Origin of the sequence: Lysinibacillus capsici (assembly GCF_003367505.1) — a bacterium.
GTDB lineage: Bacteria > Bacillota > Bacilli > Bacillales_A > Planococcaceae > Lysinibacillus > Lysinibacillus capsici.
Genome location: NZ_PXXX01000009.1, coordinates 230,179 through 345,521, shown reverse-complemented (window position 1 = coordinate 345,521; position 115,343 = coordinate 230,179). Strand labels below are relative to the sequence as shown.

General features: G+C 38.8%; 114 protein-coding genes and 3 riboswitches (2 of these 117 only partly in view). Of the genes, 92 read left to right on the top strand and 22 right to left on the bottom strand.

What is annotated here, in order from left to right:
• Positions 1-32, top strand: partial view of an ABC transporter ATP-binding protein gene (locus C7B89_RS07115; RefSeq protein ID WP_115673389.1) — the end only. The gene continues 691 nt to the left of window position 1, outside the view; only the last 32 of its 723 coding nucleotides appear in the window; its start codon lies off the left edge, out of view; its stop codon occupies positions 30-32.
• Positions 29-763, top strand: coding sequence for an ABC transporter permease (locus C7B89_RS07110; RefSeq protein WP_115673388.1), 735 nt, complete (start codon positions 29-31; stop codon positions 761-763). Before C7B89_RS07115 ends, C7B89_RS07110 begins: the two co-directional genes overlap by 4 nt.
• Positions 764-799: 36 nt before the next feature.
• Here the strand turns inward: C7B89_RS07110 and C7B89_RS07105 are convergent, their stop codons facing one another.
• Positions 800-1,771: a DUF1385 domain-containing protein gene (locus C7B89_RS07105; RefSeq protein WP_048392285.1), complete on the bottom strand. Its 972-nt coding sequence runs from the start codon at positions 1,769-1,771 to the stop codon at positions 800-802.
• Positions 1,772-1,883: 112 nt separating this feature from the next.
• On the opposite strand from C7B89_RS07105, the gene C7B89_RS07100 reads away from it, so the two are divergent.
• From C7B89_RS07100 to C7B89_RS07030, 16 genes are all read left to right on the top strand, one after another.
• Positions 1,884-2,309 carry a hypothetical protein gene (locus tag C7B89_RS07100; RefSeq protein WP_048392286.1) on the top strand — a complete coding sequence of 142 codons (426 nt, stop codon included), beginning with the start codon at positions 1,884-1,886 and terminating at the stop codon, positions 2,307-2,309.
• Positions 2,310-2,431: 122 nt separating this feature from the next.
• Complete coding sequence (gene aroQ / locus C7B89_RS07095; protein WP_004231111.1) at positions 2,432-2,866, top strand: type II 3-dehydroquinate dehydratase; 435 nt, start codon at positions 2,432-2,434, stop codon at positions 2,864-2,866.
• A gap of 2 nt (positions 2,867-2,868) precedes the next feature.
• Positions 2,869-3,930 carry a M24 family metallopeptidase gene (locus C7B89_RS07090; protein WP_081010950.1) on the top strand — a complete coding sequence of 354 codons (1,062 nt, stop codon included), beginning with the start codon at positions 2,869-2,871 and terminating at the stop codon, positions 3,928-3,930.
• Between the two features lie 17 nt (positions 3,931-3,947).
• Positions 3,948-4,505 (top strand): elongation factor P, encoded by a 558-nt coding sequence (gene efp, locus C7B89_RS07085; protein WP_004231115.1) that lies wholly within the window; start codon positions 3,948-3,950, stop codon positions 4,503-4,505.
• Between the two features lie 194 nt (positions 4,506-4,699).
• Positions 4,700-5,707, top strand: a complete 1,008-nt coding sequence (locus C7B89_RS07080; RefSeq protein WP_048392287.1) for an NAD(P)H-dependent flavin oxidoreductase — start codon at positions 4,700-4,702, stop codon at positions 5,705-5,707.
• A gap of 90 nt (positions 5,708-5,797) precedes the next feature.
• Entirely contained in the window at positions 5,798-6,007 is a 210-nt protein-coding gene (locus C7B89_RS07075) for a hypothetical protein (RefSeq protein ID WP_012295089.1), read from the top strand.
• Between the two features lie 5 nt (positions 6,008-6,012).
• Complete coding sequence (locus C7B89_RS07070; RefSeq protein WP_016994741.1) at positions 6,013-6,390, top strand: hypothetical protein; 378 nt, start codon at positions 6,013-6,015, stop codon at positions 6,388-6,390.
• A 12-nt stretch (positions 6,391-6,402) separates the two neighbouring features.
• Entirely contained in the window at positions 6,403-7,314 is a 912-nt protein-coding gene (locus C7B89_RS07065) for a stage III sporulation protein AE (RefSeq protein ID WP_004231121.1), read from the top strand.
• Position 7,315: 1 nt separating this feature from the next.
• A complete protein-coding gene (locus C7B89_RS23020; RefSeq protein WP_004231124.1) occupies positions 7,316-7,459 on the top strand; it encodes a hypothetical protein in 144 nt (47 codons plus the stop codon).
• 62 nt (positions 7,460-7,521) lie between these two features.
• Positions 7,522-7,941 (top strand): hypothetical protein, encoded by a 420-nt coding sequence (locus C7B89_RS07060; protein WP_115673387.1) that lies wholly within the window; start codon positions 7,522-7,524, stop codon positions 7,939-7,941.
• Positions 7,942-8,496 (top strand): SpoIIIAH-like family protein, encoded by a 555-nt coding sequence (locus tag C7B89_RS07055; RefSeq protein ID WP_004231131.1) that lies wholly within the window; start codon positions 7,942-7,944, stop codon positions 8,494-8,496. It begins immediately after the preceding gene.
• Positions 8,497-8,696: 200 nt separating this feature from the next.
• Positions 8,697-9,203, top strand: coding sequence for an acetyl-CoA carboxylase biotin carboxyl carrier protein (gene accB, locus C7B89_RS07050; RefSeq protein WP_004231133.1), 507 nt, complete (start codon positions 8,697-8,699; stop codon positions 9,201-9,203).
• A gap of 14 nt (positions 9,204-9,217) precedes the next feature.
• Complete coding sequence (accC, locus tag C7B89_RS07045) at positions 9,218-10,585, top strand: acetyl-CoA carboxylase biotin carboxylase subunit (RefSeq protein WP_004231135.1); 1,368 nt, start codon at positions 9,218-9,220, stop codon at positions 10,583-10,585.
• Positions 10,586-10,878: 293 nt separating this feature from the next.
• Complete coding sequence (locus C7B89_RS07040) at positions 10,879-11,463, top strand: hypothetical protein (protein ID WP_115673386.1); 585 nt, start codon at positions 10,879-10,881, stop codon at positions 11,461-11,463.
• Positions 11,464-11,841: 378 nt separating this feature from the next.
• Entirely contained in the window at positions 11,842-12,168 is a 327-nt protein-coding gene (locus tag C7B89_RS07035; RefSeq protein WP_115673385.1) for a nucleoside triphosphate pyrophosphohydrolase, read from the top strand.
• Between the two features lie 111 nt (positions 12,169-12,279).
• Positions 12,280-12,690: an Asp23/Gls24 family envelope stress response protein gene (locus C7B89_RS07030; RefSeq protein ID WP_004231142.1), complete on the top strand. Its 411-nt coding sequence runs from the start codon at positions 12,280-12,282 to the stop codon at positions 12,688-12,690.
• A 95-nt stretch (positions 12,691-12,785) separates the two neighbouring features.
• Here the strand turns inward: C7B89_RS07030 and C7B89_RS07025 are convergent, their stop codons facing one another.
• A complete protein-coding gene (locus C7B89_RS07025; protein ID WP_048392291.1) occupies positions 12,786-13,955 on the bottom strand; it encodes an MFS transporter in 1,170 nt (389 codons plus the stop codon).
• Between the two features lie 124 nt (positions 13,956-14,079).
• The gene (locus C7B89_RS07020; RefSeq protein ID WP_115673384.1) at positions 14,080-14,982 is read right to left on the bottom strand and encodes a MerR family transcriptional regulator; all 903 of its coding nucleotides are present in this window, start codon (positions 14,980-14,982) and stop codon (positions 14,080-14,082) included.
• A 385-nt stretch (positions 14,983-15,367) separates the two neighbouring features.
• Between C7B89_RS07020 and nusB the strand changes: the two genes are divergently transcribed.
• The 14 genes from nusB (at position 15,368) to C7B89_RS06940 (ending at position 30,744) form a co-directional block, all read left to right on the top strand.
• Positions 15,368-15,751: a transcription antitermination factor NusB gene (nusB, locus tag C7B89_RS07010; protein WP_004231146.1), complete on the top strand. Its 384-nt coding sequence runs from the start codon at positions 15,368-15,370 to the stop codon at positions 15,749-15,751.
• 31 nt (positions 15,752-15,782) lie between these two features.
• Positions 15,783-16,637 (top strand): bifunctional methylenetetrahydrofolate dehydrogenase/methenyltetrahydrofolate cyclohydrolase FolD, encoded by an 855-nt coding sequence (gene folD / locus C7B89_RS07005; protein ID WP_054549163.1) that lies wholly within the window; start codon positions 15,783-15,785, stop codon positions 16,635-16,637.
• A 129-nt stretch (positions 16,638-16,766) separates the two neighbouring features.
• Complete coding sequence (locus C7B89_RS07000) at positions 16,767-17,582, top strand: undecaprenyl-diphosphate phosphatase (protein ID WP_048392294.1); 816 nt, start codon at positions 16,767-16,769, stop codon at positions 17,580-17,582.
• Between the two features lie 230 nt (positions 17,583-17,812).
• Positions 17,813-19,171 (top strand): exodeoxyribonuclease VII large subunit, encoded by a 1,359-nt coding sequence (xseA, locus tag C7B89_RS06995; protein ID WP_054549164.1) that lies wholly within the window; start codon positions 17,813-17,815, stop codon positions 19,169-19,171.
• Positions 19,168-19,401, top strand: coding sequence for an exodeoxyribonuclease VII small subunit (locus tag C7B89_RS06990; protein ID WP_115673383.1), 234 nt, complete (start codon positions 19,168-19,170; stop codon positions 19,399-19,401). The genes xseA and C7B89_RS06990 overlap by 4 nt, the downstream gene beginning before the upstream one ends.
• Before the next feature lie 3 nt (positions 19,402-19,404).
• Entirely contained in the window at positions 19,405-20,286 is an 882-nt protein-coding gene (locus C7B89_RS06985) for a polyprenyl synthetase family protein (RefSeq protein WP_115673382.1), read from the top strand.
• 163 nt (positions 20,287-20,449) lie between these two features.
• Positions 20,450-22,351, top strand: a complete 1,902-nt coding sequence (dxs, locus tag C7B89_RS06980) for a 1-deoxy-D-xylulose-5-phosphate synthase (protein ID WP_048392297.1) — start codon at positions 20,450-20,452, stop codon at positions 22,349-22,351.
• Complete coding sequence (locus C7B89_RS06975; RefSeq protein WP_004231167.1) at positions 22,351-23,169, top strand: TlyA family RNA methyltransferase; 819 nt, start codon at positions 22,351-22,353, stop codon at positions 23,167-23,169. The genes dxs and C7B89_RS06975 overlap by 1 nt, the downstream gene beginning before the upstream one ends.
• 100 nt (positions 23,170-23,269) lie before the next feature.
• A complete protein-coding gene (gene ahrC, locus C7B89_RS06970; protein ID WP_004231170.1) occupies positions 23,270-23,719 on the top strand; it encodes a transcriptional regulator AhrC/ArgR in 450 nt (149 codons plus the stop codon).
• A gap of 33 nt (positions 23,720-23,752) precedes the next feature.
• Positions 23,753-25,444 (top strand): DNA repair protein RecN, encoded by a 1,692-nt coding sequence (gene recN / locus C7B89_RS06965; RefSeq protein WP_115673381.1) that lies wholly within the window; start codon positions 23,753-23,755, stop codon positions 25,442-25,444.
• Between the two features lie 122 nt (positions 25,445-25,566).
• Positions 25,567-26,514, top strand: a complete 948-nt coding sequence (locus tag C7B89_RS06960; RefSeq protein WP_115673380.1) for a SpoIVB peptidase S55 domain-containing protein — start codon at positions 25,567-25,569, stop codon at positions 26,512-26,514.
• A 384-nt stretch (positions 26,515-26,898) separates the two neighbouring features.
• On the top strand, positions 26,899-27,690 hold the full coding sequence (spo0A, locus tag C7B89_RS06955) for a sporulation transcription factor Spo0A (protein WP_016993890.1): 792 nt from the start codon (positions 26,899-26,901) through the stop codon (positions 27,688-27,690).
• Positions 27,691-28,451: 761 nt separating this feature from the next.
• Positions 28,452-30,023 (top strand): DUF342 domain-containing protein, encoded by a 1,572-nt coding sequence (locus C7B89_RS06945; protein WP_048392301.1) that lies wholly within the window; start codon positions 28,452-28,454, stop codon positions 30,021-30,023.
• Entirely contained in the window at positions 30,016-30,744 is a 729-nt protein-coding gene (locus tag C7B89_RS06940) for a glycerophosphodiester phosphodiesterase (RefSeq protein ID WP_048392302.1), read from the top strand. Before C7B89_RS06945 ends, C7B89_RS06940 begins: the two co-directional genes overlap by 8 nt.
• A gap of 47 nt (positions 30,745-30,791) precedes the next feature.
• On the opposite strand, the gene C7B89_RS06935 is transcribed toward C7B89_RS06940, so the two are convergent.
• Positions 30,792-31,028, bottom strand: a complete 237-nt coding sequence (locus C7B89_RS06935; protein ID WP_004231186.1) for a DUF2627 domain-containing protein — start codon at positions 31,026-31,028, stop codon at positions 30,792-30,794.
• A 387-nt stretch (positions 31,029-31,415) separates the two neighbouring features.
• Between C7B89_RS06935 and C7B89_RS06930 the strand changes: the two genes are divergently transcribed.
• From C7B89_RS06930 to C7B89_RS06885, 10 genes are all read left to right on the top strand, one after another.
• Entirely contained in the window at positions 31,416-32,510 is a 1,095-nt protein-coding gene (locus C7B89_RS06930) for a Leu/Phe/Val dehydrogenase (protein WP_048392303.1), read from the top strand.
• 177 nt (positions 32,511-32,687) lie between these two features.
• The gene (lpdA, locus tag C7B89_RS06925) at positions 32,688-34,115 is read left to right on the top strand and encodes a dihydrolipoyl dehydrogenase (RefSeq protein ID WP_054549169.1); all 1,428 of its coding nucleotides are present in this window, start codon (positions 32,688-32,690) and stop codon (positions 34,113-34,115) included.
• 86 nt (positions 34,116-34,201) lie between these two features.
• Positions 34,202-35,218 carry a thiamine pyrophosphate-dependent dehydrogenase E1 component subunit alpha gene (locus tag C7B89_RS06920; protein WP_048392305.1) on the top strand — a complete coding sequence of 339 codons (1,017 nt, stop codon included), beginning with the start codon at positions 34,202-34,204 and terminating at the stop codon, positions 35,216-35,218.
• A complete protein-coding gene (locus C7B89_RS06915) occupies positions 35,218-36,201 on the top strand; it encodes an alpha-ketoacid dehydrogenase subunit beta (RefSeq protein WP_016993882.1) in 984 nt (327 codons plus the stop codon). The genes C7B89_RS06920 and C7B89_RS06915 overlap by 1 nt, the downstream gene beginning before the upstream one ends.
• Positions 36,202-36,371: 170 nt before the next feature.
• Entirely contained in the window at positions 36,372-37,715 is a 1,344-nt protein-coding gene (locus C7B89_RS06910; RefSeq protein ID WP_048392306.1) for a dihydrolipoamide acetyltransferase family protein, read from the top strand.
• Between the two features lie 121 nt (positions 37,716-37,836).
• Positions 37,837-39,540: a methylmalonyl-CoA mutase family protein gene (locus C7B89_RS06905; protein WP_115673379.1), complete on the top strand. Its 1,704-nt coding sequence runs from the start codon at positions 37,837-37,839 to the stop codon at positions 39,538-39,540.
• Complete coding sequence (gene scpA, locus C7B89_RS06900; RefSeq protein ID WP_048392308.1) at positions 39,537-41,690, top strand: methylmalonyl-CoA mutase; 2,154 nt, start codon at positions 39,537-39,539, stop codon at positions 41,688-41,690. Before C7B89_RS06905 ends, scpA begins: the two co-directional genes overlap by 4 nt.
• Positions 41,690-42,787 carry a methylmalonyl Co-A mutase-associated GTPase MeaB gene (gene meaB / locus C7B89_RS06895; RefSeq protein ID WP_048392309.1) on the top strand — a complete coding sequence of 366 codons (1,098 nt, stop codon included), beginning with the start codon at positions 41,690-41,692 and terminating at the stop codon, positions 42,785-42,787. Before scpA ends, meaB begins: the two co-directional genes overlap by 1 nt.
• A 161-nt stretch (positions 42,788-42,948) precedes the next feature.
• Positions 42,949-43,389 carry a BrxA/BrxB family bacilliredoxin gene (locus C7B89_RS06890; RefSeq protein ID WP_004231203.1) on the top strand — a complete coding sequence of 147 codons (441 nt, stop codon included), beginning with the start codon at positions 42,949-42,951 and terminating at the stop codon, positions 43,387-43,389.
• A gap of 152 nt (positions 43,390-43,541) precedes the next feature.
• Positions 43,542-44,552, top strand: a complete 1,011-nt coding sequence (locus C7B89_RS06885; RefSeq protein WP_081010952.1) for an aromatic acid exporter family protein — start codon at positions 43,542-43,544, stop codon at positions 44,550-44,552.
• A gap of 22 nt (positions 44,553-44,574) precedes the next feature.
• Here the strand turns inward: C7B89_RS06885 and prli42 are convergent, their stop codons facing one another.
• The gene (prli42, locus tag C7B89_RS23410) at positions 44,575-44,670 is read right to left on the bottom strand and encodes a stressosome-associated protein Prli42 (protein ID WP_009370219.1); all 96 of its coding nucleotides are present in this window, start codon (positions 44,668-44,670) and stop codon (positions 44,575-44,577) included.
• 125 nt (positions 44,671-44,795) lie between these two features.
• On the opposite strand from prli42, the gene mce reads away from it, so the two are divergent.
• The 6 genes from mce to C7B89_RS06855 all read left to right on the top strand — a co-directional run bounded on the left by mce (position 44,796) and on the right by C7B89_RS06855 (position 50,737).
• Positions 44,796-45,209 carry a methylmalonyl-CoA epimerase gene (gene mce, locus C7B89_RS06880; RefSeq protein WP_004231207.1) on the top strand — a complete coding sequence of 138 codons (414 nt, stop codon included), beginning with the start codon at positions 44,796-44,798 and terminating at the stop codon, positions 45,207-45,209.
• 5 nt (positions 45,210-45,214) lie between these two features.
• Positions 45,215-46,762, top strand: a complete 1,548-nt coding sequence (locus tag C7B89_RS06875; protein ID WP_009370220.1) for an acyl-CoA carboxylase subunit beta — start codon at positions 45,215-45,217, stop codon at positions 46,760-46,762.
• Between the two features lie 106 nt (positions 46,763-46,868).
• Positions 46,869-47,822, top strand: a complete 954-nt coding sequence (locus C7B89_RS06870; RefSeq protein ID WP_054549173.1) for a hypothetical protein — start codon at positions 46,869-46,871, stop codon at positions 47,820-47,822.
• Between the two features lie 134 nt (positions 47,823-47,956).
• Positions 47,957-49,072 carry a M20/M25/M40 family metallo-hydrolase gene (locus C7B89_RS06865; RefSeq protein WP_054549174.1) on the top strand — a complete coding sequence of 372 codons (1,116 nt, stop codon included), beginning with the start codon at positions 47,957-47,959 and terminating at the stop codon, positions 49,070-49,072.
• 23 nt (positions 49,073-49,095) lie between these two features.
• Positions 49,096-49,584 (top strand): chemotaxis protein CheW, encoded by a 489-nt coding sequence (locus C7B89_RS06860; RefSeq protein WP_054549175.1) that lies wholly within the window; start codon positions 49,096-49,098, stop codon positions 49,582-49,584.
• A 136-nt stretch (positions 49,585-49,720) separates the two neighbouring features.
• A riboswitch (cyclic di-GMP riboswitch) is annotated at positions 49,721-49,812 on the top strand.
• A 43-nt stretch (positions 49,813-49,855) separates the two neighbouring features.
• Positions 49,856-50,737 (top strand): amidase, encoded by an 882-nt coding sequence (locus C7B89_RS06855; RefSeq protein ID WP_244205586.1) that lies wholly within the window; start codon positions 49,856-49,858, stop codon positions 50,735-50,737.
• A gap of 45 nt (positions 50,738-50,782) precedes the next feature.
• On the opposite strand, the gene nspC is transcribed toward C7B89_RS06855, so the two are convergent.
• The 3 genes from nspC to C7B89_RS06840 form a co-directional block, all read right to left on the bottom strand.
• Positions 50,783-51,922, bottom strand: coding sequence for a carboxynorspermidine decarboxylase (nspC, locus tag C7B89_RS06850; RefSeq protein WP_004231219.1), 1,140 nt, complete (start codon positions 51,920-51,922; stop codon positions 50,783-50,785).
• Positions 51,919-53,148 (bottom strand): saccharopine dehydrogenase family protein, encoded by a 1,230-nt coding sequence (locus C7B89_RS06845; RefSeq protein ID WP_048392314.1) that lies wholly within the window; start codon positions 53,146-53,148, stop codon positions 51,919-51,921. The genes nspC and C7B89_RS06845 overlap by 4 nt, the downstream gene beginning before the upstream one ends.
• Before the next feature lie 439 nt (positions 53,149-53,587).
• Positions 53,588-53,794, bottom strand: a complete 207-nt coding sequence (locus C7B89_RS06840) for a hypothetical protein (RefSeq protein ID WP_115673377.1) — start codon at positions 53,792-53,794, stop codon at positions 53,588-53,590.
• A gap of 202 nt (positions 53,795-53,996) precedes the next feature.
• Here C7B89_RS06840 and C7B89_RS06835 point away from each other — a divergent pair, with 202 nt between their 5' ends.
• The 3 genes from C7B89_RS06835 (at position 53,997) to C7B89_RS06825 (ending at position 57,278) form a co-directional block, all read left to right on the top strand.
• The gene (locus tag C7B89_RS06835; protein ID WP_115673376.1) at positions 53,997-55,709 is read left to right on the top strand and encodes a methyl-accepting chemotaxis protein; all 1,713 of its coding nucleotides are present in this window, start codon (positions 53,997-53,999) and stop codon (positions 55,707-55,709) included.
• Between the two features lie 105 nt (positions 55,710-55,814).
• The gene (locus C7B89_RS06830) at positions 55,815-56,543 is read left to right on the top strand and encodes a tetratricopeptide repeat protein (protein WP_244205585.1); all 729 of its coding nucleotides are present in this window, start codon (positions 55,815-55,817) and stop codon (positions 56,541-56,543) included.
• Between the two features lie 102 nt (positions 56,544-56,645).
• Positions 56,646-57,278 carry a LysE family translocator gene (locus C7B89_RS06825; protein ID WP_048392317.1) on the top strand — a complete coding sequence of 211 codons (633 nt, stop codon included), beginning with the start codon at positions 56,646-56,648 and terminating at the stop codon, positions 57,276-57,278.
• A gap of 30 nt (positions 57,279-57,308) precedes the next feature.
• Here C7B89_RS06825 and C7B89_RS06820 read toward each other — a convergent pair whose 3' ends face one another.
• Both C7B89_RS06820 and C7B89_RS06815 read right to left on the bottom strand, forming a co-directional pair.
• Positions 57,309-58,358 carry a Cj0069 family protein gene (locus C7B89_RS06820; protein ID WP_115673374.1) on the bottom strand — a complete coding sequence of 350 codons (1,050 nt, stop codon included), beginning with the start codon at positions 58,356-58,358 and terminating at the stop codon, positions 57,309-57,311.
• Between the two features lie 160 nt (positions 58,359-58,518).
• Complete coding sequence (locus C7B89_RS06815; protein ID WP_048392319.1) at positions 58,519-59,436, bottom strand: DMT family transporter; 918 nt, start codon at positions 59,434-59,436, stop codon at positions 58,519-58,521.
• A 106-nt stretch (positions 59,437-59,542) separates the two neighbouring features.
• Between C7B89_RS06815 and C7B89_RS06810 the strand changes: the two genes are divergently transcribed.
• From C7B89_RS06810 to C7B89_RS06800, 3 genes are all read left to right on the top strand, one after another.
• Positions 59,543-60,436 (top strand): AraC family transcriptional regulator, encoded by an 894-nt coding sequence (locus tag C7B89_RS06810; protein WP_115673373.1) that lies wholly within the window; start codon positions 59,543-59,545, stop codon positions 60,434-60,436.
• 97 nt (positions 60,437-60,533) lie between these two features.
• Complete coding sequence (locus C7B89_RS06805; protein WP_115673372.1) at positions 60,534-61,577, top strand: beta-carotene 15,15'-monooxygenase; 1,044 nt, start codon at positions 60,534-60,536, stop codon at positions 61,575-61,577.
• An 840-nt stretch (positions 61,578-62,417) separates the two neighbouring features.
• Positions 62,418-67,553, top strand: coding sequence for an ATP-binding protein (locus C7B89_RS06800; protein WP_115673371.1), 5,136 nt, complete (start codon positions 62,418-62,420; stop codon positions 67,551-67,553).
• A gap of 21 nt (positions 67,554-67,574) precedes the next feature.
• On the opposite strand, the gene C7B89_RS06795 is transcribed toward C7B89_RS06800, so the two are convergent.
• Together C7B89_RS06795 and C7B89_RS06790 are read right to left on the bottom strand one after the other, a co-directional pair.
• A complete protein-coding gene (locus C7B89_RS06795; protein ID WP_048392324.1) occupies positions 67,575-68,276 on the bottom strand; it encodes a response regulator transcription factor in 702 nt (233 codons plus the stop codon).
• Positions 68,277-68,454: 178 nt separating this feature from the next.
• Positions 68,455-68,919 carry a hypothetical protein gene (locus tag C7B89_RS06790; RefSeq protein WP_115673370.1) on the bottom strand — a complete coding sequence of 155 codons (465 nt, stop codon included), beginning with the start codon at positions 68,917-68,919 and terminating at the stop codon, positions 68,455-68,457.
• Positions 68,920-69,058: 139 nt separating this feature from the next.
• On the opposite strand from C7B89_RS06790, the gene C7B89_RS06785 reads away from it, so the two are divergent.
• The 6 genes from C7B89_RS06785 to C7B89_RS23405 all read left to right on the top strand — a co-directional run bounded on the left by C7B89_RS06785 (position 69,059) and on the right by C7B89_RS23405 (position 73,514).
• Complete coding sequence (locus C7B89_RS06785) at positions 69,059-69,241, top strand: DUF4177 domain-containing protein (RefSeq protein WP_112118339.1); 183 nt, start codon at positions 69,059-69,061, stop codon at positions 69,239-69,241.
• A 191-nt stretch (positions 69,242-69,432) separates the two neighbouring features.
• On the top strand, positions 69,433-70,137 hold the full coding sequence (gene bioD / locus C7B89_RS06780; protein ID WP_115673369.1) for a dethiobiotin synthase: 705 nt from the start codon (positions 69,433-69,435) through the stop codon (positions 70,135-70,137).
• Positions 70,118-71,494, top strand: coding sequence for an adenosylmethionine--8-amino-7-oxononanoate transaminase (gene bioA, locus C7B89_RS06775; RefSeq protein WP_115673368.1), 1,377 nt, complete (start codon positions 70,118-70,120; stop codon positions 71,492-71,494). Before bioD ends, bioA begins: the two co-directional genes overlap by 20 nt.
• The gene (locus tag C7B89_RS06770; RefSeq protein ID WP_115673367.1) at positions 71,487-72,080 is read left to right on the top strand and encodes a biotin transporter BioY; all 594 of its coding nucleotides are present in this window, start codon (positions 71,487-71,489) and stop codon (positions 72,078-72,080) included. The genes bioA and C7B89_RS06770 overlap by 8 nt, the downstream gene beginning before the upstream one ends.
• Positions 72,077-73,072, top strand: coding sequence for a biotin synthase BioB (gene bioB, locus C7B89_RS06765; RefSeq protein ID WP_115673366.1), 996 nt, complete (start codon positions 72,077-72,079; stop codon positions 73,070-73,072). The genes C7B89_RS06770 and bioB overlap by 4 nt, the downstream gene beginning before the upstream one ends.
• 319 nt (positions 73,073-73,391) lie before the next feature.
• Positions 73,392-73,514 carry a hypothetical protein gene (locus C7B89_RS23405; protein ID WP_004231260.1) on the top strand — a complete coding sequence of 41 codons (123 nt, stop codon included), beginning with the start codon at positions 73,392-73,394 and terminating at the stop codon, positions 73,512-73,514.
• A 41-nt stretch (positions 73,515-73,555) separates the two neighbouring features.
• On the opposite strand, the gene C7B89_RS06760 is transcribed toward C7B89_RS23405, so the two are convergent.
• The gene (locus C7B89_RS06760; RefSeq protein ID WP_115673365.1) at positions 73,556-74,143 is read right to left on the bottom strand and encodes a LysE family transporter; all 588 of its coding nucleotides are present in this window, start codon (positions 74,141-74,143) and stop codon (positions 73,556-73,558) included.
• A 114-nt stretch (positions 74,144-74,257) separates the two neighbouring features.
• Between C7B89_RS06760 and C7B89_RS06755 the strand changes: the two genes are divergently transcribed.
• Entirely contained in the window at positions 74,258-74,812 is a 555-nt protein-coding gene (locus tag C7B89_RS06755) for a helix-turn-helix domain-containing protein (RefSeq protein ID WP_054549190.1), read from the top strand.
• A 42-nt stretch (positions 74,813-74,854) separates the two neighbouring features.
• Here the strand turns inward: C7B89_RS06755 and C7B89_RS06750 are convergent, their stop codons facing one another.
• A complete protein-coding gene (locus C7B89_RS06750; RefSeq protein ID WP_048392333.1) occupies positions 74,855-76,018 on the bottom strand; it encodes an aminotransferase-like domain-containing protein in 1,164 nt (387 codons plus the stop codon).
• A 128-nt stretch (positions 76,019-76,146) separates the two neighbouring features.
• Between C7B89_RS06750 and C7B89_RS06745 the strand changes: the two genes are divergently transcribed.
• The 3 genes from C7B89_RS06745 to C7B89_RS06735 are packed head-to-tail and all read left to right on the top strand — an operon-like array spanning position 76,147 to position 79,608.
• A complete protein-coding gene (locus tag C7B89_RS06745) occupies positions 76,147-77,544 on the top strand; it encodes an aminotransferase-like domain-containing protein (RefSeq protein WP_115673364.1) in 1,398 nt (465 codons plus the stop codon).
• 48 nt (positions 77,545-77,592) lie between these two features.
• Positions 77,593-78,831: a DNA polymerase IV gene (locus tag C7B89_RS06740; RefSeq protein WP_115673363.1), complete on the top strand. Its 1,239-nt coding sequence runs from the start codon at positions 77,593-77,595 to the stop codon at positions 78,829-78,831.
• 24 nt (positions 78,832-78,855) lie between these two features.
• Positions 78,856-79,608, top strand: a complete 753-nt coding sequence (locus C7B89_RS06735; protein WP_048392335.1) for an alpha/beta fold hydrolase — start codon at positions 78,856-78,858, stop codon at positions 79,606-79,608.
• 47 nt (positions 79,609-79,655) lie between these two features.
• Here C7B89_RS06735 and C7B89_RS06730 read toward each other — a convergent pair whose 3' ends face one another.
• Genes C7B89_RS06730 through C7B89_RS06720 form a run of 3 tightly spaced genes read right to left on the bottom strand, consistent with a single transcriptional unit; the run spans position 79,656 to position 82,165 of the window.
• A complete protein-coding gene (locus tag C7B89_RS06730) occupies positions 79,656-80,510 on the bottom strand; it encodes an SDR family oxidoreductase (RefSeq protein WP_048392336.1) in 855 nt (284 codons plus the stop codon).
• Positions 80,507-81,535 carry a polysaccharide biosynthesis protein gene (locus C7B89_RS06725; RefSeq protein WP_054549192.1) on the bottom strand — a complete coding sequence of 343 codons (1,029 nt, stop codon included), beginning with the start codon at positions 81,533-81,535 and terminating at the stop codon, positions 80,507-80,509. The genes C7B89_RS06730 and C7B89_RS06725 overlap by 4 nt, the downstream gene beginning before the upstream one ends.
• 30 nt (positions 81,536-81,565) lie before the next feature.
• Positions 81,566-82,165, bottom strand: coding sequence for a glycosyltransferase family 2 protein (locus tag C7B89_RS06720; RefSeq protein ID WP_016993848.1), 600 nt, complete (start codon positions 82,163-82,165; stop codon positions 81,566-81,568).
• Between the two features lie 256 nt (positions 82,166-82,421).
• On the opposite strand from C7B89_RS06720, the gene C7B89_RS06715 reads away from it, so the two are divergent.
• Together C7B89_RS06715 and C7B89_RS06710 are read left to right on the top strand one after the other, a co-directional pair.
• Positions 82,422-83,510 carry a glycosyltransferase family 4 protein gene (locus C7B89_RS06715; protein ID WP_115673362.1) on the top strand — a complete coding sequence of 363 codons (1,089 nt, stop codon included), beginning with the start codon at positions 82,422-82,424 and terminating at the stop codon, positions 83,508-83,510.
• Positions 83,511-83,628: 118 nt separating this feature from the next.
• Positions 83,629-84,069 carry a GNAT family N-acetyltransferase gene (locus C7B89_RS06710; RefSeq protein ID WP_048392339.1) on the top strand — a complete coding sequence of 147 codons (441 nt, stop codon included), beginning with the start codon at positions 83,629-83,631 and terminating at the stop codon, positions 84,067-84,069.
• Between the two features lie 97 nt (positions 84,070-84,166).
• On the opposite strand, the gene C7B89_RS06705 is transcribed toward C7B89_RS06710, so the two are convergent.
• The 5 genes from C7B89_RS06705 to C7B89_RS06685 all read right to left on the bottom strand — a co-directional run bounded on the left by C7B89_RS06705 (position 84,167) and on the right by C7B89_RS06685 (position 90,446).
• Positions 84,167-87,664, bottom strand: coding sequence for a S8 family serine peptidase (locus tag C7B89_RS06705; RefSeq protein ID WP_115673361.1), 3,498 nt, complete (start codon positions 87,662-87,664; stop codon positions 84,167-84,169).
• 147 nt (positions 87,665-87,811) lie between these two features.
• A complete protein-coding gene (locus C7B89_RS06700; RefSeq protein ID WP_048392341.1) occupies positions 87,812-88,648 on the bottom strand; it encodes an energy-coupling factor ABC transporter ATP-binding protein in 837 nt (278 codons plus the stop codon).
• The gene (gene cbiQ, locus C7B89_RS06695; RefSeq protein WP_054549197.1) at positions 88,645-89,418 is read right to left on the bottom strand and encodes a cobalt ECF transporter T component CbiQ; all 774 of its coding nucleotides are present in this window, start codon (positions 89,416-89,418) and stop codon (positions 88,645-88,647) included. Before cbiQ ends, C7B89_RS06700 begins: the two co-directional genes overlap by 4 nt.
• Positions 89,419-89,423: 5 nt before the next feature.
• Positions 89,424-89,696, bottom strand: coding sequence for an energy-coupling factor ABC transporter substrate-binding protein (locus C7B89_RS06690; RefSeq protein ID WP_009370241.1), 273 nt, complete (start codon positions 89,694-89,696; stop codon positions 89,424-89,426).
• A gap of 3 nt (positions 89,697-89,699) precedes the next feature.
• On the bottom strand, positions 89,700-90,446 hold the full coding sequence (locus C7B89_RS06685) for an energy-coupling factor ABC transporter permease (protein WP_115673360.1): 747 nt from the start codon (positions 90,444-90,446) through the stop codon (positions 89,700-89,702).
• Between the two features lie 149 nt (positions 90,447-90,595).
• Positions 90,596-90,780, bottom strand: a riboswitch (cobalamin riboswitch).
• A gap of 251 nt (positions 90,781-91,031) precedes the next feature.
• A riboswitch (cobalamin riboswitch) is annotated at positions 91,032-91,213 on the top strand.
• A 146-nt stretch (positions 91,214-91,359) separates the two neighbouring features.
• Between C7B89_RS06685 and C7B89_RS06680 the strand changes: the two genes are divergently transcribed.
• From C7B89_RS06680 to C7B89_RS06555, 26 genes are all read left to right on the top strand, one after another.
• Positions 91,360-91,731 (top strand): (2Fe-2S) ferredoxin domain-containing protein, encoded by a 372-nt coding sequence (locus tag C7B89_RS06680; RefSeq protein ID WP_004231296.1) that lies wholly within the window; start codon positions 91,360-91,362, stop codon positions 91,729-91,731.
• Between the two features lie 4 nt (positions 91,732-91,735).
• Positions 91,736-93,403, top strand: a complete 1,668-nt coding sequence (gene cobJ / locus C7B89_RS06675; RefSeq protein WP_115673359.1) for a precorrin-3B C(17)-methyltransferase — start codon at positions 91,736-91,738, stop codon at positions 93,401-93,403.
• A 14-nt stretch (positions 93,404-93,417) separates the two neighbouring features.
• On the top strand, positions 93,418-94,356 hold the full coding sequence (locus tag C7B89_RS06670; protein ID WP_115673358.1) for a sirohydrochlorin chelatase: 939 nt from the start codon (positions 93,418-93,420) through the stop codon (positions 94,354-94,356).
• Positions 94,353-95,114 (top strand): precorrin-6A reductase, encoded by a 762-nt coding sequence (gene cobK, locus C7B89_RS06665; protein ID WP_048392346.1) that lies wholly within the window; start codon positions 94,353-94,355, stop codon positions 95,112-95,114. The genes C7B89_RS06670 and cobK overlap by 4 nt, the downstream gene beginning before the upstream one ends.
• A gap of 12 nt (positions 95,115-95,126) precedes the next feature.
• Positions 95,127-95,786, top strand: coding sequence for a precorrin-8X methylmutase (locus C7B89_RS06660; RefSeq protein ID WP_004231303.1), 660 nt, complete (start codon positions 95,127-95,129; stop codon positions 95,784-95,786).
• Complete coding sequence (locus tag C7B89_RS06655) at positions 95,786-96,919, top strand: cobalt-precorrin-5B (C(1))-methyltransferase (RefSeq protein WP_048392348.1); 1,134 nt, start codon at positions 95,786-95,788, stop codon at positions 96,917-96,919. Before C7B89_RS06660 ends, C7B89_RS06655 begins: the two co-directional genes overlap by 1 nt.
• Positions 96,876-98,096, top strand: a complete 1,221-nt coding sequence (cbiE, locus tag C7B89_RS06650; protein WP_115673357.1) for a precorrin-6y C5,15-methyltransferase (decarboxylating) subunit CbiE — start codon at positions 96,876-96,878, stop codon at positions 98,094-98,096. The genes C7B89_RS06655 and cbiE overlap by 44 nt, the downstream gene beginning before the upstream one ends.
• Positions 98,089-98,796: a precorrin-2 C(20)-methyltransferase gene (gene cobI, locus C7B89_RS06645; RefSeq protein ID WP_004231310.1), complete on the top strand. Its 708-nt coding sequence runs from the start codon at positions 98,089-98,091 to the stop codon at positions 98,794-98,796. The genes cbiE and cobI overlap by 8 nt, the downstream gene beginning before the upstream one ends.
• Positions 98,796-99,581: a precorrin-4 C(11)-methyltransferase gene (gene cobM / locus C7B89_RS06640; RefSeq protein ID WP_004231312.1), complete on the top strand. Its 786-nt coding sequence runs from the start codon at positions 98,796-98,798 to the stop codon at positions 99,579-99,581. The genes cobI and cobM overlap by 1 nt, the downstream gene beginning before the upstream one ends.
• Positions 99,574-100,695 (top strand): cobalt-precorrin 5A hydrolase, encoded by a 1,122-nt coding sequence (locus tag C7B89_RS06635; protein ID WP_115673356.1) that lies wholly within the window; start codon positions 99,574-99,576, stop codon positions 100,693-100,695. Before cobM ends, C7B89_RS06635 begins: the two co-directional genes overlap by 8 nt.
• A gap of 11 nt (positions 100,696-100,706) precedes the next feature.
• Positions 100,707-102,074 (top strand): cobyrinic acid a,c-diamide synthase CobB, encoded by a 1,368-nt coding sequence (locus C7B89_RS06630; protein ID WP_048392351.1) that lies wholly within the window; start codon positions 100,707-100,709, stop codon positions 102,072-102,074.
• On the top strand, positions 102,067-102,705 hold the full coding sequence (locus C7B89_RS06625) for a precorrin-2 dehydrogenase/sirohydrochlorin ferrochelatase family protein (protein ID WP_009370253.1): 639 nt from the start codon (positions 102,067-102,069) through the stop codon (positions 102,703-102,705). Before C7B89_RS06630 ends, C7B89_RS06625 begins: the two co-directional genes overlap by 8 nt.
• Positions 102,702-103,469, top strand: a complete 768-nt coding sequence (gene cobA / locus C7B89_RS06620) for a uroporphyrinogen-III C-methyltransferase (RefSeq protein ID WP_054549204.1) — start codon at positions 102,702-102,704, stop codon at positions 103,467-103,469. The genes C7B89_RS06625 and cobA overlap by 4 nt, the downstream gene beginning before the upstream one ends.
• A gap of 33 nt (positions 103,470-103,502) precedes the next feature.
• A complete protein-coding gene (locus C7B89_RS06615; protein WP_115673355.1) occupies positions 103,503-104,063 on the top strand; it encodes a nitroreductase family protein in 561 nt (186 codons plus the stop codon).
• 13 nt (positions 104,064-104,076) lie between these two features.
• Positions 104,077-104,613: a cob(I)yrinic acid a,c-diamide adenosyltransferase gene (locus tag C7B89_RS06610; protein ID WP_048392354.1), complete on the top strand. Its 537-nt coding sequence runs from the start codon at positions 104,077-104,079 to the stop codon at positions 104,611-104,613.
• Between the two features lie 88 nt (positions 104,614-104,701).
• Entirely contained in the window at positions 104,702-106,201 is a 1,500-nt protein-coding gene (locus tag C7B89_RS06605) for a cobyric acid synthase (RefSeq protein WP_066036245.1), read from the top strand.
• Complete coding sequence (locus C7B89_RS06600; RefSeq protein ID WP_048392356.1) at positions 106,198-107,034, top strand: class I SAM-dependent methyltransferase; 837 nt, start codon at positions 106,198-106,200, stop codon at positions 107,032-107,034. Before C7B89_RS06605 ends, C7B89_RS06600 begins: the two co-directional genes overlap by 4 nt.
• A 98-nt stretch (positions 107,035-107,132) precedes the next feature.
• A complete protein-coding gene (rnz, locus tag C7B89_RS06595) occupies positions 107,133-108,065 on the top strand; it encodes a ribonuclease Z (RefSeq protein WP_048392357.1) in 933 nt (310 codons plus the stop codon).
• A gap of 323 nt (positions 108,066-108,388) precedes the next feature.
• On the top strand, positions 108,389-110,383 hold the full coding sequence (locus C7B89_RS06590) for a methyl-accepting chemotaxis protein (protein WP_115673354.1): 1,995 nt from the start codon (positions 108,389-108,391) through the stop codon (positions 110,381-110,383).
• Between the two features lie 65 nt (positions 110,384-110,448).
• Positions 110,449-110,679, top strand: coding sequence for a hypothetical protein (locus tag C7B89_RS06585; RefSeq protein ID WP_009370265.1), 231 nt, complete (start codon positions 110,449-110,451; stop codon positions 110,677-110,679).
• Between the two features lie 118 nt (positions 110,680-110,797).
• Positions 110,798-111,418, top strand: coding sequence for a sporulation-specific diadenylate cyclase CdaS (gene cdaS, locus C7B89_RS06580; RefSeq protein ID WP_054549207.1), 621 nt, complete (start codon positions 110,798-110,800; stop codon positions 111,416-111,418).
• A 100-nt stretch (positions 111,419-111,518) separates the two neighbouring features.
• Entirely contained in the window at positions 111,519-111,962 is a 444-nt protein-coding gene (locus C7B89_RS06575; protein WP_048392361.1) for a MarR family winged helix-turn-helix transcriptional regulator, read from the top strand.
• Positions 111,963-112,020: 58 nt separating this feature from the next.
• Positions 112,021-112,962, top strand: a complete 942-nt coding sequence (locus C7B89_RS06570; protein WP_115673353.1) for a ring-cleaving dioxygenase — start codon at positions 112,021-112,023, stop codon at positions 112,960-112,962.
• A gap of 16 nt (positions 112,963-112,978) precedes the next feature.
• Positions 112,979-114,034, top strand: a complete 1,056-nt coding sequence (locus C7B89_RS06565; RefSeq protein WP_103119092.1) for an LLM class flavin-dependent oxidoreductase — start codon at positions 112,979-112,981, stop codon at positions 114,032-114,034.
• Positions 114,035-114,047: 13 nt separating this feature from the next.
• A complete protein-coding gene (locus C7B89_RS06560) occupies positions 114,048-114,614 on the top strand; it encodes an NADPH-dependent FMN reductase (protein WP_115673352.1) in 567 nt (188 codons plus the stop codon).
• Between the two features lie 356 nt (positions 114,615-114,970).
• Positions 114,971-115,343, top strand: the 5' portion of a protein-coding gene (locus tag C7B89_RS06555; RefSeq protein ID WP_115673351.1) for a serine/threonine protein kinase. It continues 302 nt past the right edge of the window; only the first 373 of its 675 coding nucleotides appear in the window; the start codon lies at positions 114,971-114,973; its stop codon lies off the right edge, out of view.

Genomic DNA, 115,343 nt, shown 5'->3' with positions numbered 1-115,343 from the left:
TCTTGGAAAAAACAGAGGAGGCGTTATTGTGAGGGTAGCTGCGTTTGCAACAAGGAATCATAAAGAGATTGTCCGCGATCCAATCACTTTATTATTTGGTATAGGCTTACCAATTCTTTTATTGGGCTTATCTTCTGTTATGCAAAAAAATATGCCATTTGCTTTATATGAAATGAATAACCTAACACCGGGCGTTATTGTATTTAGTTTTTCTTTTCTCACACTGTTTTCAGGAATGTTACTAGGAAAAGATAAAAGTTCATCTTTTTTAATGAGGATTTTTGTTTCTCCTTTGTCTGCAGCTGATTACATTTTAGGGTATATGATACCTTTGCTACCAATAGCTCTGCTACAAATTTTTATTTGTTTAGCTACCGCCATGTTTTTAGGGTTGCCATTTAATAAGTCTATCCTCTTTATGATTCTTGTACTTCTAATAATTTCACCACTCTATATTAGCTGTGGATTATTATTTGGGACATTATTTACAGATAAGCAGGTAGGAGGGATATTTGCCATCTTTGTTAATGTGACAACTTGGTTAAGTGGAACATGGTTCGAATTAGATATGATTGGTGGAACATTTCAAAAGATTGCGCAGCTTTTACCTTTCATGCACGCAGTCAATGCAGCTAGGGCTATCTTACATGCAGAGTATGCGAATGTGTTTTATTCACTTATTGTTGTCATTGGTTATACAATAATTATGACAATTCTCGCTATCTTTATGTTTAAGCAGAAAATGCAAGGCAGTACAAAATGAAAAAAAGGCAGCTCCGACGTTGGGCTGCCTTTTTTATTAATCATGATTTAATGTCGCAGCGATTTCAGGTTGCTGCTCTACTTGGCGTAGCATATTAAAGGAAGCAATCGCTACTTCTACTTGATCGTCCTTCGGTTCACGAGTTGTTAGTAATTGGAGCCATAAGCCAGGGTAGCCAAGGAAGCGTAACACTGGAATATTACGGCAAGCATTTGTCGCTTGTAAGACTTCAAATGAGATCCCCAGAACAACAGGAATTAATAGAATACGATCTAAAATACGAAGCCACAGTGGATCTGTAGGCACAAAGAAATATAAAAACATCCCAACGAACACTGTGAATAATATGAAGCTACTGCCGCAACGATAGTGTAGGCGTGATTGAGCTTGAACATTTTTTACGGTAATGTCTAATCCAGCTTCATAGCAATTTATCACCTTGTGCTCTGCACCATGGTACTGAAAGACTCGTTTAATGAGGGGTGTTAACGAGATAAAATATAAATAGGCTAGCAGTAACAATAATTTAATACCGCTTTCCAGTAAAATTTGTCCCGTTTTTCCTTCAATCCATTTTGAGAAAAAATCAGCTATAAAAACAGGAATTAATGTAAAGGCAAATTTTCCAAATAGAAAGGAAAGAATACCTACTACAGCAACGCCCAGTATCATTTGAAGTTTAGAGCCTTCTTCTTTATGATCTTCCTCTTCACCAGGTGTCACATCATAGCGATCCCCAGCAAATTGCATGTGACGAGAACCTAAGCCAGCGGATTCAATTAGCGCGACAACGCCTCGTACAAATGGGATTTTTTTAAGCTTTTGTAACAAAGGTTTTTGTACTTTTTTGAAATGATAATAATCAATGGAATCATCGTTACGACGAATGGCTGTAACAGTATGTTCCTTTCCTCCGAACATCACACCCTCTAATTGTGCTTGTCCCCCGTATACAGGTGAATTGCTCAAGGCTAACACCACTCTCTTTATATATTTCAACTGTACCATTGTACTAAATTTAGTGAAAAACCTCTACCGTTACGCATAGTAAATTTTCTATATGGCTACACTAATCGTACATTTTAGGAAATAATTAGTGTGCATAAAGGAGAGGTATAGGGTGAAAGTAGCGACAATTACAGCACTTGTCAATGCGCTTGTTTTAGCGCTGTGCTTAAAAGGTTTACATTATTTCCATCTCATTAAATGGCATCCGATAGGGTTTTATAAAAAATGGAATTGGTTTGAAGAAAGCTCCAAATTATTTCAATGGACCTTTTTTATTTTTCTACTATTTATTATCGGCTTATTTTTATACATGACTATGCGCTATGTATATATCATCCCAGCTGTTTTTTCTTCCCTTTTATTAGGTCTTTTGGTGACCATCTCATTGGAATGGATTGCTTTAGATTTACCATTACAGCTTACGTCTTTTAAAAAACTGTCGATTCCCTTTATGGTGACCGTTATTTGTTTATTACGTTTCTTGCTTGAAACCGCCAATTTCCATCAGAAGGAACATACAGCACAAAAACAAAGTTGAAGGTACAAAATATCCCCTTCGTTTAAGGGGATATTTATGGCACCACTAGTTGAAATTAGTTGCTGAATGCACGGTGTATGATAAAATAAATGGCAAGTACATAGAAAGAGGCGAATAGAAGCGTGAAGTTATTATGTTTGAATGGACCGAACTTAAATCGACTTGGTAAACGAGAGCCACATATTTATGGACATGAAACATTGGATGATGTTCGAGAAAATGTTCAAAATCTTGCGGCTTCTTTAGGTGCTACAGTTGAATTTCGTCAATCCAATCATGAAGGGGTACTAGTAGATTGGGTGCATGAAGCAGAGGACGAAAAATATGATGGTATTATCTTTAATCCTGGTGCATATACCCATACAAGCATCGCATTGCATGATGCGATAGCAGGTATTTCTGTGCCAGTTATCGAAGTACATATTTCCAATATCCACAAACGTGAGGCTTTCCGACATCATTCCTATCTTGCTCCGGCCTGCCTTGGTCAAATTTGTGGACTAGGTACGAAAGGCTATGAACTGGCACTACGTACATTTATCGAGAGGGAGAATTGATTATGTTGAAATTACAAAAGCTACGTAAAGCACTTCAAGAACAAAGCATCGATGGTATTTTAATTACGAATGGGTACAACCGTCGCTATATGACAGGTTTTACAGGGACAGCAGGCGTAGCAATTGTGTCTCAAAATGATGCTGTATTTATTACAGATTTCCGTTATACAGAGCAGGCTGCTGCACAAATTCAGGACTTCCGTATTGTCAAGCATGAAGCCACAATTATTGAAGAAATTGCTACTCAAGTAAATAATATGGGTATCAAATTATTGGGCTTTGAGAAAGATACTGTAAGCTATGGCACTTATGAACTGTATAAATCGAAGATTCAAGCAGATTTAGTGCCGATTTCTGGGCTAATTGAAAAAATTCGCTTGATTAAGACGGAACAAGAGATTAATATTATTAAGGCTGCGTGTGAAATTGCAGATCACGCATTTACACATATTTTAGGCTTCATCAAGCCTGGTAAAACCGAGCTTGAAGTTTCGAATGAATTAGAATTTTTCATGCGTAAACAAGGAGCAACTCAGTCTTCGTTTGACACGATTGTTGCGTCTGGTCTTCGTTCAGCATTACCACACGGCGTTGCAACGAATAAAGTGATTGAAAAAGGCGACTTTGTTACATTAGACTTTGGTGCGCTTTATAATGGCTATATTTCGGATATTACACGTACTGTGGCTGTGGGAGAACCATCTGAAAAATTGGTAGATATGTACAATACAGTCCTTGCTTCTCAACTGTTAGCACTTGAAAAAGTGGGTCCTGGATTAACAGGTATTCAAGCGGACGCGATTGCACGTGACTACTTAAAAGAAAAAGGATATGGCGAAGCATTTGGTCATTCTTTAGGACACGGTATTGGTCTTGAAGTACATGAAGGCCCTGGCTTATCGATGCGTTCTGATACAGTGCTAGAGCCAGGTATGGCCGTGACGATTGAACCAGGTGTTTACTTACCTGGAATCGGTGGTGTCCGTATCGAGGATGATATTTTAATCACAGAAACGGGTAATGAACTACTAACACATTCGTCAAAAGAACTCATTATTTTATAAACTTTGGAGGAACACAAATGATCTCAGTAAACGATTTCCGTACAGGTCTAACAATTATTGTTGATGGCCAATTATACCGCGTGTTAGATTTCCAACACGTAAAACCAGGTAAAGGTGCTGCGTTCGTACGTTCTAAATTACGTAACCTACGTAACGGCTCAGTGAATGAAAAAACATTCCGCGCTGGTGAAAAAGTTGAAAAGGCACAAATCGATAATCGTAAAATGCAATATTTATATGCACAAGGTGACGAGCATGTATTTATGGACTTGGAATCATATGAGCAAACTGAACTAGCTTCATCTGCTATTGAGTATGAATTAAAATTCCTAAAAGAAAACATGGAAGTGCATATTCAATCTTACCAAGGTGAAATGTTAGGTGTTGAATTACCAAACACTGTTCAATTAGAAGTAACAGAAACAGAACCAGGAATCAAAGGTGATACAGCTTCTGGCGGTACAAAACCTGCTACTCTTGAAACAGGTCTAATCGTACAAGTACCATTCTTCGTTAACCAAGGTGACGTTTTAATCATTAACACGGATGAAGGTTCTTACGTTTCACGTGCATAATGATCAGCCTACTCTTTTCAATAAAGAGTAGGTTTTTATTTTTTTCTTATACATATACTGTCAAATCGTTCATTTAATGTGATAATAGATAGAAGCACTATTTAATTTTTATTGAGGTACTATCAAGTTTCTATCATCAGATAGATGGTCATTACTGGTAGAATTGTTTACAATCAGAGTAAGGAGTGAAAGGTATGCTACAAACAACATTTGATATGCGATATCCAATTATACAAGCACCAATGGCAGGCGTGACATCACCTAAATTTGTGGCGGCTTGTGCTGAGGCAGGCCTATTAGGTTCAATTGGTGCAGGTTACTTAGATGGTGAACAAACAAAGCAGTTTATTCAAGAAGTGAAGAAATTAACGACAAAGCCCTTTGCGGTCAATTTATTTGTGCAAGAAGAACCCAAAATTGATGTCGAGGTTTTACAACAAGCCAGAATGGCACTGCAACCTTTTTACGATGAATTAGGATTATCCCCTGTACAGAGCGTAACATCAAAGGAAGTTTTTGCGGGACAGGTTCAAGCTGTGATTGAAGAAAAGGTAGCAGTTTGTTCATTTACATTTGGGCTGCCATCTCCGGCTGTTCTTAAACAATTAAAAGATCATGGCGTCTATACGATTGGTACTGCAACCACATTAGAGGAAGCCATACTGGTGGAGCAAGCAGGAATGGATGCGGTTGTATTACAAGGGGGAGAGGCTGGCGGTCATCGAGGCTCTTTTACTGACCCTTTGCAATTAATTCCATTACATGACTTACTACAACAAGTAGTGGGAAAAGTTGCGATTCCGATTATAGCTGCGGGAGGCCTTGTAACCAAAGAGGATATTCAAAAGGCACTTGAAAGTGGGGCACAGGCAGTACAAATTGGTACGGCTTTACTAGTAGCAGATGAATGCGAAATTTCGCCACTCTATAAAAATGCTGTATTGGCATCAAAAGAACAACAAACGACGATTACGCTTGCATTTACTGGTAAACCAGCAAGAGGTTTAGCAAATGATTTCACGAAACGTATGGAGGATGCGACAGTAGCACCCTATCCACTACAAAATTATCTAACGACTACCATTCGTAAGGAAAGTGCTGAGCAAGGTAATGCAGAATATTTATCCATGTGGATGGGTGAAAATAGTCACCTCATACAGCAAACGGATACGGTGAAAAACATTGTGAGCAAACTATTATAATTTTTTCTCGTAGAAGATCTCTATACATCTGTATAGAGGTCTTTTTTTTTGAAGAGCGACATATATTGCTGTACACGAGGGGGCGTAGGAATGGAATTACAAGACGTATTAAGAGTTGCTGGAGTGGGACTAGTCGTTGCGCTTCTTCATGTTTTCTTTGATCAAACAGGGAAGAAGGAGTTTTCATTTTTCCTCTTTTTCATTGCTTACTTATATATGACAGCAGAATTACTTCGATTTTTACGTCTATTCTTTAATGAGATTTTAACCTTCTTCCAATGGCTTACCTCATCCGGGTAATGTGAATGGAAATTGTCATCGTCGCTGTTGTCATGCTGCTTTTATTATTGCTGATAAAAGAAGTTATACAGCCACTCCATGCGCTAATCAGTGTGATGTTTTCTTTTTTGCTTTTTGGCATGTTGTTCTCGACGCTTTTATTGCCTTTCGCCAAACAATTGTTAGAAACACTTGCGTTTTTACCTTATGCGAAGGCTATTTTAATCAGTGCAAGTATGTTCTATGTCGGGCAGTGGGTGGCATTGCTTTTGGCAGAACATAATTATAAAGTGCTCGGGAACATCGTTTTTGCTGCGGTAAAAATTGTGATTTTGCTGTATTGGTTTAAAGAATTTCTGGCTGTTCTACAGGAGGTGTCGGCCATTTTAAAAAGGCTAAACTAAGGAGCGAAGCCATTGCAGGAGCAAATATTATCGTTTTTAATCGACCCATTCTTTCTCTTGCTCAAGATGACGCTCATGCTTTGCAGCTACGTCATCATCATTTTGATTGTGAACATGCTATTACCAGAGTTTGAAAAAGGGACAAGGATACTTTTTTTTCTTATCGTTTTAGCAACAATCGGTCCTGTTGTTGTCAACTCCTTTACATTAATTGATGAAATTGCACAAGGACTAGCCCATCTATTTACGGCATTTTATCCGATTCTTACATCAAGCTTTTTATTATCCAGTAGTATTACAGCGATTGCTTCCTGGCAGCCTTTTTTACTGTTTTTTGTACAAGTCCTCACCATTATCAGTAGTAAGTGGCTTATTCCTGGCGTGCTTTTGGCCATTGTCTTTGATGTATGCAGTGTGATCGTAAAGGAAATATCCTTTACTCGAATAGCTGAATTGATTCGCTTTACAATTATGAGCATCGTGTCGGCCTCAGTTATTTGCTATGTCTTACTGATGACCGCAAGTGGTGTAGCAGCATTTAGTGTCAATGCGGCTGTAGCGGAGCCCGTGAAAAAGCTAATTGAAGAAAATATTCCAGTTGTTGGTTCTTTTATTGTGGATAGTTTTTCGATGTTTCAGCATATGACTCAATTTACATCTTCTCTTACAAGTATTAGCGCCTTTATCGCCGTCATTACGGTGTCTTTTATCCCAACCGTGCAGCTTGTAGTTAGTGCCTATTCTTTGAAAATGCTCGCTGCTATTTTAGAACCGATTGCCTTTGATGATATTTGTAGACTACTAGATCAAGTTAGCAAATCACTATTTACTTTATGTGCTGTATCATTTTTAATTGCTTTTTCATTTATGTTTTCTTGTTTTTTCCTCATTGTGTTTGTACAAGTCATGGCAGGGGGGAGATAGATTGATTCTTTTATTGGCATTGCTGTTTGTCTGTCAGATTTTTGTGTTTCTAACGGATGATAAGGAAATAATTTCACTGACAAAGTTGGTCATCACGTTAGTATTTTTGCAATTGCTATTAAAGATTCCATTTATCAATTCATAGGAAGAAACAAGCGTACATACACTTGAAAAAGAGAAGATGAAAGGAGGCAATGTACAAGTGATGTGGAAAAGACACGAAAAAAAACAACGTCATTGATGGTTTTAATTTTGATAGCTGCCTCCGTGGGAATTTTCATCATTTTACCTATGTACCAAACGAATTCAACAAGCGACAAAGGTTCACCGCTCACGAATGAAGAAAAACTTGAGCAAACCCTGAAGGCAATGGAAGGTGTTGGGAAGGTTAAAGTCTACTTTTATTATGGAGAGATGACAGATGATCAGAATGCCAATAAACTATTCAGCCAATATTTTCGAGGGACTGAACAAGGCGCGAAAAACGTGACGGGAATGCTCGTTGTGTCAGAGGGTGCTTCCGATATCTTTGTGAAAAATGAAATTCGTGCTGTCGTCAGTCAAGTGATGCAATTACCGATTCATCGAATTATTATTGTTCCAATGGAAAATAAGGAGGAAAAGTAAATGCGCGTACGTAGAAGAACAGTTTGGTTTATGACATTATTAAGTTTAGTAGCAGTCATTTCAGTGTATTATTTGGTAGATCCAGCAAAGCAATTCAATGGTCTTACTATTTTTACAGATGATACACTGCAACAAACAGCTGTCACAGGTGTTACAGATCAGGAGGCAACAAATGATATAACACAAGAAGTATCTTCACCAAGTCACTTATTTGAAGAAATGCGTATGCAGGTTAGTGATGAGAGAAGTCAGCTTCGTGAACAGTTAACACAAAAGATTGCCTCAGAAGAATATTCTGCCGAAGAAAAAAATGAGGCATATAATGAAATGGATGGCCTTATTAAACGTGAATCAGCTGAAGCTATGCTTGAGATGCTCGTAAAATCATTAGGCTACTCTGATGCGTTTGTTCGTGCTGAGGGAGAAAAAGTGTCGGTGACAGTGATGGCAGAGGAATTGTCAAAAGCCCAAGCAAACGAAATTATTTATCTGGTAAAAACAGAGATGGAAGGCGCAAATGATGTGCAAGTCAAGTTCAGTGCAAATAATTATTAAAAAATAAAGAAAAAAATAAATTTTTAGTTAATTATTAAAAGGTTGTTATATATCAGCTTCATGAAAAGGCTTTCGCTTAGTAAAGGAAAGCCTTTTATTTTGTTCATATTTACTTAATTTTCATTTAACTATTTCAAATTGATACGAAAAAATATAGAATAGTTATTGTAGTAGATTTTAATTCATAAGGAGAGTTAGAAATGTTCAAAATTCAAGAAATTCGTGAAATTATCAAATTAGTGGATTCTTCTTCTATTGACGAGTTTGTGTATGAAGTAGATGGCGCAAAAGTAAAACTTAAAAAGAATAATGTTGTTGTTACAGAAACTGTAGCACCTAAAAAAGAAGTAGTAGCCCCTGTTGTACAACAATCTGCACCAGCAGAAGCTCCAGCAGTAACACCTGCACCAGCGAAAGAAGAAGCGCCAGCACCAGCTGCAGCGGCACCATCAGTTAACGACCCATCGTTACATAAAATTGTATCTCCAATGGTCGGTACTTTCTATCAAGCACCAAACCCAGATTCTCCTGCTTACGTAAAAGTGGGTGACAAAGTAGGGGACGAAACAATCGTATGTATCGTAGAAGCAATGAAATTATTCAACGAAATCGAAGCAGAAGTGCAAGGGGAAATCGTTGAAATTTTAGTTAAAGATGGCGACTTAGTAGAGTACGGCCAACCATTATTCCTTGTAAAAGCTGAGTAAGGAGTGCAAAACAAATGAAAAAAGTTTTAATTGCAAACCGCGGCGAAATCGCTGTGCGTATCATTCGTGCTTGTAAAGAGTTAGGCATTCAATCGGTTGCTGTGTACTCTGAAGCAGATGCTGACGCATTACATGTGAAGTTAGCAGACGAAGCTTATTGCATCGGACCGAAGCTATCAAAAGATTCTTATCTTAGCTTCCCAGCGCTACTTAGCGTAGCTGAAAAGACAGGTGCTGATGGCATCCACCCAGGATATGGCTTCGTATCAGAAAACGCTGATTTTGCTGAAGCTTGTGAAAACGCTGGCATTAAATTTATCGGTCCATCATCTGATTCTATTAAAATTATGGGCATCAAGGACGTTGCACGTACAACAATGGAAGCAGCAGGCGTTCCACTTGTTCCAGGTACTGGTATTGTACCAGATATCGAAACTGGTAAAGAATGGGCTGCTAAAATTGGTTACCCTGTCATCATCAAAGCAACTGCTGGTGGTGGCGGTAAAGGAATCCGTGTAGCACGTACAGAAGAAGATCTTGTAAAAGGTATTGAAATTACGCAAAAAGAGGCTGCTGCAGCATTCGGTAACCCTGGCGTATATTTAGAGAAATTTATCGAGTACTTCCGTCACTGTGAAATCCAAGTTTTAGCAGATGGCTACGGTAACGTGGTGCATTTAGGCGAACGTGACTGTACGGTTCAACGTCGTATGCAGAAGTTAGTAGAGGAAGCTCCATCTCCAGCCCTATCCTCTGAGCGTCGTGCTGAAATGGGTGCAGCTGCAGTAAAAGCGGCACAAGCATGTAACTATGAAGGTGCTGGCACAATCGAGTTTATCTATGACTATCAAGAGGACAAGTTCTACTTCATGGAAATGAACACTCGTATTCAGGTTGAGCACCCAGTAACAGAAATGATTTCTGGTGTAGATCTTGTACAACAACAATTAAAAATTGCATCTGGTGAGAAGCTTCCATTCACACAAGATGATATAAAATTAAATGGTTGGGCGATTGAATGCCGTATTAACGCAGAAAATGCCTATAAAAACTTCATGCCTTCAGCAGGAACTGTTGATACGTATATAACACCAGGTGGCTATGGTGTACGTATTGATTCTGCTGTCTATGCGGGCTATACAATCCCACCATATTACGATTCAATGGTAGCAAAACTAATTGTTCATGCGGATACACGTGAAGAAGCGATTGCGAAAATGAACCGCGCCTTAAGTGAATTCGAAGTATCTGGTCCTGGAATCAATACAACTATTCCATTCCACCAAGCACTCATGAACAATGACGTCTTCAAATCAGCACAATTCAATACGAAGTTCCTTGAAGAGAACGATGTATTGGGTGTAGCAGAAAAAGTTAAGTAAGCGTTCGCAAGTTTAAACCTCCTAGCTATTATTAGTTAGGAGGTTTTTTATGTTTAAAAAATAAGCAGAGCTTAGGCATATGACTTCGCAGGAAAATTTCCAAACTTGAGCATTTCAACATGGATGCAACTAGCATTTTATGACACGAAGGCTTGAAATAAAGAAGTAAAATAATTTATTATCTTTTTGTATAAAAAAAGAATCTTTTTTATACAAAAAGATTCTTTTGACTATTGGTTAAAATTATGATAAATTTAAATTGTAAAAAATAAATCATTTAAGGGGTAGATAATATGTCAAATGATTCTATTGTTTTGGAGCTTTTTGGGAGAGTTCAAATGTTAGAGCAAAAAGTTAAATTCTTAGAAGGAAAATTAGAAAGTCAGGAGTTTGTTTCTGAAGAGGGAGATGAAGAATCAACGAAACAAACTTTAGTTACGAGAGCTCATTCTAGAGATTATGTAGCAGATAGGTTACAACAAGAAAATCCTCAATTTAGTATAAGAAAAGCCAATCGTGAAGAAGGATCAGGATTAGTATTAACCGATGAAAAAGGTAAGAAATTATTACTTAAATATTATTACAGTAAAAGTTTCTTAGAATTTCCTTCTGGATGGCACACGGTAGATATTAGTGATATAGAGAATAATAGTTTTGATATGTATGTTTTTAATGTTTCTTATCAAGAAGAGTATTTTGTTTTCTTCTTTACTAAAGAAGAATTAAAGTCGTATGTTACTCATAAAAAGCTTAATTCTGGAACGAAATACTATTTTTATTTCCGTAATGAGAACGGTAAAATTATTGAAGTAAGAGATGATGAGAGAGATGTTTCAATGTATTACGACAGATGGGATCTTCCTAGTAAATTAGTGTAAGCTGTAAATAGCCACTTGTATTAATGAGTTTCTTATCATAATATAAATGCCTTCTAACTCTTAGTTAGGAGGCTTTTTATTTTAAATATAAGCAGCGCTAGGTTATTGTTGTGAATTTTGGGTACTGAATATGATAGTTGGAACTTTATTGGAGAATGTAAAGTGAAATCTTTGTAAGTAATACATGTTCATTCGTTCTATTGGCGCAAAAAATAAAAATGCATGATAAACATGAGCACCACTTCACCGATGCCAAACAACCATTTTTGTAACATACTCTACCTCTACTTTATCTCAAATCAATTCTATATTATAGAAAGAATACTATATAGTAGAAGAAAGAAATAGTCATCCCCCTGAAAAGGAGTGAAACAATGGATGCCAATATACAATAAGCTAGTGAGGGATAAAATTTTAGAAGTAATTGAAGCGAAGGGTTTATCCTATCATGCACACATTTCAGAACCTAGTGAGCTGGTAAAGGCAATAAAGGCTAAAATGATAGAAGAAGCTACAGAATTTTACGAAGCCCAGCATAAAGAAGATAGTGTTGAAGAGCTCGCAGACATACTGGAGCTCATTCATATGGCTATCGGTGTGCTAGGTGTAAGCTTTGAGGAGCTAGAAGCGACCCGTGTACACAAGAAGAAAGCTCGTGGGGGATTTGAAAAGGGAATTTATTTAATCGATGTCGTGGATCAGTAAAGTCGGTTTTAAATTAAAACGGCTTTCGACAGCCAAACCTTCCTTTTTATAGTATAATAAATGTAAGTACAGCACTTGTTTGTGATGTGTAAGGGAAAGGATGATATTTGTATGGCAGAGAAAGTAGGACAATCTTTCGTACAACCAACACCTTCTGGGAAAGAAGAGCTTGGAAAAATTGAGGTAGCGGCAGAGGTGATCGAGGTTGTGGCTGGGATTGCTGTCAATGAAGTAGAAGGCATTGCTGCAACTCGTGGGAATATTGCGACGGGTGTCGTGGAACGTTTCGGTAAAAAAGTACACAATAAAGGCATTAAATCAGGTGTAACGGAAACTGGTGAAATTGCGATTGATGTATTTTGCTCTGTGAAATATGGATATGCCATTCCTAAAGTAGCAAAAGAAGTTCAAACGCAAATCCGTCAGGCTATTTTTAATATGACGGCACTAGAAACAGCAGAAGTAAATGTGCATATTACAGGTATTCACTTTGAAAAAGAAGAGACAGTAGTGCATGAATAAAAAAGAAAAGGATTGCCCAATGATGATTCGTTCATCAAAGGGCAGTCCTTTTTATATGGATTTCTCTAGGATGTTCATGTGGATGTATCGCTATTTTATAATTCTATATGCTTTGGCTTTCTCCAGAATAACGCAAGTATGACGCCTAGCACCAATACGATTGTAGCAAAGTAGTATGGATAGTTCAGATTGATATCGAACAATACCCCACCTAGAATTGGGCCAAAAATATTACCAAGACTTGTAAACATAGAGTTCATGCCACCAACAAATCCTTGTTCATTTCCGGCAATTTTCGATAAATACGAAGTAACAGCAGGTCGAATTAAATCGAAGCCTACGAAAATAAAGAATGTCACGAATAAGATGGCAAAATAATGACTCACGATCGTCATGGCGAATGTTAATACTGCTGAAAGGATTAGTGAGTAACGAATAACATTAATCTCACCCATTTTCTTTGTCAGCCAATCAAATAGTATTAATTGAGCTAGTGCCCCAACAATACCACTTCCTGTAATAATTATGGCAATATCCGATGGTGTAAACGCAAATTTGTGATCAACGAATAAGCTAAACAATGATTCGAATGCAGCGAGGCCAAATGATAACACGAAAATAAGAATGAATGGTATGAAGTAGAGTGGACTAAACACACGTTTGACACTACCTAACATGGATTGTGCTACTTCTTCATTGTCTGTAGCACGTGTTGGCTCTTTTAAAAACAGCAATGACAGGATAGCTGCGAACAGACCAAGTACCCCAGCTGCATAAAATGGGACACGTGTACCAATTTCAGCTAAAAAACCACCGATCCCAGGGCCGATAATAAAACCTGTGCTAATGGCTGCACTCATATAGCCAAGTGCCTTAGGGCGCTGTGCCAATGTCGTAATATCAGCTATATAGGCGGTTACAGCTGGCATAATGAAAGCGGCACTCACGCCACCTAACATACGAGAGACAAAAAGAATTTCAACAGAACGACCAAACCCAAATAAAAACTCAGAAAGTCCAAAAATAAAAAGACCTGCAACAATCATAACTTTGCGGCCAATATTATCAACAAGCTTACCTGCAATTGGTGATGCAATTAATTGTGTAATGGCAAAGGCTGCCACCATATAACCAACAACAGAGCCAGAAATATGTAGCTCATTCATGATGGTTGGTAAAACAGGGATGACTAAACCAATCCCTAAAAAGGCAATGAAAAGATTAGATAATAAAATAGCTAAGGTTATATTTTGTTTCTTGCTCATAAACTTCTCCTTCTAATTGTTCGCGATACATGTTTTCAATCTACTAGAATATTTCCATGTAATACGATAAACCCTATAGTAACTATAGGGTCAAAAGATTTGTTTTTATTTTTTAAAATTTTTATCAGTTTGGGAGTTCTGGCTGAGAGTTATACGAATGCGCCACTACTTTTTCGGAGGAATTTTGTGTCTCTTGTTTTTGCCTAATCTTTAATTCTACTATAAATTTCTTTTCTTGTTCCATAGTGAGCGTTGCTGGCATGTATAGCTCATACACTTGCGACTCAAATAGTTCCTCCTGAGCTAATACATGATTTCTCAACTTTTCATAGAATGAAAAATAAGTATCAGGATCGTAAATAAAGGCAATGCATACATATTTACCGCCAGGAATAATGGTTTGTTGTATGTTTGGTGAAAGCTGCGAAAATGTGCGCTCCGTTAATAGGGGAGTGAAAATAGCATCATAAATGATGTCATTGACATCTTTATAAGGCTCTAGTGGATAAATACAACCATAACGACTGTTTAAGACACTGCCTTCCTTTTCGATGATTTTAATTAAAGTGGCATAGTATGTACTGGTGCTCGATGTCGGTGTTAATTCAGTAGTGGTTACTTGAAGAACGGGCATTGCTTCCTCTATTTGCACATAAATCTCACCGAAAACTGGGATATCAATTTGCTCTTGTAATTGCTTTTTTGTTTTCAGTAAGGTATTTTTTGCTTCGTTTAAACGTGAAATTTTTTCATTGATGCGTAGCTCCTGCTGAGCTAAAAAATCAAGCAATTCCTCTGAGGTTAATCTAAGTGCTTTTTTTATATCATCGAGCGTCACGCCGATATATTTAAGGGACTTTATAATGTCTAAATAGAATAGCTGATTGCCTTTATAATACCGATAATTGGTGAAGGTATCGATATAAGCAGGCTTAAATAAATCAATTTGATCATAATAACGTAATGTCTGAACCGATAAGTTTGAAAGTTTGGCAACCTCACCTATCGTATAATAATGTTCCTTCATAAATGGCCTCCACTAATAAAAGCTAAAAAAGTTTCGAATGGCATCAAAACGAATTTTATGCTTGCATCCACCCAGTAAAATAGGTGAGATGTACGTTCCTTCATTTGTTGATATTGTTCTTCACTGTCAACCATTTTAAATGTTTTTTGCAGCTAAGACATATAGCTTCAGTTTGCATTGTGACACCTCTAAAGTTTTTTCTTTATTATACCATTACGAACAGGAAACATTCATTTTTGGAATACCACTATTCGATGAGAAGTGGGCTTAAACAAAAAGTTCCTTGAAAAAGGTTCAGATTATTGAAAACTTGCTTGAAATCGTGTTTCTCATGTGATTTTATGCTATTATAAACCTTAATGCCACTTAAGAAGGAGAGCTTTACATGAAACGACATGAAGCACGCGAAAAAGCGTTGCAAGTTTTGTTTCAGCTAGACAATACGGATCTAACAGTTGAAGAAGCAATGGGCCATATTAAAGGTCAACCTACCAATGCCTTCTACGAAAAGATCGTAAATGGAACAGCTGAACATTTGGAGGAAATCGATGCTACATTAGAACAGCATCTTGAAAAGTGGTCACTTGCCCGTCTACCCAAAATTGAAAGAACGGTTTTACGTTTAGCTGTATATGAATTGTTATACATGCCAGAAACACCAAAAAGAGTAGTACTAAACGAAGCAATCGAGTTATGTAAAACATTTGGCGATGATAGTTCATCTAAATTCGTCAATGGTGTACTTTCTAAATTTACAGAACAAGAATAATGTGTTGAATTGGAAGGAGTAACGAAGGTTTATGTCAAGTGCAATTATTAATGGTAAAGAGATTGGTCAAGAAATTCGTAATGCTGTAGCAGAGCGTGTCATTCGTTTAAAAGAGCGAGGATTGACACCTGGTTTAGCGGTTGTGTTAGTTGGAGACAACCAGGCATCAGCTACATATGTGAGAAATAAACAAAAATCTTGTGAAGCGATTGGTATGTTTTCAGAACTCATTAAATTACCCGAAGAGACAACGCAAGAGGAATTACTAGCACAAATTGAGCTTTTAAATCAACGTGAGGATATTCATGGTATTTTAGTTCAATTACCACTCCCAAAACATATTGATGAGGATACAGTCATTGCAACGATTGCTGTCGAGAAGGATGTCGATGGATTCTCACCTGTAAGCGTTGGGAAAATGATGCTTGGCCAAGAAACATTTTTACCTTGTACACCATTTGGCGTGATGAAGCTTCTTGAGTATTCAGGAATTGAAATCGCAGGAAAGCATGCTGTAATCGTAGGTCGCAGTCATATCGTTGGTAAACCAATGGGACAACTACTTTTACAAAAGGATGCAACGGTAACCTATACACACTCTAAAACGCCAGATTTACCTTCATTTACAAAACAAGCAGATATTTTAATTGCCGCAGTTGGACGTGCAAACTTTATTACAAAAGAGCACGTGAAAGAAGGGGCTGTTGTTATTGATGTAGGCATTAATCGCGATGACAACAATAAATTATGCGGTGACGTAAACTTTGCAGAAGTAGATGGAATTGCGTCTCATATTACGCCTGTACCAGGTGGTGTAGGACCAATGACCATCACAATGTTACTATTCAACACAGTGCAAGCAGCTGAAAATACGCTTGCAAAATAAAAAACCTTTTGAAGAAAGTCATCTCAACATTGTGTGAGGTGACTTTTTTGTTGTGTAAATTCAGAACTTTTCTTCGATTATGTCGTCTAATGTAACGTTTGGGACATACATACTGAGGAGGAGGTTTTTATGGAAAATATCGATATTATGTTAATTGTCAAGCATATCATTATTGGACTTGTCCAAGGTTTTACAGAGCCAATTCCTGTATCGTCGAGTGGACATGTAATGATTGCTAGCGAAATGCTGGGACTAGGTGAACAAGGTTTTACTTTTGCCATCTTAACCAATACAGCTTCGTTACTTGCTATTATGTATATTTATCGTGAGGATATTGTTCGTCTAATCAGTCATTTTTTTCTTTACTTGAAAACTAGAGAAAAGCGGTATAACGCAGATTTTCGCTTTGCGCTCTATATTGTCATCGGTTCAATTCCTGCTGGCGTTTTAGGGGTGTTATTAAGTGATGTTATTGCAGATAACGTAAGTATGACGACGATTGCGCTCATGCTATTTGTGACAGGGACTGCATTATGGTTAATTCGTAATATGCGTGGCAAGAAGAAAGATGCAGATTTACGTGCTAAAGATGCCATCATTGTAGGGCTGGGGCAAGCAGTTGCTTTAACGCCAGGCATTAGCCGTTCTGGAGCTACGATTATTTCCGCCATAGCAGTAGGGATGAAGCAGGATACAGCCTTACGTTTTTCCTTTATGCTTTATATTCCTGTAAGTTTGGGTGGGGTAGTCCTTGGCATTACAGATTTTTTAGACGAGCCGAATAAAGGTGCCTTAGCTCTTCCATATGCCGCCACTTTCTTGGCAACACTCATTATGACTTATTTTGCGATGCGTTGGTTTATGGGCATTATGAAAAGTGGCAAACTTAGCTACTTTACGTATTATTGTTTTATTGTAGGAACTCTTTTATTACTATTTTATTAAAATATAAAGTCTCATAACGTATGAAGTTATGGGGCTTTGTTTGTTATTTGTCATAATATACGATTTCTAATAGTGAGAACGTGTAGGAATGTGTTATAGTTGTTTTTCGATAGAAGAAAGACAGTCATTTTTTCTATCGAAACTGCATTTTGGCACGTCAACGACTGCAAAAAATGTTATGATAGGTGTAGTTTTGTGAAAAACTTGATTTTAGTAAAGGAGCCGAAAACATGTCCTCTGCTTCTTATTTAACAGTAAAAGCGTTAACAAAATATATTAAACGAAAATTCGATGCAGATCCACATTTGCGTGAAGTGTATGTAAAAGGTGAATTATCAAATGTGAAAATTCATCAATCCGGCCATATTTACTTTACATTAAAGGATGATGGTGCCCGAATAGCTGCGACGATGTTTAAAGCAGCGGCTACCAAATTAGCGTTTGAACCAAAGGAAGGTATGCAAGTATTTATCCGAGGGGATGTAAACGTTTACGAAGGCTATGGAACCTATCAGCTATATGTACAGGAAATGCAACCAGATGGCATTGGTAGCTTATTTGTTGCCTTCAATCAATTAAAAGAGCAATTACAAAAAGAAGGTCTTTTTAAACCTGAGTGGAAGCAACCGATACCAAAATTTCCTGAAAAAATTGGTGTGCTCACGTCAACAACTGGTGCAGCTATACGGGATATTTGTTCAACCTTAAAGAGGCGTTACCCACTTGCTGAAATTTTGATTTATCCAACCCTTGTACAAGGAGCTCAGGCTGCACCGAATATTGTGCAAAATATTCAACGTGCTAATCAAGAGGCAAGCTGTGATGTGTTGATTGTCGGGCGAGGAGGAGGCTCCATCGAGGATTTATGGGCTTTTAATGAAGAAATTGTGGCAAGAGCTATTTTTGAAAGCCGAATTCCTATTATTAGTGCGGTTGGCCATGAAACAGATACAACGATCGCCGATTATGTAGCCGATTTACGTGCACCTACTCCAACAGCTGCTGCTGAGTTGGCTGTGCCCGATCAAGCGGATCTCTACCAACGCGTGCTTACGCAGAAATCACAGCTACATCAAATGGTTAGGTCGCAACTTATGGCAGAGCGACAACGTCTAAATAAGCTCCAGCAGTCTTATCCATTGTCAATGCCAGAAAGACTTTATCGACCTTTTACAGAAAGATTGGCACAGCTTGAGTCAGGATTACAGGCAGCAATGCAAGTGAGCTTGATGAAAAAAGCTGCCCAACTTCAACAATTACATAGTACGGTGGAGCAACATTCACCCAAAAAGGCACTTGCTTTTCATCAGAGAGAGCTTGAAGCGCGCGTTCAACAATTATCACGTGCTACAACGTATTATGTGGCAAAAAAGCAACAACAATTTGAGTCAACCGTTAGAACATTAGAAGCTTTAAATCCACTGTCCATTCTAACAAGAGGATTTACAGTAGCATATAAAGATCAGCAAATGATCAAATCATCCACTGAGGTGCAAAAGCAAGATCAACTGACACTGACTTTCCATGATGGAAAGGTTGTGGCTAACGTGACGAATATCTTGCCAAAGAATGAGGGGGAATTGTTGTGACTGAAAAACAACAAACATTTGCAGAAGCCATGACGGCACTAGAAGAAATCGTTCGCCAGTTAGAACAGGGTGATGTGCCATTGGAAAATGCGATTGATTTATACAAGCAAGGAATGGAGCTATCAAAGTTTTGCCATAGTAAGCTGCAACATGCTGAGGAGCAGCTTGTATCAATTGTCCAAGAGAATGGTGAAACAACAGCATTTGATCCACTAAAGGGAGAGAATTAGGAAATGAATGAGCCATTAAAGTACTTTATTGAAAGCAATACACCACAAATTGAAGAGACGATGTTTGCACTTGTTGAACAAATTGATGCACCAGCAGATTTAAAGGAATCCATGCTTTATTCATTAAAGGCAGGGGGTAAACGAATTCGTCCGCTTTTTGTGTTAGCGGTACTAGAGCTTTACCGTGAAAATCTTCAGGACGGTTTGATTGTCGGTTCGGTTATTGAAATCATTCACACATATTCTTTAATCCATGATGATCTACCAAGCATGGATAATGATGATTTTAGAAGAGGCAAGCCAACAAATCATAAAGTTTATGGAGAAGCGCTGGCTACGCTTGCTGGTGATGCATTAAACACACTGGCATTTGGCATTTTAGCACGCATGGATATCTCTGCTGAAAAGCGTATTGAGCTTGTCCAGTTGCTAAGCGTTGCAGCAGGTGCAGAAGGCATGGTTGGTGGTCAAGTACTAGATATGGAAGGGGAGCAACGTCAGCTTAATTTAGCTGAATTGGAACAAGTCCATGTCAATAAAACAGGTGCTTTATTGCGTTTTAGTATTGAAGCGGGAGCCGTACTTGCAGATGTATCAGCACAAGACCGTGCTACATTGAAAGAATATGCGCACCATATTGGTTTAGCTTTCCAAATTCAAGACGATATTTTAGATATTGAGGGAACGACTGAAGAACTAGGAAAAACAGCTGGAAAAGATGTCGCTAGTGATAAAAGCACTTATCCAGCACTCTTAACCCTAGAGGGAGCAAAAGAAAAGCTTGCTGAGCATTATCAACATGCCATTAACGCACTCGATCAATTACCAATAGATGTCAGCCTATTACGTGACTTTGCTGCTTATATAGTTCATCGTAAAAACTAAGAGAAAATCAAGGCGTTGAAGGAAAAGAATATGCTAGAATAGGTGGGAACGTTTGCAATATGTAAACAATGAAGTGCTCGTACTTTTAGCATATTGATAACACTGCTATAATGGTGGAAACACAATTGCGGTGAATATTTTATTGAAAAGGTGTGTGAGAAAGGTGGATTTAAATAAAATAACTAGTCCATCCTTTTTAAAAAACTTAAATAAGAAGGAGCTTGAGCAGCTTGCCCAAGAAATTCGTACCTTCTTAATCGAAAAATGTTCTGTCACAGGTGGGCATATCGGGCCGAATTTAGGCGTAGTTGAGTTAACGATGATGCTGCATAAAATGTTTGACAGTCCTAAAGATAAGTTTTTGTGGGATGTTGGCCACCAAGCTTACGTGCATAAAATTTTAACAGGTCGTGCGAGTCAATTTGACACACTACGTCAGTTCAAAGGGCTTTGTGGATTTCCAAAGCGCGTGGAGAGTGAACATGATGAGTGGGAAACAGGTCATAGCTCGACATCTTTATCAGCAGCCATGGGTATGGCAGCAGCACGTGATATAAAAAAAGAAAACAACTTTGTTATTCCTATTATTGGTGATGGGGCTTTAACAGGTGGTATGGCACTTGAGGCATTAAATCATATTGGCCATGCAAAAACAAATATGATTGTCATCCTCAATGATAATGAAATGTCGATTGCACCAAATGTTGGTGCATTACACAATGTTTTAGGTCGTTTACGTACAGCCAAGGAGTACTCAAAAGCCAAGGAAGAGCTGGAATCACTTATTAATAAGATTCCTGTATTAGGTGGAAAGCTTGCCTCTACTGTTGAACGCGTAAAGGATAGCTTAAAATATTTAGTAGTATCTGGAGTGTTTTTTGAGGAGCTAGGTTTTAAATATCTTGGTCCAATTGATGGACATGATTTTGAAGCGCTTGAAATGACATTATCACATGCGAAAAAAGTAAAAGGGCCAGTCCTTGTTCATGTTATTACGAAAAAAGGAAAGGGCTATAAACCAGCCGAGGATGATACAATCGGGAATTGGCATGGAACAGGTCCTTATAAAATTGAAAATGGTGCCTTTGTGAAGTCTGAGACTACTGGACCAGCTTGGAGTAGTTTAATTGCTGAGACGGTTCGTAAAATTGCTCATGAAAATGAGCGTGTGGTAACGATTACACCTGCCATGCCTGTAGGTTCAAAGCTACAAGGTATTCAAAAGGACTTCCCAAATCGTTTCTTTGATGTAGGGATTGCGGAGCAGCATGCGGCAACGATGGCTGCAGGATTAGCTACGCAAAAGATGAAGCCATTTTTAGCGATTTATTCTACCTTCCTGCAACGTGCATATGACCAAGTATTGCATGATATTGCTCGCCCGAATTTAAATGTCTTTATTGGTATTGATCGGGCTGGTTTAGTGGGAGCAGATGGGGAAACACATCAAGGTGTATTTGATATTGCTTTCCTTCGTCATATTCCAAACATGACAATCATGATGCCAAAGGATGAGAATGAAGGGCAACATATGGTAAAAACAGCAATTGATTATGATGGTGGTCCAATTGCACTTCGTTATCCACGTGGTAATGGAATTGGTGTGCCATTAGATGATGAGCTTATAGCTTTACCAATTGGTAGCTGGGAAGTTTTACGTGAGGGGAAAGATGCATCTATTTTGACATTTGGAACAACGATTCCAATGGCAATGGCTGCTGCTGAAATGCTTGCGCAACAAGGAATCGATATTGAAGTGGTCAATGCACGCTTTATCAAACCGATGGATGAGGATATGCTACACCGTATATTATCTAGTCAAAAACCGATTTTAACAATTGAAGAAGCTGTTCTACAAGGTGGATTTGGTAGTGGTGTATTAGAGTTTGCTCATGACCACGGCTATTTAAATGCGCTAGTTGATCGAATGGGCATCCCAGATCAATATATTGAGCATGGTAACGTAGATCAGCTACTCGCAGAAATTCATATGACAGCAGAAGATACGGTTGCACGTATGCATGTATTACTTCAACAAAAACAGCAAGTGGGTTTGAATAAATAATGACAAAACAACCAAAAGAACGTGTAGATATTTTACTTGTAGAGCGTGGACTATGTGAAACAAGAGAAAAAGCAAAACGGTCCATTATGGCAGGCCTTGTCTTTTCAAATGAAATACGAATTGATAAGGCAGGCGAGAAAATTGCCGTCGATGCACCGCTACAAGTAAAGGGCTCAGATTTAAAATATGTGAGTCGTGGAGGCCTTAAATTAGAAAAGGCGCTACAAATTTTTGATATGTCTGTAGAAGGGAAGCTAATGCTTGACATTGGCTCCTCTACAGGTGGCTTTACAGATTGTGCCTTACAACATGGTGCAAGACATTGCTATGCACTAGATGTTGGCTCGAACCAATTAGCATGGAAAATTCGCTCTGATGAACGAGTGACAGTAATGGAGAAAACGAATTTTCGCTATACAACGGCAGCCGATTTATCAGAAGGTTTACCTGATTTTGCAACAATCGATGTTAGCTTTATTTCATTATCACTGATTTTACCAGTATTAAAAACATTATTGCTGCCAGGTGGGGATGTTATGGCATTGGTGAAACCTCAGTTTGAAGCTGGGAAAGATAAAGTAGGTAAAAAAGGAATCGTTCGTGATAAAAAAGTACATTTAGAAGTTTTGGAAAAAACGGCTGCAATGGCAACTGAGGTTGGTTTTGTAGTAAAAGATGCTTCATTCTCTCCAATCACAGGTGGAGAAGGAAATATTGAATTTTTATTCCATTTAGTGAATCCTATTGGACAAGAAGTGCTACCTGCATATACAGCTTTTAATGCACTCGTTGAAGAAGCGCATAATTCATTAAAATAACACGTGCTCGCTTATAGAGCCGTGTTTTTTCTTGTGCTTTTTTGTTGAAAATGGTAGTGTGATTATACACATATACAATTATTTATAAGAGGTGATTTCGTTGAATAAGGGACAACGACATATACGGATTCGGGATATTATCGCCAATCATGAAATTGAAACACAAGATGATTTAGTCGATTTTTTAAAAGAAGCAGGCTATAATGTGACACAAGCTACAGTATCACGAGATATTAAAGAGCTTCATTTAGTAAAAGTACCATTACAGGATGGGCGTTATAAATATAGCCTACCCGCAGATCAACGTTTCAATCCAGTCCAAAAATTACATCGTGCATTAGCCGATGCTTTTGTAAGTATTGATGGGGCATCACATTTTTTAGTCATGAAAGCTCTTCCTGGGAATGCGAATGCCATTGCTTCCCTACTTGACCATTTAGATTGGCCGGAAATTTTAGGTACAATTTCTGGAGATGATACCATTTTAATTATTTGTCGAAATGAAAATGAGCGTGAAAATACAAAAAATCGTTTGTTAGACATGCTATAAAAAATGGTTAATTTGATTTAGAGGTGACAATTTGTGTTAAGAGAGCTTAGTATTCGAAACTTTGCCATCATTGAGGATTTGACTGTCAGCTTTTTAGAAGGCTTAACAGTTCTCACTGGGGAAACAGGTGCCGGAAAATCTATTATCATTGATGCGGTGCATTTACTTGCAGGAGGACGAGGCAACACTGAATTTATTCGTCATGGAGCAAGAAAAGCAGAATTGGGTGGCTTATTTCAAATTTCGAGTTCAGTTCATCCTGTTCTGAAAAAGTTAGAAGAAGCAGGCATTGAAATAGAAGAAGATACAATTATTTTACGTCGTGATTTGAATGATACCGGTAAAAGTATTTGCCGAGTGAATGGAAAGCTCGTGCCTTTGTCGGTACTAAGAGACATTGGGGCAAGTCTCATAGATATTCATGGCCAACATGAAAATCAAGAGCTAATGGATGAAAAGCAGCACATCAATTTGCTTGATCAGTTTGCAGAAGAAGAGCTGTCGCCGATTCAAAAAAACTATCGCGCCCAATATGATGAATACCGTTTGCTCAAAAAAGACTTAGCTTCTATATCCATTGATGAGCAGTTGATGGCACAACGTATCGATTTGTATCAATTTCAAATTAAAGAGTTGGACGAAGCTAATTTAAAGTTAGGTGAGGAAGACGAGCTTCTAGACGAACGCCGTCGTTTGATGAATTTTAATAAAATTTTTGAACGTTCTAGTGCAGCCTATGAAGCCATTCAGGGCGAAACGAAAGGGCTTGATTGGATCGGAACAGCAATGGGTGCTTTAGAAGATGCTGCAACGGTTGATGAGCAATTCAAAGAATCATCTGAGGCAGTGACAACTGCGTTTTATGCATTACAGGATGCAGCCTATCAGGTCAAAAATGTGTTAGATGAATTGGAATTTGACCCTGCACGTTTAAACGAGGTTGAGCAGCGTTTAGCGTTGTTGCAAACTTTAAAACGCAAATATGGTTCGACAGTGGAAGAGATCTTGGCTTATTATGAAAAAATTAAAAACGAGTTAAATGAGCTGTTGAATCGTGATGAGATTTTGCAGGTGAAAGAACGACGTGTGATAGAGATGGAAGCTGTACTCAATGAGCTGGCTAGTGAACTTTCAACTGTACGTAAAGCTGCAGCACAACAATTGAGTGAAGCAATTATGGCAGAGTTACGTGAATTACATATGGAAAAAGCAAAATTTATTGTCAATTTCGATGAATTACCCTATTTTGATGCCAATGGGAAAGATCAAATTATCTTCTACATTTCCACAAACGTTGGGGAACCACCAAAGTCTTTACCGAAAATTGCATCAGGTGGAGAATTATCACGAATGATGCTAGCGTTGAAAACCATTTTCTCTTCTTCCAATGGAATTACTTCCATTATCTTTGATGAGGTGGATACAGGTGTCAGTGGTCGGGTTGCGCAGGCGATTGCAGAGAAAATTGCCGCGATTTCTGTTAATTCTCAAGTTTTATGTATTTCACATTTACCTCAAGTTGCAGCGATGGCTGATCATCATTACTTCATTAAAAAAGAAGTCGAGCATGATCGAACGTTTACTTCCTTATCAGAGATTGATCAAGATGCTCGTATAGAGGAAGTTAGCCGTATGATGTCTGGAACGGAAATTACAGCGTTGACACTACAGCATGCCACGGAGCTTTTAAAAATGGCAGATGAACGAAAAAAACAAATGCGTTAACCATTATTCCAGAAACAGTTTCAGCTGTTTCTGGCTTTTTTCATTTTGCGCAAATATTTACCGCTTATAAGAACGTCACAACAACACATAGTAAAAAGACAAAAATGAAAAGGAGGTGTCGTATGAATCGTCATTGGCGTCAATTAGTCATTTTGCCTATGCTCATCTTTTTATTAGTGTTGCCTATACAAGCTTTAGCCGCCAAAAAGCTTATACCAATGGGCGAAGCAATTGGAATTCAACTTCAATTGTCCCATGTATTTGTCGCACACGATGTACTGTTAGCTTCCAATCAGTGGATGAAAGGAGGCGCTGTTATTGAAAAAATAAACGATATACCAGTAAAATCTCTTGCTGATGCCAAGCAGGCTGTGGCAAAAGATGGCCAACAGACATGGACGATCAATAGTGAAGGCCAACAAATTACATTGGAATTACAAAACCAAGAAGCAGAGCATGTCATTTCCTTTTTAAAAGATGAAACAGATGGAGTAGGAACACTGACTTATATTGATCCAGAGACAAAAAATTACGGTGCACTAGGTCATCAAATTGTCGATTCAACCCTACAAGAAGCCCCTGTTTTTAGAGCTGGCTCCATTTTTTTAGCTTCTATTCAGCAAATCCGAAAAAGCACACCAGGCCAACCTGGCTATAAAATTTCCTCCATTGAAAAGCATCAAGAACGTCTAGGTAGTATAGATAAAAATACTATTTATGGTATTTTTGGCCGCTGGGAAGACGGTTATCAACAAAGATTACCCAAAGCGATAGAAATTATGCATGAAAAAGATATAAAAACGGGGAAAGCTGAAATCTATACAGCCATTGAAGGCAGTAAGGTGGAAACCTTTTCAATAGAAATTACCAAAGTGGAAAATGAACGCCTTGAATTTATAGTATCTGACGAGAAGCTCATTGAAAAAACAGGTGGCATTTTGCAGGGAATGAGTGGCAGTCCTATTGTCCAAGACGGTCGTTTTGTCGGTGCTGTGACACATATGTTTGTGGAGGAGCCGAAAAAAGGTGCAGCGCTAACAGTAGCGGAAATGTTAAGAAGGTCTTCATAAAAAGGTATGAAAGGTAAAAATCCGTTTAATTTTCCCCAGGCAGGACAAAAGCCGCGGGAAACTACACGGATTTTTTACCCTTATTTCATCGAATCCAACATGTATTTCCGATAATTTCCTGAAGAAGGCATGATATTTAAAAAAACTGTAGTTTTATCTACTAAATTTATCTAAAATAAGTTATAAGAGCATTCGACAAGTCGCGTCATTTAGCGTAACTTGTCGATATTAAAAGAAAGTATCGGACTACATACTCATTTTTGGAAATAGAAAAGGTTTTTAAAACAAAAATGTCGAAAATTCCACAGTGTGCCAAAAACGGCATTTAGGGGTTTAGGTTATCGCTTTGAGGTGTTCAAAGCAAGTCCAGAAGGAGGAATTGAAATGACAAAGGTAAAAGTAGCGATTGCAGATGATAATCGTGAGTTATTAAAAACAATGGAGCAGTATTTTCAAGGACATGCCGAAATAGAAATTATTGCAACTGCTTCAAATGGAAAAGTATGTCTACAAATGCTTGAGGAATTTACACCAGATATTTTACTTCTAGATATAATAATGCCTCATCTTGACGGTTTAGCTGTATTAGAGTCCATGTATCAAAATGAGAAAATGTCATCAATTCAAGTCATTATGCTAACGGCTTTTGGCCAAGAGGATGTCATGAAACAGGCGGTGGATTTAGGAGCTTCTTATTTCATGCTAAAGCCCTTTGAATTCGACCAATTGGTACAAAAGATTTTACATTGTGCTGGACAGAAGGCGACACTTCCGAAAAAGACAAGCGTATTACAACCGACAGTACCTCAAAAATTAAATCAGCATCAATTAGACAGTACGATTACAGCCATCATCAAAGAAATCGGTGTCCCTGCACATATTAAGGGCTACTCCTATTTGCGTGAAGCCATTCAAATGGTCTTTGAGGATATTGAATTATTAGGATCTGTGACAAAAATTTTATATCCAGAAATCGCTAAAAAATTTAATACGACACCATCCCGCGTGGAACGTGCGATTCGTCACGCCATAGAGGTAGCCTGGAATCGTGGCAATTATGAATCCATTTCGTCAATGTTTGGCTATACAGTCCATCACTTGAAATCCAAACCAACAAATAGCGAATTCATCGCCATGATCGCAGACAAAATTCGTATTGATATGATGGCTAGCTAGTACCGATATATATCATTAACATATACAGCAATTATACTTCGCATAGTATAGCGCCTTTTTAAATCTATAGTTTAAAGGGGCGCTTTTTTTGTTACTTGAACAAATAATGTGGAAATTTCTGTGGCTGACCTTTAACATTGAAATCGTTAAAAGAACGTCAAATCAGCTAAAAATACGCGATATATACATGTATAGTGGATTTAACGTCATATTCTAAAGATGAAGAGTAAAATCATTTGAGACCTTTCTACAAACTTATAGTAGGTGATTACAATAAAAAGTATAAATTTTCAATTAGAGGGAATGAATTCGCTCGAAATCACACAGATAACAGAAGAGCTATTTGAGGTGCGTTTAGCATTCGATGGTAAAATAAGTATGCAATATATGAATCGACAGCAATTGATACAACTAGGTTCTACTTTCCGAATTGAAAGGAATATCAATACATTGTTAGTTAAAAAGACCTATTTAGACCTATAGTTTAGTGGGAAGCACCCGTGGATACCTGTACTTGGAAGATGATATATTCAAAATAGCCTGATGGAATTACTTTGAATTTATCGGTAATTTTAATAAAAAAACTCAAAAACAAACAATTTATTAGTACTAAATATCTATAATCTTTTAGGGTAAATAAAATATTGTCTTATATTTTAATGATTAAGTGGTACTATTTTCTTTCTCGGTAGTGACAATGGTCTCTAAACAAATGTAAGTGGATTGTATATACTTACATATAGAGGGAAGGAGGAGGTAGCTTGATTCTAGTTCGAAATGAAAACTTCGAAATTTCTGAGGAAAATGGCAAGGTATTTATGCTTACTTTTAGCGCAGGTTTCCCATTAAAAGAATTTGATAGCATCCTACGTAGTCATCCACGACTGAAATTATCTAATTTTTCAATTTTAAAAAATGTGTTATCAACCCAGAATACCAATCCTGTTGAAATTGGACGCTGGCTTCCGAACATTGAAGCAGAAGTGGCACGTGATAAGATGTCAGCCTCTGTTTTTATATATGAAACGCATGATTATATTCAAAATAATAAAGAAAAATTAACACAACAAATCCGAGAAACACTCAATGAAAATGGAATTATACATGGCATATTAGATTTTGATATATTGAAGGCTGAACCAGGAAAAGCATTCTTAATTGCTCAAGGTGAGCAACCTATAGCAGGAATAGATGCACAAATTACATACTTACCTAAACCCGAGAGAAAGCCAGTCATTCGTGAAGACGGTAAAGCGGATTACTATGATATGAATTTTATTTCGGAAATTTCAGAAGGCTCTTGGCTAGGTGAAAAGATTCCTGCTACATTAGGTAAACCAGGGAAAAATGTGCTAGGTCAAGAAGTTGCTGCTGTACCTGGACGAGATTATCCTATCAAATATGATACAAAATCTGCCTATGAAGTGGAAGAAGACGGAAAAATCGTCATTCGCTCGAAAATTGCTGGCGTTTTAGATGATGTCAAAGGCATGATTGGTGTAAACAGGCACCTTCCTATAAATGGTGATGTAGGAGTAGAAACAGGTAACCTTGAATTTAATGGTTCACTTAGTATTAAAGGTACAGTAACAAATGGCTATACAGTTATTGCGACTGGCGATATTTCCATTGAAGGGGCTGAGGGTGTAAGCGGTGCCAAGCTTATTAAATCCATTGAGGGTGATGTATATATTCGTGGGGGCATCTTTGGGCTTGGTTCAACAGTGGTAGAAGCAGGCGGCAATATATTTGTTAAACATGTAAATGAAGCAAATTTATTTGCAGCTAATAGTATTCATATTGGTTTTTACGCACTAGGTTCACAACTTTCTGCTCATTCAATATATGTGGATGAACGAAAAGGTAAAATTATTGGGGGACGTGCAGTAGCTAAAAATACGATTGTTACGGCCATTTCAGGAAACCGATTAGAGCGTCGAACAGATTTAATAATAGAAAGTATTAATAAGCAGGAAAATAACACCGTGATGCAGGAAAAAGCAGCACAGCTAAAACAATTGCAAACAGAGATTTCCGCACACGAGAATAGCATGAAAAATTTATTACCTTTTCTCAATCAAATGTCCAAAGAACAATCAGCGTCATTTGAGGTAACAAAACAAGCCTTAACTAAATTAAAGGCTGAAGCGATTACATTAGATCGTGAAATAAAACTATTAATGGATGAAATGCGTCATGTAGGGAAAGAAGAGATTATTGTGACAAAAGAGGCGCACCCTGGAACTTATATTCAAATTGGTAGAAAATCATCTTTATTAAGCAAAATGACGAATGGTAAATTCCTACTAGAATTTGGTGAGTTAAATGTCTAAGGCAGCTTTTATCCCTGTTTTTGCACATCGAGGTGCTTCTGCTTATGCATTAGAGAATACCTTTCAAGCTTTTGAAAAGGCATTAGAGCTAGGTGCTGATGGGATTGAACTAGATATTCAATTCTCAAAAGATGGATTACCTGTAGTGTATCATGATCCACAATTATCGAGGTTAGTAGGCACCAATAAATTGGTGAGCGATTGTACGATGGAGGAGCTTCTGCGCTTTAAACTTGGCAAGCCTTGGAGACGTCTATTTTCGTCCTATAAAATGCCAGCGTTTGAGGCAGTTTTAGCATGGGCAAATATACAGCAGATGCCGTTGAATATTGAATTAAAATCAACGATCTTGGACAATAAGAGTGGGCTAATTCATTTTCTTGGAGGCTTGGCTCTGCCAAAAGGTAGTCATTTTTCATCCTTTCACTATGAGCTTTTAGAGATCGTAAAAAAGCATAGACCTGAATTTGAAACGGCCCTTATTGCAACGAAAAAAATAAAATGGGATCTTCTAGCTGATTATAAAGCGGCTGATAGTGTGCATATGCATAAAAGGTACTACAAACCAAGATATTTGGAGGCCTGTGTTACAAGTGAAAAAGCATGTCGTTTTTATGCTATTGATGGCACGGAACCATTTTTAACTAATCCGCACCCTTCTGTTATTGGTTGGATTACGGATTATCCTGATAAAGTTATCACATCTCAGCAGCGGGTATAAAAAGAGCTATCCAGTAAGTCTTGCATGACTTATTTGGATAGCTTCTTTTATTTTTTTTGGAAGCGTGGTGCTACTTTTCCGTTTTTTCGATCGCGATGCAGTAAAAATCCAGCGAAAAACCCAAAGCCTATGACGAAGAAAATGACACCAACTACAAATTGCAACCATAAAAATGGGAATGGTGAAATAAGCTTACCAAATAATGTATCACGCATAAATTTAATGCCACCTGCAGCCATAAGACCTGGAATAAGCATTACAATAAATGCAGCTAAACGGGCCATGTATACCCCTCCTTATTCCTATGATTAATTTTACCTGTGGATGGGGGAATGTCAAGGAAGGGTATAAACCAATATAATATTTTTAGCTAAAAACGTGACAGGACAGAAAGTAGCAATTGTAACTGAATGTTTAGAAAATTCTTACTTAAATAAGAATATGTAATAATAGTTGCGAAATTGTGAATTTGTCAGTATTGTAAAAATAAGTGGAGCAATATTATCCATTACTAAACAATTTCTTCTTTAAGTATTAGGGTCTAAACACCTACTACCGAATAGGAGCTCAGAATTTGCTGAGTGAGGACGCTATGAAGATTAGATTGTTAGATAAAACTTGATTGGATGGGCATTTGGGGATGCACTTTCCAAAGCAAAGGGGCGAGTTTCATGGAAATCTTCAAGTATATGGAAAAGTATGATTACGAACAATTGGTATTTTGCCAAGATGAAGCATCAGGGTTAAAAGCGGTTATCGCTATCCATGATACAACACTTGGACCAGCACTAGGTGGAGCACGTATGTGGACGTATGCGTCGGAAGAAAATGCAATTGAAGATGCATTACGTTTAGCACGAGGAATGACTTACAAAAATGCTGCAGCTGGTTTAAACCTTGGCGGTGGAAAAACGGTCATTATTGGTGACCCATTTAAAGATAAAAACGAAGAGATGTTCCGTGCGTTAGGTCGTTTCATTCAAGGATTAAATGGCCGCTATATTACAGCTGAAGATGTAGGTACAACGGTATCAGATATGGATTTAATCCATGAAGAAACAAATTATGTAACAGGAATTTCTCCTGCATTCGGTTCTTCAGGTAACCCATCTCCAGTAACAGCATATGGTGTTTACCGTGGTATGAAGGCAGCTGCAAAAGAAGCATTCGGTTCAGACTCACTAGAAGGATTAAAAGTTTCTGTACAGGGTCTAGGAAATGTAGCCTACAAGCTTTGCGAGTATTTACATAATGAAGGGGCAAAACTTGTTGTAACAGATATCAATCAGGCAGCTATTGATCGAGTTGTTAATGACTTCGACGCGATTGCAGTGGCACCAGATGAAATCTATGCGCAAGAAGTAGATATCTTCTCACCTTGTGCATTAGGGGCAATTTTAAATGATGAAACAATTCCGCAATTAAAAGCGAAAGTGATTGCTGGTTCTGCAAATAACCAATTAAAAGATTCACGTCATGGTGACTACCTACATGAATTAGGTATCGTCTATGCACCAGATTATGTAATCAATGCTGGTGGCGTTATTAACGTTGCGGATGAATTATATGGCTATAATCGTGAACGTGCAATGAAACGCGTTGATGGCATTTATGATAGTATTGAAAAAATCTTTGCTATTTCAAAACGAGATGGCATTCCAACATATGTGGCAGCGAACCGCTTAGCTGAGGAACGTATCGCTCGCGTAGCAAAATCGCGCAGCCAATTTTTAAAAAATGAAAAAAATATTTTACACGGTCGCTAATTTAGACAGTTGATACATGTAGAGAAGTCGCATTGTCGACTTCTTCTATTTTCAACAAGAAATTAGGGCTTTAATGAAGTAAAGCTAAAGTTTTTCTAAAGCACTGACTGTTAAAAAAATCACTTGGTTATTGTTTAATAGAATCCTTTAGCACTTTTCTCAATAGGGGGAATAAACATGGCTCAAAATTATGATGTTGTCATTTTAGGTGGAGGTACAGGTGGATATGTTGCAGCCATCCGAGCTGCTCAGCTAGGCTTAAAAACAGCCATTGTAGAGCGTGAGCGTTTAGGAGGTACATGCTTGCATAAAGGCTGTATTCCAAGTAAAGCGTTACTCCGAAGTGCCGAAGTATATCGTATGGCTAATAAAACAGCTAGCGAATATGGTGTCGATATTGAAGGTGTAACATTACAATTTGACAAAGTTCAAGCTAGGAAACAAGCAATCGTTGAGCAATTAAGCCAAGGTGTGAATACACTGATGAAAAAAGGCAAAATAGATGTTTATCATGGTACAGGGCGAATTTTGGGTCCATCTATTTTCTCACCTATGCCTGGTACAATATCTGTAGAAATGTCCAATGGCGATGAAAATGAAATGCTTGTGCCTACGAATGTTGTCATTGCAACGGGCTCAAAGCCTCGTGGTATGGCAGGGTTAACGATAGATGGGCAATATGTGCTGAATTCAGACCACGCATTACAGTTAGAAAGTTTACCAAAGTCACTACTAATCGTTGGTGGTGGTGTTATTGGAATTGAGTGGGCATCTATGCTATGCGATTTTGGTGTATATGTAACAGTAGTAGAATATGGTCCATCCATTTTACCAGCTGAAGATGCGGACATCGTTAAAGAAGTGACGAAACAACTTGAGAAACGAGGCGTTCGTATTGTTACGAATGCTCGCTTAGATACAAATACATTCAAAATTGAAAATGATAACGTTTTCATTTCTGCGCAAGTGAATGAAAAAGAAGAAGTTTTTGAGGCTGATAAACTATTACTTTGTGTAGGACGTGAGGCGAATACGCAAGGTATTGGTCTAGAAAATACAGAGATTGAAGTGGAAAATGGCTTTATTAAAGTGAATGGTTCCTATCAAACGAAAGAGTCTCATATGTATGCCATAGGAGATGTGATTGGTGGCTTACAATTAGCGCATGTTGCTTCTCATGAAGGGCTTTCAGCTATTGAGCATATAGCAACAGGGAAAACCGAGACATTGGATGCACTAAAAGTACCGAAATGTGTTTATTCCTATCCAGAAGTTGCTAGCATTGGATTAACAGAAAGTGCTGCTAAAGAACAAGGATTTTCATTAAAGATTGGTAAATTCCCGTTTAAGGCTATTGGTAAAGCATTAGTAAATGGAGAGACAGAAGGCTTTGTCAAAATTATCGCTGATGAAGAAACAGATGATATTTTGGGTATTCATATGGTAGGGCCTCATGTAACAGATTTAATTGGTGAAGCATCCTTAGCAAAAGTGTTAGATGCAACACCATGGGAAATTAGTCAGGCAATTCATCCACATCCATCCTTAAATGAGGTGTTAGTGGAATCTGCTCTAGCAGTGGATGATCGCGCTATCCATTTTTAATTTTCTGAATTTCATAACTAACATATCCAAATGTGGGGATATAGGATAAGATAGTTATTTCTCTATAATACGAAAGGGGTGTTCGTATGCAAGATGTTCAAATCAAACATGAAGATTTAGGTTTGTCAAATGAAGATGTACTTGCTATGTTCGAAACAATGTTAATGGCCAGAAGACTAGATGAGCGTATGTGGTTGTTAAACCGTTCTGGTAAAATTCCGTTTGTAATTTCCTGTCAAGGTCAAGAGGCGGCACAGGTTGGAGCAGCCTTTGCACTGGATAAAAGTAAGGATTATATTGCACCTTATTATCGTGATATGGGTGTTGTTTTACATTTTGGTATGACACCAAGAGAACTGATGTTATCTGCGTTTGCTAAAGCAGAAGATCCAAACTCTGGGGGTCGTCAAATGCCAGGCCACTTTGGTCAAAAGAAAAATCGTATTTTAACAGGTTCATCTCCTGTTACGACTCAAGTTCCTCACGCAGTGGGCGTTGCACTTGCAGGACGTCTACAAAATGAAGATTTTGTTTCTTTCGTTACGCTTGGTGAAGGTTCATCCAACCAAGGAGACTTCCATGAAGGAGCGAACTTTGCAGGTGTGCATAAGCTACCAGTCATTATTATGGTAGAAAACAATCAATATGCGATTTCTGTGCCAGTAGAGCGTCAACTAGGCTGTGCAAAAGTATCTGATCGTGGGATTGGCTATGGAATGCCAGGAGTGACCGTGGATGGGAAAAATCCGTTACAAGTGTATAAAGTGGTGAAAGAGGCTGCAGATCGTGCACGTAATGGGGAAGGTCCAAGCTTAATCGAAACAGTAACTTATCGTTTAACAGCCCATTCTTCAGATGATGATGACCGTCAATACCGTACGGCTGAAGATATTGCAGAAGGCAAAGCGAAGGATCCAATTGTATTATTTGAAAAGTATTTAATGGATACTGGCGTGATGACTGACGCGATACGTACTGAAATCGAAGAGCGTGTTATGGCAGAAGTAAATGAAGCAACTGATTATGCTGAAGCGGCTCCATATGCACAACCAGAGCATGCACTTAAATATGTTTATGCACCAGTGGACGGAGGTGACATGTAATGGCAGTAATGTCTTATATTGATGCGATTACATTAGCAATGAAAGAAGAGATGGAACGTGACGAACGAGTTTTCATTTTAGGAGAGGACGTTGGTCGTAAAGGTGGTGTATTCAAAGCCACTACTGGGCTATACGATCAATTTGGTGAATACCGCGTGCTTGATACACCGCTTGCAGAAAGTGCAATAGCTGGTGTGGGTATCGGTGCTGCGATGTACGGTATGCGTCCGATTGCTGAAATGCAATTTGCTGATTTTATTATGCCAGCTGTCAATCAAATCGTCTCAGAGGCAGCCAAAATTCGTTACCGTTCTAATAATGACTGGACTTGTCCAATGGTCATCCGCGCACCTTTTGGCGGAGGTATTCACGGGGCACTTTATCATTCACAATCCGTTGAAGCACTTTTTGCTGGTACACCTGGTTTGAAAATTGTCATTCCATCAACACCGTATGATGCAAAAGGCTTATTGAAAGCTGCTATTCGTGATGAAGATCCAGTATTATTTTTCGAACATAAACGTGCCTATCGTTTAATTAAAGGGGAAGTACCACTAGATGATTACACATTGCCAATTGGTAAAGCAGATGTAAAACGTGAAGGAGATGACGTGACAGTCATTACCTATGGTTTAGCAGTCCACTTTGCTTTACAAGCGGCAGAACGCCTAGCTGCGGATGGTATTTCCGCTCATATCCTTGACTTGCGTACAGTTTACCCTCTGGATAAAGAAGCGATTATTGAGGCTGCAAGTAAGACAGGTAAAGTATTGCTTGTCACAGAGGATAATAAAGAGGGTAGTATCATGAGTGAGGTTGCTGCAATTATTGCAGAACATTGTTTATTTGAGCTTGATGCACCAATTCAACGTCTAGCGGGACCTGATGTGCCAGCCATGCCATATGCACCAACGATGGAGAAATATTTTATGATTAATCCTGATAAAGTGGAACGTGCTATGCGAGAACTTGCTGCGTTCTAATAGATTACAACAAGGCTGAATGAAAAAATAAAAGCCTCAGACGGAACAACAGATTTTGACTTTGCACATATGAAAGTCAAAATCTGTCTAAATGCCTGTCTACGTTTAATGTTTTTAGCGCTGCATCAGGTACAATGACGCCTAGGCTTAATTGATGGGAGGAATAAAAGATGTCGGTTCAAAATATTACAATGCCACAGCTCGGCGAAAGTGTAACAGAAGGTACAATTGAAAAATGGCTTGTAAAGCCTGGAGATACAGTTAAAAAGTATGATCCATTAGCAGAGGTTGTTACAGATAAAGTAAATGCTGAAATCCCGTCATCATTTGAAGGGGTTATCACGGAGCTACTTGCGCAAGAAGGTCAGACATTACCAGTTGGAGCAGTCGTTTGCTCGATTGAAATAGCGGGAGAAGGTGAATTACCAGCACCGCCACCTGAAAAAAAATCAACGGTAAGTACGGCTATTTTAAATGCAGGTGTTCAAAAGAAACAGGAGGCACCACAGCAGGTAGCAGCTCCAGTATCTGCACCAAAAGAGGCACGTACGGGTAAAGTACGTTATTCACCAGCTGTTCTTCGACTTGCACAGGAGCATGATATAGCTTTAGACCTTGTAACAGGTACTGGCGAGGGTGGTCGTATTACACGAAAAGACCTGTTAAAGCTCATTGAAACAGGTAATATCCCAACGGCAAATGATGTAGCACAAGCAGCTCCAACCGTTCAAACGACATCAGCACCTACAGCAGCTTCTGCACCACAGCAACAAGTGGAAAAAGCAGCTGCACCTGTACAACCTATTCATCCAGGAGATATCGAAATTCCAGTGACGAAGATCCGTCGTGCCATTGCGAATAATATGGTGAAAAGTGTACATGAAGCGCCGCATGCTTGGATGATGATGGAAGTGGATGTAACAGATTTAGTGACTTATCGTGATAGCTTAAAGAATGAATTTAAGCAAAAAGAAGGCTTTAATCTTACATATTTCGCCTTCTTTGTAAAAGCGGTTGCTCAAGCTTTAAAGGAATTCCCAATGCTGAATTCGATGTGGGCGGAAGATAAAATCATTCAAAAACATGACATCAATATTTCGATTGCAGTAGCAACGGATGATGCCTTATTTGTACCTGTTATAAAACACGCAGATGAAAAATCCATTAAAGGAATTGCGAAAGAAATCAATGAACTGGCTATCAAAGTTCGTACAGGAAAATTAGCAATGGATGACATTACTGGTGGTACATTTACAGTGAATAATACAGGTGCATTTGGCTCTGTTCAATCAATGGGCATCATCAATTACCCACAAGCAGCGATTCTACAAGTGGAAAGTATTGTAAAAAAACCTGTTGTTTTACCAGGTGGAATGTTTGCTGCACGTGATATTGTGAATTTATGTTTATCATTAGATCATCGTGTGCTTGATGGACTTGTCTGTGGTAAATTCCTAAATAGAGTAAAAGAAATACTCGAAAATACAAATAAATCTTCAACGTCAGTCTACTGATGACTTGTCGGAAACCTGCTGTATAAGGGTTTCCGATTTTTTTTATGCTTTTCGAGTCGCAATTTGTCATGTAGAATAACAAATAGAAACTACTAAGGGGGGAAGCTGATTAAGCGTCCGCATGTCAAACAACATGAAAAATATTGAATTTGAAATACCAGCCTATTCAGACTGGCAAGATGCAGCAATCAAAGCTTTAAAAGGGAAACCATTTGAGTCACTATTCACAAAAACAAATGAAGGTGTTACACTACAGCCGCTTTACACGCAAGAAAGTTTAGTAGCTAAGCTTGGAGAAGAGCTTGATTTACAAGTTGCCACAATCCGTTCCCTACAAAATGATCAAGTATTTCAGGTGGCACAACAAATTCACGCTGATTCAAGCGAAGCTTTTTTTGCACAGCTTGAGGATAGTCTAGCTCGAGGCAATGAAGTTATTACAATTGATAGCCGAGTGAGCTTTGCTTGGACAGAAGAAGTATTGGTCAAATTAGCATCATATTTCTCAGAATATTCGTTTAAAATTACTATTGAAAATTCAAAAGACCCATTATTAGCAGTATTCGACAACATTCCAGTAGATCAACAAGAAGCCATTAAAGGTTACATGATTTCAAAAGACCCTATCACTTTGACTGCATTTCCGAACGTGCGCTCAGTCAGTGCAGACACAACGGTTTATCATAATGAAGGTGCTAACGCTGTACAAGAATTAGCCTATGCACTTGCATTAGCAGCCAAATTTGCAGAACAAGAAGAAAGCTTTGAAGCGTTCTCGAAGAAATTCTTTGTATCATTTGCCATTGATACACAATTCTTTACGGAGATTGCAAAGCTACGTGCTTTTAAAGTACTTTGGAAAGCGTTCTCATCCGCTTATGGCGTAACAGATCATATCAAAATCCCTACTGTTGCTGAAACATCATTAAGAAGCTTTTCTAAATTAGATGTGTATGTAAATTTATTACGCTCTTCAAATGAAGCGCTTTCTGGTTTAATCGGTGGTGCTGATCTCTTTACGGTTCATCCACATGACGTGTTAACAAAACCTACGGATCAATCCATTCGTATCGCTCGTAATGTATCATTAATTTTAAGAGAAGAAACAAATGTCTTAAAAGTAAAAGATCCAGCAGGGGGCTCTTACTTTATCGAGTCGTTAACAGCAGATTTTGTGAAAGAAGCATGGGCACTATTTTTAGACATCCAGGCAGCTGGCGGTATCGATGAATATACAGCCTCTGGCAAGCTTGCAGAAGAAGTGGAAGCATCCTATCAAAAACGCATCAAAGCTGCCCAAACACGTAAGCAATCATTAATTGGAACGAATATTTATGCTAATCCAGCTGATATTCTTGAACAGGATACAAATCCATTATTTGCTGATATTAAGCGTATCGCTGCTCCATTTGAGGACTTACGTGCAGACATGACAGCAGCAGATGTAAAAACAGGTATTTTAGCATTAGGATCATTAAAAAGCTCTAAACCACGCGCAGATTTTGTAGCGGGCTTCTTAAACACAGTGGGTCTTGTACCAGAAAAAAGTGAGCCAGTGACAACTGTAGAAGAGGCAGTAGCTTGGCTGAAGGCGACAGAGGCTAAGTATGTAGTGATTGCAGGCAATGATGATGATACAAAAGCATTTGTATCAGCCATTTTAGCTGAAAAACCAGCGAATGTGCTTGTAGATGTAGCGGGCAAATTTAAAGACGAAGAAGAAGCATGGTTAGCAAATGGCTTAAACGGCTTTATTTTCGCAGGACAAAACATCATTGAAAAATTACAGTCCGTGTTTGCGAGCATGAAGGAGGTCCAACGATGAGCAAGCCAAATTTTAATGCAATAGAAATAGAAAAGGTTTTAACAGCTGAAGCACCTCAAGCGTCTGAAGATAAGTTCATGACAAATGAGGGGATTGAAATTAAAGATATTTACACAAAAGAAGATATTAAAGAGGCTAAACATCTAAATGATGTGGCAGGGATTGCACCCAACACACGTGGACCATACCCTACTATGTATGTAGCACGTCCATGGACGGTTCGGCAATACGCTGGTTTCTCAACTGCTGAAGAATCCAATGCCTTTTACAAACGAAATTTGGCCATGGGACAAAAAGGTCTTTCTGTCGCGTTTGATTTAGCAACACACCGAGGCTATGACTCTGATCATCCACGTGTAACAGGGGACGTAGGAAAAGCTGGGGTTGCGATTGACTCAGTTGAGGATATGAAAATCCTTTTCGATCAAATCCCGTTAGACCAAATGTCAGTTTCAATGACAATGAATGGTGCCGTATTACCCGTCCTTGCATTCTATATTGTAGCAGCAGAAGAACAAGGGGTAACGCCAGATCAATTAGCAGGTACTATTCAAAATGATATTTTAAAAGAATACATGGTGCGTAATACATATATTTACCCACCAGCTATGTCAATGAAAATCATTGCAGATATTTTTGAATATACAGCGAAGTATATGCCAAAATTTAACTCTATTTCAATTTCTGGTTACCATATTCAAGAAGCAGGCGCAACAAATGACATTGAGCTTGCCTATACATTAGCAGATGGCTTGGAGTATGTTCGAACAGGATTAAAAGCAGGTATTGATATTGATGCATTTGCACCTCGCTTATCGTTCTTCTGGGCAATTGGTATGAACTATTACATGGAAGTTGCTAAAATGCGTGCAGCACGTCGTATTTGGGCACAAATGATGTCTACGTTTAACCCGAAAAATCCAAAGACATTAGCATTACGTACGCACTCCCAAACATCTGGCTGGTCATTAACTGAGCAAGATCCATTTAACAATGTTGCACGTACTTTAATCGAAGCAAATGCCTCTTCGATGGGACATACGCAATCCCTTCATACAAATGCATTAGATGAAGCGATTGCACTTCCAACAGATTTCTCAGCACGTATCGCGCGTAATACACAGTTATTTTTACAAGAGGAAACAGCGATGACAAAAGTCATTGATCCTTGGGGTGGTTCGTACTACGTAGAGAAATTAACAGAAGAAATTACAAAATCTGCTTGGGTGTTAATCGAAGAGATAGAAGCGCTTGGTGGTATGGCTAAAGCGATTGAAACGGGACTTCCAAAAATGAAGGTTGAGGAAGCAGCAGCAAAACGTCAAGCTAAAATTGATTCTAAAACAGAAACGATTGTTGGCGTGAATAAGTATCGCTTAGCAAAAGAAGAGCCAATTGATATTTTAGATATCGATAATACCATTGTTCGTCAAAAACAAATTGAACGTTTAGAAGCGATGAAGGCAGCTCGTGATGAAGCGGAAGTTCAAAAACATTTAGCTCGCTTAACGAAGGCGGCTCAAGATGGAGAAGAAAACCTGCTAGCGGTAGCAGTGGATGCAGCGCGCGCTCGTGCTTCTTTAGGTGAAATATCTGATGCAATTGAAGCAGTTTCTGGTCGTCATAAAGCGGTCATTCGTTCGATCTCTGGTGTTTACTCTGCAAACTTCTCTGATGAGGAGCAAATTGCGGAAGTGAAACAAATGACAGAAGAATTCCTTGAAAATGAAGGTCGTCGTCCGCGTATTTTAGTTGCTAAAATGGGACAAGATGGACATGACCGTGGTGCAAAGGTTGTCGCAACTGGTTATGCAGATTTAGGCTTTGACGTAGATATTTCTCCATTATTTATGACGCCTGCTGAGGCTGCTCAAATGGCTGTTGAAAATGATGTTCATGTTATTGGTGTGTCTTCACTAGCAGCAGGACATAAAACATTAGTGCCTGAATTGATAGCTGAGCTTGAAAAACTAGGTCGTGAAGATATTATCATTATTGTGGGTGGTGTTATACCAGCACAAGATTATGATTTCCTTTATAATGCCGGTGCAGTAGCCATTTTCGGACCAGGTACAGTGATTCCTGTATCCGCACAAAAAATTATTGAAGAAATCTACAAACGTTTAGGCTATGAGGAAGTGTCTGAATAATGGACAAAAATAAAGGAATGGAAGAAAGTGCGCTATTTGTCATGGACGGAGTAGAGGCGACTCACGACGGGATGCAATATGGTACACCCAAAAAGTTCCGAAAGAAAAAGGCAGACACTCTAAATGTAGGAGAGCTTGCACAACAAGTACGTGCGGGCTCTCGCACACATTTATCAAAAGCCATTACCCTCATTGAAAGTTCAAACGCTACCCATAAAGTACAGGCACAAGAACTATTGCAGGAGCTTCTTCCACATACAGGCAATAGTATCCGAATTGGCATAACAGGTGTGCCTGGGGCAGGAAAAAGCTCATTCATAGAGGCTTTCGGTACTATGCTTTGTGATATGGGGAAACGAGTTGCTGTTCTTGCCATTGATCCAAGTTCTTCTCTATCGGGAGGAAGTATACTTGGCGATAAAACGCGTATGGAAGAGCTCGTTAAGAAGCCTAGTGCATTTGTGCGTCCATCGCCATCGGCAGGTACCCTAGGGGGTGTTCACAAAAAGACACGAGAAACCATGTTAGTTTGTGAGGCAGCAGGCTATGATGTGATTTTAATTGAAACAGTTGGTGTTGGACAAAGTGAAACCTATGTCCGTGGCATGGTTGACTTCTTCCTGCTTCTAGTTTTAACAGGAGCGGGGGATGAATTGCAGGGCATGAAAAAAGGCATTATGGAATTAGCAGATGCAATTGTCGTGCATAAGGCGGATGGTGATAATGTACGTCTAGCTAAAAAAACGGTTGCAGAGTACAAACAAATTTTGCACTTTTTACAGCCTGCTACACCTGGTTGGATGTCAACTGCCATGCCTGTTAGTTCACTAGAAAATCGAGGACTTGATAAGGTTTGGGAAACAATTGGGGAATTCAAGCAAATAGTAGAAGCAAATCACTATTGGGCTACCCGACGCCAGCAACAAACAAAAGAGTGGTTCCAATCGATGATTACCGATCATTTAATAGATCTCTTTTATGGAAACCCGCAACGTAAAGCACAAGTACAACAGCTTGAACGTCAAATTTTAAGTGGACAGTTGACAGTTACACAAGGTGTGGATCGTTTATTTAGCGAGGAGCAGGAAGACAAGTAAACGAGTCTTATTGAAATCGTAGTAATTTCAACTGAAATGTGTTGAGCAAGTAGGTGCACAAATTGCTTGCAAACTGCTATGATAAGAGATGGATAAGCGTCAAAAATCTACTATCTGAAATATAACTAAATTGGCGCGAACTTGAAAGGAGCTATCGCTATATGAATATGGATTACGATTTATTTATGCAGGAAATTTTAAAAACAGCACGTGCTGAAATTGAGGCAGCTGGTTATGAACAATTAACAACACCAGAAGCTGTAGAAGAGGCGTTTGCTCGTCCAGGTACAACATTAGTAATGGTGAACTCAGTGTGTGGTTGTGCGGGTGGTATCGCTCGTCCAGCAGCAGCACAATGCGTTCATTATGATAAACGTCCAGACCATTTAGTAACAGTGTTTGCAGGGCAAGATAAAGAAGCAACTGCAGCAGCGCGTTACCATTTTGGAGAAGATCATCTACCTTCATCACCATCATTCGTTTTATTAAAAGACGGACAAGTTGTCGCAGAAGTGGGACGCTATGAAATTGAAGGGCATGACCCAATGTCAGTTGTGACAAATTTACAAGCAAACTTTGAAGAATATTGTGACGAACTTTAAGTCTATTCTTGCATAAGAAAAATCATTTTCAATCAAGTAGAAAAGCCTCATAGATCATGCTATCTATGTAGGCTTCCTACTGATCCTCATGTATAGGTAGTTTCATTATTATTAAAATTTTTGTAATATTGGCTAAATAATTAGCTGAATGAGTGAAGAGTACTAAAGGATGGGAGGCAGTCGGCCTGAAGAAGTTTTCAATCGGCTATCGAACTTTAAAAACAGCAATTGGTGCGGCCATCGCTATTGCCATTGCACAGTATTTTGATTTAGCCTCATATGCATCTGCTGGTATTCTAACGATATTATGTGTGCAGCCAACAAAAAAGAAATCCATTTATGCAGCCTATACACGATTAGTTGCAAGTATTGTAGCAATGCTTTTTGCCTTTGTAAGCTTTGAGTTATTTGCTTACCATCCACTTACACTAGCAGGCATGCTTATACTCTTTATTCCTACCATTGTATCTTTAAAGGTTGCGGATGGATTTATCTCCAGTGTCGTGATTATTATGCATATTTACGCTGCTGAAGGTTACTCATTAACACTTGTTTATAATGAATTAGCGTTGATGGCTATCGGTTATGGAACAGGGATTGCCATTAATATGTATATGCCAGACATTCAAAAGGAATTAAATTACTACAGAGTCAAAATAGAGGAGCTATATAGTAAGATTTTTTTAGAAATTGCCAGCTATTTAAGGCAAGGAGATACGTTGTGGAACGGCCAAGAAATTATCGATGCAATCAAAGCACTAGAAGAGGCAAAATCATTAGCGTTTAAAGATGTTCAAAACCATTTTACAAGACGTAAAAATGATTACTATGTATATTTCGATATGCGAGAGCAGCAGCTAGAAATTATCGAAAGAGTGCTACCCAAAGTGACGACATTACCTGTTATAGTACAAGAGGCTGAAATTGTGGCAGATTTTTTACAAGACCTAGGTGAGCATGTTCATTCGGGGAATACGGCTAGTCAGTATCGCGAAAAGCTCGAACATGTTAAGCGTGATTTTTCTCAGCTTCCTTTACCACAAAGCCACGAGCAATTTATCGCTCAGGCAGCCCTCTATCAGTTTATAGAGGAAATGGACAGGTATTTAGAAATAAAGCAGTCATTTAAAGGGTTAAAGGCTAAAAAAGAGCGCCCACAGTAGTGTGGACGCCTCGTGCTTTGCCTTAAATTATCATAGATAATCCGAATGCTAGAGATGAGATTAGCATAATTGCGATCATACTATAAATAACGACTTTTTGAAATTTTTTATTACTCATATGCTCGTTCGCTCCTTCTTTTCTTATAAATAGTTTAGCAAATCTGAAAAATTTCTCAAGTAGTAGAGTTTTGACAAAAAAGTCTGTAAAATAGAGTATGTACCATAACAGAAGGAGATGTCACCATGGAGAAAGTAGACCATATTGGGATTGCAGTGCGCGATCTTGATGAACGCATTACATATTATACAGAAACTTTGGGCTTAAAGTTGATGAAAGTGGAAGAAGTAGAATCTCAACAGGTTCGTGTGGCATTTATCGATGCAGGGAACGTGAAAATCGAGCTATTAGAACCAATGAGTGATAAAAGTGCCATCCATGGTTTTATTGAAAAACGTGGAGAAGGAATTCATCATGTTGCGTTTGGTGTGACGGGAATTCGTGAACGAATGGCAGAGCTTCGTGAAAAAGGTGTACGTCTCTTATCCGAAGAGCCAGGGCCAGGTGCTGGAGGGGCAGAGGTTGCGTTTATGCATCCTAAATCCTCATTTGGGGTGTTATATGAATTATGTGATAAAAGTGGAAAAGGGGATAAGTGATTAGTATGGATATGTTCGACAAAATCAATGACTTGTATGACCGTAAAACGGTAATTGAACTTGGTGGAGGCTATGATCGCATCGATAAGCAGCATGAGAAGGGGAAACTTACTGCTCGTGAGCGTATAGACTTGTTGCTAGACGAAGGTACATTTTTCGAAATCAACCCATTTATTACACACCGTACAGTAGACTTCGGCATGGAAAAAATGGAGGGACCTGGTGATGGTGTCGTAACTGGATTCGGTAAAATTAACGGACGTCCAGTATACTTATTCTCTCAAGATTTCACAGTGTTTGGTGGGGCGCTTGGAGAAATGCATGCGAAAAAAATGGCAACAGTGATGGATCTAGCTGCTAAAAATGGTACACCATTTATCGGCATCAATGACTCAGGCGGTGCACGTATTCAAGAGGGTGTTCTTTCATTAGATGGCTATGGTCATATCTTCTACCGAAATGCCATTTATTCTGGTGTGATTCCACAAATCTCTGTGATTATGGGACCTTGTGCTGGTGGAGCTGTTTATTCTCCAGCTATTACTGACTTTATTCTAATGGTGGATAAGACATCTCAAATGTTCATTACAGGACCTAAAGTAATCGAAACGGTAACAGGAGAGAAAATTTCTGCTGAAGATTTAGGTGGTTCGAAAGTAAATAATGCGGTCAGTGGGAATGCTCATTTCCGTGCTCCTTCTGAAGAGGCAGCGATTGATGAAATTAAAAAACTATTAAGCTACTTACCACAAAACAATAAAGAAAAGGCACCTCGTCAAGCTAGACCTGAAGGGGATGACTACCGTCCAGAAATCGTAGATACAGTACCAATCGAAACAACACGTCCATATGATGTACGTAAAGTTGTTGAGCAAGTAGTGGATGAAGGTTCGTTCATGGAAGTACATGCAGAGTTTGCTAAAAATGTAGTTGTCGGTTTTGCACGTATTGCTGGCGAATCAGTTGGACTTGTTTGTAACCAACCAAAAGTTCTTGCTGGTGGCTTAGATATCGATTCTTCTGATAAAGCTGCTCGTTTCATTCGTACTTGTGATGCATACAATATCCCAATCATCACATTTGAAGACGTTTCTGGCTTCTTCCCAGGTGTTAAACAAGAACATGGTGGTATTATTCGTCATGGTGCGAAAATTCTTTATGCTTATTCAGAAGCGACTGTTCCAAAAATTACAGTGATTTTACGAAAAGCTTATGGAGGCGCTTACGTTGCGTTAAACTCTAAATCAATTGGTGCTGACCTTGTATTTGCATGGCCAAATGCTGAAATTGCTGTTATGGGTGCTGCTGGCGCAGCTAACATCATTTTTGCCCGTGAAATTGCAAAATCAGATGACCCAGAAGCAACTCGTGCAGCAAAAATCGAAGAATATAAAGAGAAGTTTGCTAACCCATATGTTGCAGCATCTCGCGGTATGGTAGACGACGTAATCGATCCACGAGATACACGTATCAAGCTGATTCAAGGACTTGATATGCTGTCAAACAAACATGAAACACGTCCAGAGAAAAAGCACGGTAATATTCCTCTATAATAGTCATACAAGCCTAGCAGCTCAAAAGTTGCTAGGTTTTTCATTGCCAAAAAGTGAAACATTTTTGTTTGTCATCCGTACTGATAGATATGAGGAGTTGAGATGAATGGAATGGAAGCAATTACAAACAGAGCAAGAAAAGATTCATGCACAACTTAGAAAAGCATCTAGATTAAACGAACAAAATCAGTTAATTGATGGGCAAATTAAACATACACAACAGGAAATAGACACTCATACAGCAGCACTCCACCAAATTCGATCCAAACTTGATAAATTGGATGGTTTCTCGTTTATGAATATGATTCGTACATGGACAGGGCAACAAGATGAACTGAGGGCAGAAAAAATTGATAAGGCGGCAGTACTTGAATTAAAGCTGAATGAAGCAAAGAAAATGCAAAATGATTTAGCAGAGGACAACGTGCAAGTGATGAATCAGCTTGCCCAGATTGATGAAAATGCGCTACAGCAATCACTTCAACAGGTCTACCTTAAAAAGAAGAAGTATTTACAGATTCATGATGCTGCCCAAGCAGAAAGGCTAGAGCATTTAGCACATGAGGAAATGCTAACAAAGCAGCTCATTAGAGAAATTAAAGAGGCGGAGGAAGCGGGAGAAGTAGCTCTTACAAGGCTAGGGCAAGCAGCAGCTTCATTACATTCGGCCAATGGATATTCCACATGGGATACATTTTTTGGCGGTGGGCTGATTGCTACGCACTTAAAGCATGATGCACTCGATCAGTCTGAAAACTATTTACATAGTGCTCAAATTGCGTTACAACGGTTTCATAATGAATTATTAGATGTTCATGAAATGTCTACGAAATCGATGCATATTGAAACAGATGGGTTTGTTAAGTTTGCTGATTACTTTTTTGATGATATTTTTTCAGCATGGTCTGTTCATTCTAAAATCTCGACAGCAAGGGAACAGGTCTCGCGTGTTCAAGATGATGTACATAATACGATTTGGCGCTTACAGGATAAACATAATAAAGCTGTCAACTACCTACAATCATTAGAAAAAGAAAAAGAGCTTATTTTCAATGACTAGGGAAAGTCTGAGATTTTTCTCAGACTTTTTATTTTGGTAGTATTGTTCAATGATTTCAACTCTTCTGACGTTGTGCTAAAATGATACATATACTATAACGTGGAAATACACGTAAACTAAGGGAGTTTTACAACATGACAAGTCGTTTAGTAGAAGAGTTTTTTGAGTTCGTACAAATTGATTCGGAAACAAAACATGAACAACTAATAGCACCAATTCTTGTAGATAAGTTAACTGCACTTGGATTTTCAGTGATTCAAGACGATGCACATACGCGTAATGGACATGGGGCAGGTAATATTATTGCCACATTAAAAGGCACATTGGATGTAGAGCCAATCTATTTCACTTCTCATATGGATACTGTCGTTCCAGGAAAAGGCATCAAACCGTCTTTACGTGAAGATGGCTATATCGTATCAGATGGTACAACGATTTTAGGTGCCGATGATAAAGCAGGACTAGCTGCTCTATTTGAGATGGTCAAACGTTTGAAAGAGCAAAATATTGCACATGGCGATATTGAATTTATTATTACGGCTGGTGAAGAAAGTGGCCTTGTTGGCGCTAAAGAGTTAGATCCAGCTAACATTAAAGCAAAATATGGATTTGCGGTTGATAGCGATGGCAAAGTTGGTGGTATCGTGACAGCAGCACCATTCCAAGCGAAAATTTTCACAAAGATTATTGGAAAAACGGCACATGCAGGGGTTGCTCCTGAAAAGGGCATTTCTGCCATAACAGTCGCATCAAAATGCATTGCTCAAATGAAACTAGGTCGTTTAGATGAAGAAACAACAGCGAATATTGGGCGTTTTGAAGGTGGACAAGCGACGAATATTGTTTGTGACGAAGTGACAATCCTTGCAGAAGCACGCTCTATAGACAAAGCTAAATTGGATGCGCAAACAAAGCATATGCAAGATACGTTTGAACAAGTAGCTGCTTCTTTAGGCGCACGTGCAGAGGTAGAAGTGAAGCTAATGTATCCAGGCTTCCGTGTAACGGAATCGGATAAAGTAGTTCAGGTAGCTATGGCTGCTGCACGCAATATTGATCGTACACCGACACTAGGCATTTCTGGTGGAGGCTCAGATGCAAACGTCATCGCAGGCTTTGGTATTCCTACAGTTAATTTATCTGTTGGATACGAGGATATCCATACAACAAATGAAAAAATACCAGTAGAAGAACTTGAAAAATTAGCAGATTTACTAGTAGAAATCGTCAAAGAATCGGCGAAAAACTAACAGTCGAATAAGGATGTGACCCTATGGAAAGTGTCAAAGCAGTCGTTTTTGCTTGTGGGACAGAGGAGTATGCTGTGCCTGTGGAGCAAGCGATTTCAATTGAAAAATTAGAGCAAGTAACACCTATTCCTCATTTACCTAACTATCTTCTAGGCTTTACAAGAATTCGCGGAGAGCTTGTACCTGTTCTTGATTTTGAACGCATACTGTACAATCGTTCATCGAATACAGCAACTGCTCGTATCATTGTGTTGAATACAGATGTTGTTAATTATGGATTACTTGTTACAGAAGCACGTGAAATTCTTGATTTCGATGAATCAGTACTTCAGCAATTGGGTCTAGTCAATTATAGTAAAACACGCTATTTTACTGCGGTAGCTAATCTTGAAAATCGAATGATAACATATGTTGATCCAAAAATACTGGTTAATTCATTAGAGGGCATTAGGGAAATTATCGATTATTTACACAAAATGCTTGAAAATGAAAAGAAAAACGTAGAGGCTTAAGTACTCTACGTTTTTTATGTTTGAATAGTAAATTTAACCTGTATTTTGTCGTTTTTACCTGATCATACATGTGACAATTATGCATTATACCTACAGACAAACAATTGCTAACCGCGTATGATAATGATTAAGAAAAAACTGAAAAAGGCAAACTTCACCGAAAGGGAGGGACGCAAAGCCATGAGTCTAAACACTATAATTTCAGTGCAAGATTGTCAGGTTGCCAGGTTCTGTTCTAGGAGCCGTGGCGAGTAGAATGGAGTTAGTTCGTATGAAGAGACAATTAAAAGTATGGACCGCACTAATCGTCATCATGATTAGTTCATTAGCTTTATCAAGTGGAAAGGTTGATGCAATGTCTATACAGGAAAAGGCTACTTGGCTGTGGGATACATCCCTCATCATTGATGACCAAGAAAAAATATTATTATTTTTAGAACATAACGATGTCAATAAAGTTTATCTGCAAATCGATCAAGGCATAGCGAGCAATGACTATAAGCATTTTATTAGTAACGCTTCTCACAGAGGTATTCGCATTTATGCATTGGATGGTGCTGCAAGCTGGGTTTCAGCTGAGGGTAGTCGAAGCCAGGACGAATTGTTTAATTGGTTACATACATATAATGAGAATTCAACTGAATCTGAGCAATTTTCTGGGGTTCATCTTGATGTAGAACCTTATTTAAATAGTGGATGGAGCTTACATCAAGCACAAACGATAGAATCCTATCAAACACTAATAATGAAAGCAAGTGAGAAAGCAAGTCAGTTACAACTTACTTTAGAAGTAGATATGCCATTTTGGTTTGATGAAGTTCAGTATAATAACCAATTTGGAAAAGGGTTATTAGCTGATTGGGTCATTGACCACGTGGATAGTGTGACGATCATGGCCTATCGTGATGCTGCAAAAGATATTATCTCTATTGTAGAACATGAAATCGCTTATGCTTCCACTGTGAATAAATCAATTGTAATTGGTGTAGAAACAGGCGCTTCAGAGGAAGGGGAAAATATTACTTTTTATGATAATGGAGAAGCCTTTATGAATGAACAGCTTATACTTGTTCAGCAACATTTTTCAAATAACGATGCTTTTCATGGAGTAGCCATTCATTATGTGGAGAATTGGATGACCATGCGTCCATAAAAAAAGTCCTTCCAGTGTTAAACTGGAAGGGCTTTTCTATTGGTATTAGGACAGTCGACCACTGTAGTCCTCGAATTTAAATTCACGAATGACTTTAATACCTTCTTCATCATTATAAGAAACGATAGATGGTAAGTTGACACCGTTAAACATATGGTTTTTCACCATTGAATAATGAGCCATATCTGTGAATACAAGACGATCACCTGGTTTTAATGGCTGTTCAAACGAATAATCGCCAATCACATCACCAGCTAGACATGTTAGTCCGCCTAAGCGATATGTGTGTGCTAATTCATTTGCTTGTCCAGAACCAATAATCATTGGACGGTAAGGCATTTCAAGTACATCAGGCATGTGACATGTTGCTGATGTATCTAAAATAGCAAGATCCATTCCATTTTCTTGAATATCTAGCACCGTTGCTACTAAATAGCCTGTATTAAGGGCTACTGCTTCACCTGGCTCAAGATAAACAAGCAGGTTATACTTTTCTTGAATATAATTAATGATGTTCACAAGTTTTTCTACATCATAATCATCACGTGTAATATGGTGACCGCCACCGAAGTTTAACCATTTCATTTGGTGTAAAACATCACCAAATTTTTCCTCAACTACTTCAATAATACGCTCTAGTGTATCAGAATTTTGTTCACACATCGCATGGAAGTGTAAGCCATCGATACCATCAAGCTGTGATTTATCAAAGTTAGCCAATGTTGTACCAAGGCGAGAGTTTGTGTAACAAGGATCATAAAGAGCTGTTTCAATTTCAGAGTATTCAGGATTCACACGAATACCACATTCAATTGTTTTACCAGCAGATTTAACTTTATCCTTGAACTGAGCCCATTGGTTAAATGAGTTAAATACGATGTGATCCACATAGCCTAGAAGCTCGTCCATTTCATGCTCAATATAAGCAGGTGCATAAACGTGAACTTCTTTGCCCATTTTTTCATAGCCAAGACGTGCCTCATGCAGTGAGCTAGATGTAATGCCCGCTAAATATTCCCCTACTAGTGGGAATGTTGAATGCATAGAGAAGCCTTTAAGGGCTAATAAAATGCGGCAGCCTGTTCGATCTTGAATTGATTTTAAAAGCTCAAGATTCTTTGTTAATAATCGCTCATCCACTACATAAGAAGGGGATGGAACTTTTGAAAAATCAATTGGTTTCATCGGCTTAATTCCTTTGCATCTAAATCAAGGTCTAATAATTCTGGGTTATGGCTTTCTTGCCATGGTAGACCCCATTTATTTAGTGCATCCATGAATGGATCTGGATTGAAATCTTCCACATTCCATACACCTGGTTTACGCCATTCACCGTTCATCACAAGCATTGCACCGATCATAGCTGGTACGCCAGTTGTGTAAGAAATCGCTTGTGAACCAACCTCGTTGTAGCACTCTTCGTGGTCACATACGTTGTACACATAGTACGTTTTTTCTTTGCCATCTTTCAGACCGCGAATGATACAACCGATGTTTGTTTTACCTTTTGTACGTGGTCCAAGTGAAGCTGGATCTGGTAATACCGCTTTAAGGAAGTGGATTGGTTGAATCATTTGCCCTTCGAATTCGATTGGCTCAATTGATGTCATACCTACGTTTTCTAACACTTTTAAGTGTGTTAAGTATTTTTCAGAGAACGTCATCCAGAAGCGGATTTGTTTTAAACCTTTGATATTTTTTGCAAGGGATTCAAGCTCTTCATGGTATAGAAGGTAAATATCTTTTGGTCCGATTTCAGGTAGGTTATACACTTCTTTTTTCTCAAGTGGTGCAGTTTCAATCCACTCGCCTTCTTTCCAGTAACGACCATTCGCTGTAATTTCACGAATGTTAATTTCTGGGTTGAAGTTTGTTGCGAAATGATATCCATGATCTCCCGCATTGGCATCCACGATATCGATATAGTGGATTTCATCAAATTCATGTTTTTGTGCATGAGCTGTGAAAACGCCTGTTACACCTGGGTCAAAACCGCTTCCAAGTAATGCAGTTAAGCCAGCTTTTTCAAACTTCTCTTTATAAGCCCATTGCCATTTATATTCAAATTTTGCCGTTTCAGGTGGCTCGTAGTTTGCAGTATCCACATAGTGCACACCTGTCGCTAAGCAAGCATCCATAATCGTTAAGTCCTGATAAGGTAGAGCCACGTTAATCACTACATCTGGTCCGAAAGCTTTAATAAGCTCAATAACCTCTTCTGTATTGTCTGCGTCTACCTGTGCAGTATGAATTTTTGTTTTTCCGCCGTCTAGTTTTTCTTTTAGAGCGTCACATTTTGAAACAGTTCTACTTGCGATACAAATTTCCTCAAATACGTCCGAATTTTGAACACACTTGTGTACCACAACACTGGCAACTCCGCCAGCTCCGATAATCAATGCTTTACCCAATTGTCTACCCCCAAGTTCATATAAAGTATTGTCAAACAAGCTGATTATACAGAAAATTGATATACTACTCAATCATTGTTTTAAAATTTTCTACAAAAAATTTTATTTTTCTACAACAATTAGACGTATACGGAGGGGAATGCCTCGGAAAAGAAGGGAATCATGAATAAATCTACAACGCCATTTTAGTAAAAATAGCTGTTGTATAGACTTAAATAATTGGTGAAGTTTCATCACAATTCATCCAAGATACTACGACATCAAGTAAATATTTTTCTAAATGAATGTTTTGACATAGTATCTCTTCCGATTGACGATTTGATACCATCTACTAAATCATTTCTACTAACTTTACATAAAAAAATCCCTCTACATATAGAAAGGGAAGGAACCACATTAAACGTGCTACAGGTATCTGTGTACTGGAAAATGATGCATATTATTTCAGAAAACGATTGGATACTTGTTGTTTTTCTTCCCCCCATATATAGAAGAAAATCACAAGCAAAGTACTAAAAAAAACCATCACAAGAGCATACGTACTGAGGGCTACTCCCACTTGACTTTGCATGGCATAAATAAAAATGGCCCCTATTGTTAACAAGTTGCCTGTAACAATCGATACTAGATGAAAGCGTTTATTCATAGCAAGCCCTCCTATTAGATGAATTGGTAATGCTCAGGATTTAAGATAATTAACTTCAATTATCGCACAATTCAGAACTTTTTCCAATGTTTTTATCTTACTAGAATAATTAAAGATGCTTTTTTAATACATCTTTTTGTAGTATGATGAAACACAAAAGGAATATTCATAGATTATTACAAGAAAGGGGAGAGGATGGATCGTGAAATTACGCAATTCATTAACTTTTCAACTTGGGACGATTATCGCTGGTATTTTAGTGGTGATGCTAGGGATTACTTCGTTCGCTACATACATAACTGCTTACAATAAACTTTATGATGCTGCTGGTGTTGAGGCCTATGGCTGTGCCAATATTACGACAGGTTTGATCAATCCGCAACAATTGGACAAGGCCATTCAAGGCGACAAGGCTGTACAGGAAAGCATTGGGAACGATTTGAACTGGACAACAGATCATAAAGATATTTTCCAAACACAATATATTTTATCGTTGGATGGCACATTATTAGCGCTTGATGATCATTTGGCTGAAAAAGGTTATGCCCCTGGTGATCAATTTTATTTAGATAAAGAAGCTATTGATATGTTGCTTACACATAAGCATCCAACATATTCACAGCCTTATACCTATGCAGGGATGGACCGTTTATCTGGCTATGCCCCTATTTTTAAAGACCATGATTCCAGTAAAGAAATTATTGCCATTAGTGTCATCGACTTTGATGCTAATATCGTGAAGGAGCGAACATGGGATGTTGTACGAAATGGGATTTTAATTAGTATTTTCCCTATGCTAATTGCTTCCATCATTACAGGCTTTTTAATTCGTCGTAAAGTAAGACCGATTAGTGTGCTGATTCAGCAGGCGAAAGAAATAGCCAATGGTAATTTAGCTGTACCTGAAACAAAAATTAACAGTAAAGATGAAGTAGCGGATTTAGCGAATACATTAAATCGAATGACAGCTAATTTACAAAATATGATTATGACGATGCGTTCCACTTCTAACACTTTAACGAATAACGCAGATGAAACCGCTTCCACCTTGAACGATATGAGCAATACCATTCAAGGTGTCGCCAATAATATCGAAGAGGTAACAAGTGCCGTGACGGCAGGGATGCACCATGCTGAAAATGCGACAGATGTTCTTACTTCTTTAGCGCAGGACCTTCAAATGATTCAAAGCAATACCAATAACAGTGCTGATAATGCTAGACAAACGATGGAATTAGCAAAAGAGGGTGAGCGACTAGCAAAAGATATAAGCAATGATATGGCATTAATCCACAGCGGATCGGGTGAGGTACAACAAACAGTAGAAAACTTAGTTACATCTGCAACCAAAATTCAAACGATTACAACGTCTATTGCAAACATCGCATCACAAACAAATTTGCTAGCACTGAATGCTTCCATTGAAGCGGCTAGAGCAGGGGAGCATGGCAAAGGCTTTGCTATTGTTGCTGAGGAAGTACGGAAGCTTGCTGAGCAATCTAATCAAGAGGTATTGCAAGTTGAACAGCTTATTCAGGATATAATGAAGCATGTGCAGCAGGTCATGTCATCTACGAATGATAATACGCAATATATTGAAAAAGGAACAGAGACAGTACGTCTAACAGCACAATCTTTAGGAAATATTTCTACAGCAGTGGCTGCAACAGTAGAAGAAATGATTACCATTTCTAATGCTATGACCGCTGAAAACGAAAAATCTACACGTATTGTGCAAATGATTCAACAATTAACAGAATCTATTCGTGATATAGAAGAAACGATGAATATGATTACTGTCGCAGCACAGCAAACAACTGCAAGCATTGATGAGGTGGCACATGGCTCTAATGAAACAAATCACATGGCACACACACTCGAACAGCATGTAAAGGCGTTTAAATTAAAAGAATAATAGAAAGATTAGGACATGTTGGCTTTTGCTAATACTACTTAAATGGTAAACTAGCAATAAGATTTTTCTTTTGCGAAGGTGAGGATTTTAATGGTGGTAAAACAAATGAACGAGCAAGTTCAACAAGTCAATGACTTATTTTTGGGTGGTCAAGTAAAGGAAAGTTATCAACTAGCTAAAGAAATATTGGGCAATGATACAGCGATCGCAGAAGAGGCCTATCAAGTCATTCAGCAGCATGTGGCAATGCTAGAGGCAAATGGGTATGCAAATATGCCTCAGCCTACTGATGACAAAGTAAAGCAAAGTGTGGAACGTACAGATGGTTCGTATCCAGAACGAGATGTTCTCGCAGCTTATATAGGTAGTCAGGATGATGAGCAATTTGGTAAAGTGGTCGATGAATTATTAGCAGGACCTATAGAAGCGCAGGCGAACGCCTATTATACAATGGCAGAATATTATGTCCTTGCAAAAGAACAGGATAAGGCATCAGTACAGTATGCGGAGGCAATCAAATTGCAGCCTAATAAGGCATTGTATTGGGGAGCATTTGCACAGTTTTTAAATCGTCACGAAGGTAGCCCTTATTTGGCATTAAGACTGATTGAAGAAGCAATACTCCTAGATGGAATGAATCCTCGTTGGCACTATATTCAAGGTAATATATTTTTCCAGCTAGTAGCAGCGACAAAAAATTTAAGCTATTTACCTGCCTTGGAAGAAGCATGGGAGAAAGCTAAAAAACGTTGTACAGCTAAGCAGGTCACATTGAAATTGGATTTGGAGAAGTCAAAAGATTTGTTAGCGCAATGGAAAAAGCAAATGCTCTAACAGGTATCTATTAATAATTATTTCCTTTCAAGTATAATTATGCTATAGTGAAACCATAAACGGACGTATGAAGCTTATCGATGACATGAAAGAAGTGTTTTTTTGAGTTTATATGTAGCGTATGTATTGGTAGGACTTGCCATTGCCATGCCTGTAGGAGCTATTACAGTAGAAATGACAAAGCAAGGACTCAAAAATGGTTTTATGCACGGCTGGGCAGTTGGACTTGGTGGCATGACCATTGATATTGTATTGGTTTTTGCTTTGTATATGGGACTAGCTTCCATCTTGGCTATGCCTTTAATTCAACTACCTATGTGGATTATTGGAGCGGGCTTTTTATTCTTGTTAGGCTATGATTCTATCAAGAACGCTGACCATGATATTACATTGGCAGGAGAAAAAGTAACCAAATCGTTTTTTGCCTCTTATTTTAACGGCTTACTAGTGGCCATTTCGCCTGGTAATCTTGTTTTTTGGGTCAACGTATTTGGTGTGGTGCTAGCAAAATCTTATGGACAAGGGGAGTCAACGAGCTTTTTAATTATTGCTGCTGGTGTTTTAAGTGGAATTTTACTCCACGATATCGGTTTGCTGACCATTGTCTCGGTTACTCGTAAAGCTATGAATCGGAAGATGATTAGGACATTTACCATTGTCGCAGGATTCTTATTGATTGGTTTTGCTTGTTATTTTATCTATGAATTTATACAAGGAATTAAGATTTATATATGAAAAGTGCGATCCCTAAAGATCGCACTTTTTTTATTGCGCAATAGCCTCAGTATGCTCTTTTAAACAAGCTAAAATTTCTTCTGCTACTTCATGCGCTAATGCTAGTTCTGAAGTAAAGCCCACACAAGAACAATTCATCTCACCTAAAATATAGCAATCTTCTCCGACTTCATTGGTATCTAGCATAAAGTCGGCTGTCCAGATTAGCGGTAAATCATAATTGCCTAGTAGGTTTGTTACTTGAGGGAGCTGCTTTAAAAAGTTTTGTACCAGCTCTTGCCAGTCTTCAGGTTTGTCATAGCGATATTGAGCGCCAGAGAATAGAGTTGCACTAAAGGCATCCTCGGTAGCAGCTGGTTTTTTATGTACGACGTGTACAGGATGATCGCGCAACATGAATAAGCGGATTTCGCCTTCTGTAATCCTTGGAAGAAAGCGCATATCGATTAACATACCATTCGTCCCTGTAATATACTGCTCACAAAATGTCATAAAGTCGCTAAGCTGCCAATATTCTACATGATTATCTTTTGCTTCAGTACATTTGATTTGTGCATCAAGTGGCACTTCAGTGATACCCTCTGCTAGCGGTTCCACCAATTTTACACGCCAAATACCTTCTCCAGTTGAACCACGATTTTGCTTCAAAACACGCTCTGTTAAGGCTAAGGAAGTAGGGAATTGTTTTTTGAATGCTTCGATTGTGTAGTAGGCAAATGTATCATCAGGTACTAAATTTGTTGTCGTCAGTTTTGATAATACGTCTTTTGAACCATAGCTAATCATGGCGTCTGGATGTGGCATCCCTATAACGCCAGCTTGGCATAGCTCTCGTAGCATAGCAAAGTACTCTTCCTCATGCTGTAAGTTGCCTGGGTTAATGCGAGATACATAGGCAATACCATGTTCCTTAACATAGTGAAAGATTTCCTGCTTTTTTGTGATATCAAAGAAGAGTACCTCTGCATCCTGTCTACGTTGCTGTAGCGCTTCCACCATTGGCATTGTATCTGGGCGATAGCCATCTGGGCCTTTATCTGTGCCGCCTTCCACCTCGAAAAAAATAACTTTTTTATCCATAAAATACCTCCTTATATCTGTTGTTATGTTCAGTATAGTAGACAAATAAGGAGAAAAGATAGATAAAATATGTAAATTTTATGTATAAATTCATATATTACTATCTCGGTAATAGGAGGTATTGACTATTAAAATTCATAACTCTCTTAATTTTCTGTTTTCAAGCTTGCTTTTTCTGAAATACTGTAAGGTATAAAATCATAAGAAGAATTAGCAATGTACCAATAAACTGATAGCCACCAAAAGCAATCTTTAACCACCAAACACTTGTGATGACAGCCATTAATGGTTCAAGACTACCTAGTAGGCTTGACTCCTTTGGTGAAAGATAGTGCAAGCTAGCAATATAAAACCAAAAAGCGAGCATTGTCCCAAAAATAACAATAAAGAGAAAATAGGCAATGGTTGAAAACGTCCAATCAGATAGATCGATAGCCCATGGTGGGTGAGCTATACTCATTACTATACCACCGATGATCATCGACCAGCCGACAACTAGTAATGAATGGAATTGCCGTAAAAGTGGGACGGCATAAATGGTATAAAATGCAACAGAAAGACCAGATAAGATACCCCATAACACAGCCATTAAAGGAACGGACAATGTTGAAAAAGAACCGTTTGTTAATAATAAAAAGGTCCCCACAAGTGTAAGTGACACAGCTATACCATCCTGCTTTGTCAATGGACTTTGCCTCGTTAGAAAGTAATAAGCCATGATAAACAGTGGTGCTAAATATTGCAATAATGTGGCTACAGCTGAATTACCAATAGCGATTGACATCATATAGGTGTATTGGACAGCAAGCATGCCGAGTAGGCTAAATAAAATTTGTCTAAAAGCATTTTGCTTTGTGCGCCATATGACGAAAATGGATTCATGCCGATGGGTCATTTTATATATAGCTATTAGTAACAGACCTGCTAAAAGTAAACGACTAGAAACAAGCCAGCCGACCTCTAAATTGTCCTGCTGAAATAGTCGTTGGGCAACGGTCCCTCCGATTCCCCAGAAACTTGCTCCAAGAATAACTAGTAGAAAGCCCAGTGTACGTTTATTTTGGATAATTTGATTCATCTGTTTACATCTCCTAAACTATCAATATAAGATGATTATAAAGTGACTAAGTGGAAATAAATATCGATTTAATCCAATAAAATATCAATATATTGAGGTGTTAGAGATGCCGTTAACACATATTAAAATTGCCAAGGATTTACAAGAATTAACCTTGCATGGAACAAAAGAATTTCCAGTAGCCTTGTATGAAACGATTATGCGATTAGAAAGCATGGATTTTCTACCTCTCCATTGGCATAAAGAAATACAATTTGTTTTTATAAAAAAGGGATGTGCTCAGTATCGAGTGGGGACCGACGTTTTTGTTTTGAACCAAGGCGAGGGGCTCTTTATTAATGCCTCTGGATTACATGAAGCAAAGCCTTATCAAATAGAGCAAGCGATCGTTTATTGTGTAAATGTAGATCCAAAGTTAATGGGGGGGCATGAGGGCAGTATCTTTTTCTCAAAATATGTAGAACCGTATATTACAAGAAATCGAATACCTTATGTCAAACTAACAGGAGAGTTAGCACAGAAAGTAGCAACGATTGCGGAATTAATGCGAGAGCAAACCGCTTTTTTTGAGTTAAAGGTACGGAGAGAGCTTCTATTTATTTGGGAATCCATGCTAACCCAATCCTTATTGACAGAACAAATAATGGATTCTGCCACTATTGTGCAGCATGAACGAGCAAAAGCTATGCTAGATTTTTTACATGCACATTATCAGCAGAAAATAGCATTAGAAGATTTAGCTAGCCATGTGTATATAAGTCGCGCTGAATGTAGTCGTTTTTTTAAGAAAATAGTGGGCATGACACCGTTTACCTATTTATGCCAATATCGACTGCGCAAAAGCATAGAATTATTGAAGGGTAATGAGCTATCGATAACAGAAATAGCTGTTAATACAGGCTTTAGTACCGTCAGTTATTATATTGAAAAGTTTAAAGAATACACTGGCTATCCGCCACATGTTTATCGTAAGAAGTTTTTAGGTGTGAAAAATAATTGAACGTGAATGGAAATAGGACCATCTTTTATTCTCAAATTCTATACAAGATGAACCATTTGGCATAAAGTAAAATTATTAGTAGAGAGGGGCATTGTGAATGATGGTCTTAAAAAGTAAGCAAAATATTTGGCTAGCCTTATTATTAGTGGTATTAGCGAGTAACTATACACTCTATAATACAGGATTTGGCACATCCCTTTTACCTATCGAAACAAATGGTGTTGTCATGGGCTCATTAATTGACTGTATTGTGGTGGTGCCTGTGATATTTATGCTTTATAAAGGTAAATTTTCATTAAAGCAAGCCATCCTATTAGCTGCAGCTGGCTGTATTGCTGCACGTTTTATCATTCCTATGGAACACCTTCAGCCTTATGTGGCAGTGACATGGGCTGGCTTTGCGATTGAAGGGTCTATTATTCTATTAGAAATTATCCTAGTGGCAACACTTGTACGATACCTGCCAAAAATCCTAGGGGAAGTGCGGAGAAGCTCTTTACCAGATCTCTTTTCATTTTCAAAAGCTGTAGAACAACATGCACCCAAGCATCCAGTTATTCAGATGATCTGTGCTGATTTATTAGTGCTTTATTATGGTTTCGCGAGTTGGAAAAGACAAGAACGACAAGGTTTATCTTTGCATAAAAATTCTAGCTATATCGCTTTTCAGCTCATGATTATTCATGGGATTGCTATTGAAACGATTGGTATTCACTGGTGGCTACATGAAAAGTCAATGATACTTTCCATTGTGTTGCTTGTTTTTAATATTTATTCAGTAATCTTCTTTCTTGCGGATATGCAGGCTATTCGCCTAAATCCTGTTTATGTCACAAATGATACATTGTACTTATCTCTGGGATTAATGAAACGTACTGAAATTCGTTTTGATCATATTGCTGAAATCATCGAAGACAAGGAGCGGTTAGAGGGAAAATTATCAAAAGATACGATAGACTTTATAGCACGTGATTTTGGTGAGGCCTATCCGCATTTTATTTTGAAAATGAAGGAGCCTGTGGAAGTAACGTTTATGCTAGGGATCAAGAAGCACTATAGTCACATAGCCATTAAAGCAGACCAGGTTCAAGAATTTAGACAAATGCTTGTAGAAGGAATGGCAATGAGTCAACATCATTAAAATTACTTATAAAAAAGTAGTCAATGTTTTGTGATCAAAACATTGACTATTTTTTTATTGATTGATTTTAATACTATTTAAACTAATTTTAACCTTCGGATTTTATAGTTTTAATGTACTGAGAATGATTGATTTACAGGAGGGCTTTGTTTTAGCGAAAGATTGATATGTTGAAAATTGTATGCCTGAGATAAAAGGGGAAGTGTATTAACAGCACGAATTAGTACAAGATTACAAAACCGCAATGTTCAACATGGCTATATGGAAGTACCAATAACGAAGAGATCAATCAAATACAGTCTATGACAGAGCAACAGCCATCCTTTGGTATGTAGTGAACAGATTGAAATGACAAAATTCCAGCCTGCACTAGCAGAATTAAGCACGAAAAGACGATATGAGCAGATTACATATTATGTAGAAACACCAGATCACTTGTTCCAAAATTTTCTTTAATAAAAGGCGAAGCGCATTTATTGGAGAAATATTATAATAAGCTTATTGAGCAACATACCATTTCTGACAGCATTACAAAAATTTTTATTCCCGTACATCCAATCGTGTACTTAAAGAACAAGTAATGTTAGAAAATGTAAGAGTAACAAAAGATAAAAACAAAAACCTCTGCATCTTTCTAGTCGATCAAAATCTACGAGCAAGTATTCCTTTACTGGTGTTTTTTATGTAAAGGATATCTGTCCTATTATGATCGACACTACAACAAGTAAAGAGGAGTTATTGAGAAGCGCTACTATCTGTTCATTCGAAGAGTAGCATTGCAAAAATATAAAGCGGTTACAAAGATGATATATAACTAGCATAGAAGAGGAGGGATTGTGTATGAACGATTGCATTCTTTTACAGTCTAGTCAAGATTGGCATCTACAGAGAATGTATATGAAGAAGTTTAACAAACTGGTACTGGTAAAAAGTGTTCATCATAATTCAGCAGAGACAAGAGCCAAACTACAATATGAATTTTCCTTGTTTTCGAATGAGCAAAATCCTTGGTTATTAAAGCCAATAGCTATTGATTATATAGATGATCAATATGCGATCATCTATGAAAATTTTAATGGAGTCCCCTTAAAGCAATTCAGTAATAAATTGATTTCTTTGCATCAATTTCTCCAGATTGCCATTGACCTTGTCAATATTTGTATGAAAATGCAACAAAGTGGTTTACTTTATCTACACCTACATCCTAATCAAATCTTAATCAATCCTAATTCTTTAAAAATAAAACTATTAAGCTCTGAATTTAGTACAAAATATGATGTAGAATCTCCAGTTGTGATTGAAAATCCCTATGAACGACTAGAACAGCTACCCTATTATGCACCTGAGCAAACTGGCAGACTTCATTTAGAGGTAGACTATCGGACAGATTTATATGCACTGGGGACCATTTTTTACGAAATACTGGGCGGTCAATTGCCTTTTCAAGCAAAGGATGCCGTCGATTTGATTTATGAAATCATCACAAAAAAACCAGAACCATTGGTAAGTTTAGACAGTCGTTATCATTCATTGCTTTGGGAAATGATTGAAAAGCTATTAGCTAAAAACCCAGCTGATCGTTATCAAAGTGCCATTGGTTTGAGAGAGGATTTGCTACAAATCCAACAGAAACTTTTAGTAAACGAACCGCTTGAAAATTTCCTGCTTGGTGAACAGGATTTGCATCTGAATACGGGACTGTCTACTAAGCTTTATGGGAGAGAATCGCAATTCGCAGAGCTTTCCTCTGTTTTTCGTCAGGTTGCAAAAGGTGACAAAAAGATGGTTACGATATCAGGACAAGCAGGGTATGGAAAGTCCAAGTTAGTTCAAGAATTAAAGGGTGAAATAGCGGCCGCAAAAGGCTATTTTATTACAACTAAGTATGAGCAATTGCAATTAGAAAATGACTATTCCATTGTTATACATCCTTTAAGGAGTTTATTGAAATTTATTTATATGGAAGGTGAAAGGTCTGTCCATTTATGGAAAAAATTATTTCAAGAGGTTAAATTAGTTGTGACAGATGAACTTATCCATCTATTACCTGAACTTAAATGGTTTGTGAAGGAGGAAGTACACTTCCAAAAAGAAGTTAGCCAAAATACAAAACAGCTCCATTCCTATACGTTTATATCGATTCAAAAAATTTTATTAACATTTGCTATGCAGAAGAAACCAGTTATATGGTTTGTAGATGATTTGCATTGGGCCAATCAAAGTACAGTTGAAATTATGACCCAAATTTTTGAGCAACACCGAGCAGGATACTTTATGATGATTGGTACATTCCGAGTGAATAAGGACAGCGCAGAGGAGGAAAATCAGCAAAGAACTTCTAGTTTTTCGAGCGGTCATCATATCCATTTACCCTTGCTTCAGGAACAACATGTTCAACAATGGTTGGAGGCATCTTTCCAGGCAAAGCCTCATACCATACAGATAATTGCCAAGCAATTATTTAATTTGACCAAAGGGAATCCGTTATTTGTGAAAGAGGCGTTTCGATCACTCCAGCAAGATAACACAATTTATTTTAATGCAACAACAAAAGAATGGGAGTTTAATCGTAAGAAATTTAATTTATCCCGATTGAACAACGAGCTACTTGTCTTTATTGAAACTAGAATGGCTAATTTAACAACAGAAGCCCATGAGATTTTACGCATAGTTGCATGTTTTGGTCAGCGCTTTGAATTTACAGATGTCTTAAAGCTCGTGTCCTTATCAGCTCAAGCGTTATTAAAACACCTGGAAACACTTGTTGAGAATGGCTTTATTATTCCGTTAGATGCCCATTATAAATGGGCAAGTACGTTAGAGCATGAAGGAATTTTACATACATTTTCTACCAAATTCCAATTTGTTCACGATCGTATTCAACAAGTAGCTTATCAGGACTTATCAGGGCAATTGCGTGCTAAATACCATTATCAAATTGGCCAGCTTTTAACAGATGACTCTCAAATGGCTGCAGATCATGATCGATTAAGCGAAATCGTCATGCATTTCAATTACAGTCGCCACTTATTGACTGGGGAAGAAAAGCAAAAGCTGGCTATCTGGAATTATCAACTCGGTATTGAGGCTAAAAGAATAGGGCTCTTTGATAATGCGCTAAAATTTTTTACAACTAGTAAAGAACTATTGACGCCTGATCATTGGGAGACTAGGAGAGAACAGTCGGTTAAATTATATGCAAATTTAGGTGAATGTGAATATTTAACTGGCCACTACGAACAATCGGAAATGCATTTAACAGAAGCTTTGCAGCACGCAGAGACAAAATTAGAAAAACTGATGATTAACAATTTGAAAACGGTATTATACATTGAGTCCGATAACCCTACTATTGGTCTAGAAGCAGGCTTGGCAGGTTTTCAAGTTGCGAATCTTAAAATTTCAGCATATCCTAAAAAGTCACAGCTTCTAAAAGAGTATCTATTGTTGAAATGGGCATTGCGACATATGTCTGACCAAGACTTGTTGCAGCATCCGCCAACGAATAGTAAAGAAATTGATATTTTGATTCATTTAATTATTAATATGACGGCAAGTGCTTTCCTATTAAATCCTAACTTAACAGGCATTCTTTTAATGAAAGGGCTGCGTTTACAGTTGAAGTATGGCGCTACATCGAAAAGCGGCATGGTATTGATTAACTATGCTATGCTTTTAAATGCAGGTTTTGCCAATATAAAAGAAGCCACTCGCTTTGGCAAACTTGCCATCATTGTTGCGGATAACCAAGAAAGCATATATATCAAGGGCCATACTTATTATGTGTATGGCGTGTTTATCAGTCATTGGACAGAGCCCTATGAAACCAGTATTCAATATATTAATGAGGCTCAAGCAAAAAGCCAAGAGCTTGGCTTATATCATTTAGTATCCTCAGCATCATGTTTTATTGTCGCTATACGCCTTATTCAGGGTGTTAACCTAGAGGATTTACAACAAGAAATTAGACGACAACAAGATGAATTTTCTATTCATGCAAGTACCCTTTCGATTGACTTTTTAGCCGAAATGGGGAGATGGATGAATATCCTCCGCTCTCCTCATCATCCTGTACATTGGGCCTGTCCTATCACAATACAGGATCAGCCTGCTATTAAAATCATGCATTATTCAGTGCGTTTACAAATGTCCTTTTTATTAGCGGATGAAATACAAGGGAAAGCGATTCTGGTTGAATTAAAGAAGCTAAGTAAGGAAAGTTATACATTACCAATCACCACGGTCTATTATTTTTATCGGGCCATGTGGCAATTTCACTTTCTGCATAGTCAAAATTGTCAGGTACAGGAGCAGAGGTTATTTTTAACGGATATACGTCAAAGCCTCAAGAAATTTAAGAAATGGGCTGTTTATTCTTCAGAAAATTATGAGCATCTCTATGCTTTATTAATGGCAGAGAATTACCGTTTACACAACAACGACAGTGAGGCAGACCTCTATTATGACCGAGCAATACGATTAGCAAGTATGAATGGTTTTGTCCAGGATACAGCCTTAGCATATGAACGAGCTGCTAACTATTATCTCGCAAAACAGCAAAAGAAAACGGCAAGGCATTATATATTGAATGGTATTCAAAGTATTGAAACGTGGGGAGCAGAAACAGTTGCTAGCAGATGGGCAAGAGAATATCAAGTGCATCGCAAACTGGAGAATCACAGTAGAGAATCACTCACGTTTGATATGATGACGGTTTTTGAAACGACTCAATCATTTGCAACAGCTATTCGTATGGAAGAATTACTGCATAAAATATTGTTTTCACTGTTAAAGCATGTGGGGGCAGATAGTGGCTATTTCATTCATAAACAGCAGCATGAATTATTGGTGTTAGCAAAGGCGGAAGCTGCGGAAAAAACATTTACGATGTATGATCAACAAAGTATGGAGAATTTTAATGCGAATATGCAATCGATTATACGCTATGTTCTTAATAGTAAAGAGCATGTGATTATCGACAATACACAAATAACACAGCATCCTCTTTTCTCCTATTCGACGGCTAAATCTATTCTTTGCCTACCGATTATCCATCAAAATGAAATTATTTCGATATTGTATTTTGAGAATACTTTAATGACGAATGCCTTCCATCCATCTCATGTTCAGCTATTGAAAGTAATTGCGGCTCAAATTGCCGTTTCTTTTGAAAATGCGAAAATATATGGAGATTTAGAAAAACGTGTTCAGTTGCGTACTAGGGAGCTAGATGAGACGAATCGGCATTTGATAAAAATGAATGAACGTTTAGAAAAAAATGAACTGGAACGTAAAAAACTCTTGCATAGTATTTCCCATGAATTACGCTCCCCGTTAACCTCTACATTAGGGTATATAGAACTTATGCTAGAGGGCGTGATTGATGACGCAGTAGCCAGAAAGAAATATTTAATACGAAGTAAAGAAAGGCTATTATCATTAAATAACTTAATTCAAGATTTGTTTGATTTAGCAAATCTAGAAGCTGGTAGAGCAGAATTTTCTTTTACAGAGGTAAAGGCAAAGGAATTATTTTTACAAATGGCAACCCGTTATGAGGATGAAGTAAAACAATCAGGATTAGCATTCAGTGCTCACTTTTACGGTCATGAAGAAGCTCAGCTACTGATTGATAAAACGCGAATCAATCAAGTGATTGAAAATATCATGACCAATGCAATGAAATATACATCAAATGGTGGTATTCAATTGTCCTTCCATGTAGAGGACAAGCACTTGTTTTGTTCGATTGCAGATAGTGGCATTGGTATTGCTGAGAGTGATCTTCCCTTTATTTTTGATAGCTATTATCGAGCAACTAACACTCATGAAGCACATTCGCATGGCATTGGCTTAGCTATCTGTAAACAAATTGTTCGCCAGCATAATGGTGAGATTTTTGTTGAAAGTCTTGAAAATGAAGGAAGCATATTTAGCTTTACATTACCACTAGTTAAGGTATTGGTAAAAAATTAAAAAGGGGTGGTGAGTGTTTTCTTACTTCTCACCACTCTCTTTTTTATAAACGAATTGGTAGCCAAAGCCTCTCACTGTTTGAATCCATTTCGGCTTTGAGGGGATATCTTCAATTTTACGACGAAGCGTACTAATATGGACAGATACGGTTTTCAAATCAGTGACACCGTCATAGCCCCACACATGATCAATGAGTTGATCGACACTAATCACTTGATTCGCATGCTCAATTAGAAAAAAGAGGAGTAGCTTCTCCTTCGTAAATAAATTTAAAAGCTGTCCATCCTTATAAACATTTTTCTCATCTAAATGTATGGACAGATTATCTATATGTACAATATTACTTTTCTTTGTTGGGTTTCTTCTTTTTAAATTTGCTTGGATACGGGCCAATAATTCTTTTGGAATAAATGGCTTTGTCATATAATCATCTGCCCCCACCTCAAAGCCCTCAAGTTTCTGTTCAATTAGATGATTGACGGTCACAAAAATGATAATGACATCCGATACATCACGGATTCTTTTGGCTAACTCGAAGCCTGTACCATCTGGTAAATTAACATCTAACAAGATTAAATCTGGTTGTTGCGTGACAGCGAGATGCCAGCCACTGGATAGAGATGATGCCTTTAATACATTATAGTTAGCATTAGCTAGCGTGAGCGATAAAACCTCCATAATATCTATATCATCTTCCACTATTAAAATTTTCTCGTTCGACATATCTATTAATCACCTTCCTATTTCAAATATACCAACTTTTGTCTATGTTGGGAATTAGAAGACTTAGAGGTCGAATGATTTTAGAATCTCTATAACCTTTAGGTTAAAATAATCATGCGAGTTTACTAAAAATAAATAAAGACTTCTATTTCCCATTAGAAATGAAGTCTCTAAAAAATTAATCTAGGTGTGCGATAGCATGGAGTAGATCATCACGGATGGCCTCCCAAAATTGTTGTTGAACACTATCACTGTACGTATAAAGCTCTTTATGTTGAACATGGTCATAGATGGCAGCAATCGTTTCTTGATGAAAAGAGAGACGATGGTTTAATAGCTCTCGTTCTTCTTCAATACAAAATAGTTTATAAATATCGGATAAGCGTTCAAACTTTGCTAATTTCTGTGTCATCACTTCATATTGTGTTTGATGAAAACGCCCTACGGCAGAAGTCATTGAGATTTTTGCCCGATGCTCTGCTTGTAATGTCCGATACTCCTCTTGACGGATGGCCACACGATACCAAAATTCATAACGATTAGGTAATTCTTTTAGTTCATAGGTAAGTAATGATTTTAAAATTGAATGCACTTGTTCATATGTATCGATGATCTTCGCTGGTTCTTTAAAAATGCCAAACATACTACCACCCCCATGTAGTTTAATACTACGAGTGAAGATGAAAATCCTTTAAAATAATCATAATATTCAAAAGCGAGAACCTACTAATTATTGAAACCTTGACTCCGTAGTTACGTAAAGATTTACAGGGGGTGAGTCAATGTATGAGTATAAATTTGTACAAACACATTTAGGTAGCTTTTTTCAGGAATCTACCTATCGGAAAACAATCGAAGAATACGCGGAGCAAGGTTGGCGTTTAGTGCAAGTATTGCCGATTGCTTATAATGGACATGGGAAACCAACAGACTATGAAATCATTTTTGAGAGATTATTATCATGACTATCAATGAACGCTAGATTCTTGCCATAAATGGTGGGAGTTTAGCGTTTTCTTATTTTAATACAAAATTTGCTGTTTTTATTAACAAAAATAGTGTATTCAGAAAAATATAGAAATAGCATTTACAAAACAAAAATATATGTGTTAACTTAAATAGTGTTAATGGTTAACTTAAAAGAGGGAGGTTAACAATGCAACATTTTTGGGTTGTCGGTACAGATACGGATGTTGGGAAAACAATTGTCACCACCATGTTGATGTGTCATTTACAAAAACAAGGCTTGAAAGTTTCACCATACAAGCCTGTGCAAACAGGAGAGGTATACGAAAACGGTCGTGGCTATTATCATGATACAGCCATGTATGAAAAGTACTCCTTACAAAAGCTTCAACAAGAGCATCTCAATAGCTATTCATTTAGAGAAGCTGCATCGCCACATTTTGCTGCGCAACTGGAGGGGCAGCAAATTGATGTCAATGAGCTATTATTGCGGATTCAATTATTACAAGCGTCCTATGATGTTGTGATATGTGAGGGAGCGGGAGGGCTTTTTGTTCCTTTTACTGCTCCTCATGGGATGACGCTGCTTGATGTCATCGTTAGTAGCAAGCTGCCAGTAGTGCTTGTTACAAGTACATCCCTAGGGACGATCAATCACACATTATTAACAATAGAGGCATTGCGCTCTCGTGAAGTTGACGTTCTTGGCATAGTGTTTAATGGGAACACAGGTAGCGGTATGGAGCAAGATAATATACAAACGATTTTACAGTACCATCCCTTGCCCTATGCGATTATTCCAAAGCTACAAAATTTGTCACAGCTAATGGATTATGCCATGACGCACACCACACTGTTTGAAAGGTTTTTTAACTATGAAACAAGCATTAACTGATTTACAGCTAAGAGATTTACGTCATGTATGGCATCCATGCTCACAAATGAAGGACTATGAGGCATTTCCACCCATCGTCATAAAAAAGGGGCAAGGCGTGTGGCTTTATGACGAACATGATCAGCGTTATTTGGATGCTGTATCTTCTTGGTGGGTTAATTTATTTGGACATGCCAATCCGCGTATTAGCCAAGCTTTAAGTGAGCAAGCATTTACATTAGAGCATACGATCTTTGCTAATTTTACACATGAACCAGCCATACAATTGGCTGAAAAATTAACCGCATTAGCACCCCAGGGATTACATAAAGTCTTTTTTGCCGATAATGGCTCATCTGCTATTGAAGTTGCATTGAAAATGAGCTTTCAATACCATATGCAGACGGGGAAACCAGCAAAAAAGCGCTTTCTCGCCTTGACGGATGCCTATCATGGAGAAACTATTGGTGCTTTATCCATAGGAGGGGTAGGGCTTTACAATGAAGTTTACCAGCCTCTGTTATTAGATACTGTTCGTGCCAAAGGGCCAGATTGCTTCCGCTGTCCATTTCAGGAAGATCCAGCAAGCTGTAATGCACCATGTAGTCAATTTGTTGAGGAACAACTTCAAGCGCATCATGAGGAAATCACGGCAGTTATTATTGAACCATTAATTCAGGCTGCAGCAGGTATGAAAATGTATCCGCCTGTCTATTTACAGCGCTTACGGGCGTTGTGCTCACATTATGATGTGCACTTCATTGCAGATGAAATTGCTGTAGGTTTTGGTCGGACCGGTACATTATTTGCCTGTCAACAAGCGGACATCATGCCAGATTTTATGTGTTTATCAAAGGGGCTAACAGGTGGTTATTTACCTTTATCAGTTGTCTTAACGACGGAGCAAATCTATGACGCTTTTTATGATGATTACGGAACAATGAAGGCTTTTTTACATTCGCATAGCTATTCAGGCAATACTTTGGCCTGTCGTGTGGCACTGGAAGTGTTAACGATGTTTCAAGAGGAACAAGTGATGGAGATGATTCAGCACAAGGGACAATACATGCGAGCGTTAGCCATGGAAGCTTTTTGTGATATGCCTTATGTGGGTGAATACCGACAAGTTGGTTTAGTGGGAGCGATTGAACTAGTAAAGGACCGGCGGACAAAGGAAGCGTTCGCCAGTGAGGAGCGTATCGGCTATCAAATTTATCAACGGGCTTTAACGAAAGGCTTACTCATCAGACCGCTCGGCAATGTTCTGTATTTTATGCCACCTTATATTATTTCTGAAGAGGAAATGTCATTTATGATTCATACAACGAAAGAGACAATCGAACAATTTTTCCAGGACAGGGGGGCTAAGGGTGGGTAAGCGACAACAAACATTAGCGCTAGTCATGATTGCCATGTTTGCTGCTCTAACAGCAATCGGAGCTTTTGTTAAAATTCCATTGCCTGTCGTACCGTTTACATTACAGATTGTTTTTGTATTTTTAGCAGGCTGTTTATTGGGTAGTCGGAATGGTTTTTATAGTCAACTTGTCTATATCAGCGTGGGCTTAGTAGGCTTACCTGTTTTTACACAGGGTGGTGGTATCACATATGTCTTACAGCCAACTTTTGGTTATCTGATTGGCTTTGCCCTAGCCGCCTATGTGATTGGGTTCATTATTGAAAGGATTGAGACGCCGACGAAAAAGCATTTTATTGCAGCAACCATTATTGGGCTGGTTATTATTTATGCTGTGGCTCTTCCTTATTTGTATGTAGCATTGAATTTCTGGTTAGACATGAAGTCAAGCTGGTCACATGTGTTTGTTGTCGGCTTTTTAAGTAGTATTGTCGCTGATTTTTGCTTAGCTATTACATCAGCGCTATTAGCTGAGCGCTTGTATAAAGTATTTCAGTCAGCAAGAAATGTGAAATTTTCACACGTAGAGGGGGAGAATGTAATATGAATTATTACCAATTAGCACAAGAAGTTATTGCTGGAAAGATCATTAGCAATGAAGAGGCACTTGCCATATTAAATAGTGAGGATGATGAGCTATTACAGCTTATGGATGGTGCTTTTACGATTCGTCGTCATTATTATGGTAAAAAAGTTAAATTGAATATGATTATGAACGCCAAAAGCGGATATTGCCCCGAGGATTGTGGCTATTGCTCCCAGTCCTCTAAATCAACGGCTCCTATTGAAAAATACCCATTTATTACAAAAGAGGAAATTTTAGCAGGTGCAAAACGAGCGTTTGACAATAAGATTGGGACGTATTGTATTGTAGCCAGTGGTCGTGGGCCAACACGTAAGGATGTCAATGTCGTGAGTGAGGCGGTTGCTGAAATAAAAGAAAAGTTTGGCTTGAAGGTTTGTGCCTGTCTTGGCTTACTAAAAGAAGAACAGGCACAGCAACTAAAGGAAGCGGGGGTGGATCGCTACAATCATAATTTAAATACATCGGAACGTCATCATTCCTTCATCACGACCTCACATACATATGAGGATCGTGTCAATACGGTAGAGATTGTGAAAAAGCATGGAATTTCACCTTGCTCGGGTGCCATTATTGGGATGAAGGAAACAAAAGAGGATGTCGTCAATATTGCACGCGCCCTCCATCAATTGGACGCTGATTCTATTCCTGTAAACTTTTTAAATGCAATTGATGGCACAAAGCTAGAAGGGACAAAGGATTTAAATCCCCGTTATTGTTTAAAGGTTTTAGCTTTATTCCGCTACATCAATCCGACAAAGGAAATCCGTATTTCGGGTGGTCGTGAAATCAATTTAGGCTCACTTCAGCCACTTGGTCTCTATGCAGCTAATAGTATTTTTGTTGGGGATTATTTAACAACAGCAGGACAGGAAGCGAATAGCGATTATCGCATGCTGGAGGATTTGGGCTTCGAAATTGAATTAACACATAAACAAGAAGAAGTATTTTGTTAAACTTATGACATGTAAATCTACTACTACAGCAAAAACCGTACTTTTGTACGGTTTTTTGGCTATAGATGAAAAGAGACGGATAGACCTGACTTCACTGGCAGTGGATATACCTATAAAATCAAGGCTTTCACAAATTGTTCAATGAAAGCGTTTTGAAATTGAACAGTTTGTGAAGACCTTCACATAAAGCTTTCTTTTTGAAAAAATCAGCGTAAAATAAGAATCAAGTAAGGAATTGTTATAAAACAGTTGATAAGTCGTATCACAAATTTTGGTGGTTGTTATATTACAAAAATAATGAGTGAAGGGAGCTTTTCACATGTGGGTTATTACAGTTTTTGATAAAAAGGACGTTCGAATTTTTGAGTACGCGAGCAAAAATGAGGCAACAGAAGCTTTAGCAAAATTCAAGAAAAATGCCGTTTTAACGTATACAAAATAAGTTGCTGATAAAGCAGCCCTCTACCGACAGAGGGCTGTTTTTTAATGTACAACAATGGAAACAGCACTGTACATTAATAATAGTGCCATGATCATGTTAAATGGTTTTCGATATTGCTGTAGTGCTTTTTGAAAAACGGAGCCACATAATGCCCAACTAAATGTACTGATTACCCCTACTAGCGCTAAAAAGAACGAGAAGAGTAGATAGCTTATGTAGGATGAGTAGTAGGGTAGGATGTAAGTTGCGACAACAGTAAGACCAAATAAAATACCTTTTGGGTTAATAAATTGAACGCACGCTCCTAAAAAAAATAGGTTTCGTTTTTCTTCTTCGTTGTCGTGATCCTCTAATTCTTTGCTTGTTAAAATTTTATAAGCCAGGTACAACATATAGCCTACACCAAATATGGTTAGGGGTAATTCAATGGCAGGTAAAATGTTTAACATGATCGTGTTAAAAAAGCTACTAAGACCAATAATGATGAAAAAACCAATCCCTACACCTAAACAGAATGGAATCGTTTTCGCTAAGCCATATTGTTTAGCAAAAACCATCGCCATAAAATTATTAGGGCCAGGTGTAAAGCTTGTAATGATGATAAATAATAAAAAGGAAAATACAGGCAAAAAAAATCCCTTCTTTCAAGTTGTATGATATAATGCACGAAATAGACTGTATAACGTCGGTCTTTTTATTATACAAAACGTACGTTATATTGTACATGCAAGGAGGGCTTTTGGATGGAAGAAATTCATCTCGTCTTTGCGAGAAATTTAAAGGCAATTCGAGAAAGGGAGAAATTAAGCTTAGAGAAAGTTTCTCAGCTTAGTGGCGTGAGTAAAACGATGATTGGTCAAATTGAGAGGGGAGAATCCAGTCCAACTTTGACAACAATTTGGAAAATTGCAAATGGATTAAAGGTTTCGTTTACAGAGCTTATTCATCCTCCCCAACCTGAGACGGAGGTTATTCGCGGTAAAGAAATTCAAGTATTGAAGGAAGATCATGGCCGATATATGGTTTATCCTCATTTCCCCTATCAAAAGGATAGTCGTTTTGAAATATATACAATTGAAATCAAAGAAAATGGAACGTTAGATGCTGAGGCTCATCGAGAAGGAACGGAGGAATATATAACCGTTTTTGATGGGGAATTAATCATCCATATACAGGGTCAGGATTATCGATTAACAAGTGGTGATGCCATACGATTTAAGGCTGACCGTCCACACACATACAGCAATCCAGGTAGTACAGTAACACGACTTAGTATGACTATTTACTATCCACATTAAAAAACGTATAAACGCTTTTCACAGCGTTTATACGTTTTCGTTTTATAAAATACTAGCTAAACGTTTAATTCCCTCACGGATGACTTCAGGTGTTGCATTTGTATAGTTAAGACGCATTGTGTTCACATTCGTTTTTGATGTGTAGAATGGATCGCCAGGCACGAAGGCAACCTTTTGTTCCATCGCTTTATTGAATACATCAAGGGCCGGTGTACCGTCCTTCATTGTTGCCCAAATGAACATGCCACCCTCTGGTCGTGTATATTCAACATGGGCAGGGAAAAACTCCTGCATAGCATCAAGCATCGCATCCGACTGATTTTTATATAAAGCAATAATTTTCTTTACATGTTCGGTATAATCATTACTTGCTAAGTAATCGTAGATAACATATTGTGAAAAAATATTAGTATGAAGATCAGACGCTTGCTTCGCTGTTTCAATATGCTGCAAAAGCTCTTTGTTTTTTGTGATAATAAAGCCAAGACGCATGCCTGGTGTGACCGTTTTAGAGAAAGAACCTAGTAAAATACTATTTTCTAATTTACCAGCACCGATATATGGAAGTGGCTCCCCTTGGAAACGTAGCTCTCCGTATGGATCATCCTCAATTAAAGCAACATCATATTTTGCCACTATTTCGCAAATTTGCTCACGCTTTTCTTTCGAATATGTGAGTCCTGTTGGGTTTTGGAAGTTCGGCACCGTATAAATGAATTTTACATTTGGTTGTTGTAGAGCACGCTCTAACTCTTCTAAGTTAAGACCATCATTTTCTAGCGTAACACCATGGAAAGTTGGCTCTGTTAAAGTAAAGGCTTGAATAGCCCCTAGGTAACCTGGCTCTTCGATGATAATGCCATCGCCTTTATTGATAAGTACTTTACCAATTAGTTCAAGCGCTTGCTGTGAACCTGTAGTAATAAAGACATCGTCAGCATGTACATCAAGTCCATGGACACGTTGATATTTCGCGGCAATATATTCACGCAATGGTGCATAACCCTGTGTGGATGAATATTGGAATAATCGGCTGCCATTTACTGTAATAGCATGGTCTACGGATGCTCTCAATGCATCAATCGGGAAAGAAATCGGGTTTGGAAGCCCGCCCGCAAAGGAAATAACGTCCTCTGCATCTGTCACTTTTAAAATATTTCGAATAAATGAGGATGGTGTTTTTAAGATTCTTTCAGAATATTGCATAATTATCGGTCCTTTTTTTCTGATTTTTTAAAAATTATATCATTGTCATCGTGTGCATACAATATTATCATTGTATGCAAGACAATTAAACTATTGTATGCAAATTAAGAGAAAGAAGGGCCTAGTGAATGCCTATTAATTCATTTGACGAGTATCCAATGAGTTGGAAGCCGGATATTAGCAATATTTCTGCTCCGTTATATATAGCCATCGCACATCAGCTAGAACAAGATATTAAGGATGGAAAGCTAGTACCAGGCACAAAATTGCCACCCCAGCGTGAATTAGCTGATTTTTTAGATGTGAATTTGAGTACGATTACAAGAGCCTTTAAGCTTTGTGGCCAAAAAGGATTAATTTATGCCTCAATTGGCAGCGGTACATTCGTTTCAACAGATGCGGCTAGCAATAAAATGTTACTGCCAACCAACCATGCCACACCTATCATTGAAATGGGCTCTGTTCTACCAGATAATTTTGTTAATGATGATATTACACGCTTTATGAAGAAAATGATAAACGAACCTAGTTTTAGCATGCTATTTCAATATGGACGACCTGAGGGCAATGCATGGCAAAACGAAGCCGTGATGAAGCTACTCGAACTAGTAAATTTTCCAACAGATCAGCCTATTCTTCTAGGAGCAGGCGGACAAAATGCCATTGTGGGAACCCTTGCAGCTTTATTTCAGCCAGGCGACCGCATTGGTACAGATCCAATTACCTATGCAGGCATTAAAACAGCTGCAAATATGCTTGGTATCCAGCTTGTGGCTATCCAACAATGTCAGGGTGAAATGACAAAAGAAGGATTACTATATGCTTGTAAAAATGAGCATATCAAAGGAATCTATGTGATCCCTGATTTTCATAACCCAACGACTCATACGATGTCAGTAGAAACAAGAAAAATGATTGCAGACGTGGCAAGACAGAAGGATTTGCTTGTGATCGAGGATGCTATCTATAGTTTTCTCAAGGAGCAACCGCTTGCTCCGATTGCTTCTTATGCACCTGATAAGGTTATTTACATTGCTAGCCTATCTAAAACACTATCACCTGGTTTACGATTATCCTTCCTTGTGACACCGCCTGCGCTACGTAAAAAAATAATGGAAACGCTCTATAATATCAACATTTCTGTTTCTCCTATCATGCTGGAGCTTGCAGCACGATTAATCCATGAAGGTGTTGCCCAAACGATATTAGAAAAACACCGAGCATATGCCAAGCAGCAAAATGCGCTTGTCGATCAGTATTTAGGGGATTATCACATATTAGGGGATGAGGAATGTATTTTTAGGTGGCTCCAATTGCCTGATAAATTTACGGGTGTTCAATTTGAATTGTTAGCTTCGAAAGCTGGTGTACAAGTCTATGCAGCGGAACGCTTTGCCGTAGGGAATACAAAGCCTGTCAATGCCGTTCGTTTAGCCATTGCAGCGCCAGAATCTCAACTTGAGCAAGCGTTAATTATTTTAAAGGACCTCCTCGAAAGTAATGGTGATTATGCATTTGTTGATTAGAGGTTATGGGGCGTATAATAAGGCTAAGAAAGAAACGAGGTGATGAGCATGGCACATAAAGGGCGTGTTATTTTGCATGTGGATATGAACAGTTTCTATGCTTCTGTGGAGCAAGCACATGACCCAAGTTTAAAGGGGAAGCCTATCGCAATTGCAGGGAACCCAAAGGAACGGCGTGGCATTTTAGTAACTTGTTCATATGAAGCAAGAGCGCTAGGCATTTATACAACTATGACTGTTCATGAAGCGAAGCGTAAATGTCCTGAGCTATTGTTATTACCTCCAGATTTTCAAAAGTATCGTCATGCATCTAAAGAAATGTTCACCATTCTTCGAAGCTATACACCATTAGTAGAGCCTGTTTCGATTGATGAGGGCTACTTGGATGTGACTGAGCTAAGCAAGGAACGGCATGCCTTAAGTATTGCCCAGGAAATACAAGTGCGCATTTTAGCTGAGCTGGATTTACCTTGTTCCATCGGTATTGCACCGAATAAATTTTTAGCGAAAACAGCCTCTGATATGAAGAAACCAATGGGGATTACCGTACTACGAATACGGGATATTGAACAGCAATTATGGCATCGTGAGGTTGTCAACATGCATGGGATTGGAGCAAGTACTGCTAAAAAATTAAATGCACAAGGCATCTTTACAATAGGTGATTTAGCTAAGACAGAAGAATTTAAAATGAAGCAAATTTTAGGGAAGAATGGGGTACGGCTTCGAGCAAGGGCCAATGGGGTGGATCAGCGCATGGTCGATCCTGAGGCAATCTTTGATACGAAAAGCGTTGGGAATTCAACAACATTACCAGAAGATGTAACAGATGTTCGTACACTTCATAAAACAATCGAAGGTCTATGTAAAAAAGTGGTGGAGCGTCTTGATGCCAAGCGCTTAGCAGGTTCAACTGTGAGCATTCAAATACGGGATGCTGATTGGCATAATCATACACGTTCGAAAACAATGTCCAATGTCCTGTATCGTTATGAAGAAATTTACGACATTGCTTGTACTTTATTTGATAAGCATTGGGATGAATCTCCTGTAAGATTACTTGGTGTAACGGTTTCCAATGTGGTGGATCGTAAAGATTATTCACAGCAATTATCGATATTTGATTTTCAGGAGCATGCGAAAGATGAACCGATTCTCAAGCTTGTCGATGAAATTGAGGGACGGTTTGGCAAGGGGATTATAAAACGTGGTGTAGATTTAGGGAAACGTTCCTCCTATCAATCACAAACAAGCTTTAGTAAAGATTTTTTAGATGACCATGAATGAGAAAGAATGAAAGTAGGTGTATCTATGCAATACAAGGAGTATGGGGATGCTAACAATCCTTTCATGATGTTTATTCATGGAGGGGGCGTTGGAGGGTGGATGTGGGATCAGCAAGTTCGCCATTTTTCCCATTATCACTGTGTTATACCTGAGCTAATGACATACAATCCATTTTCCATTGAACAAAGTGCGAAAGAGCTTCTTCTGCTTATTGAGAAAAAAGCCAATGGGAAGCCTGTTATAGTAATTGGTTTCTCTTTAGGAGCGCAAATCGCTATTCAAATGCTAAGTCTACAGCCTAGTTTAATCGATTTTACGATCATCAATAGTGCGCTCGTGATACCCTCTCCTACTGTAGAAAGGATGCTTCAACCGTTTATTCGGCTGTCATTTCCGCTTATAAAAAATAAAACATTTGCGAAACTTCAAGCAAAAGCCCTGTACATTCAAGAAGATTATTTTGAGCGTTACTATCAAGAGAGTGCCACGATGAAAGTAGATACATTGATTCAAATTTTGCGAGAAAATATGTCATTTTCCATCCCAGCTGACTTTAACAAAGCTCAAGGAAAGATCCTAATAACTGTGGGAGAAAAAGAGAAAAGCAACATGAGAAAATCCGCTAAAGCACTTGTGCAAAGTCATCCAAATAGCAAGGGTGTGTTATTGAAGAACATCGGTCACGGCGTCTCATTAGCCCAGCCTGCATTTTTTAATCGCTTTGTAGAGAATTGGATTAAGGATGGTCAATTACCTGAAGGGACAGTTATTCGGTAGGGGAACCCCATTACGAATCGTCATCCATAATGGAGTTGATGTATGGATCATTGAAAATAGTGAGGATATAAGTGTTTATGCTGCAATATCCATTCCTTCATCTCTATCATCATTTCTTCGTAGCTAGGGACAATAAATGAAAAGTCATTTCTTGTATTTATTAATGTTTTATTGATTTGAACAAGGTGATGAGGAAGAATTTTTATACTGTTGTTCAGTAAGTGCTTATTAAATAGATGCAGTAGATCGTGTTTAGAAATATTTGTCGTATTGACGAGATGATAGAGTCCTGTTAAATCTTGTTGTGCAGCACGTTCAATGGCTTTAGCCAAAGTAAGTGTTGTCACTCCCGTCCAAATAGCACCCGAATAGCCATAGACGGGACTTTTTTGTTGCATAAACCAATTGAAGAGTCCGATGCCATCCTTTTTCAAATCAGGACCAATTATGGAATTACGAAATGTTATGTGCTTGTCGTTATTCACTTCCCCTATACCTTTGGTGCGGTCATAAAAGGTTTCCCCGTCTAGTACACTATTTTCATAGTAGGGAGCACTTTTGCCTGAAAATACGCAGTCGGTACTTAGATGAATAAGCTTTGTGTGACGATTTTCAAGGAGAGATACAATGGCATGCGGTAAATAGCTATTCAGTAAAACACTTTGGGCAGGATGAGCCTCACAAGCATTGTTTAAAACACCAATACAATTAATGACGACATCTACCTCATTGTCTAGTAGTAGCGACCTTAAAAAATGGGAGTCTGTCACATCACCTGTTCTATTATTGCCATAGGGAAAAGGGGTTCGAGAGTATGTTGTTACATCATGCCCTTGTTCACATAAATAGATGGCAATGGTATGACCAGCCATGCCTGTAGCACCGAGCACTAAAAATTTCATGGTTTTCCTCCTGTCCAATGAAGGAGCTCTTCTTGTATAAGAGGCAATGTTAATAGCTTTACTTTAATGTCAGCCACACTTAATTGTTGGGTATTGTTGGAGTTATATTCATCCGTTAATGTAATTTTTGGAGAGCCCTCATCGAGGTATTTTCCATAATTTAAATCCCGATTATCCGCGGGGATTCGATAGAAATGGCCCATATCAATAGCTTTTGCTGCTTCCTCCTTCGTACATAATACTTCATACATTTTTTCTCCGTGCCGTGTTCCGATAATTTGCATGGCGTTGTTTGCTTGAAAGATCTCAAGTAAAGCCTGTGCTAAATTTGCTATTGTGGCAGCAGGTGATTTTTGCACCATAATATCCCCGTTTTGAGCATGTGAGAATGCGTACAATACCAATTCTACCGCTTCCTCAAGGCTCATCATAAAACGTGTCATATGAGGGTCCGTAATCGTTAAAGGTTTCCCAGCCTTTATTTGTTCAATGAATAATGGGATAACCGAGCCTCGCGAAGCCATGACATTACCGTATCGAGTGCCACAAATTAGGGTATGGTGAGGGTCAACCATTCGTGACTTTGCAATAAACGTTTTTTCCATCATTGCCTTGGATATACCCATCGCATTGACAGGGTACGCGGCCTTATCTGTTGACAGGCAAATGATTTTCTTGACGCCAGCTTGAATGGCGGCTGTTAGTACGTGATCTGTTCCTAAAATATTAGTTTTCACAGCTTCTAAGGGAAAAAATTCGCAGGAGGGAACTTGCTTGAGAGCGGCGGCATGAAATACATAGTCAACATTATACATCGCATTGTGAATGCTTTGAATATCGCGGACATCCCCGATATAAAATTTAATTTTTGTATGCTGATAGTGTTTTCGCATATCATCTTGCTTTTTTTCATCCCTTGAAAAAATCCGAATTTCCTTGATATCCGTATTTAAGAATCGCTTTAATACGGCGTTCCCGAAAGAGCCCGTGCCTCCAGTAATCAATAATATTTTATCTGTAAACATTGTATAGTTCGTTACACCTCCTGCATGCTATTATTTCAATCCTCTTTGATGTAGGTCACATTCTGAGTTCTCCCTAGGGTAGTTGTACCAATAAGCAAATTCGTTAGTATATTTACTTGTCGGATTTTTATCCATCAGGGCGCAATTAAAATCCCAATCTCCTGCAATATCTTTGCGTATCGTAAATTTCGCATCTCCAATTAAACTTCTCCTGATAATCTTAAATTGCCCAGGCAAGGAATAACGGTTGGATTCATCTTTAATAAAAGCAAAGCCATTTTTAATAATCATGTTGTAGTAGTAAATATCAAATGTGCCATCCACTTGTGCTAGTACATTGCGAATAGCAGGTAAATAGTGGTCATCACTATCGATGATGGCTATATAATCTCCTGTTGCTTCTGCAATGCAGCGATTGTAGGCAACACTCGCACCTAAATTCGTTGGGTGAACGATGATTTTTAAAGCTGCACAGTTTTTCTGATAATCCTGTAAAATGGCTAGCGTATTGTCTGTAGAGCCATCATCTACCACAATAATTTCATAGGCATATTCTTTAGGAATACTATCAAGCATCGTTACGATCCATTCTTCGCTATTAAATGCAGGTGATAAAAAACTAATCTTCATCTGATCCCTCCATTCTATGTTCATTAGTAGAGTTGTTCCATGTGACTGAGTAGATCCTTTAATACAATATGCGTAGACGTAGTGCTACTGTAGGCAATTGCTTATTTTAGGATGTTTTTAAGAGAGTGTTTTTAGATAGAATTTTTATGTTTACTAGAGATATGGCATAAGAAAGATGAAAATTTACTAACATAAGCACATTTAGCAAGAGAGGTCATAAACTAGCGAGAGCGCTTTTTTTAGAAAGAGGGATACGATGACAAAAAGAATAGCATTTATTTGTAGCGTGGAATCTTACAAACTTTCGGATGCCCATATTTTCAAAGATTTGTGTCTAGTGCCTATTTTATTGGGGGAACATTTAGGCTATGAGGTCACTATTGTCACGACAGAAATGAATGAAGCTCTACTTCAACAAGTCTTTCCCACTGTAAAATTTGAGTCTGTACCATTTGAAGATGATTATGTGGTGAATATGAATGCTTATTTAGCCCAGCATGCAAGGGACATCGACATTGCCTTTGCTATTGGACCCTATCCATCCTATTTAGCTATTTTGAAAACCTATAAGCATTTTAATCCAAATGGCAAAATTTATATGAAATTAGATGTCAATCGATTTTGGCTAAATCGATTAAAAACCTATCCCTATTTTTTAGAGTTGTTGCAGCTTTGTGATCTCCTTACCTCTGAATGCATATCTATTCAAACAGCAATCAAAGACTTTTCACAATTGGATGTTAAACATATACCCAATGGTTTTTATGAACATTTTCCCACAGAGCCAGTGCCGTTTCACGAGAAAGAAAATAGAATTCTAACAGTTGGGCGATTGGATGCACCAGAGAAGCAAACAATTTTGACAGTCAAGGCATTTTTAGCAGCACAACTGCCAGATTGGGAGCTTCGTTTAGTAGGGCCGATGTCAGTCTCATTTCAAGAAGAGCTGAGACTATTACTAGATAGTCATCCGCTTGCCGCTCAAGTAACGATGGTAGGACCTATTTTTGATAAGGTTCAGCTAGAAGAGGAGTATCGTAAGGCTAAAATTTTTTGCTTAACGTCTTTAGTCGAATGCTATGCCCATGTCTTTGCGGAGGCAGCTAAAAATGGTTGCTATATCGTGACAACAGATGTGGATGGTGCTGCTGATATTACACAACAACAGCGTTTTGGTACAATCCATCCTACACATGATTGGGAGGCGATAGGTCGGACATTGCAACAAGTTGCAGCACAGGAATCATTATTGGCAGATACTTGTGTCCAGCTTCAAGCATTTGCCCGCAAGGAATTAAATTGGAGGCAGATCGTCAAGAAGGTTGCCAATTATTTAGGTGAATAAAAGTGAATCTTTTCTGGATTGAGAGGAGTATTCTTTTCTTTATACCAGTATTTCCTATATAATAAAAACTAGTTTTATAAAGCTAGACAATCATGGGTAGACACAAGGGGAGACTAGAATGGAAATACTACAAGCAACAATGGATGAACTAGAGGACTTAGCAAAACTGTTTGATGAATATCGTCAATTTTATGGAATTGAGTCAGATATAAGCAGTGCCAAGGCATTTTTACAATTACGATTGGCCTTGAAAGAATCCGTCATTTTTATCGCGCTGATGGATGACAAGATAATTGGATTTACACAATTATATCCAACATTTTCGTCCATTGCTTTACAGCGAGCCTATATTTTAAATGATATTTATGTAACAGAAGATGCTAGAGGCCTAGGGGTGGGCAAGGCATTGATGGAAAAGGTATTTCATTATTGTGAGCAACAGTATGCTCGCTATGTCACGTTACAAACGGCGGCTGATAATGTAAATGCACGTAAGCTTTATGAAAAGCTACAAATGAAGCAAGATGAATATTGTAATTATGTTAAATATTTTATGTAAGCCGAAGTGGTGAATCTCATCGTTGGATGAAAATACTTCTTTCAGATCATAAATATCCCCTAGATCGTTTTGATCTAGGGGATATTTTTAATTCTAACTATTTTATTTCAAGCGTATAGGGTTGTGTGCTAGCTTTGCCATCAAACTCACTTACTTCAATATAGTATTTGCCTGCATCAAGCTCCACCGTACCAACCTCGGCATCACCAACACCGTAAAGATCGAATGTTTTGACGGTTTTTCCGTTTGCATCTAACACTCGAATAACACCATCCAACGCTTTTTCTGTTTGGAGTGAGAAGAAGACTTCGCGTTTCTGATCGTTATTCCATTCAAAATAGTCTTTATCACCAAATGGTATACCTGCATTTAAATATTGCGTTGCAACCCATTTCTCATCCTTTTTCACAAGAACAGATGGCTTGCTAGGTACTCCATTTACTAATTTTGAATCCGCATCTTCATCCACATGCTTATGATCAAACAATGTTAATGTATAAGGCTGAATCGATACTTGGCCAAGCCCCATGCTGTTGACTAGAATAAAATAGCCTCGATCCTTCTTTGCCTTAAACGATGTATTTACATCGTTTGTACCCATCATTCCAAGTAACATTTCAAGAATATTATCACCTAAGCCAAATGGAATTTCTGTCTCCATTTCTTTGGCATCAATCTTCATATTGCCGTTCGTATCTTCGATAATAGCTCCTGCAAATTTCAAGTCTTTTTGCAGTTCTTTAGGTAGCTGAGCCAATTGTTCATTAGTAAAAGGAACTGAAGAAAGAAGCAGACTCATGACCTCATCATTGCCTTGTTGCTTATAGTAGTAATAATCTACATCATCTTGATAAATCAGGTGGTCTCTATAAGTAGTACCTGGTTGAATTTTTAGCGCTTTTGCTTCCTCATGATTGTTTGGATTGTACTCTGCTGGAATATCGCCTATTTTCTTTGTTTTCAATGTATAAGGCTCAGCAGATCGTTCTCCAGCATTGACAACGGCTACCACGTACGTTTTGTCCTTTTTCAATGGTATGACCTTTGCATCGTCTTCGTTACCAGCTGAACCAAGTAGTAGTGCCAGTATACCAAGGTCATTAGTTAAGGAAGAAACGGGAATTAATTCTTTTGTTTCTTCATCATATTCAAACACTGTACCTGTCGGCATTTGGTTCATGCCTTTCAAAAAGCTGAAGCTATAAAGGGCGTCTTCCTTCGCTTTAAATAAGAAATAATCCTCATCATAATCTGTTTGGAAATAAGCCTTTTGATCGTCACCTATTTCAAAGCGGATTGCTTGCTTAATGATAGGGTCAACATTTTCTAGATTGCCTGAAGCCGTAGGATTCAATAACATACTCATCAGGCTGTCAATTTCATTACGTTTTTTTATGTTGTTTTCTATAAGCGGTAATTGGCTCTCTGGAACATTTTCTTCGATCATGGCTTCATCTACAGGTAGACCATCCTCATCAGGTGGGAGGGAAACTACTTCACCTTTTAATGTGTAAGGGATCATCGATTCACTGATCGTTTCTTCTTTTTCGATGCCGCCACTAAAGAACATCTCCATAGAAAACTCGCTATTACTTTCATTAGATACACTTAAAACGTACTCTTGATCTGGAACAGCGTCGATAATCATACGAACCGGTTCACCTTTTGCTGTACCATAAGCGGTCTGCATTGGATAGGCTTCTTCTTCACCTTCATCATTTTCAGCTTGATCGATTTCTTCTGGTGGCACAGGATTAAAGTCATCTTTTAGATAAAGCTCCATAGAGGCAGTGACACCTGGAATTCCCGATAGATCAAATTGTAACGTCGTCGGTTTTTTGACAGAGAACGTGAAGTAATCTTGATCTTGTTGTTGATCTTTTGACAGTAATGTATAGTTTTTACCTGCTGTACTGTATGGGAACTTTTTAATAGGCTCCATCGTAGACTTGTCTATTGTATCAATTGGCAAGTCCTTCGTCGTTTGTGCTGTAAAAATGTAAGTAGATTTGCCTTTTAAACTATAGCTTCCATTATGATCTTTGACACCAATGACAAGCGTTCCCTTTTGATCTGCTTTAAATAGATAACCTTCTTTTTTTCCTACGCGAACATCATTGACATGGATAGGCTCTACATCACCAATCCCGCTATTTGGGTAGAAATATAAATCAAAGGCATAGTCGTATTTGTCAGCGCCTTTTAATGTTAATTGAGCATATTCATTTTCTTCTAAATCGACTTTATACCATTTCTTTTCGTCTTGCTGTTCAAAAGCACCCTGTTCTGTATTTAGCTTATTTTTAGCAAGGATCTTGGCGTTCTTAATACGATCTTCCTTTGTCTCTGAATAATGCTTAGGCAATTTATTTAAATCAAATTGTAATGCTTTTACAGGATCAACTAATCCGTGACCATAAGTAAGATCATAGCCTTTCTCGCCCAAATCTTGTGCGGTCATTTCTAAAATCGCTTCTATTTGATGCGGTTTTAAAGATGGGTCTTTGGATTTAAGAAGAGAGGCGATACCTGCCACGACAGGAGAGGCCATGGATGTTCCACTAAACTTGACAAAAGATGATCCTTTCTTCGCATCATGAACGGTACTATAAATGTCTTCACCTGGTGCAACAATATCCACAGATGGTCCGTAATTGGAGTAGCTTGATAGTTTGTTGCGTTCGTTTGTTGAACCAACACTAATGACACCTTCGAAAGAAGCGGGGAAGGAATATTCATCTGTCGATTCATTTCCTGCGGCCGCCACAATTGTAATCCCACTATCAATCGCTTTCTGAACGGCTTCCTTCATCAGGGGAGATTCACCATAGCCTCCTAGACTCATATTAATGACGTCAACGCCCTGCTCAATTGCATAAAGAATACCCTGTGCAATGATGAAATCATTAGCACCTTCTTTGCCGTTAAATACATCAATTGGCAGTAACTTTGCATTCGGATTAATCCCATGCCCACCTACGCCATTATCTTTTGCTGCGGCGATAATACCTGCCACATGTGTTCCGTGATCGCCTGAATAAGTAGTATTAGCAGGTGCTGCTGCATTATAGGGTGGAAGTACTTGTGACTTTAGATCGGGGTGTTTAAAATCTACACCAGAATCAATGACAGCAACTGTGACATCATGGTTGCCTGCTAATTCTAGTGCCTTATCCATTTGCAGTAAGTTTAAATGATACATCTCTTGTTTTTTAGGATCAGCTTCTTTATTAAAAGAATGATAGATGTAACTAGGAGATACACTTGATATTCCGTTTTGCTTTAAATAGTAAGAGACGGCTTTTTCGATCGATACGCCTTTATTTAGTTGTACAACATCATACCCTAATGAAGGAATGGAGCGGATGACCTTGGAGCCAATTTTTTTATGTACGTTTTTATCAAGACCTGAATGCTTGATAACAATTGTATCCTTACTCATCCATTTTTCTTCATTCTTCTCTGTTTGTTTCGCACTGTTTGCCAGCATGTTTTTCGCTTTATGCTGAGGTGCCTCAGCAAAGGCAGAAGCAGCAGGAACCATGAGTGCAGCAGATGCTACAACAGCGACTGATTTTTTATACCAACTTTTCAATTGTTATCTCTCCTTGGTGTTATAAATTAAATCTCGACTATATTAATACGGACAAAGATTAGAAAAGTTTCGTAATGGAGGAAAATTTTTCTTTGCTATTTTAATTTTTGGTAGGTATAACGAAAAAACCTAGCATTATTAAAAGCTTTAGATCTGTTCTATTAATTGTTGTAGCTCCTGCTTGGAACGAGGGATGTTGATATTTTCCTGCAATAGCTTCTTTTTTTGCAAAGCTATGACCATTTCAAAAATCCATGGACGTTCAAGATGCGCGCGATGTAACAATTCGTCTTCATAAAACAAGGTGATTGGATCACCGTTATAAATAATTTTTCCAGCCTCCATAACAATGATTAGATCTGCCCATTCATAGGCGAGAGGTATGTCATGGGTTGCTAGTAAAATGGTTCTCTCACCATCATCTAATTTGGCTAAGTATTGTAATACTTGTGTAGCATAATAATTATCAAGACCGGCTGTTGGTTCATCTAACAAAAGGACAGAGGGCTCCATCGCTAAAACACCTGCCATTGCTACACGTTTTTTCTGACCTACGCTTAAAAAATGAATGGGTTTATCAAGCAAATCTTCCACTTCGGTTTGCGCAACGGCCCATGCTATTTTTTCTTCCGTTTTTTCAGTAGACCAGCCGAGATTCAATGGGCCAAATGCTATATCTTGCTTGACGGTCCCTGAAAAAAGCTGATGATCTGCATTCTGAAAAACAATGCCGACTTTTTGGCGTAGGGCCTTTAAAGCTTTTCGACTATATTCCAGATCGTTGCCTTCGAATACAATCGTCCCAGCTGTAGGTTTTAAAATACCGTTAAGATGCTGAAATAAAGTCGATTTTCCTGCGCCATTATGTCCGAGTATGGCGATTTTTTTACCTTTTGGAATGTCTAATGTTATATCTGACAACGCCTTCGTACCATCCGCATAGGCATAAGATAATTGGTTGAGTTCAAAATAAAATGCTGTCATGTAAAATACCCTCCATATACGATGAGGACTAGTAAAATAGCTGCCATGCCTAGCCAATTTTTCTTGCTATAAGAGCCCATCTCTTGCCAGTAGACGGCCTCGCCTCCACGTGATTGCATGGCATTGTTGAGCTCTCGGCTACGCTGAAACATTTCCACAAATAATGCCACAATAAGCATGGAGACAGAGCGTAGCCATTGCATCGGTGAATGATAGCCAAGACGTGCTTGCTGGGCGAGATGTATATTTTGCATGCTTTCTAAAAACATAAAAATAAAACGATAGATTAGTTCGACGAGCTCCACTAATAAAGAGGGGAGTCGCCATTGTCGTAGCACATAACATATTCCTTGTACGGAAGTGGTTAGAATTAAAAAGTATAAACAACTAATGCTACCAAGGACAATAAAGAACAGCTGTTGCGCTGCTAACACACTTGCATTCCCAATAAAGACAGTCCAATTCCTAAATGTAAACGACCAAATATGGGCAGGGAGTGTATTCGTTGATGATGTAAAGGAAAGTAAAATAGATACGAGACTTGTTAATAAGAAAAAGCTAGGTAGCAATAATAATTTGCCGTAGTATGCAAGCGGAATTTTTGCACCTAAAATGATAAAAGCACTCATTACAAAAAATGTAATGAGTGAAAGTCGTTCATCTCTCATGATGAGCGTTATGAGAAGTAGTCCAAGTGAAAATATCATTTTTTCTAGCGGATGAACGGACGCTAGCTTATTCAGATAGGCATACTTATCAATGAGTAACATAATGGTTAACCTTCTTTGTGTTTGCCACGCATATAGCCGATGAAGTAGCCAATAAAGCCAGCTCCTATAGCTGCCTGTAGCACGAATAATAAGCTTTCGATTTCACCACTTGGTGGCTCCCATAGACTTTCAAACCATGGTTCATATTCCGCATTAATTTCACCAATAGCTGCTTCTGCTTCTCCATCAGCACCACCAAATTCAGCACCTTTTTGTATGAATAAGGGAATGATGGCTAACAACACAACAATTGCTAATAACAATAAATTTTTTTTCATTTGTTAATGTGCCTCCTTTGTTGAGAAAACACGTAACGTTTTTAATTCGCTAACATTGTATTTTTTCAAGAAATTCATCACAATGACCGTTAAAATTCCTTCACTCACTGCTAAAGGAATTTGAGTTAAGGCAAAAATACCTGCAAACTTTGTAAAGGATGCCATAAAGCCTCCAACCTCTGAAGGAAAGGCTAGTGCTAGTTGTACAGAAGTCACAATGTATGTACCTAAATCACCAAGCATAGCTGCAAAGAATATGGCTAGTGAAAATGACAACCCTACTTTTTGAGCCCCTTTAAAGACAAAGTAAGCAATAAAAGGACCAACAATAGCCATAGAAAAGGCATTAGCCCCTAAAGTTGTAATTCCTCCATGAGCTAATAATAAAGATTGAAATAATAAAACGATTGTTCCAATTACACTCATTGCTAGAGGGCCAAAGAGTACTGTCCCAAGTCCTACACCAGTTGGGTGAGAACAACTACCTGTAACTGAAGGGATTTTTAGGGCGGATAGCACAAAGGCAAAGGCTCCTGAAAGCCCCAAAAGCATTTTTGTTTCAGGATTTTCATCAATGGTTTTTCGAATAGAACGCAATCCTAGAATGATAAATGGGATAGAGATCACCCACCAAAAAATAGCCCATTCGATTGGTAAAAAACCTTCCATGATATGCATGGCAAAGGCACGTTTTGGCACGATTAAAAAGGCCAGTAAAAAATAACTAAGTTTCCACCATGATAATGTCAAAAAGCTTTCCTCCTAACTAATTAATAGATTTTTAGAATATTGCGTGCGTAATTAAAAAAAGCACTTCTCCTTAGGTGGAAAAGTGCATAGCTAAAAAAGCAAATAACAGTCTCATCTGCTAAGCCGCACACCTATCCTCGTAGGTTGAAACGATCACTTATTTTTCGGCAGGTCTCCTGGCTCTAGTTCAATGCTTTATAGGTCTTCCCATCCGTTGGACAGTGACATATTCTATAAAGCTCCCTATTACAGTGGCGGGACCGCGCCGGACTCAAACCGGCTTCCCTTTTAAGCAAAATGACAAGCACTTTGCACCGAAAAACATTCAAATTGTGAGATTTCACGACAAAGTGTAACATGAATTTCCATAAATATGCTATACCTTTTATGAAATTTTTTAAATTAAAGGTCAACGGTGAATATTCTGATAAAATTTTGTGCGCAAATTATATAGATTGTATAAAATTCATACCTAGTTCCATTCAAAATTGATAAATTTGTCATAAATTTTTAAAGAAATATTGAAATTTTAAAATAATAAGATATGATAAAGACAGTTTTCTATTTAAAATTCTAATAAAAATTTCATATAAAACGTCAATAAGTGCTCGAATAGTTCGAGATAATAGGGAAATTGGTGAAAATCCAATACAGCCCCCGCTACTGTAATAGCTGATGAAATCGCAAAGCCACTGGTACAAACTTGGGAAGGTGCGACAGTAAAATGAAGCTTAAGTCAGGAAACCTGCTTATTTGATTGTGCATGCAAACTTTTCGGAGGGAGAAGTTGAAGCGAAAGCGGGTACCTGTATTTCATTCTATTCGTTTTTATTTGGCTTCTACAAAACCTTTACTCTTCGTTATAGAGTAAAGGTTTTTCTTTTTCCAAAAAGCAAATGAGGGGAGACAGAAGATGACAACTTGGAATTTAGAGGGGATGAAAACACATCTCTTTATTTGCAATGGCAGTAGCTGCATGAAAAAGGATGGGGAGGAAATTACCTTAGCCATTCGAGATGAGATACAGCGGCAAGCACTCGATCAGGAAATACATACGACAAGAACGCGCTGTAATGGACGCTGCAAGGATGCTTGTGTGGTAATCGCTTATCCTCAAGGAAACTGGTATCGTGTGCCATCAACAGAGCATGCTAGAACACTAGTACAAGATTTACATCATGAATCCTTATACAACGAACATGTCTTTACACTTCGTGAAGGTACATTACAGCGTACTGCTCAAACAACTGCCATTAAAGGGATCGAAAAGGTGAAAGAGGGGTAACAACATGGCGCAAAAAGGAAAAATTTTCGTAGTAGGCTTTGGACCTGGAGATTTTAAGCATATTACGACACGTGCAGTAGAGGCTTTACAACAAAGTGATATGATTATAGGCTATAAAACCTATGTAGAGCTGATTCAAGATTTAGTAAGTGCAAAATCGATTGTTAGTACAGGCATGACAGAAGAAGTGTCGCGTGCACAGGAAGCCGTTCGTCAAGCCGAAGCAGGGAGCATCGTCTCAGTAATTTCGAGTGGTGATGCAGGCGTCTATGGCATGGCGGGTTTAGTCTATGAGGTGTTAATTGAGCTAGGCTGGACAGAAGCAACAGGAATTGAAGTAGAAATTGTTCCTGGGATTTCTGCGATTAATTCATGCGCTAGCATACTTGGTGCACCTATTATGCACGATGCTTGTACAATCAGTTTGAGTGACCATCTAACACCTTGGAATTTAATTGCAAAGCGTGTCGAGGCAGCTGCAATGGCGGACTTTGTCATTGCTTTATACAATCCTAAAAGTGGACGTCGAACAAGACAAATTGTCGAGGCTCAACGAATACTCTTAGAATATCGTTCGCCAGACACACCAGTAGGGCTTGTGAAAAGTGCCTATCGAGAACGTCAAGAAGTGACCATGACAACACTAGCAGAAATGCTAGAACATGATATTGGTATGTTGACAACTGTCATTATCGGGAATTCGTCAACATTTTTCTATGACAATAAGATGATTACGCCCCGCGGTTACCAACGTAAATATACCCTGGGTGAAGAGAAACAGCCATTACGTCCACATCAACGTTTACGCGAAGAAAATGAACCTTGGGCAATGAACCAAGAGACGGGAACAGCGCGAAATGACTTTACGGCTGACCCTAATGCAGGGCGCTTTAATAAACCCAGTATAGCCGTTACGCCAAAGCCGAAAAAAACAGCTCTTGAAATGGCTACAGCGGCACTTGCAATGGTAAAAGGGACAAGCGCAGTCAAAGTAACACCGAAGCTTGTACAGCAAAAAATAGAATCTATTTTTGAATTAGCAGTAAGTCCTGGTGTAGCCAATAAGTTTTTTACTCCCCAGCAAATGATGATGTTAGCGGAGGTCGTTGGGGATGAGGGGACGATGGAATACACACCAGATCATCAAATTCATTTGAAAATACCAACGACTGCCCCTGAACAGATCACAGAGAAATTACAGGAAGTAGGGTTTTTATTAGCTCCGATTGGTGATGTGTTATCACTGAAGGCTTGTGATTTTTGCTACGGTGAAAAGGCTGATTCAATACCATATGCAGAGGAAATACAAGAAAAACTAGGCGGTATGTCCTTACCAAAGACATTAAATATTGGCTTTAATGGCTGTGGGATGGCCTGTTATCGGGCTGTATTTGATGATATTGGCATCGTCTACCGCAAAAGTAAATTCGATGTCTTTATTGGAGCAAAACCAGTCGGTCGTACAGCACACGCAGCACAGCCTGTTGTAGAAGGGCTGGAGCCTGAGCAACTAATTCCACTCATTACAGATATTATTGAAGAATATAAAGCAAATGCTCATCCAAATGAACGCTTATTTAAATATTTTAAACGTGTGAAAAAAATACTGCATTTTACGTATCAAGATATGTCTTCCAAAATAAAAGTAGAGCCAGCTCCGTGCGGCGACTAGTAAGGAGTAGAGAGATGAAAGCTATTTTATTTGTCGGCCATGGGAGCCGTTTAGCAGCAGGAAATGATGAGGTTCGTACATTTATCGAACAAATGACACCGCGTATTGATGAACAATTTTTAGTGGAAACTTGTTTCCTTGAATTTGCTTCACCTAACATCGAAGAAGGTATTACAAACTGTGTGAAAAAGGGAGCTACAGAGGTACATGTAATTCCAATCATTTTACTGCATGCAGGCCATTCAAAACTGCATATTCCAGCGGAAATCGAGCATGCACGTGAGCATTATCCAACGATTACCTTCACATATGGTCAAACAATTGGTATCCATGATGAAATCTTTGCCATTTTACAAGATCGCCTAGCTGAAATTGGCTTTAATTCAGAACAAGAGCAGGAAGACACAGCGATTTTATTGATTGCACGAGGTGGCAGTGATCCATCTGCTAATGGTGATTTTTATAAAATCACGCGACTTTTATGGGAAAAACTACCTGTAAAATACGTAGAAAGTGCTTTTATGGGTGTCACAGATCCACGAGTTGAAGAAGGAATTGAACGTTGTGTCAAACTAGGTGCAAAAAAAATCATCATGTTACCATACTTTTTATTCACAGGCATTTTGATGGAACGCATGCATGGCATGTGTGAGAAGTTTAATGAACTTTATCCAGATTGTGATATTCAAATTGCTAACTATTTTGGCTACCATGAACGGTTACAAAATGTTTTATTAGAGCGTATTGAACAGGCAATCAACGGTACATCAACAGGTATGCAAGATCTAGAAGATTATCGCGCCTATGCGGCAGTACATGGACATGCACATCATCATCACCATCACGATCACGATCATGGACATGCGCATCATCATCATCATCACGACGATCACGATCATGGGCATGACCATCATGACCATCACCATCATCATGAAGAGGAGCCGGTAAAATGATTTTCATGTTAGCAGGGACAAGTGATGCAAGGGATCTAGCCCTTGCATTACAAAGCGCAGGTTATGCGGTAACCGCTACGGTCGTCACTGAATCGGCAGCCTCTAGTCTTGCTGACGTTGGCCTGCCACATTTAATCGGTAGACTGACAGCTGAGGAAATGGCGACCATCATGACAGAGCAGGGCTATCAATTGGTGGTAGATGCTTCTCATCCATTTGCGGAGGAAGCCTCTAAAAATGCGATGGCAGCGGCAGAGCAGGCAAAGATTCCTTATATTCGCTATGAAAGAGCTCATGAACATTATGCCCATCCTTTGATTACTGTTGTAAAGGATTATGAGGAGGCAGCTCAGCTAGCTGCAGAAAAACGCGGTGTCATTATGCTAACGACAGGTAGTAAAACACTCGCTACATTTACAAGGGTTTTACAGGGCTTAGAAAACACAAGAGTAATCGCTCGTATGCTTCCACGACTGGATAATATGGAAAAATGTGAGGCACTTGGCGTGGCGCAGCGAGATATTGTGGCTATTCAAGGTCCGTTTTCAAAGGAATTAAATGAAGCTCTATTTCGTCAATACGGAGTGACGTTGATGATTACCAAAGAAAGCGGTAAAGTGGGCTCAGTTGATGAGAAGCTAGAGGCAGCTCTCGCATGCCAGATTGAAACGATTCTTATTGCACGACCAAATATACAGTACGGCCAACAATATTCAACATTTGAAGAAGTATTACAGGCTGTTGAACATACAATTTAGGAGGCATTTTCCATGGATTTTAAAACAGATTTTAAACCATTAACGGTAGACCCAGATAAAATTTACGATTACAGTTTCTCTATTATTGCAGAGGAAATGGGCGAGCATGACTTCTCAGAAGATGAATGGAAAGTTGTACGTCGCATTATTCATGCATCAGCTGATTTCGAGCTAGGCCGTAGTGTCATCATTACACCAGGTGCTATTGAAGCGGGTATCAAGTCTATTCTTGCAGGACGTCATGTCATTGCAGATGTGCAAATGATTGAAAGTGGCTCTGGTAAAAAGCGTTTCCAAAAGCATGGTGGTGATTTGCATTGCTATATTGCGGATGAAGATGTATCAATAGAAGCGAAAAAACAAAATACAACACGTGCCATTATTTCGATGCAAAAGGCATCAAAATTACATGAAGGTGGTATTTATGCCATTGGTAATGCACCAACTGCATTGCTGGAATTGATTCGATTAATTAAAGAAGGGCTAGCAAAACCAGATTTAATTATCGGTATGCCTGTTGGTTTTGTGTCAGCAGCTGAGTCAAAAGAAGAGCTGCTTAAACTAGAAGGGATTCCGTACATTACAAATGTTGGTCGTAAAGGCGGTAGTACAGTGACGGTTGCTGCTTTAAATGCCATCTCACTTTTAGCGGACGAACAGGCGAAAAAATAATGGAGCGGAAGCCAAAAAAGGACCCCAAGGACATGCGTCACGGTTATACGACGGGAGCCTGTGCAACTGCTGTATCAAAGGCTGCACTGCTTGCCCTTATTACTAAGGAGGAGCAAGAGACAAGTACGATTCATTTACCTATTGGTCGAGATGCAACCTTTACAATTGAAAAATGCATATTTGAAGAAAATGCTGTCAGCTGTGAAACGATTAAAGATGCTGGTGATGATCCTGATGCGACCCATCAGGCACTCATCGTTGGCACAGTGAGCTGGGCAGATACACCTGGGATTCATTTAGATGGAGGTATTGGCGTCGGGCGTGTCACAAAGCCTGGCCTGCCAGTGCCTGTCGGAGAGGCAGCCATTAATCCTGTACCCCGTAAAATGATTTATAGCACGGTCCAAGGTGTGTTGGACGAATTTCACATTACTCGAGGCGTGAATGTGGTGATTTCTGTACCTAAGGGAGAGGAGATTGCTAAAAAAACGTTAAATGGACGACTCGGTATACTTGGGGGCATCTCAATCTTAGGCACAAGGGGAACCGTCGTGCCTTTTTCGAGTTCTGCTTATATGGCCAGTATTGTCCAAGCCATCAGTGTAGCGAAAGAGGCTGGCTGTGAGCATTTAGTGGTGACAACAGGTGGACGAAGTGAGAAGTTTGCGATGAAACAATACCCACATCTAGCAGAAGAAGCGTTTATTGAAATGGGTGACTTTGTAGGTTTTACATTAAAGCATTGTAAGCGTCTAGGCATCAAACAAGTTTCACTTGTTGGGATGATGGGGAAATTTTCTAAAGTCGCACAAGGAGTCATGATGGTGCATTCCAAAAGTGCACCAATCGATTTTAATTTTTTAGCACAGCTGGCAAAGGATATAGGGGCAGATAGAGAAACGATAGCACAAGTTCTGGAGGCAAATACAGCTTCACAAGTAGGTGAGATGATGATGGAGAAGGGCTATGATGCGTTCTTCCATCGTTTATGTGAGGCCTGCTGCTATTCCTCTATCCATCATATTAAGGGCGGTTTAACGCTTTCCACATCGATCTATTCGATGCAGGGACAATTATTAGGAAGGGCTGATGACATTGCATCGATCGATGAAGTTGATTGGGATCGGGGATAACGGATTAGCAAGCTTATTACCTCAATACCTTCAGTGGATTGAAGACTGTGAGGTACTTGTTGGTGGTGAGAGAGTACTTGATTTTTTCCCAGACTATAGGGGTGAAAAAATCCTGATAAAAGGAGGTCTTTCAACACTTGTTGAAAGATTGTCTGAAGAAACAAGAAATACCGTGATTCTTGCATCTGGAGATCCATTATTTTATGGCATCGGAGGCTACTTAGCAAAAAAGCTACAAATAGAGGTTTATCCCTATATGAGCTCTGTCCAGCTTGCCTTTGCGAAAATGGGAGAGAGCTGGCAGGATGCTTACGTAACGAGTATTCATGGACGACCAATGAAGGGCCTGGCACAGCGAATTGATGGCAAAAAGAAAGTGGCACTTTTAACCGATGCAGAGAATAGTCCGAATGCTCTTGCTAAATATCTAAAGCATTTTGGTATGACGGAATATCGTGCGTTTGTCGCCGAAAATTTACAGGGCGACAACGAAAAAAGTGGCTGGTACTCGCTCGATGAAATGGAAGTTACTCATTTTTCTCCTTTAAATGTCGTGATTTTAAAACAAACAATAGCACCGAAACGCTACACGTTCGGGATTGATGATGAGGAATTTTCACAACGAAAGCCAGATAAAGGACTTATTACGAAGAAAGAAATTCGAGTTTTAAGTTTGCAAGCCATGCAGCTTCAACGGGATAGCATTATTTGGGATATTGGCACATGTACGGGATCAATGGCCATTGAGGCAGGTAAGCTTGCTCCTGAGGGACAAGTTTTTGCCGTAGAAAAAAATGCCCCTGATTTAGAAAACTGTCTTCAAAACCAACAAAAGTTTCGAGTCGATATAACTGCTATCCATAGTAAAGCACCAGAGGGTTTAGACAACTTTCCAGACCCTGATGCCATTTTCATCGGGGGCACTGGTGGTGAAATGGTTGAGTTACTGCAATTATGCTGTCAGCGTTTAAAGCAAAATGGGCGCATTGTCTTAAATGCGGCGACTATTGAAAATTTATATAAAGCTGTTGAGGCATTTAAAGCTTGTGGTTTTGCTGTTGACATTTTACAGGCTCAGCTGGCACGCAGTAAACCAATTTTAGATATGACACGCTTTGTTCCATTAAATCCAATATACATTATTTCCGCTTATCGAAAGGAAGAAAATCATGAGTAATCTAGGAATTTTATATGGCTTGGGCGTTGGTCCTGGCGATCCAGAATTAATTACAGTAAAGGCATTTCGAGTGATTCAGGAATCACCTGTTATTGCTTACCCAAAAAAGCTAAAAGGCAGTAAAAGCTATGCACATCGTATTGTAGATGTGTATATTAATCCAGAAGAAAAAGATATGCTTGGTCTTGTATTCCCAATGACGAAAGATGAGGCTGTTCTAGAACGTGAATGGACAAAGTCAGTAGAACTTGTCTACGAAAAATTACAAGCAGGCAAAGATGTAGCCTTTGTTACAGAGGGCGATCCATTATTGTATAGTACGTTTATTCATATGATGAAGCTAATGCAGGACAAGCATCCAGATGTCGAAATTCGCACGGTACCAGGAATTTCTTCGTTTAATGGCTCTGCATCACGCTTAGGCATTGCGTTAGCGGATGGTGATGATCGTGTTGCGATTATTCCTGCGTATGACAATTACGAAGCTATGCGTGAAGCGATTGAAACACATGATGCTGTTGTTTTTATTAAAGTGGCGAAAGTGATTGATTTAATGCTTGAAGTGCTACGCGATTTAGATTTATTAGATAAAGCATCCGTGGTGACAAAGGTAACATCTGATGAAGAAATCATTTGGGATGTGCGTGAGTTGGATGGTGTCGATTTAGAATATTTAACATTAATGGTGGTGCGTAAATAATGAAAAAAATCTATATTGTCGGCGCTGGTCCTGGTGATCCAGATTTAATTACAGTCAAAGGTTTACATATGTTACAAACAGCGGACGTTGTCATGTATACAGATTCTTTAGTGAGTGAGGACCTTATTGCGAAAGCTAGACCAGATGCGGAGGTCATTCGTACAGCTGGTATGCATTTGGAGGAAATGGTTGCTGTGATGGTGGACCGAGTCAATGCTGGTAAAACAGTGGCACGTATGCATACAGGTGACCCAGCGATGTATGGTGCCATTATGGAGCAAGTTGCGCTATTAAAAAAGGAAGGCATTGGTTATGAAGTCATTCCAGGAGTTAGCTCTGTATTTGCATCGGCCGCTGCAATCGGAGCTGAGCTAACAATTCCTGATCTAACACAAACCCTTATTCTAACACGTGCAGAGGGGCGCACACCCGTACCAGAATTTGAAAAGCTGCGTGATTTAGCGAGCCATCATTGTACAATTGCCTTATTCCTTAGTGCAACGCTGACGAAAAAAATTGTCAAAGAGCTACAAAGTGCTGGTTGGGCTGATGACACGCCTGTAGCAGTGATTCAACGAGCTTCATGGCCCGATCAAAAAATCGTACGAACAACTTTAATCGAATTAGATGAAGCGATGCGTGTGAATGGTATTCGTAAGCATGCGATGATTTTAGCGGGCTGGGCATTAGACCCGAACATTCATGATAAAGATCAATATCGTTCGAAGTTATATGATGCAAGCTTTACACACGGCTTTAGAAAAGGTGTGAAGACAAGTGATTGAGTTACAAGAGGGTGTGTTACCAGAGGTTGATCAACGTAATCCTTATGCCGTTGTAGCCATTACGAAGCATGGTGTCCAAATAGGACGTCGTCTGCAGCAAACCTTTGCAGCAAGTGATTTATATTATATGAGTAAATTTGAACAAGGCGATGAAGAAGAAAAGCATATTCAACTATTTACAGGAACAGTGCGCCTGCTATTGCCAACACTATTTAAGCAATATAAAGGGTTGATTTTAATTATTTCACTAGGGGCAGTTGTACGAATGATTGCGCCGATTTTAAAGGATAAAAAGACAGACCCAGGTGTTGTGGTGATTGATGATCGAGGGGAAAATGTGATTAGCGTATTATCAGGGCATTTAGGTGGTGCCAATGAGCTAACACACGAGGTGGCAGCTGCACTTGGTGCAAATCCGATTATTACAACGGCTTCTGATGTGCAAAAGACGATTCCAGTTGATTTATTTGGAGCCCGCTTTGGCTGGGTATGGGATAGTGCGGATAAATTGACACCAGTTAGTGCAGCTGTTGTAAATGAGGAACATGTAGCCATTGTACAGGAAACAGGCGAACGTGATTGGTGGATGCGAGATACACCGATGCCAGAGCAAATTAAAATCTATCCATCAACACAGGCAGCCATCCAAGCTACTCCCCATGCCACATTATTAATAACAGATCGAATCATTGAACCTGAAGAAGAGGTTCTTCTAGAAAACGGTGTTATTTATCGCCCAAAATCCATTGTGCTAGGAATGGGCTGTAACCGTGGTACATCTTTAGAGGAAATTGAACAAGTAATCGATGAAACCTTGGTAGAGCTAAAGCTTTCGAAAAAAAGTGTGAAAGCCTTATGCACGATTGATTTGAAGAAAGATGAGCAATGTTTCTTAGAGATTACGAAGAAATATGATTGGGAGTTCGTTACGTATACACCGGATGAATTAAATGAAATCGAATTTCCATCACCCTCTGAAACAGTCTTTAAATATACAGGTGCATACGGAGTGAGTGAACCAGCAGCTATGCGCTATGCACAGGTTCCATCACTTCTATTAGAGAAGAAAAAATCGGGTAATGCTACGATTTCAGTTGCTAGATACCTATTTTAAGGAGGAAGTCCATGCAAACAAATCGCTTTGTACTAGCTGGTACGGGTAGTGGTGTAGGCAAAACTACTTTTACCATTGGACTGATGAAGGCACTTCAAAACAAAGGGAACGTGGTGCAGGGCTTTAAATGCGGTCCTGATTATATCGACCCAACCTATCATACAGCTGTAACGGGCAGAGTATCACGTAATATTGATAGCTGGATGTTTTCACACGAAGCAGTCCGTGATATTGTGGCACGTGCAAGTATAGATGCAGATGTATCTATTATTGAAGGTGTGATGGGCTTTTATGACGGTAAAAGCCCTTTATCTGACGCTGGGTCTGCTGCTGATATTAGCGTAGTGACAGAGAGTCCTGTTATTTTAATTGTCAATTGTGCTAGCATGGCACGTAGCGTAGCAGCAGTTGTGAAAGGCTTCCAATTACTATCAGATAAGCCGAATATCGTTGGTGTTATTGCGAACCAGGTTGGTAGTGTCGGTCATTACGAAATTGCGAAGGCAGCTATTGAACAAGAATGCGGCATACCTGTTATTGGCTACCTAAAGCGTGAGGAAGGGATCGATATCCCGAGTCGTCATTTAGGGTTAGTACCTGCTATTGAAAGAGGAGAGCTAGATTCATTTTTTGATAAACTAGGGAACCTGATGGCGGAAACGATTGATTTGGATCAATTAATACATTTAACAAAGGCTCCTATCTTGCAAGAATCAGGCCATTTATTTAGGGAGGAGCCTTCACGAAATATTTGTATAGCAGTTGCAAGAGATGCAGCTTTTAATTTTTATTATGAAGAAAACTTGGCTTTGTTACGTGCGAAAGGTGCGACACTACAGTTTTTCTCACCGCTTGCGAATGAGCCTGTACCAGCTGAAGCAGATGGCTTGTATATTGGTGGTGGCTTTCCTGAGGAATTTGCAGAGTCACTTGCTACCAATACAGTCGTTAAAGACTCTATTCGTCAAGTCATTGCTAAAGGTCTTCCAACATTAGCTGAGTGTGGGGGCTTTATGTATTTAACAGAGGCCATTACAAATAGCCATGGCGACCGCTATGACATGGTAGGGGTAATTCCTGGAGAAGTGGCGATGCAAACAAAACTAGCAGCACTTGGTTATCGTGAAATTTTTGGCACAGCCGATAATTTCTTAATTGGTGCTGAGGAACAAGCGAAGGGCCATGAGTTCCATTATTCCAAATATAGTGGTTCTCACAATACAGCAGCCTATGAAACGATTGGTCGTTTTGGCAAAAAGAAAGAAGGCTATCAAGAAGGAAATTTAGTGGCTGGCTATACTCATTTCCATTTTGTATCAAACCCAAAGCTAGTTGACAATTGGTTAACAGCTTGTAAGAAGGTGAAAAGTAATGACTAATTATTTTCCTATTCATATCAATCTAGAATATAAAACAGTTGTGATTGTAGGCGGGGGTCACGTGGCAACGCAGAAGGTAGCATCCCTGTTACCAGCAAAGGCAAACATCGTGATTGTCAGTCCAACCTTACATAACACATTACAGTCACTTGCAGAGTCAGGGCAAATTACTTGGAAGCAAAAGGAATTTGAACCTCGTGATTTAGATGACGCCATTCTCATTATCGCTGCAACGAATGTGACAGCAGTTAACGAAGCCGTTCAAGAAGCAGCACAGCATTGGCAATTAATCAACCGAACAGATAAACAAAGTGAAAGTGATTTTATTACGCCTGCTACTGTTCGCCGTGGTCCGTTGGTGGTAACTGTTTCGACATCGGGAGCAAGCCCAAGTCTAGCCCGCAAGATTAAAGCAGATTTAGAAGAGCAATTCGATGATGCTTATGATGACTATGTATGCTTTTTACAGCAAGCTCGATTAATGATTGCTGCTAAGTATGATAAAGGTCCACAAAGACGTGCGGCATTACAAGCATTGCTAGAGCCAAACATCCTTGAATGGACACGTCATGGTGAGATCGATCGACGAGAAGCATATTTACAACAACTATTGATGGGAGCAACGCAATGAAGGATGGAATCGTATATATCGTGGGAGCAGGTCCTGGCGATCCGAAGCTCATTACTGTGTATGGACTGGAATGTATTCAAAAGTCTGATGTAATTGCTTATGACCGTCTTGTAAATCCTAAATTGCTTGATTTTGCAAAAAAGGATGCGGAGCTAGTTTATTGTGGCAAATTACCTGGGAAACATCATCTCATTCAAGAGGAAATAAATGCATTACTCGTTGAAAAAGCACAAGAAGGTAAAATTGTTACACGCCTAAAAGGTGGCGATCCCTTTGTTTTTGGACGTGGCGCGGAGGAAGCTGAAATATTAAAAAATCATGGCATTGCCTATGAAATCGTTCCGGGGATTACAGCAGGAATTGCAGCTCCTGCATACGCAGGAATTCCAGTTACACATAGAGACTTCGCGACAAGCTTTGCCCTTGTAACTGGACATGGTCGTGAAGAAAAAGGACAAGATTTTTTGAATTGGCCCGCTTTAGCTACGGGTATAGATACCGTTGCCTTTTATATGAGCGTTGGTAATATTGCCTACATTGCTCGCAAATTAATCGAAAATGGACGGAAGGCAACAACGCCAGTAGCGGTCATTGAGTGGGGAACAACTGCTCAGCAACGCACGATTACAGGGCCGCTAGATGAGATAGCCAGCATCATTGAGCGTGAAGGGTACCATAACCCTTCTATGATTGTTGTTGGCGAGGTTGTCAATGTACGGGAAAAAATTCAATGGTTTGAAGAGCAAGGTCTTACCTTTTCATAATCATTTCTTATAAGCGCACAAGGAGGAAGCACTATGACTGTCATTGAAGCATTAAAAAAACGTCGAGCAATTCGTAATTACACGACACAACCAGTAGAGAAAGAAAAAATTGAGCAAATTTTACAGGCAGCAACCTATGCACCAAATGACCGGATGCGTGAGCCCTGGCATTTTTATGTCATTCAAGATGAAGCCATGAAGCGTTATGAAGAAATGGCAAGTGCTTATTTACAAGAACGCTTTCCCACGAAGCCAAATTTAGTGGAAAGTTCATTAAAGGTTGTACAAACAACCCCTGTAGCCATTGTGGTGACAGCTGACATAGTAGAAGGGGACACAGATGCGACAGAAGATAATGTCTTTGCTGTATGTAGTGCCATTATGTCTATGTGGTTGACAGCAGAGGAGCTAGGTCTTGGCTTTGTTTGGCGTACACGTGGTGTTGGCCTCGTACATGATCCTCGTATGCATACGTTTATTGGTGCAAGCCACACTCAAAAGGTAGTTGGTACAATATTTATTGGCTACCCACAGGAGCAAGAACAAACCGACAAGAAACGAACGCCGTTTGCAGAAAAGACAACATGGCTGTAAGGAGGCTATCAGCATGGCAAGAAAAGGCTTGTTTTTAGTATATACAGGTGAAGGTAAGGGCAAAACGACAGCATCTCTTGGCGTTACATTGCGTGCAGTTGGTCGAGGCTTAAATGTGCGTTATCTGCAGTTTATCAAATCCCCAGAACGTACTTATGGAGAGCAAATTGCCCTTCGTAAGCTAGGCGTAGAAATGGAACAAATGGGCATAGGTTTTACATGGACAAAAACACCTGAGGAGCATCGAGCTGCATTAGCCAAGGCTTGGAAAAAAACGAAGGCAGCTCTACAGGATGACAGCATTGATTTATTGGTCTTAGATGAACTCAACAATGCCCTAGCGATCACCAAGTTTCCAATCGATGATGTCCTTCCCCTAGCAGAAGTCATCGAGGCAATCCAACACCGCCCTTCTACAATGCATTTGGTTGTCACAGGACGAAGTGCGAATCCAGCATTACTAGCAATGGCTGATTTAGTGTCAACCATTGAGGCGACAAAGCATTACTATGATGAAGGGATTCCAGCGGTGAAAGGGCTCGAATTTTAAAGCCCTTTACAATTGCTGGAGGAAATACACACGAAGCGAAAACGAATACATGCGTTCTGCCATAGAATAATTACGGAGGAGAGTGACTATGCCAGCAAAATCAATCATGATTCAAGGAACAGCTTCCGATGTTGGAAAAAGTATGATTTGTACTGCACTATGTCGTATATTTTCAGATGATGGACTGAAGGTAGTCCCATTTAAATCACAAAATATGGCTCTTAATTCATTTGTTACAAAGGATGGCGGTGAAATCGGCCGCGCACAAGGGGTACAGGCAGAGGCGGCTCGTGTTGTTGCAACGACAGATATGAACCCTATCTTGCTGAAACCGAAGCAAGATATGATGTCAGAGGTTATCGTTCATGGTAAGCATTTTTTAAATATGGATGCCAAAAGCTACCGCAATAATTTTGTGCAAGAAGCGATGCCAATCGTAGAAAAATCAGTTCGCACGCTTCAACATACATATGATGTTATTGTCCTAGAGGGCGCTGGTAGCCCAGCAGAAATTAACTTAAAGGATCGCGATATTGCGAATATGCGAATGGCTCATTTAGCAGATGCAGCGGTAGTCCTCGTTGCTGATATTGATCGTGGCGGTGTCTTTGCCTCGATTGTTGGTACACTGGCATTGTTAGATGAGGAAGAACGAGCACGTGTTAAGGGATTAATTATCAATAAGTTTAGAGGCATGCGTGAATTACTGGATGATGGTTTGGCATGGGTGGAGCGCGAAACTGGTATTCCGGTACTTGGTGTGATTCCTTATGTCGATGTCAATATTGAAGCAGAGGATTCTCTTGCATTATCGTCACTACGTTTTAAAAAACCAAAGCCAGGCGAATTTGCTGTAGATGTAGCCATGATTCGTTTACCTCGTATTTCAAACTTCACCGATATTGATCCATTTTTCGATGAGCCTGAGGTGGGTGTACGTTTAATTGGTCATGTCAATGAATTAGGTACACCAGATTTACTCATTCTGCCAGGAACGAAAAGTACAATGGATGATTTAGCTTGGCTAAAAGCACAGGGCTTCGATCAAGCCATCACACATTTACGTGAGTACGGTACTAAAATTATTGGCATTTGTGGCGGTTTCCAAATGCTTGGTGAAACATTACTTGATCCAGAAGCAGTGGAGGGGAATGGTGAATCTGCAGATGGTCTTGGGCTATTACCGATGGAAACCATTTTTGTAGGCAATAAAAAAACGGTGCAAATGACAGGCGTAAGAGGGCAGGACACATTGACAGGCTATGAAATCCATCTAGGGCGTACAAAAATTTTACGTGGTGCGGTATCACCGTTTTTACTATTAGAGGATGGAAGAGAAGATGGTGCGGTTAGTCAAGATGAGCAAGTGATTGGCACATATTTCCACGGCTTGTTCCATAATCGTCCCTTTACCCGCCAACTCGTCAATGAAATACGAGTGAAAAAAGGGCTAGCAGCTTTACCAAGTGATGTGAAAAGTGACGCAGAACGAAGAGAAGATGCCTATAATATGTTAGCCGACCACGTTCGAGCAAATCTTGATATGAAAAAAATATATGAAATATTATCGTTAGAGGTATCTATATGACGAGAAAAGGACCGTTAGCCATTAACTATGAGGCATTATGGCAGGAAGGCATGAAGGACTGGCATGGCAATATGCCTGAACGAATGGTGAATGATCAGCTAGAGGAGCAATTTTGGGCCCAATCAGTGGCACGTAAAAAAGTGGGACAAACAGATCCTTATGCTGCATTGATTTTTCAGGAGCTTCAAAAAAAGATTGAACCTCAGCATTCGGTATTAGAAATTGGTCCTGGGTGGGGCAATTATACATTTCCATTAGCTGATAAAGTAAGGAAGCTCACATGTGTGGATAGCTCTGAAAGCATTTTGCATTACTTACAGCAGTGTATGCCGCAGGAGGAGCACGTTTCCTATATTCATGCAAAGTGGGAAAGTTTAGAGCATGATGAGATTGAACCACATGATATCGTCTTGGGCGTGAATTGTTTTTACCGAATGTATGAAATAAAAGCAGCTTTATATCACATGAATCGGCTGGCGAGAAAGCGTGCTATCATTGGGATGACGACAGGCCCCATTCAGCCACACTATGAAAAGTTATATGAAAAGTATGGTTATGACATTAAATTTCCGCGCAGAGATTATATCGAGTTTTTGAATCTACTCTATGAAATGGATATTTACGCGGATTGTCAGATTATCCCGCTCGAACGTGTCTATGAATATGAAAGCTATGAACAGCTTGTGACAACGCAGAGTAAAAAAATATTAACGACGAATTTTCAGCGAGCCCATGTAGAAGAATCACTGCTACCTTTTATCGAAGAAAAGGATGGACGTTATTATTATCGTCATGATTTCCATGCAGCGCTTGTTTCATGGCAACCAAAATAATCAAGAAACCTTTGGAGAAACTGTACACCAAAGGTTTTTCTTATGGGAATGGATAAGGTACAATAAAACGATATAAATAAGAAGTGAGGTGGCTTATGTTGCAGCTACATTTTCTAGGGACAGGCGCAGGCATGCCTTCAAAAGAACGAAATACAAGTGCTCTGATGGTAAAGCTATTAGACGAAGTGAGTGAAATGTGGCTATTTGACTGTGGGGAGGCGACACAGCATCAAATCCTTCATACGTCGTTAAAGCCACGGAAAGTGACGAAAATATTTATAACACATTTACATGGGGATCATATTTTTGGACTTCCAGGCTTTTTAAGCTCGCGTTCCTTTCAAGGTGGGGATGAGCCGCTAACGATCTTCGGACCATCTGGCTTACAACAGTGGATTGAACAAACATTGGCCCTATCAAAAACCCATTTAACATATCCTTTACGCTTTGTAGAAGTACAAGAAGGCATTATTTTTGAGGATGCTCATTTTATAATTCATGCTAAGGAATTACGCCATGTTGTACCTTGCTATGGGTATCGTATCGAACAAAAGGATTTACCAGGCGAATTATTAATCGACAAAGCACAGGCACTTGGTGTTCCAAAGGGACCTTTACTAGGCCAATTAAAAAATGGCCACGATATTGTACTTGAAAATGGTGATGTGGTGCTTGCGAAAGACGTGGTGGCACCAGCCAAAAAGGGCTTTACATTGTCAGTCTTAGGCGACACGAAATATTGTGAAGAAGCAATCCAATTATCAATGGGCGCTGATATCATTGTCCATGAAGCAACTTTTGATGGTACAACAACAGATTTAGCAGCAAGCTACGGTCATGCAACAAATGTGGAGGCAGCAAAAGTCGCACAGCAAGCTGGAGCACACTATTTATTATTAAATCATTTAAGCGCACGTTTTCTTCCATATGACTTACCTCAATTTTTAGCTGAAGCACAGGGGATTTTTCCGAATACATTCCTAACAGCTGATCAAGCCGTATATACATGGCAACATAATAAATTATTTTGATATAGTTATTGAGTGAGAAACATCTATTAGAGGAGATTCTTCTAATAGATGTTTTTAGTTTATAGTCCTAAAGGTGTATAGATAATTTTGTTTAAATATTACTGTTTAACCATGAGAATGATCCTTTTTTGCATACCTCTACTAGTACAAAATAGTTAGATTTATCCTCCTTGCTTCTCTATTTCTAAATTTTTACAAATTAATGACAATTTAAACTTCCTCAAAAATTATTATTTTATATTTAATAAATTGTTAATGAAATATATGGAAGTAATATTGTATGATGAAGTGGAAATAATCGTAATTTTTAGGGGGATCTCATCATGAGAAAGTCAATGAAATGGAAAATGCTTCTGGAGATTATGGGCATTGTGGTGTTCATTATAGCGGCATTTTCTATTTATGTTTATCAAGCTACATATAAAAGTGAAAAAAGCAATGGAGAAGCAATCGCCAACTCCATTGTCATGGGGTTGGAAGGAGCAATTCAATCTAGAGAAAAAGCAGAAGAAATTATGGAAAAAGAAATGATTGCCGAATCTGTAATGGCTTCTTATATCATTGACAAAGGTGCTACATATGAGGATTTAAAGGCCATTGCTGAGCGTGGTGGCCTCGACGAGATTTGGAGTACAGATGATAAAGGGAATACAACGGTGACATCAGTAGCTCCAACTGTTGATTTTAACTTTGGCGCTGATCCAAACGGACAAGCTGCCGAATATATGCAACTTTTAGATGGAAGAGCGAAAGAAATTGTCCAAAAAGCACAAATTCGCGATGTCGATGATCAATTTTTCAAATTTGTCGGGGTAGGTAGCTGGAATCCGGCAACTCCACAAATTGTACAGGTGGCTCGCCATGGACAGCAGCTACTAGATTTAGAAGCAAGTATCGGCAGTGAATCTTATATCGATCAACTGAACAACTATTTATCCTCAACCGTATTATTCGCCGCTATTGTAGATGAAAAAGGCCAAGCCATTGCCGCTACAGCAAAACAAAATTTAGCGAATATTGGTTTTGAGCCAGCCCAATTTTCAGCACAAAAGTCGACTGAATTTTCAGGACGCTACGATGGCACACGTGTCACGCAATATGTAAAGCCATTATCAAACGGTACATACTTAGCTATTATTGTATCCAATGCTATCCTCTCACAAATTTTGGTAGGCACAATTGTAGCTTCATTGATCGTTGTCTGTGTGATTTTCTTCACTACGGGCCTGTCTATTTCAAAGCAAGTATCGCGTATTTTAAGCGTGCGCAATTCCTTAGAGGAAATTAGTAAAGGAGAAGCCGATTTAACCAAGCGTATTCCAATCCATGCAAAGGATGAGATTGGCCAATTAGTGACATCATTTAATGGGATGATGGATAATTTCCAACAAATTATGTGTGAGATAAAGCAAGGGGCCAATCAAATAAAAGAAGCTACCTATACAATTCAAGAAAATGCTCATGAAACACTTGAATCAGCCGCAATTATCCAAGGAGAATCTAGTCAGGTAGCTCAGGCCTCCTTTGCACAACAGAATAATACGGCAGACAGTGCGCATTCAATGGAGGAATTGGCGCGCAGCATTCAATATATTTCGGAATCCATAGCAGAAATTTCTAGTATTTCACGTAATACCGAGGAAAACGCAGATAATGGATTACAAATTATGCAGTCCTTACAAGAGCAATTAGTGACTGTTCATGAGAAAACGAATTTTGCGGTGATTGGAACACAGGAGCTTGAAAAGCTATCTACAATGATCGGGGAATTTACCAATGTGATTACGGGAATTTCTGATCAAACGAATTTACTGGCATTAAATGCATCTATTGAAGCGGCGCGTGCTGGTGAAGCGGGGAAAGGCTTTGCCGTTGTAGCTGAAGAAGTTCGGAAATTAGCTGAAGATTCTAAGAGTGCGGCGGATAGAATCACCCAGGTGGTGATGAATGTCCAAAAGGAAACAGCCAATATTGTAGCAACCATCCAAGCAACAGCAGATGTCTTACATGCAGGACGTGCAATCGTACAAGAAGCACAGCAATCGTTTGAAGGAATTCATAATGATGTACAGGTGTTAGCAACACAAGTGGATTTAGTATCAAGCTCCACTGAGGAAATTGCTGCTAGTACAGAGGAAGTAACAGCTACCATGGAAGATGTTTCGCTCTTGGCTAAGCAGACATCGCAAAGTGTTGATGCCGTTGCTCAAAAGGCTAAACATCAAGCGGAAAATATGGAGAGCATGACCGCATTTATCGACCAATTAAATACAACAGCGGCAAACCTCCAACTATCAGCAGGCAAATATAAAGTATAAAAGGAAAAATATAGTACGATAAATCACTAGATTCCCGTATAATTGAAAAAAGGGGTGTGGTTTAAATGAATCAACAAAAGATGCCGCCAGCATTATTACGATTAATCGTCATTTTTCCCAATGTGCTGAGCTATTTACTATTATTCGGTCTAATTATTTTTGTCATGACAAATTATGAAACATTAAAAGCAACAAATAATTTAACTGTGTGGATTATTTTTATTGTCGTATTAGCACCCGCTGCTGCCTACACGACTTTCAGCATCGTAAAGAAAATCCGAGCAGGGCATATGTAAGGATATTAACGACTTCCTATTCAACATTGTAGGAGGTCGTTTTACTTAAAGGAGAATAAAAAACATATAGAGAGAAAAACTATCGTAAACAGTGATGAAATGAAGAGGTGTGTATCATATGGATCCAACAAATTGTGATTTTTCACCAATGAAAGAAACTTTAAAAGATGAGCTTCTCGAAGTGATCATGTCCTTACAGCAGAGTGTGCAGGAAATGGATACAGATGCAAATTGTCTCCTCGGTAATTTTGAAAAAATTAAAGAGAAGTTTATGACAATTGAAATGAAAGCTGCAACGTTCTATTTAAATTGTTATCTTTCCCCGTTTACTGAAAAGTATCCAGAGCTATCACACAGTGTGCAAAATATGTCTTTGAGAAGGCATGGTGGTTTAATTGTTATTCAAAGACAGGATGCTTTAGAGAATTTAATTCAGCCTGGTATTCATATTGGTGCAGATTTAACCCATTCTTTATTAGAATCTATTTTCTTCCCTGGTAATCCACTTCACGATGGAGCGGTACTTGTCCATCAAAATCAAATTGAGTCAGCTGCCAATGTACTGCCATTGTCAGAGCGGTATACAGGGGAAAAGAAATTAGGAACAAGGCATCGTGCAGCGCTGGGATTGAGTGAGCAAAGTGATGCACTTGTAATGGTTGTATCAGAAGAAACGGGTAGAATTTCTTTTGCTCTTAAGGGCAATTTATATCCTGTTACAACACCTGGCATCATATAGGGGGTCTCCCTATGTTAAAAAAATATCTTGAATTCGAGATATTTTTCTTGCGGAAGTATCACTTGCGTGGTAAAGTGATAACTGAAGGGAGGGTGAAGTCATGAGAAATCATACACTAGGCACCTTAACGTGGATTCGGATGATGCGCTTTACAACGCAAAGTAATCAGTTATCGAATGAATTTTTAAAACGTTTCGACTTAACGACAGCACAATTTGATGTGTTAATCCAGATTAAAACATATGCCCCGATTACACAGTCTCAATTAGCAGAAAAAGTAACTGTAACACAAGGTGGCATGTCTCGCATGCTTGCCCGACTAGAAAAAGAGGGACTAATCGAGCGTAAACAAAATTGGAAGACGAAAACCATCTCATTGACATCAAAAGGGGAGCAAATGATTGATGCAGCAACACCTAGTCAACTTCACTTCCAGTCTTCGTTTTTTGAAGAAGTATTATCAGCTGAAGAAATTAAATCTTTATATATTGCGATGACAAAGCTTGAAAAACATAGCCGAGAAAAAAAATTGCCGCCCGTGTAATTTTTTTTGTAAAATCACTTGCTTAGTCAAGTGAAAATGATGAGGAGGAACAATTAGGATGAACAAATTAAGCGGACACCATCATATATCAATGCTAACGAAAAATGGTAAACAGAATAATCATTTCTACACAACTATTTTAGGGTTACGACGTGTGAAAAAAACGGTGAATCAAGACTCACCTTCCATGTATCACTTATTTTATGGAGACTTAACAGGAGCAGCAGGTACAGAATTAACATTTTTTGAAATGCCTGTTGCAGGACGTACAGTGCGAGGGACGAATGCTATTACACGTATTGGCTTACTTGTACCTAGCTTCGAAAGCCTACTATATTGGAAAGAACGCTTTCAGCAGCTAGAGGTTAAACATAGCGATATCACTACTTATGCAGGCAAAGAGGCTTTATTTTTTGAAGATCATGAAGGTTTACGGATGGTATTGTTAAACCACCAAGGACAAGAAACGCCTGCTCAATGGCAACCATGGGATGGAAATGATATACCGCAGGAACATCGTATTTTAGGCATGGGAACTATTGAAATCACTGTGCGATATTTATCAAGAACGGTCAATTTATTACAAGATTTGTTTCACTATACAGTTATTGCAGAAAAGGACAAAGAAACGGTCCTACAATCGATAGAAGGGGAAGTGCTTGGCGAGATTGTTGTCAAAGAATTAGAAGGACCAAGCGAGAAACCTGGTAAAGGCAGTATTCACCATCTTGCGTTACGTGTTGCAACCGTTAAAGAATTACAACAATGGGATACCAAAATTAAGGAGCTTGGATTGGATAGTACTGGTGTGGTTGATCGTTATTATTTCCAAAGTCTATATTTTAGAGATCGTAACGGTATTTTATTTGAAATGGCGACAGATGGGCCAGGGTTTACGGTAGATTCAGCAGTCGAAGAACTTGGCAAAGAGTTAGACCTCCCGCCATTTTTAGAAGAGAGACGTTCAGAAATTGAAGCTATTTTAGAACCGCTAGAATAAGGAGAGATAACACATGATGGAAAAATATCGTATTGATCAAGCACAAGGACTCGAATTCGGACTGTACTCTTTAGGTGATCATATTCCTAATCCACTAACGGGCGAGCGTATTTCTGCTCAACAACGACTAAAAGAGCTAGTCGAGGCAAGTCAATTAGCAGAGCAAGCTGGAATTGATGTATTTGGCATAGGTGAAAGTCATCAGTCTTATTTTACAACACAGGCACATACGGTCGTGTTAGGTGCTATCGCACAAGCAACTTCGACTATTAAATTGTCTAGCTCCGCAACCGTATTAAGTGTTTCAGACCCTGTACGAGTATATGAGGATTTTGCCACAATTGATTTATTATCAGATGGTCGTGCAGAAATTGTAGCGGGACGTGGTTCACGTGTAGGTGCCTATCACTTATTAGGTGTTGATTTACAAGATTATGAAGAAATATTTGAGGAAAAATTAGAGCTTCTTATGAAAATCAATGACGATGAGCTTGTGACTTGGGAAGGGCAATTTAGAGCACCTCTCCACCATGCACAAATTTTACCGCAGCCAAAAAACGGCTCGTTGCCAATATGGCGTGCGGTGGGTGGACCACCTGCCAGCGCCATTAAAGCAGGCTATATGGGCATTCCGATGATGCTTACAACATTAGGTGGACCTGCTATCAACTTTAAACCATCAGTGGATGCCTATCGCGAAGCGGCAGAGCGCAAAGGCTTTGACCCAAATGAATTACCTATTGCCACAACAAGCTTGTTTTATGTAGCAGACACAACAAAAGAGGCATTGCAGGGCATGTATCCACATTTAAACGGTGGTTTCCAAGCTATTCGTGGTGGGGGCTATCCAAAGCAACAATTTGCACAAGCGCCTGATACACGTGATGCTTTAATGGTGGGCAGTAAAGAGCAAATTATTGAAAAACTACTTTATCAATACGAACTATATGGCATGCAACGCTTTATGGCACAAATCGATTTTGGTGGCGTACCATTCGAAAAATTGATGAAAAATATTGAAATCATTGGTAATGATATAATTCCAGCGATAAAAAAACACACAGCAAAATAAGGAGTGGCTCATTATGAAAATTGTCGCACTTGCGGGTTCTAATGTCGGCTCAAAGACAAGAACAGCTACACAAAAGTTAGTCGAGATGTTACAAGAAAAATACCCACAGCATGAAGTAACATTACTAGATCTTGCTGACTATCAGCTAGTTTTTAGTGATGGACGTAATTACTTTGACTATGAAGGCGATACAAAATATGTGACGGAAACCATTATGGCTGCAGATGCAATCGTTATTGGGACGCCAACATTCCAAGCATCTATACCAGCTACATTAAAAAACATCTTTGACCTTTTACCTGTCAATGCCTTCCGCGATAAAGTCGTCAGTGTTATTGTTACAGCAGGTACATCCAAGCATTATTTAATGGTGGAACAGCAACTAAAGCCGATCCTTGCTTATATGAAAGCGCACATCGTACCGACCTATGTATTTATAGAAGAAAAGGATTTTTTACGTAAAGAAATTGTCAATGATGATGTCCTTTTTCGTTTAGAACGGTTAGCGGAGGATACCGTGATGGTTACAGAGGCTTTTGCAGAAATTCGAGCCAAAAAAGATGCTGAATATGATTTTTAAAGATTAATAGAAGAAACGCTGTGAAGTAGTCTGACACAGCGTTTCTTTTTGTGTCAAGGCTAGCTATAAGTTCGTGACAATCATGATAAAAATAAAACCCAAATCACTTTGAGTTTTTAATAAAGGTGGTTAAGGGTAAATAGAGGATAGAACTGGTTCTTCTGTAGCTAACAAAGCCGTATACTTTCCATATGGAGAAATGGATATAGAAACTTCTAGTAGTTCCCAACGTTTTAAAATTAAAGAGTGTGTGTAGGAAACTTGAGATTTGAATATTGTTAGGGGCGATATAGAATCCCTACTAAAGTAATTAGATAGTGTAGTATACTTCAATGCAAATGATGGGAGAGATGGAAATGGAAAACGATTGGGATAAAGCTATAGGTTCTCTTTCTAAAATAAACGTTTTTTCAAATCCAAATAACGAGCCTGTTACCATAAGTGGTGAAGCTGATGATTTGAAATGTATAGGTGTTGGGACAGATGCGGCTGTTTTTCAAGCTCTTTCCGCCCCAGCGTATGCATTTAAACTATATGCCAAAGACAAAGTGCACAAAGTAAAAGTTGAAGCAAATGTGTATCAAATACTTGGAGATTCACCTTTCTTTTCAACATGCTTTGCTTCACATGAAGAATACCTTGTTTTAAGTTACGAAGAAGGAAAAACGCTTTTTGATTGCATTCTACAAGGTATTCACATTCCAAAACAGGTTATAAATGAAGTAGAGG

What these genes read in the sequence shown, in the direction of transcription:
- C7B89_RS06855 (WP_244205586.1), top strand. Translation starts at nt 49,856, where the DNA reads ATGAAGAGACAATTAAAAGTATGGACCGCACTAATCGTCATCATGATT.
- C7B89_RS07075 (WP_012295089.1), top strand. Translation starts at nt 5,798, where the DNA reads ATGGAATTACAAGACGTATTAAGAGTTGCTGGAGTGGGACTAGTCGTT.
- C7B89_RS06745 (WP_115673364.1), top strand. Translation starts at nt 76,147, where the DNA reads ATGCCTATTAATTCATTTGACGAGTATCCAATGAGTTGGAAGCCGGAT.
- xseA (WP_054549164.1), top strand. Translation starts at nt 17,813, where the DNA reads ATGTCCTCTGCTTCTTATTTAACAGTAAAAGCGTTAACAAAATATATT.
- prli42 (WP_009370219.1), bottom strand. Translation starts at nt 44,670, where the DNA reads ATGAGTAATAAAAAATTTCAAAAAGTCGTTATTTATAGTATGATCGCA.
- C7B89_RS06940 (WP_048392302.1), top strand. Translation starts at nt 30,016, where the DNA reads ATGTCTAAGGCAGCTTTTATCCCTGTTTTTGCACATCGAGGTGCTTCT.
- C7B89_RS06575 (WP_048392361.1), top strand. Translation starts at nt 111,519, where the DNA reads ATGAGAAATCATACACTAGGCACCTTAACGTGGATTCGGATGATGCGC.
- C7B89_RS06735 (WP_048392335.1), top strand. Translation starts at nt 78,856, where the DNA reads ATGCAATACAAGGAGTATGGGGATGCTAACAATCCTTTCATGATGTTT.
- cobM (WP_004231312.1), top strand. Translation starts at nt 98,796, where the DNA reads ATGAAAAAAATCTATATTGTCGGCGCTGGTCCTGGTGATCCAGATTTA.
- C7B89_RS06975 (WP_004231167.1), top strand. Translation starts at nt 22,351, where the DNA reads ATGACAAAACAACCAAAAGAACGTGTAGATATTTTACTTGTAGAGCGT.
- cdaS (WP_054549207.1), top strand. Translation starts at nt 110,798, where the DNA reads ATGGATCCAACAAATTGTGATTTTTCACCAATGAAAGAAACTTTAAAA.
- spo0A (WP_016993890.1), top strand. Translation starts at nt 26,899, where the DNA reads ATGACAAAGGTAAAAGTAGCGATTGCAGATGATAATCGTGAGTTATTA.
- C7B89_RS06875 (WP_009370220.1), top strand. Translation starts at nt 45,215, where the DNA reads ATGGATATGTTCGACAAAATCAATGACTTGTATGACCGTAAAACGGTA.
- C7B89_RS06755 (WP_054549190.1), top strand. Translation starts at nt 74,258, where the DNA reads ATGGAAGAAATTCATCTCGTCTTTGCGAGAAATTTAAAGGCAATTCGA.
- C7B89_RS06795 (WP_048392324.1), bottom strand. Translation starts at nt 68,276, where the DNA reads ATGTCGAACGAGAAAATTTTAATAGTGGAAGATGATATAGATATTATG.
- C7B89_RS06905 (WP_115673379.1), top strand. Translation starts at nt 37,837, where the DNA reads ATGTCAAACAACATGAAAAATATTGAATTTGAAATACCAGCCTATTCA.
- C7B89_RS06710 (WP_048392339.1), top strand. Translation starts at nt 83,629, where the DNA reads ATGGAAATACTACAAGCAACAATGGATGAACTAGAGGACTTAGCAAAA.
- C7B89_RS06690 (WP_009370241.1), bottom strand. Translation starts at nt 89,696, where the DNA reads ATGAAAAAAAATTTATTGTTATTAGCAATTGTTGTGTTGTTAGCCATC.
- scpA (WP_048392308.1), top strand. Translation starts at nt 39,537, where the DNA reads ATGAGCAAGCCAAATTTTAATGCAATAGAAATAGAAAAGGTTTTAACA.
- cobK (WP_048392346.1), top strand. Translation starts at nt 94,353, where the DNA reads ATGATTTTCATGTTAGCAGGGACAAGTGATGCAAGGGATCTAGCCCTT.
- C7B89_RS06720 (WP_016993848.1), bottom strand. Translation starts at nt 82,165, where the DNA reads ATGAAGATTAGTTTTTTATCACCTGCATTTAATAGCGAAGAATGGATC.
- cbiQ (WP_054549197.1), bottom strand. Translation starts at nt 89,418, where the DNA reads ATGTTACTCATTGATAAGTATGCCTATCTGAATAAGCTAGCGTCCGTT.
- C7B89_RS06605 (WP_066036245.1), top strand. Translation starts at nt 104,702, where the DNA reads ATGCCAGCAAAATCAATCATGATTCAAGGAACAGCTTCCGATGTTGGA.
- meaB (WP_048392309.1), top strand. Translation starts at nt 41,690, where the DNA reads ATGGACAAAAATAAAGGAATGGAAGAAAGTGCGCTATTTGTCATGGAC.
- C7B89_RS07105 (WP_048392285.1), bottom strand. Translation starts at nt 1,771, where the DNA reads ATGGTACAGTTGAAATATATAAAGAGAGTGGTGTTAGCCTTGAGCAAT.
- C7B89_RS06915 (WP_016993882.1), top strand. Translation starts at nt 35,218, where the DNA reads ATGGCAGTAATGTCTTATATTGATGCGATTACATTAGCAATGAAAGAA.
- cobI (WP_004231310.1), top strand. Translation starts at nt 98,089, where the DNA reads ATGAGTAATCTAGGAATTTTATATGGCTTGGGCGTTGGTCCTGGCGAT.
- efp (WP_004231115.1), top strand. Translation starts at nt 3,948, where the DNA reads ATGATCTCAGTAAACGATTTCCGTACAGGTCTAACAATTATTGTTGAT.
- C7B89_RS06590 (WP_115673354.1), top strand. Translation starts at nt 108,389, where the DNA reads ATGAGAAAGTCAATGAAATGGAAAATGCTTCTGGAGATTATGGGCATT.
- C7B89_RS06565 (WP_103119092.1), top strand. Translation starts at nt 112,979, where the DNA reads ATGGAAAAATATCGTATTGATCAAGCACAAGGACTCGAATTCGGACTG.
- C7B89_RS06560 (WP_115673352.1), top strand. Translation starts at nt 114,048, where the DNA reads ATGAAAATTGTCGCACTTGCGGGTTCTAATGTCGGCTCAAAGACAAGA.
- C7B89_RS07055 (WP_004231131.1), top strand. Translation starts at nt 7,942, where the DNA reads ATGCGCGTACGTAGAAGAACAGTTTGGTTTATGACATTATTAAGTTTA.
- C7B89_RS07080 (WP_048392287.1), top strand. Translation starts at nt 4,700, where the DNA reads ATGCTACAAACAACATTTGATATGCGATATCCAATTATACAAGCACCA.
- C7B89_RS06985 (WP_115673382.1), top strand. Translation starts at nt 19,405, where the DNA reads ATGAATGAGCCATTAAAGTACTTTATTGAAAGCAATACACCACAAATT.
- cobJ (WP_115673359.1), top strand. Translation starts at nt 91,736, where the DNA reads ATGGCGCAAAAAGGAAAAATTTTCGTAGTAGGCTTTGGACCTGGAGAT.
- C7B89_RS06670 (WP_115673358.1), top strand. Translation starts at nt 93,418, where the DNA reads ATGAAAGCTATTTTATTTGTCGGCCATGGGAGCCGTTTAGCAGCAGGA.
- C7B89_RS23405 (WP_004231260.1), top strand. Translation starts at nt 73,392, where the DNA reads ATGTGGGTTATTACAGTTTTTGATAAAAAGGACGTTCGAATTTTTGAG.
- C7B89_RS06570 (WP_115673353.1), top strand. Translation starts at nt 112,021, where the DNA reads ATGAACAAATTAAGCGGACACCATCATATATCAATGCTAACGAAAAAT.
- lpdA (WP_054549169.1), top strand. Translation starts at nt 32,688, where the DNA reads ATGGCTCAAAATTATGATGTTGTCATTTTAGGTGGAGGTACAGGTGGA.
- cbiE (WP_115673357.1), top strand. Translation starts at nt 96,876, where the DNA reads ATGACATTGCATCGATCGATGAAGTTGATTGGGATCGGGGATAACGGA.
- C7B89_RS06810 (WP_115673373.1), top strand. Translation starts at nt 59,543, where the DNA reads ATGCCGTTAACACATATTAAAATTGCCAAGGATTTACAAGAATTAACC.
- C7B89_RS06790 (WP_115673370.1), bottom strand. Translation starts at nt 68,919, where the DNA reads ATGTTTGGCATTTTTAAAGAACCAGCGAAGATCATCGATACATATGAA.
- C7B89_RS06730 (WP_048392336.1), bottom strand. Translation starts at nt 80,510, where the DNA reads ATGAAATTTTTAGTGCTCGGTGCTACAGGCATGGCTGGTCATACCATT.
- C7B89_RS07030 (WP_004231142.1), top strand. Translation starts at nt 12,280, where the DNA reads ATGGCAGAGAAAGTAGGACAATCTTTCGTACAACCAACACCTTCTGGG.
- C7B89_RS06785 (WP_112118339.1), top strand. Translation starts at nt 69,059, where the DNA reads ATGTATGAGTATAAATTTGTACAAACACATTTAGGTAGCTTTTTTCAG.
- folD (WP_054549163.1), top strand. Translation starts at nt 15,783, where the DNA reads ATGTCAAGTGCAATTATTAATGGTAAAGAGATTGGTCAAGAAATTCGT.
- mce (WP_004231207.1), top strand. Translation starts at nt 44,796, where the DNA reads ATGGAGAAAGTAGACCATATTGGGATTGCAGTGCGCGATCTTGATGAA.
- C7B89_RS06870 (WP_054549173.1), top strand. Translation starts at nt 46,869, where the DNA reads ATGGAATGGAAGCAATTACAAACAGAGCAAGAAAAGATTCATGCACAA.
- C7B89_RS06625 (WP_009370253.1), top strand. Translation starts at nt 102,067, where the DNA reads ATGACTAATTATTTTCCTATTCATATCAATCTAGAATATAAAACAGTT.
- C7B89_RS06740 (WP_115673363.1), top strand. Translation starts at nt 77,593, where the DNA reads ATGGCACATAAAGGGCGTGTTATTTTGCATGTGGATATGAACAGTTTC.
- C7B89_RS06655 (WP_048392348.1), top strand. Translation starts at nt 95,786, where the DNA reads ATGGAGCGGAAGCCAAAAAAGGACCCCAAGGACATGCGTCACGGTTAT.
- nspC (WP_004231219.1), bottom strand. Translation starts at nt 51,922, where the DNA reads ATGAAACCAATTGATTTTTCAAAAGTTCCATCCCCTTCTTATGTAGTG.
- C7B89_RS06680 (WP_004231296.1), top strand. Translation starts at nt 91,360, where the DNA reads ATGACAACTTGGAATTTAGAGGGGATGAAAACACATCTCTTTATTTGC.
- C7B89_RS06725 (WP_054549192.1), bottom strand. Translation starts at nt 81,535, where the DNA reads ATGTTTACAGATAAAATATTATTGATTACTGGAGGCACGGGCTCTTTC.
- C7B89_RS06805 (WP_115673372.1), top strand. Translation starts at nt 60,534, where the DNA reads ATGATGGTCTTAAAAAGTAAGCAAAATATTTGGCTAGCCTTATTATTA.
- C7B89_RS06910 (WP_048392306.1), top strand. Translation starts at nt 36,372, where the DNA reads ATGTCGGTTCAAAATATTACAATGCCACAGCTCGGCGAAAGTGTAACA.
- C7B89_RS06920 (WP_048392305.1), top strand. Translation starts at nt 34,202, where the DNA reads ATGCAAGATGTTCAAATCAAACATGAAGATTTAGGTTTGTCAAATGAA.
- C7B89_RS06600 (WP_048392356.1), top strand. Translation starts at nt 106,198, where the DNA reads ATGACGAGAAAAGGACCGTTAGCCATTAACTATGAGGCATTATGGCAG.
- C7B89_RS06960 (WP_115673380.1), top strand. Translation starts at nt 25,567, where the DNA reads ATGAATCGTCATTGGCGTCAATTAGTCATTTTGCCTATGCTCATCTTT.
- C7B89_RS06930 (WP_048392303.1), top strand. Translation starts at nt 31,416, where the DNA reads ATGGAAATCTTCAAGTATATGGAAAAGTATGATTACGAACAATTGGTA.
- C7B89_RS06840 (WP_115673377.1), bottom strand. Translation starts at nt 53,794, where the DNA reads ATGAATAAACGCTTTCATCTAGTATCGATTGTTACAGGCAACTTGTTA.
- C7B89_RS06865 (WP_054549174.1), top strand. Translation starts at nt 47,957, where the DNA reads ATGACAAGTCGTTTAGTAGAAGAGTTTTTTGAGTTCGTACAAATTGAT.
- C7B89_RS07070 (WP_016994741.1), top strand. Translation starts at nt 6,013, where the DNA reads ATGGAAATTGTCATCGTCGCTGTTGTCATGCTGCTTTTATTATTGCTG.
- C7B89_RS06610 (WP_048392354.1), top strand. Translation starts at nt 104,077, where the DNA reads ATGGCAAGAAAAGGCTTGTTTTTAGTATATACAGGTGAAGGTAAGGGC.
- C7B89_RS06630 (WP_048392351.1), top strand. Translation starts at nt 100,707, where the DNA reads ATGCAAACAAATCGCTTTGTACTAGCTGGTACGGGTAGTGGTGTAGGC.
- nusB (WP_004231146.1), top strand. Translation starts at nt 15,368, where the DNA reads ATGAAACGACATGAAGCACGCGAAAAAGCGTTGCAAGTTTTGTTTCAG.
- C7B89_RS07035 (WP_115673385.1), top strand. Translation starts at nt 11,842, where the DNA reads ATGCCAATATACAATAAGCTAGTGAGGGATAAAATTTTAGAAGTAATT.
- C7B89_RS06830 (WP_244205585.1), top strand. Translation starts at nt 55,815, where the DNA reads ATGAACGAGCAAGTTCAACAAGTCAATGACTTATTTTTGGGTGGTCAA.
- C7B89_RS06615 (WP_115673355.1), top strand. Translation starts at nt 103,503, where the DNA reads ATGACTGTCATTGAAGCATTAAAAAAACGTCGAGCAATTCGTAATTAC.
- bioB (WP_115673366.1), top strand. Translation starts at nt 72,077, where the DNA reads ATGAATTATTACCAATTAGCACAAGAAGTTATTGCTGGAAAGATCATT.
- C7B89_RS07000 (WP_048392294.1), top strand. Translation starts at nt 16,767, where the DNA reads ATGGAAAATATCGATATTATGTTAATTGTCAAGCATATCATTATTGGA.
- C7B89_RS07025 (WP_048392291.1), bottom strand. Translation starts at nt 13,955, where the DNA reads ATGAGCAAGAAACAAAATATAACCTTAGCTATTTTATTATCTAATCTT.
- C7B89_RS06935 (WP_004231186.1), bottom strand. Translation starts at nt 31,028, where the DNA reads ATGGCCCGTTTAGCTGCATTTATTGTAATGCTTATTCCAGGTCTTATG.
- C7B89_RS06800 (WP_115673371.1), top strand. Translation starts at nt 62,418, where the DNA reads ATGAACGATTGCATTCTTTTACAGTCTAGTCAAGATTGGCATCTACAG.
- C7B89_RS06890 (WP_004231203.1), top strand. Translation starts at nt 42,949, where the DNA reads ATGAATATGGATTACGATTTATTTATGCAGGAAATTTTAAAAACAGCA.
- C7B89_RS06585 (WP_009370265.1), top strand. Translation starts at nt 110,449, where the DNA reads ATGAATCAACAAAAGATGCCGCCAGCATTATTACGATTAATCGTCATT.
- accB (WP_004231133.1), top strand. Translation starts at nt 8,697, where the DNA reads ATGTTCAAAATTCAAGAAATTCGTGAAATTATCAAATTAGTGGATTCT.
- C7B89_RS06660 (WP_004231303.1), top strand. Translation starts at nt 95,127, where the DNA reads ATGGATTTTAAAACAGATTTTAAACCATTAACGGTAGACCCAGATAAA.
- C7B89_RS06820 (WP_115673374.1), bottom strand. Translation starts at nt 58,358, where the DNA reads ATGGATAAAAAAGTTATTTTTTTCGAGGTGGAAGGCGGCACAGATAAA.
- C7B89_RS06700 (WP_048392341.1), bottom strand. Translation starts at nt 88,648, where the DNA reads ATGACAGCATTTTATTTTGAACTCAACCAATTATCTTATGCCTATGCG.
- bioA (WP_115673368.1), top strand. Translation starts at nt 70,118, where the DNA reads ATGAAACAAGCATTAACTGATTTACAGCTAAGAGATTTACGTCATGTA.
- C7B89_RS06750 (WP_048392333.1), bottom strand. Translation starts at nt 76,018, where the DNA reads ATGCAATATTCTGAAAGAATCTTAAAAACACCATCCTCATTTATTCGA.
- accC (WP_004231135.1), top strand. Translation starts at nt 9,218, where the DNA reads ATGAAAAAAGTTTTAATTGCAAACCGCGGCGAAATCGCTGTGCGTATC.
- C7B89_RS07020 (WP_115673384.1), bottom strand. Translation starts at nt 14,982, where the DNA reads ATGAAGGAACATTATTATACGATAGGTGAGGTTGCCAAACTTTCAAAC.
- C7B89_RS07040 (WP_115673386.1), top strand. Translation starts at nt 10,879, where the DNA reads ATGTCAAATGATTCTATTGTTTTGGAGCTTTTTGGGAGAGTTCAAATG.
- C7B89_RS07090 (WP_081010950.1), top strand. Translation starts at nt 2,869, where the DNA reads ATGTTGAAATTACAAAAGCTACGTAAAGCACTTCAAGAACAAAGCATC.
- C7B89_RS06815 (WP_048392319.1), bottom strand. Translation starts at nt 59,436, where the DNA reads ATGAATCAAATTATCCAAAATAAACGTACACTGGGCTTTCTACTAGTT.
- cobA (WP_054549204.1), top strand. Translation starts at nt 102,702, where the DNA reads ATGAAGGATGGAATCGTATATATCGTGGGAGCAGGTCCTGGCGATCCG.
- C7B89_RS06860 (WP_054549175.1), top strand. Translation starts at nt 49,096, where the DNA reads ATGGAAAGTGTCAAAGCAGTCGTTTTTGCTTGTGGGACAGAGGAGTAT.
- C7B89_RS06715 (WP_115673362.1), top strand. Translation starts at nt 82,422, where the DNA reads ATGACAAAAAGAATAGCATTTATTTGTAGCGTGGAATCTTACAAACTT.
- bioD (WP_115673369.1), top strand. Translation starts at nt 69,433, where the DNA reads ATGCAACATTTTTGGGTTGTCGGTACAGATACGGATGTTGGGAAAACA.